109 protein-coding genes and 1 pseudogene (2 of these 110 only partly in view) are annotated in these 115,343 nt (G+C 35.3%); 29 read left to right on the top strand and 81 right to left on the bottom strand.

Translation table 11 applies throughout. The features are described 5' to 3' along the window. The 6 genes and pseudogenes from MWU65_RS03645 to MWU65_RS03620 form a co-directional block, all read right to left on the bottom strand. Positions 1-349, bottom strand: partial view of a sulfurtransferase gene (locus MWU65_RS03645; RefSeq protein WP_247075809.1) — the beginning only. The gene continues 473 nt to the left of window position 1, outside the view; only the first 349 of its 822 coding nucleotides appear in the window; the start codon lies at positions 347-349; the stop codon falls past the left edge of the window. Between the two features lie 188 nt (positions 350-537). Next, positions 538-957 carry a GNAT family N-acetyltransferase gene (locus MWU65_RS03640; protein ID WP_247075808.1) on the bottom strand — a complete coding sequence of 140 codons (420 nt, stop codon included), beginning with the start codon at positions 955-957 and terminating at the stop codon, positions 538-540. A 175-nt stretch (positions 958-1,132) separates the two neighbouring features. Then, a complete protein-coding gene (locus MWU65_RS03635; RefSeq protein WP_247075807.1) occupies positions 1,133-2,020 on the bottom strand; it encodes a bifunctional 5,10-methylenetetrahydrofolate dehydrogenase/5,10-methenyltetrahydrofolate cyclohydrolase in 888 nt (295 codons plus the stop codon). A gap of 44 nt (positions 2,021-2,064) precedes the next feature. Further along, positions 2,065-2,434, bottom strand: a pseudogene (locus MWU65_RS03630) (four helix bundle protein). A gap of 44 nt (positions 2,435-2,478) precedes the next feature. Then, positions 2,479-3,819, bottom strand: coding sequence for a signal recognition particle protein (gene ffh, locus MWU65_RS03625; protein ID WP_247075806.1), 1,341 nt, complete (start codon positions 3,817-3,819; stop codon positions 2,479-2,481). A 142-nt stretch (positions 3,820-3,961) separates the two neighbouring features. Continuing rightward, positions 3,962-5,731 (bottom strand): hypothetical protein, encoded by a 1,770-nt coding sequence (locus MWU65_RS03620; protein ID WP_247075805.1) that lies wholly within the window; start codon positions 5,729-5,731, stop codon positions 3,962-3,964. A 114-nt stretch (positions 5,732-5,845) separates the two neighbouring features. On the opposite strand from MWU65_RS03620, the gene MWU65_RS03615 reads away from it, so the two are divergent. Then, complete coding sequence (locus MWU65_RS03615; RefSeq protein ID WP_247075804.1) at positions 5,846-6,358, top strand: sigma-70 family RNA polymerase sigma factor; 513 nt, start codon at positions 5,846-5,848, stop codon at positions 6,356-6,358. 72 nt (positions 6,359-6,430) lie between these two features. Here MWU65_RS03615 and MWU65_RS03610 read toward each other — a convergent pair whose 3' ends face one another. From MWU65_RS03610 to MWU65_RS03600, 3 genes are all read right to left on the bottom strand, one after another. Further along, on the bottom strand, positions 6,431-9,835 hold the full coding sequence (locus tag MWU65_RS03610; protein WP_247075803.1) for a DUF1080 domain-containing protein: 3,405 nt from the start codon (positions 9,833-9,835) through the stop codon (positions 6,431-6,433). Positions 9,836-9,855: 20 nt separating this feature from the next. Beyond that, positions 9,856-11,124, bottom strand: a complete 1,269-nt coding sequence (locus MWU65_RS03605) for a Gfo/Idh/MocA family oxidoreductase (protein ID WP_247075802.1) — start codon at positions 11,122-11,124, stop codon at positions 9,856-9,858. A 317-nt stretch (positions 11,125-11,441) separates the two neighbouring features. Further along, entirely contained in the window at positions 11,442-13,526 is a 2,085-nt protein-coding gene (locus MWU65_RS03600) for a LamG-like jellyroll fold domain-containing protein (protein WP_247075801.1), read from the bottom strand. Between the two features lie 302 nt (positions 13,527-13,828). On the opposite strand from MWU65_RS03600, the gene MWU65_RS03595 reads away from it, so the two are divergent. Together MWU65_RS03595 and MWU65_RS03590 are read left to right on the top strand one after the other, a co-directional pair. Beyond that, a complete protein-coding gene (locus MWU65_RS03595; protein ID WP_247075800.1) occupies positions 13,829-14,734 on the top strand; it encodes a FecR family protein in 906 nt (301 codons plus the stop codon). Continuing rightward, positions 14,721-17,255 (top strand): carboxypeptidase-like regulatory domain-containing protein, encoded by a 2,535-nt coding sequence (locus MWU65_RS03590; protein ID WP_247075799.1) that lies wholly within the window; start codon positions 14,721-14,723, stop codon positions 17,253-17,255. Before MWU65_RS03595 ends, MWU65_RS03590 begins: the two co-directional genes overlap by 14 nt. Before the next feature lie 4 nt (positions 17,256-17,259). On the opposite strand, the gene MWU65_RS03585 is transcribed toward MWU65_RS03590, so the two are convergent. The 40 genes from MWU65_RS03585 to rpsL form a co-directional block, all read right to left on the bottom strand. Further along, complete coding sequence (locus MWU65_RS03585; RefSeq protein WP_247075798.1) at positions 17,260-18,069, bottom strand: zinc-dependent peptidase; 810 nt, start codon at positions 18,067-18,069, stop codon at positions 17,260-17,262. A 16-nt stretch (positions 18,070-18,085) separates the two neighbouring features. After that, on the bottom strand, positions 18,086-19,870 hold the full coding sequence (argS, locus tag MWU65_RS03580) for an arginine--tRNA ligase (protein WP_247075797.1): 1,785 nt from the start codon (positions 19,868-19,870) through the stop codon (positions 18,086-18,088). Positions 19,871-19,924: 54 nt separating this feature from the next. Beyond that, positions 19,925-20,863, bottom strand: a complete 939-nt coding sequence (locus MWU65_RS03575; RefSeq protein WP_247075796.1) for an arginine deiminase-related protein — start codon at positions 20,861-20,863, stop codon at positions 19,925-19,927. 54 nt (positions 20,864-20,917) lie between these two features. Next, positions 20,918-21,829: an arginine deiminase family protein gene (locus tag MWU65_RS03570; protein WP_247075795.1), complete on the bottom strand. Its 912-nt coding sequence runs from the start codon at positions 21,827-21,829 to the stop codon at positions 20,918-20,920. Positions 21,830-21,946: 117 nt separating this feature from the next. Next, complete coding sequence (locus MWU65_RS03565; RefSeq protein WP_247075794.1) at positions 21,947-23,230, bottom strand: citrate synthase; 1,284 nt, start codon at positions 23,228-23,230, stop codon at positions 21,947-21,949. A 239-nt stretch (positions 23,231-23,469) separates the two neighbouring features. Then, positions 23,470-24,762, bottom strand: coding sequence for a phosphopyruvate hydratase (eno, locus tag MWU65_RS03560; RefSeq protein WP_247075793.1), 1,293 nt, complete (start codon positions 24,760-24,762; stop codon positions 23,470-23,472). A gap of 130 nt (positions 24,763-24,892) precedes the next feature. Further along, a complete protein-coding gene (gene carA, locus MWU65_RS03555) occupies positions 24,893-26,005 on the bottom strand; it encodes a glutamine-hydrolyzing carbamoyl-phosphate synthase small subunit (RefSeq protein WP_247075792.1) in 1,113 nt (370 codons plus the stop codon). Positions 26,006-26,094: 89 nt separating this feature from the next. Then, a complete protein-coding gene (locus MWU65_RS03550; RefSeq protein ID WP_247075791.1) occupies positions 26,095-26,760 on the bottom strand; it encodes a hypothetical protein in 666 nt (221 codons plus the stop codon). A 138-nt stretch (positions 26,761-26,898) separates the two neighbouring features. Beyond that, on the bottom strand, positions 26,899-27,387 hold the full coding sequence (gene rplQ, locus MWU65_RS03545) for a 50S ribosomal protein L17 (RefSeq protein ID WP_247075790.1): 489 nt from the start codon (positions 27,385-27,387) through the stop codon (positions 26,899-26,901). 36 nt (positions 27,388-27,423) lie between these two features. Continuing rightward, the gene (locus tag MWU65_RS03540) at positions 27,424-28,416 is read right to left on the bottom strand and encodes a DNA-directed RNA polymerase subunit alpha (protein ID WP_247075789.1); all 993 of its coding nucleotides are present in this window, start codon (positions 28,414-28,416) and stop codon (positions 27,424-27,426) included. Between the two features lie 16 nt (positions 28,417-28,432). Further along, positions 28,433-29,038 (bottom strand): 30S ribosomal protein S4, encoded by a 606-nt coding sequence (gene rpsD, locus MWU65_RS03535; protein ID WP_247075788.1) that lies wholly within the window; start codon positions 29,036-29,038, stop codon positions 28,433-28,435. 99 nt (positions 29,039-29,137) lie between these two features. Next, a complete protein-coding gene (rpsK, locus tag MWU65_RS03530; protein WP_247075787.1) occupies positions 29,138-29,530 on the bottom strand; it encodes a 30S ribosomal protein S11 in 393 nt (130 codons plus the stop codon). A gap of 99 nt (positions 29,531-29,629) precedes the next feature. After that, the gene (rpsM, locus tag MWU65_RS03525; protein WP_247075786.1) at positions 29,630-30,004 is read right to left on the bottom strand and encodes a 30S ribosomal protein S13; all 375 of its coding nucleotides are present in this window, start codon (positions 30,002-30,004) and stop codon (positions 29,630-29,632) included. Between the two features lie 2 nt (positions 30,005-30,006). Then, positions 30,007-30,123 carry a type B 50S ribosomal protein L36 gene (gene ykgO, locus MWU65_RS03520; protein WP_013621733.1) on the bottom strand — a complete coding sequence of 39 codons (117 nt, stop codon included), beginning with the start codon at positions 30,121-30,123 and terminating at the stop codon, positions 30,007-30,009. A 1-nt stretch (position 30,124) separates the two neighbouring features. Next, on the bottom strand, positions 30,125-30,340 hold the full coding sequence (gene infA, locus MWU65_RS03515; RefSeq protein WP_015361146.1) for a translation initiation factor IF-1: 216 nt from the start codon (positions 30,338-30,340) through the stop codon (positions 30,125-30,127). A gap of 3 nt (positions 30,341-30,343) precedes the next feature. After that, a complete protein-coding gene (gene secY / locus MWU65_RS03510) occupies positions 30,344-31,687 on the bottom strand; it encodes a preprotein translocase subunit SecY (RefSeq protein WP_247075785.1) in 1,344 nt (447 codons plus the stop codon). Positions 31,688-31,704: 17 nt separating this feature from the next. Then, a complete protein-coding gene (gene rplO / locus MWU65_RS03505; RefSeq protein ID WP_247075784.1) occupies positions 31,705-32,157 on the bottom strand; it encodes a 50S ribosomal protein L15 in 453 nt (150 codons plus the stop codon). A gap of 15 nt (positions 32,158-32,172) precedes the next feature. After that, the gene (rpmD, locus tag MWU65_RS03500) at positions 32,173-32,352 is read right to left on the bottom strand and encodes a 50S ribosomal protein L30 (RefSeq protein ID WP_247075783.1); all 180 of its coding nucleotides are present in this window, start codon (positions 32,350-32,352) and stop codon (positions 32,173-32,175) included. Between the two features lie 9 nt (positions 32,353-32,361). Then, positions 32,362-32,886 (bottom strand): 30S ribosomal protein S5, encoded by a 525-nt coding sequence (rpsE, locus tag MWU65_RS03495; protein ID WP_247075782.1) that lies wholly within the window; start codon positions 32,884-32,886, stop codon positions 32,362-32,364. A 6-nt stretch (positions 32,887-32,892) separates the two neighbouring features. Continuing rightward, entirely contained in the window at positions 32,893-33,246 is a 354-nt protein-coding gene (gene rplR, locus MWU65_RS03490) for a 50S ribosomal protein L18 (protein ID WP_247075781.1), read from the bottom strand. A gap of 11 nt (positions 33,247-33,257) precedes the next feature. Further along, entirely contained in the window at positions 33,258-33,800 is a 543-nt protein-coding gene (gene rplF, locus MWU65_RS03485) for a 50S ribosomal protein L6 (protein WP_247075780.1), read from the bottom strand. An 18-nt stretch (positions 33,801-33,818) separates the two neighbouring features. Then, on the bottom strand, positions 33,819-34,217 hold the full coding sequence (gene rpsH / locus MWU65_RS03480; protein ID WP_247075779.1) for a 30S ribosomal protein S8: 399 nt from the start codon (positions 34,215-34,217) through the stop codon (positions 33,819-33,821). 74 nt (positions 34,218-34,291) lie between these two features. Beyond that, complete coding sequence (rpsN, locus tag MWU65_RS03475; RefSeq protein ID WP_247075778.1) at positions 34,292-34,561, bottom strand: 30S ribosomal protein S14; 270 nt, start codon at positions 34,559-34,561, stop codon at positions 34,292-34,294. Position 34,562: 1 nt separating this feature from the next. After that, complete coding sequence (rplE, locus tag MWU65_RS03470; protein ID WP_247075777.1) at positions 34,563-35,114, bottom strand: 50S ribosomal protein L5; 552 nt, start codon at positions 35,112-35,114, stop codon at positions 34,563-34,565. A 2-nt stretch (positions 35,115-35,116) separates the two neighbouring features. Next, a complete protein-coding gene (gene rplX / locus MWU65_RS03465) occupies positions 35,117-35,431 on the bottom strand; it encodes a 50S ribosomal protein L24 (protein ID WP_247075776.1) in 315 nt (104 codons plus the stop codon). A gap of 11 nt (positions 35,432-35,442) precedes the next feature. Beyond that, positions 35,443-35,811 (bottom strand): 50S ribosomal protein L14, encoded by a 369-nt coding sequence (gene rplN / locus MWU65_RS03460; RefSeq protein ID WP_247075775.1) that lies wholly within the window; start codon positions 35,809-35,811, stop codon positions 35,443-35,445. Position 35,812: 1 nt separating this feature from the next. Beyond that, positions 35,813-36,070, bottom strand: a complete 258-nt coding sequence (gene rpsQ / locus MWU65_RS03455; protein ID WP_013621721.1) for a 30S ribosomal protein S17 — start codon at positions 36,068-36,070, stop codon at positions 35,813-35,815. 13 nt (positions 36,071-36,083) lie between these two features. Continuing rightward, positions 36,084-36,275 (bottom strand): 50S ribosomal protein L29, encoded by a 192-nt coding sequence (rpmC, locus tag MWU65_RS03450; protein WP_247075774.1) that lies wholly within the window; start codon positions 36,273-36,275, stop codon positions 36,084-36,086. 19 nt (positions 36,276-36,294) lie between these two features. Then, positions 36,295-36,714: a 50S ribosomal protein L16 gene (gene rplP / locus MWU65_RS03445; RefSeq protein ID WP_247075773.1), complete on the bottom strand. Its 420-nt coding sequence runs from the start codon at positions 36,712-36,714 to the stop codon at positions 36,295-36,297. A gap of 20 nt (positions 36,715-36,734) precedes the next feature. Then, complete coding sequence (rpsC, locus tag MWU65_RS03440) at positions 36,735-37,451, bottom strand: 30S ribosomal protein S3 (RefSeq protein WP_247075772.1); 717 nt, start codon at positions 37,449-37,451, stop codon at positions 36,735-36,737. A 9-nt stretch (positions 37,452-37,460) separates the two neighbouring features. Continuing rightward, the gene (gene rplV, locus MWU65_RS03435; RefSeq protein WP_247075771.1) at positions 37,461-37,868 is read right to left on the bottom strand and encodes a 50S ribosomal protein L22; all 408 of its coding nucleotides are present in this window, start codon (positions 37,866-37,868) and stop codon (positions 37,461-37,463) included. Between the two features lie 3 nt (positions 37,869-37,871). Further along, a complete protein-coding gene (gene rpsS, locus MWU65_RS03430; protein WP_247075770.1) occupies positions 37,872-38,150 on the bottom strand; it encodes a 30S ribosomal protein S19 in 279 nt (92 codons plus the stop codon). A 12-nt stretch (positions 38,151-38,162) separates the two neighbouring features. Continuing rightward, entirely contained in the window at positions 38,163-38,987 is an 825-nt protein-coding gene (rplB, locus tag MWU65_RS03425) for a 50S ribosomal protein L2 (protein WP_247075769.1), read from the bottom strand. A 9-nt stretch (positions 38,988-38,996) separates the two neighbouring features. Next, complete coding sequence (gene rplW, locus MWU65_RS03420) at positions 38,997-39,287, bottom strand: 50S ribosomal protein L23 (RefSeq protein ID WP_247075768.1); 291 nt, start codon at positions 39,285-39,287, stop codon at positions 38,997-38,999. Positions 39,288-39,294: 7 nt separating this feature from the next. Next, complete coding sequence (gene rplD / locus MWU65_RS03415; RefSeq protein ID WP_247075767.1) at positions 39,295-39,924, bottom strand: 50S ribosomal protein L4; 630 nt, start codon at positions 39,922-39,924, stop codon at positions 39,295-39,297. Further along, positions 39,924-40,541 (bottom strand): 50S ribosomal protein L3, encoded by a 618-nt coding sequence (rplC, locus tag MWU65_RS03410; protein WP_247075766.1) that lies wholly within the window; start codon positions 40,539-40,541, stop codon positions 39,924-39,926. The genes rplD and rplC overlap by 1 nt, the downstream gene beginning before the upstream one ends. Before the next feature lie 161 nt (positions 40,542-40,702). Beyond that, positions 40,703-41,008 (bottom strand): 30S ribosomal protein S10, encoded by a 306-nt coding sequence (gene rpsJ, locus MWU65_RS03405; RefSeq protein ID WP_013621711.1) that lies wholly within the window; start codon positions 41,006-41,008, stop codon positions 40,703-40,705. Positions 41,009-41,018: 10 nt separating this feature from the next. Further along, on the bottom strand, positions 41,019-43,151 hold the full coding sequence (gene fusA / locus MWU65_RS03400) for an elongation factor G (RefSeq protein ID WP_247075765.1): 2,133 nt from the start codon (positions 43,149-43,151) through the stop codon (positions 41,019-41,021). Positions 43,152-43,155: 4 nt separating this feature from the next. After that, the gene (rpsG, locus tag MWU65_RS03395; RefSeq protein ID WP_247075764.1) at positions 43,156-43,632 is read right to left on the bottom strand and encodes a 30S ribosomal protein S7; all 477 of its coding nucleotides are present in this window, start codon (positions 43,630-43,632) and stop codon (positions 43,156-43,158) included. A gap of 22 nt (positions 43,633-43,654) precedes the next feature. Beyond that, complete coding sequence (gene rpsL, locus MWU65_RS03390; protein ID WP_013621708.1) at positions 43,655-44,029, bottom strand: 30S ribosomal protein S12; 375 nt, start codon at positions 44,027-44,029, stop codon at positions 43,655-43,657. Positions 44,030-44,441: 412 nt separating this feature from the next. Between rpsL and MWU65_RS03385 the strand changes: the two genes are divergently transcribed. The 4 genes from MWU65_RS03385 to rlmB all read left to right on the top strand — a co-directional run bounded on the left by MWU65_RS03385 (position 44,442) and on the right by rlmB (position 50,673). Continuing rightward, a complete protein-coding gene (locus MWU65_RS03385) occupies positions 44,442-47,528 on the top strand; it encodes a SusC/RagA family TonB-linked outer membrane protein (protein ID WP_247075763.1) in 3,087 nt (1,028 codons plus the stop codon). Positions 47,529-47,535: 7 nt separating this feature from the next. After that, positions 47,536-49,038, top strand: a complete 1,503-nt coding sequence (locus tag MWU65_RS03380; protein ID WP_247075762.1) for a SusD/RagB family nutrient-binding outer membrane lipoprotein — start codon at positions 47,536-47,538, stop codon at positions 49,036-49,038. Between the two features lie 11 nt (positions 49,039-49,049). Beyond that, on the top strand, positions 49,050-49,826 hold the full coding sequence (locus MWU65_RS03375) for a hypothetical protein (protein ID WP_247075761.1): 777 nt from the start codon (positions 49,050-49,052) through the stop codon (positions 49,824-49,826). A gap of 109 nt (positions 49,827-49,935) precedes the next feature. Next, a complete protein-coding gene (rlmB, locus tag MWU65_RS03370) occupies positions 49,936-50,673 on the top strand; it encodes a 23S rRNA (guanosine(2251)-2'-O)-methyltransferase RlmB (protein WP_247075760.1) in 738 nt (245 codons plus the stop codon). A 1-nt stretch (position 50,674) separates the two neighbouring features. Here the strand turns inward: rlmB and MWU65_RS03365 are convergent, their stop codons facing one another. Continuing rightward, the gene (locus MWU65_RS03365) at positions 50,675-51,409 is read right to left on the bottom strand and encodes a rhomboid family intramembrane serine protease (RefSeq protein ID WP_247075759.1); all 735 of its coding nucleotides are present in this window, start codon (positions 51,407-51,409) and stop codon (positions 50,675-50,677) included. A gap of 89 nt (positions 51,410-51,498) precedes the next feature. On the opposite strand from MWU65_RS03365, the gene MWU65_RS03360 reads away from it, so the two are divergent. After that, complete coding sequence (locus MWU65_RS03360) at positions 51,499-52,776, top strand: replication-associated recombination protein A (RefSeq protein WP_247075758.1); 1,278 nt, start codon at positions 51,499-51,501, stop codon at positions 52,774-52,776. Here MWU65_RS03360 and MWU65_RS03355 read toward each other — a convergent pair. The 7 genes from MWU65_RS03355 to MWU65_RS03325 form a co-directional block, all read right to left on the bottom strand. Continuing rightward, positions 52,773-53,468, bottom strand: a complete 696-nt coding sequence (locus MWU65_RS03355; RefSeq protein WP_247075757.1) for a hypothetical protein — start codon at positions 53,466-53,468, stop codon at positions 52,773-52,775. The two genes, MWU65_RS03360 and MWU65_RS03355, sit on opposite strands and share 4 nt — an antisense overlap. Positions 53,469-53,578: 110 nt before the next feature. Next, complete coding sequence (locus MWU65_RS03350; protein ID WP_247075756.1) at positions 53,579-54,964, bottom strand: DUF5723 family protein; 1,386 nt, start codon at positions 54,962-54,964, stop codon at positions 53,579-53,581. Positions 54,965-55,002: 38 nt separating this feature from the next. Continuing rightward, positions 55,003-55,509, bottom strand: a complete 507-nt coding sequence (locus tag MWU65_RS03345; protein ID WP_247075755.1) for a hypothetical protein — start codon at positions 55,507-55,509, stop codon at positions 55,003-55,005. A 77-nt stretch (positions 55,510-55,586) separates the two neighbouring features. Further along, positions 55,587-56,276, bottom strand: a complete 690-nt coding sequence (locus MWU65_RS03340) for a YjjG family noncanonical pyrimidine nucleotidase (protein WP_247075753.1) — start codon at positions 56,274-56,276, stop codon at positions 55,587-55,589. Next, positions 56,269-57,567, bottom strand: a complete 1,299-nt coding sequence (locus tag MWU65_RS03335) for a polysaccharide deacetylase family protein (RefSeq protein WP_247075751.1) — start codon at positions 57,565-57,567, stop codon at positions 56,269-56,271. The genes MWU65_RS03340 and MWU65_RS03335 overlap by 8 nt, the downstream gene beginning before the upstream one ends. 95 nt (positions 57,568-57,662) lie before the next feature. Then, positions 57,663-58,361, bottom strand: coding sequence for a DNA repair protein RadC (gene radC / locus MWU65_RS03330; RefSeq protein WP_247075749.1), 699 nt, complete (start codon positions 58,359-58,361; stop codon positions 57,663-57,665). Between the two features lie 49 nt (positions 58,362-58,410). Further along, positions 58,411-59,769 carry a Mur ligase family protein gene (locus MWU65_RS03325; RefSeq protein WP_247075747.1) on the bottom strand — a complete coding sequence of 453 codons (1,359 nt, stop codon included), beginning with the start codon at positions 59,767-59,769 and terminating at the stop codon, positions 58,411-58,413. A 259-nt stretch (positions 59,770-60,028) separates the two neighbouring features. Between MWU65_RS03325 and MWU65_RS03320 the strand changes: the two genes are divergently transcribed. From MWU65_RS03320 to MWU65_RS03310, 3 genes are all read left to right on the top strand, one after another. After that, entirely contained in the window at positions 60,029-66,103 is a 6,075-nt protein-coding gene (locus MWU65_RS03320) for an MG2 domain-containing protein (protein WP_247075745.1), read from the top strand. Between the two features lie 52 nt (positions 66,104-66,155). Further along, entirely contained in the window at positions 66,156-67,613 is a 1,458-nt protein-coding gene (gene cls / locus MWU65_RS03315; protein ID WP_247075743.1) for a cardiolipin synthase, read from the top strand. A 73-nt stretch (positions 67,614-67,686) separates the two neighbouring features. Further along, positions 67,687-68,061 carry a DoxX family protein gene (locus MWU65_RS03310; protein ID WP_348646015.1) on the top strand — a complete coding sequence of 125 codons (375 nt, stop codon included), beginning with the start codon at positions 67,687-67,689 and terminating at the stop codon, positions 68,059-68,061. A 67-nt stretch (positions 68,062-68,128) separates the two neighbouring features. Here the strand turns inward: MWU65_RS03310 and MWU65_RS03305 are convergent, their stop codons facing one another. The 6 genes from MWU65_RS03305 to MWU65_RS03280 form a co-directional block, all read right to left on the bottom strand. Beyond that, positions 68,129-68,857 (bottom strand): LytTR family transcriptional regulator DNA-binding domain-containing protein, encoded by a 729-nt coding sequence (locus MWU65_RS03305; protein WP_247075741.1) that lies wholly within the window; start codon positions 68,855-68,857, stop codon positions 68,129-68,131. After that, positions 68,854-69,945, bottom strand: coding sequence for a histidine kinase (locus MWU65_RS03300; protein WP_247075739.1), 1,092 nt, complete (start codon positions 69,943-69,945; stop codon positions 68,854-68,856). The genes MWU65_RS03305 and MWU65_RS03300 overlap by 4 nt, the downstream gene beginning before the upstream one ends. Positions 69,946-70,574: 629 nt before the next feature. Beyond that, positions 70,575-71,399: a class I SAM-dependent methyltransferase gene (locus MWU65_RS03295; protein ID WP_247075737.1), complete on the bottom strand. Its 825-nt coding sequence runs from the start codon at positions 71,397-71,399 to the stop codon at positions 70,575-70,577. 43 nt (positions 71,400-71,442) lie between these two features. Further along, complete coding sequence (locus MWU65_RS03290) at positions 71,443-71,970, bottom strand: DUF4136 domain-containing protein (RefSeq protein ID WP_247075735.1); 528 nt, start codon at positions 71,968-71,970, stop codon at positions 71,443-71,445. Between the two features lie 68 nt (positions 71,971-72,038). Then, positions 72,039-73,040: a GTPase ObgE gene (gene obgE, locus MWU65_RS03285; protein ID WP_247075733.1), complete on the bottom strand. Its 1,002-nt coding sequence runs from the start codon at positions 73,038-73,040 to the stop codon at positions 72,039-72,041. 35 nt (positions 73,041-73,075) lie between these two features. Further along, positions 73,076-74,194 (bottom strand): adenylate kinase, encoded by a 1,119-nt coding sequence (locus tag MWU65_RS03280; protein WP_247075731.1) that lies wholly within the window; start codon positions 74,192-74,194, stop codon positions 73,076-73,078. A 127-nt stretch (positions 74,195-74,321) separates the two neighbouring features. Here MWU65_RS03280 and MWU65_RS03275 point away from each other — a divergent pair, with 127 nt between their 5' ends. The 3 genes from MWU65_RS03275 (at position 74,322) to MWU65_RS03265 (ending at position 78,049) form a co-directional block, all read left to right on the top strand. Further along, entirely contained in the window at positions 74,322-75,476 is a 1,155-nt protein-coding gene (locus MWU65_RS03275) for a 5-(carboxyamino)imidazole ribonucleotide synthase (protein WP_247075729.1), read from the top strand. 2 nt (positions 75,477-75,478) lie between these two features. Then, on the top strand, positions 75,479-75,970 hold the full coding sequence (gene purE, locus MWU65_RS03270) for a 5-(carboxyamino)imidazole ribonucleotide mutase (protein WP_247075727.1): 492 nt from the start codon (positions 75,479-75,481) through the stop codon (positions 75,968-75,970). A gap of 63 nt (positions 75,971-76,033) precedes the next feature. After that, complete coding sequence (locus MWU65_RS03265) at positions 76,034-78,049, top strand: M3 family metallopeptidase (RefSeq protein WP_247075725.1); 2,016 nt, start codon at positions 76,034-76,036, stop codon at positions 78,047-78,049. 372 nt (positions 78,050-78,421) lie between these two features. Here MWU65_RS03265 and MWU65_RS03260 read toward each other — a convergent pair whose 3' ends face one another. Next, complete coding sequence (locus MWU65_RS03260; protein WP_247075723.1) at positions 78,422-78,982, bottom strand: DUF4494 domain-containing protein; 561 nt, start codon at positions 78,980-78,982, stop codon at positions 78,422-78,424. Between the two features lie 299 nt (positions 78,983-79,281). On the opposite strand from MWU65_RS03260, the gene MWU65_RS03255 reads away from it, so the two are divergent. The 3 genes from MWU65_RS03255 (at position 79,282) to MWU65_RS03245 (ending at position 83,058) form a co-directional block, all read left to right on the top strand. Further along, positions 79,282-80,400 (top strand): alkaline phosphatase, encoded by a 1,119-nt coding sequence (locus MWU65_RS03255; RefSeq protein ID WP_247075721.1) that lies wholly within the window; start codon positions 79,282-79,284, stop codon positions 80,398-80,400. Between the two features lie 407 nt (positions 80,401-80,807). Then, positions 80,808-81,824 (top strand): LLM class flavin-dependent oxidoreductase, encoded by a 1,017-nt coding sequence (locus MWU65_RS03250; protein ID WP_247075719.1) that lies wholly within the window; start codon positions 80,808-80,810, stop codon positions 81,822-81,824. Positions 81,825-82,170: 346 nt separating this feature from the next. Next, positions 82,171-83,058 carry a TIGR01777 family oxidoreductase gene (locus MWU65_RS03245; RefSeq protein ID WP_247075717.1) on the top strand — a complete coding sequence of 296 codons (888 nt, stop codon included), beginning with the start codon at positions 82,171-82,173 and terminating at the stop codon, positions 83,056-83,058. A 2-nt stretch (positions 83,059-83,060) separates the two neighbouring features. Here the strand turns inward: MWU65_RS03245 and MWU65_RS03240 are convergent, their stop codons facing one another. Then, entirely contained in the window at positions 83,061-83,408 is a 348-nt protein-coding gene (locus tag MWU65_RS03240) for a rhodanese-like domain-containing protein (protein WP_247075715.1), read from the bottom strand. A gap of 70 nt (positions 83,409-83,478) precedes the next feature. Here MWU65_RS03240 and MWU65_RS03235 point away from each other — a divergent pair, with 70 nt between their 5' ends. Beyond that, on the top strand, positions 83,479-84,033 hold the full coding sequence (locus MWU65_RS03235) for a sigma-70 family RNA polymerase sigma factor (protein ID WP_247075714.1): 555 nt from the start codon (positions 83,479-83,481) through the stop codon (positions 84,031-84,033). Between the two features lie 224 nt (positions 84,034-84,257). On the opposite strand, the gene MWU65_RS03225 is transcribed toward MWU65_RS03235, so the two are convergent. Next, complete coding sequence (locus MWU65_RS03225) at positions 84,258-85,085, bottom strand: hypothetical protein (protein WP_247075710.1); 828 nt, start codon at positions 85,083-85,085, stop codon at positions 84,258-84,260. 136 nt (positions 85,086-85,221) lie between these two features. Between MWU65_RS03225 and gcvP the strand changes: the two genes are divergently transcribed. The 4 genes from gcvP to MWU65_RS03205 all read left to right on the top strand — a co-directional run bounded on the left by gcvP (position 85,222) and on the right by MWU65_RS03205 (position 90,680). Continuing rightward, positions 85,222-88,068: an aminomethyl-transferring glycine dehydrogenase gene (gene gcvP, locus MWU65_RS03220; protein WP_247075709.1), complete on the top strand. Its 2,847-nt coding sequence runs from the start codon at positions 85,222-85,224 to the stop codon at positions 88,066-88,068. A 158-nt stretch (positions 88,069-88,226) separates the two neighbouring features. After that, on the top strand, positions 88,227-89,285 hold the full coding sequence (locus MWU65_RS03215; protein ID WP_247075707.1) for a ketoacyl-ACP synthase III: 1,059 nt from the start codon (positions 88,227-88,229) through the stop codon (positions 89,283-89,285). Position 89,286: 1 nt separating this feature from the next. Further along, positions 89,287-89,811, top strand: coding sequence for a methyltransferase (locus MWU65_RS03210; RefSeq protein ID WP_247075705.1), 525 nt, complete (start codon positions 89,287-89,289; stop codon positions 89,809-89,811). Positions 89,812-89,828: 17 nt separating this feature from the next. Beyond that, a complete protein-coding gene (locus MWU65_RS03205) occupies positions 89,829-90,680 on the top strand; it encodes a glycosyltransferase family A protein (protein ID WP_247075704.1) in 852 nt (283 codons plus the stop codon). Here MWU65_RS03205 and pafA read toward each other — a convergent pair whose 3' ends face one another. Then, positions 90,681-92,369, bottom strand: a complete 1,689-nt coding sequence (gene pafA / locus MWU65_RS03200; RefSeq protein ID WP_247075702.1) for an alkaline phosphatase PafA — start codon at positions 92,367-92,369, stop codon at positions 90,681-90,683. A 125-nt stretch (positions 92,370-92,494) separates the two neighbouring features. Between pafA and MWU65_RS03195 the strand changes: the two genes are divergently transcribed. From MWU65_RS03195 to MWU65_RS03185, 3 genes are read left to right on the top strand one after another with little or no spacing between them, the layout of a single operon-like run. Next, on the top strand, positions 92,495-93,232 hold the full coding sequence (locus tag MWU65_RS03195; RefSeq protein ID WP_247075700.1) for an ABC transporter permease: 738 nt from the start codon (positions 92,495-92,497) through the stop codon (positions 93,230-93,232). Next, the gene (locus MWU65_RS03190) at positions 93,232-93,999 is read left to right on the top strand and encodes an ATP-binding cassette domain-containing protein (RefSeq protein ID WP_247075699.1); all 768 of its coding nucleotides are present in this window, start codon (positions 93,232-93,234) and stop codon (positions 93,997-93,999) included. Before MWU65_RS03195 ends, MWU65_RS03190 begins: the two co-directional genes overlap by 1 nt. 36 nt (positions 94,000-94,035) lie before the next feature. Continuing rightward, positions 94,036-95,025, top strand: a complete 990-nt coding sequence (locus MWU65_RS03185) for an AbiH family protein (protein ID WP_247075697.1) — start codon at positions 94,036-94,038, stop codon at positions 95,023-95,025. Positions 95,026-95,096: 71 nt separating this feature from the next. Here MWU65_RS03185 and MWU65_RS03180 read toward each other — a convergent pair whose 3' ends face one another. The 9 genes from MWU65_RS03180 to porV all read right to left on the bottom strand — a co-directional run bounded on the left by MWU65_RS03180 (position 95,097) and on the right by porV (position 104,558). Beyond that, a complete protein-coding gene (locus MWU65_RS03180) occupies positions 95,097-96,575 on the bottom strand; it encodes a DUF389 domain-containing protein (protein WP_247075695.1) in 1,479 nt (492 codons plus the stop codon). A gap of 12 nt (positions 96,576-96,587) precedes the next feature. Beyond that, positions 96,588-97,661 (bottom strand): mannose-1-phosphate guanylyltransferase, encoded by a 1,074-nt coding sequence (locus MWU65_RS03175; RefSeq protein WP_247075693.1) that lies wholly within the window; start codon positions 97,659-97,661, stop codon positions 96,588-96,590. A gap of 4 nt (positions 97,662-97,665) precedes the next feature. Beyond that, entirely contained in the window at positions 97,666-98,265 is a 600-nt protein-coding gene (locus MWU65_RS03170) for a SprT-like domain-containing protein (protein ID WP_247075903.1), read from the bottom strand. Between the two features lie 114 nt (positions 98,266-98,379). Next, complete coding sequence (locus MWU65_RS03165) at positions 98,380-99,060, bottom strand: SDR family oxidoreductase (protein ID WP_247075691.1); 681 nt, start codon at positions 99,058-99,060, stop codon at positions 98,380-98,382. Further along, a complete protein-coding gene (locus MWU65_RS03160) occupies positions 99,060-100,052 on the bottom strand; it encodes a M28 family peptidase (protein WP_247075690.1) in 993 nt (330 codons plus the stop codon). Before MWU65_RS03160 ends, MWU65_RS03165 begins: the two co-directional genes overlap by 1 nt. An 81-nt stretch (positions 100,053-100,133) precedes the next feature. Further along, complete coding sequence (locus tag MWU65_RS03155; RefSeq protein WP_247075688.1) at positions 100,134-101,756, bottom strand: pyruvate dehydrogenase complex dihydrolipoamide acetyltransferase; 1,623 nt, start codon at positions 101,754-101,756, stop codon at positions 100,134-100,136. Positions 101,757-101,759: 3 nt separating this feature from the next. Continuing rightward, the gene (pdhA, locus tag MWU65_RS03150; RefSeq protein WP_247075686.1) at positions 101,760-102,758 is read right to left on the bottom strand and encodes a pyruvate dehydrogenase (acetyl-transferring) E1 component subunit alpha; all 999 of its coding nucleotides are present in this window, start codon (positions 102,756-102,758) and stop codon (positions 101,760-101,762) included. 168 nt (positions 102,759-102,926) lie between these two features. After that, a complete protein-coding gene (locus MWU65_RS03145) occupies positions 102,927-103,412 on the bottom strand; it encodes a cytidine deaminase (protein ID WP_247075685.1) in 486 nt (161 codons plus the stop codon). Beyond that, positions 103,413-104,558, bottom strand: coding sequence for a type IX secretion system outer membrane channel protein PorV (porV, locus tag MWU65_RS03140; protein ID WP_247075902.1), 1,146 nt, complete (start codon positions 104,556-104,558; stop codon positions 103,413-103,415). It abuts the gene before it with no gap. Between the two features lie 402 nt (positions 104,559-104,960). Here porV and gldJ point away from each other — a divergent pair, with 402 nt between their 5' ends. Together gldJ and murF are read left to right on the top strand one after the other, a co-directional pair. Beyond that, positions 104,961-106,625 (top strand): gliding motility lipoprotein GldJ, encoded by a 1,665-nt coding sequence (gene gldJ / locus MWU65_RS03135; RefSeq protein WP_247075683.1) that lies wholly within the window; start codon positions 104,961-104,963, stop codon positions 106,623-106,625. A gap of 64 nt (positions 106,626-106,689) precedes the next feature. Beyond that, complete coding sequence (gene murF, locus MWU65_RS03130; protein ID WP_247075682.1) at positions 106,690-107,967, top strand: UDP-N-acetylmuramoyl-tripeptide--D-alanyl-D-alanine ligase; 1,278 nt, start codon at positions 106,690-106,692, stop codon at positions 107,965-107,967. Positions 107,968-108,109: 142 nt separating this feature from the next. On the opposite strand, the gene MWU65_RS03125 is transcribed toward murF, so the two are convergent. The 5 genes from MWU65_RS03125 to MWU65_RS03105 form a co-directional block, all read right to left on the bottom strand. Continuing rightward, positions 108,110-108,415 carry a hypothetical protein gene (locus tag MWU65_RS03125; protein WP_247075681.1) on the bottom strand — a complete coding sequence of 102 codons (306 nt, stop codon included), beginning with the start codon at positions 108,413-108,415 and terminating at the stop codon, positions 108,110-108,112. 2 nt (positions 108,416-108,417) lie between these two features. After that, on the bottom strand, positions 108,418-109,392 hold the full coding sequence (locus MWU65_RS03120; protein WP_247075679.1) for a deoxyhypusine synthase family protein: 975 nt from the start codon (positions 109,390-109,392) through the stop codon (positions 108,418-108,420). Continuing rightward, entirely contained in the window at positions 109,382-110,326 is a 945-nt protein-coding gene (gene speB, locus MWU65_RS03115; protein ID WP_247075677.1) for an agmatinase, read from the bottom strand. The genes MWU65_RS03120 and speB overlap by 11 nt, the downstream gene beginning before the upstream one ends. Next, positions 110,313-111,713, bottom strand: coding sequence for an arginine decarboxylase (locus MWU65_RS03110; protein WP_247075675.1), 1,401 nt, complete (start codon positions 111,711-111,713; stop codon positions 110,313-110,315). Before MWU65_RS03110 ends, speB begins: the two co-directional genes overlap by 14 nt. Before the next feature lie 471 nt (positions 111,714-112,184). After that, positions 112,185-113,642 (bottom strand): arylsulfatase, encoded by a 1,458-nt coding sequence (locus tag MWU65_RS03105; RefSeq protein ID WP_247075674.1) that lies wholly within the window; start codon positions 113,640-113,642, stop codon positions 112,185-112,187. A 178-nt stretch (positions 113,643-113,820) separates the two neighbouring features. Here MWU65_RS03105 and MWU65_RS03100 point away from each other — a divergent pair, with 178 nt between their 5' ends. Both MWU65_RS03100 and MWU65_RS03095 read left to right on the top strand, forming a co-directional pair. Next, the gene (locus tag MWU65_RS03100) at positions 113,821-114,834 is read left to right on the top strand and encodes a zinc-binding alcohol dehydrogenase family protein (protein WP_247075672.1); all 1,014 of its coding nucleotides are present in this window, start codon (positions 113,821-113,823) and stop codon (positions 114,832-114,834) included. A gap of 9 nt (positions 114,835-114,843) precedes the next feature. Continuing rightward, positions 114,844-115,343, top strand: the beginning of a protein-coding gene (locus tag MWU65_RS03095) for a DUF294 nucleotidyltransferase-like domain-containing protein (RefSeq protein ID WP_247075671.1). It continues 1,423 nt past the right edge of the window; only the first 500 of its 1,923 coding nucleotides appear in the window; the start codon lies at positions 114,844-114,846; the stop codon falls past the right edge of the window.

The raw sequence follows: 115,343 nt of genomic DNA, 5'->3' as shown, positions 1-115,343 counted from the left end.
CTAAAACCGCAATATTCTTATGCCCAAACGTATTAAACAACCACCAAACTCTAGGAGCGGTATAGATTCCTAAGTTATCATAAACTACAATGGTACTATCTTTGCGAACCCCTAACTTACGTGCTTCTTCTTGAAACTGCTCCGCATTAGGGATGCTATTAGGATATTCACTGTTAGCATCACTAAAATTATCTTTAAGATTAAAATACCGAGCACCTTTTATTTGCAAACCTTCTAAAGCACTAACTAAACCAGATACATTTGTAGCCGGACTAGCATCTAAAACAATTAACTTAGGATCATCTAATAACTCGGCTAATTCCTGTGAAGTAACAATAGGTGTTTTCATATTAAACCATTTTTTTAAAAGTTTAAAATTACCCAAATTAAACGAAGGCCTACAACATACTTATCAACATAAAATACAGGTAAAATTACAACCTAGCCCCATGTAATAATTTCAATATCCATAACCTCTATACTGTTTACCTTTACCAGAGATAAACCTTGCACCCTTAAGCAGTACCTAATCTAGTCTTATTTGGAAATCGTTTTTTCCATAATTATAAATTTTATATTTTCTTTAAAAAAGGTGTTGGTCGTTTTTTGCATCCCAAACTTGCCATAGAATTCTGTTTTATCCATCCGCGCATTACACCACAATTTCCTTATTTCTAAATGAATAGCGTAAGCTATAAGATGCTTTACCAAAAGCGTACCATAGCCTTTTCCTTGTTCGGATAATTCTGTGGCGAGTTTTCGAAATTGTGCACTATCGTTTTTAACAAATAAAGAAACAACGCTTATCAGTGTTGTATTTTGCCAAAGTCCAAAATGAATACCCGTTGCATCTTCTTTTAACATCACAAATTCCAACGGTTTATTGGGCCACATCACTCGACTTCGGAGAGCCCATGTTTCTTGAGGGCTTATCTGTTTAATTTTGACGCTCATCATTATGGTGTTTTTACTTGCCCTTGGATTCCTCTTAATATTAAATAATAAAAGCCATTAAAAACTACAATTATCGTTTTTAATGGCTTTATTAAAATTTTAAATGTGCTCTAAAATAGCCTTTCGAAAACGCTACACTTCTGCAAAGTACGTCAAAAGTCTATTAACAAATTACATCTTATTTATTGGCACTTCTATGACGCTCTCTTGCTAAGAGTGTGTTTTTTAACAACATGGCTATGGTCATTGGACCAACACCTCCAGGAACTGGGGTTATAAATGAGGCTTTCTTACTTACATTTTCAAAATCAACATCCCCTGTAATATAATATCCCTTTGGTTTGGTTTCATCTACAACACGGGTGATACCCACATCTATAACAACGGCATCATCTTTTACCATTTCCGCTTTTAAGAAATTAGGCACCCCTAAAGCAGAGATTACAATATCTGCCTGAGAAATGATTTGGGTAATATTTTTAGTAGCACTATGGGTTAAGGTTACGGTTGAGTTTCCTGGCCAACCTTTACGTCCCATTAAAATACTCATAGGTCTCCCTACAATATGGCTTCGTCCTATAACTACCGTATGTTTTCCTTTGGTGTCTACTTTATAGCGTTCTAACAGCTCTAAAATTCCAAATGGTGTAGCTGGAATAAAGGTACTCATATCCAAAGCCATTTTTCCAAAGTTAGTTGGGTGAAACCCATCAACATCCTTATCAGGATCAACAGCCAACAGTACTTTTTGAGTATCTATTTGTGGCGGTAATGGGAGCTGTACTATAAACCCATCTATTTCTTCGTTTAGGTTTAGCTCTTCTATTTTACGCAACAACTCTATTTCACTGGTTGTACTTGGCATTTGCACCAAAGTAGACTCGAAACCGACACGTTCACAAGAACGCACCTTACTGCCCACATAGGTTAAACTTGCGCCATCACTACCAACAATAATGGCAGCTAAATGTGGTACTTTTTCCCCACGTTCTCGCATTTTAGTTACCTCAGCAGCAATCTCTTCTTTTATTTGGTTTGATACTTTTTTTCCGTCTAGTAATTCCATTATTAATTGTATTAAGTTCGCAGTCGCAGTTAGCAGTATTCAGTCTAAATTCGTACACCGAACTTCACTGGGTTATTAATCATATATTGAATCAATTTTCCAATCTCTTCGCTTTTTTCTTTTAAATTTTCAACTTCTAATTTGGAACAATAAGCACAAGCAAGTGCAAAATCTAGCCAAACTTGAGTTTCTGAGTTTTCACTATCCGCATCGGACAATTTACTAATGAAATGCTTTTGATACTCCCTTTTTCTATAGGCTTCTGCTATATTAGCACAAACGGAACGTGATGACCTTCTAATTTGATCAGTTAGAGAATATACTTCTTCCTTTGGAATTTTTTTTAGATAATTCAAAAATTTGCATAGCCAAATAAAAACCTTTCTTATATGCTAATAATTCTTGAAAACCCATCTCATAAATTTATCTACTGAAAACTGACACTGCCTACTAAAAAATTAAGGTCGCATCCCCTTCATTCCGCCCATCATCTGCATCATTTTTTTACCGCCACCACCTTGCATCATTTTCATCATCTTACCCATCTGATCAAACTGTTTTAGCAATTGATTTATTTCTTGCACAGACCTACCGCTACCTTTTGCAATTCTCTTTTTTCTACTTGCATCCAATGCTTTTGGTGTTTCCCGCTCAAAAGGTGTCATGGAATGTATAATAGCCTCAATATGTTTAAAGGCATCATCATCGATATCCATCCCCTTCAAAGCCTTTCCTGCACCAGGTATCATACCCATTAAATCTTTTAGACTCCCCATTTTCTTAATTTGCTGAATCTGCTTTAAGAAATCATCGAACCCAAATTTGTTTTTTGCAATTTTCTTTTGAATATTCCGTGCTTCTTCCTCATCATACTGTTCTTGAGCACGTTCTACTAAGGAAACAACATCCCCCATACCTAGGATCCGTTCAGCCATACGAGATGGATGAAAAACATCTATGGCATCCATTTTCTCACCTGTACCAATAAATTTAATAGGCTTAGTTACTACAGATTTAATGGATATTGCTGCACCACCACGAGTATCACCATCTAATTTGGTAAGTATAACCCCATCAAAATTTAAAACATCATTAAATGCTTTTGCCGTATTTACAGCATCTTGACCTGTCATAGAATCCACTACAAACAAAGTTTCTTGTGGAGAAATTGCCTTATGCACATTTGCAATCTCATCCATCATTTCTTTATCCACAGCCAAACGACCGGCAGTATCTATAATTACCACATTATGCCCGTTTGCTTTTGCAAAGGCTACCCCCGCTTTTGCAATCGCCACAGGATCCGTATTTCCGCGATCCGAATATACGGCAACCCCTATTTGCTCACCAACTACATGTAATTGATCTATAGCAGCAGGACGGTAGACATCACAGGCAACTAATAATGGGTTTTTAGTTTTCTTTGTTTTTAAATAATTGGCTAGTTTCCCAGAAAAGGTAGTTTTACCAGAACCTTGTAAACCGGACATCAGTATTACCGATGGCGTCCCAGAAAGGTTGATACCTTCTGCATCACCTCCCATAAGTTCTGTTAACTCATCCTTTACAAGCTTCACCATTAATTGGCCCGGCTGTAAGGTTGTTAATACGTTCTGACCTAGTGCTTTTTCCTTTACCCTATTGGTAAATTCTTTTGCAATTTTAAAGTTAACATCGGCATCTAATAAAGCCCTACGAACTTCCTTTAATGTTTCAGCAACATTAATCTCCGTTATTTGTCCGTGCCCTTTTAGGACGTGGAACGCTTTATCTAACTTTTCACTTAAATTATTAAACATAGTCTTTCTGTATTATCTGGAAAGGGCAAATTTAAGAATAACTATTCGAAGTCTGAAGTTTGAGATAAAAAATATAAATGCAAAAAAGGGCAACTTCGTGTAGAAGTTACCCTTTTTCTAAAATTGGGGGAAAAAATTGTTACTATTCTATCAATTCAAAATCTAATCTATCATAACTACCATCATCATTTTTATGCTTTAATGAGATTTCGTCTTCTTCAACTTCCAAAATAACATAATCATTGGCTAAAGGATGGTAATTACTATTATCAGAAAAGTTAAGTATCATTTCTAAGGTTCCTTCACTATTTCTATACACACGCCAGCTACCTCTATCTAATTCCTGGTCATTTGGGTTTGTAATGATTACTTCTCCATCTGCAGTAAAACTATAGGTGTCTGTTGCATAACCCTCTGTGATATCATCCTCATTTTGAGAGAACAAATCCACTTCCCATTTCGTTTCATCAAATATGCCACGAATCCATGTTACATCTTCATCATTTTCATCATCATCACAATTTCGTTCCAAGATAAGTTCATAATAAGTACCTTCTATACTAAACTTTAAACGTTCATTTCTTAAATCTGATATCAACCATTCAAAACTTACTCCTGGTTCATCGCCCATTGTAATTGCCATAACTAGCCTACCTTGTGCATTTGTAGTAATTGCCCATGTACCTTGAGAAGTTGTTGTTTTGTTACTTAAGGTTACCACACCATCAGCAAGGAAACTAAACTCGTATCCTAACAATCTATTTATTTCCTCATTGTTAAGTTTTACTTTTTTAATAATCCAATTACACTCTTTCAAAAGTCCTCTAAGCGTATCTGGAGTATCATTATCTACACAAAAACGCTTCATTAAAATTTTATCGGCCCCATCATTTGCGTAAAACTTAATGATACCATCACCCAATTCATACACAAACCATTCTAAATTGAAATCTACTAAAACTGTAAACTCTAATTTTAACAACACCCTATTGCTATTGGCGCCAACTCTAGTTGACCAGTTTCCTTCTATAGAATTCCCTACTCTATCTTTAACGATTACGGTTCCATCTTCTTTAAAGTTCATTAGATACTCAAAATACTGAGCTGATTGATCTTGACTACTTCTAATTACATCTCGAACCAACCAAGGGCATTCTACAAGATAATTATCTAATCTTTCTTTTGTGAAATCATCATCGTTATAATCATCATCATCATCCTCATCACACATATCTTCTGCGTTCTCTAATGCCAAAGCTAATTCTGCATTATTTTCTACAGTAATTTTTGTTCCATCATACTGCTCTAAGGTCAATGGAAAATCAAAACTTACTAGTTCATGATCCTCTAAATCTCCGAAGAATCGTCTTAATTGCCTATCATTTTCAACAGTTACAGTACTTGTTTTTTCCAAATTAACACTAAATGAGTACAAGGTTACAGGATAAACAAAATCAATACATTCAATATCATCATCATCACCACCCTCAATACACTCTTTGGCAATTGATCGTAATTCTTCCTTTGAATTAATTACAATTTCAGAGTAATCGGCTAGTGTTATGGTAATAGGAAAAAGAATTTCTAAAATATCATCGTCTGTTTCAACGGTATCAAAAATTTCTTCTATTAATTCTAGGTCTTCTATAGAATCAATGGTAATATCTAAACCATCTACATTAACAGTATATGGAAATTGAACAGCAAAACAACTTGCGCCATCCACAATATTATCAAAAGAACCATCTTTAGAAGATGCCCTTTCTATTAACTTTGCAGTACTAGAAGATGCTACGATAGCTTCTTCATTGGTATTATTAGGTAATTCTTCAAACTCTTCTTGACAAGAGGATAAACTAAATGCAGCCATTAGTAGGATGGCAAACATAAATTTGGTGACAAAATTTTTCATAACAATCTGGTTTTTTTCTGTTTTTATACTACTAAAACAATTAACTTTAAAAATACCCTACCTAAAAGATTCATTTTTTTAAAATACCTTTGAAAAAAACAAAATAGAGACACTTTGGATATAAATGATCATACTAACGTTTGCGAAGAGAAAATCTACAATCACCTCTTTACAACTAATTCCAAAACGGTTTTTAACTATATATATTATAAGTTTGGCAATGAAGAAAAGGCTTACGACGCAGTACAAGAGGCATTTGTAAAACTCTGGGAAAATTGCGCAAAGGTAATTCCAAGCAAGGCTAAATCTTACGTCTACACTATTGCTAATAACCTGTATTTAAATATGATTAAGGCGGAAAAAGTACGCCTTAAATACGCACATTTAAATACTGATGTAACCCATGAAACCCCTGAATTCCTACTTGAGGAAAAACAGTTTCATGAAAAATTAGAAAATGCCTTAGCACGTTTACCTGAAAATCAACGTACTACTTTTTTATTAAATCGAATTGATAAAAAAAAATATGCAGAGATTGCTGAAATGGAAGGAGTAAGTGTAAAAGCAATAGAAAAAAGAATGCATTTGGCACTAAAAACATTACGGGAGCACATTGATGGAATCTAAATGATCGTTGTTCCAAAAAACAAAAAATCCCCATTACTATGTAATGGGGATTTTTAAGTATATGCCTTGCTTTTATTTTGTTAAATCCTTAATACGAATATTGCGGAACCACAATTCTGAGCCATGGCCTAAAAAGCCAATATGTCCATTATTACGATCTAAGCCAGGATGATTTTTACCATCTAAGGTTCCATTTTTAGAAGCTTCTTTAAAATTACCTTCCAATATAACCGTACCATTTAATGTGATTTTAATAGCATCGCCTTTTACAATAACTTCTTCTGAATTCCATTCTCCAACTGGATTTAAAAATCCTCGTTTAGCAGCGATCACACCATATACAGATCCGTGATATTGATATTCCTCAAGGTTTGCATAAATGGCAGCAGTATTATCCAAGATCTGCAATTCCTTGGCTTCATAGGCTGCATCTCCTTGTAAGGGAGCATGAATCCCCAAACCGTTGTTTGCACCAGGCGTTAACTTAAATTCAAATCTAAAAACAAAATCTGAATATTCATTAGCTGTGTATAGATTGCCATATCCGCCTTGCTTTGGTTTCACCGCTATTTCTCCATTCTCTGCCAAATAATCTTTTTTGTTTCCAATCCAATGACCTAAATCTTTACCATTGAACAATGATTTAAAGCCTTCAGATTTTTCGGCATCAGTTAACAAATCATCCCCTGACGGAATCTCCCTAACATATACATTTCTAAATCCTAGGTCTTCACCATGTGCCTGCAATTCAATTGCTTCTTTGGCAAATATTGCTTGTTCTCTATCCCAGTAATTTTCTAAAATTACATTGTCTGTCACCAAAACACCATTTAAATGTATCGTTACACGATCACCTACCATTTTAATTCTAAAGGTATTCCATTCATTAATAGGGTTATCTGCAACAACTAAAGGATCTTTCTGATGTTTTTGGTTATTGTACAAACCACCACTTCCAACTTGTGCTCCAACATTTACACGGGCTATATCCCAAATTTGCACCTGAGGTGTACCTCTTAAGTAAATTCCACTATCACCGCCATTGGTAATTTTCCAATCTACAAGCATTTCAAAATCTGCATAATCTTTAATGGTACAGATATTATTATAGCCTTCACCTTTAAAACCAATAACACCATCCTTTACATACCAATCTTGCAGCATCTGGGCGTTCGCCTTTGCTTGTTCTTTCGCTAATTCCTTCTCAGACATTTTACCTCTGGCAATTGGATTTTTCACCAAACCTTCCCATCCCGATAAATCTTTGCCATTAAAAATGGAAACAAAGCCTTTATCCTTTGGCATTTTTTCTAAAAATTCTTTGACGTCTATTTTAACATATTGACTATCTGGACCCGTTAAGTTGTTTACACTTCTAGAAACTATGTCTCGAACTACATCGCCACTTAATCCATTTTCTTTACCTGGTGTTGGTAAAGCCAATTGTATTGCCGCGTTAGAAGCAGTGGTTAAAAGCTGACTATCATCTAAAAATTTAGATACAAATATTAAAGACAAGAATGTTTTTATTCTCGAAGCTGATTTTATCAATTGCTTTTTATCGTCTACAGAATTACTAAAAGGCAACAACTTGGTAACCAATAATAATTTCTGATCATCAGGATTCGCAGATTTTAAAACTTTATCCAAATACTTTCCAAAAGCTCTGTCTTTAATACTTTGATTTCCATTCTCAGAAACGGTTTTAAACAATAGGGCAATTGCATCATTGGTCTTCCAGTTAGACAATGCATCCAAGGCAATTTTTCTTCCATTTTCTGTCCCAGAATTTAATTGCTCGGCAACCAATTCTAAAGCCTTTTCCGTGCTTAAGGTTGCCAAAATTGGTGTCAATTTTGATTTGTCAGAAGCACTACCAAACGCATCGTAAATTACAGCAGCCGTATCCTCCTTAGAACTGTTAAGGATGGCACTAATTGCATTTTGGGTATTTGTAGTATTGGCAGCAGTGCTTGACTTTTCTAACAAAACTAACAATTCTGATAAATTTTCTTTTCCAGAAATAGAGGGCAATGCCTTATAAATTGTTGCCTTTAAATCTGAATCAGCGCTGTTTAATAAGCCTGTAATAGTTCCAAATTGGGTAGAAGCATCTCTGGCAGCCAATACATTAACAAGGACTTCTTTTGCTTTTCCATTAGCACCGCTTAGGCTTTTGGCTAATATTGAAGCATCTTTTGCGGCGGCAACTTTGCTTAAGGTTTCTTCAATAGCAACTAACTCTTCAGATGATTTCGCCTTATTTAATGCCGTTAATAATACCGGCAATACTTTGGTTTTATCTTGATGTGCTAATGCCTTAATTCCCGCAATACGCACCCCTTGGTCTTTATGAGATATTGCAGGAAGAATAGCCTTATTATACACAACAGCCTCTTCCCTACTTGCCAACATATTTAGTATTAATGGCTTCACTGTAGTAGATGCTTTTTTATAATTTTTCACCCATTTCGTCGCCTCTTCGCTGCTTAAATTTTGTGCTGCTGCGTCTATAACCGCAGCACTATAATTTTTGTTTTCATGCAAGGATTCTTTCAACAAGGTCTTATTTGCAAGTGTTCCATTGTTTGCTCTCAACAAATGAACGGCTGCTGATCTAAAATGCAATTGATCATCAGCTTTACAATTCTTTAGCAACAAGTCTACAACCTCATTACTCAATGTTTTATTCCCATTATCTGCCAACTTATTTCCATAAGCAATAAGAGAAATAATAGCACTGGAATTATCCAATCTATAATTTGCATTATTTGCAGCTGCGACAAGGGTCCCCATTGCATTTACAGCCCCAATTGAAGCCAATGCTCTTAACGATTCTTCTTGGGTTGCAATAGCGTTGGAAGTTGCCAATTCTAATAGCAAATCTGTAGCGGGTTCATATTCTAATTTACCTAAGGTATTTATTAACGCCAATTGCTTATCTGAACTAGCAGTAGATGCAGCATTTAAAATTGCCTTTGAAGCTGTTGTAGTTCCAATAGACTCTAAAGCGGCCAGGGCAGGCTTATACAATTTATCATCTGATAAATATCCACTTAATTGCGCTACACTTTTAGCAGTACCACAATACAACAATCGATCAATCAAGAACGTTTTCACTTCATCATTAGAAGCTTTTTTAATGGCTTGCAATAAAGCATTCTCTACAACCCCATTACTAATAATTTTCTCTTTTCCTCCGCTATAAATAGCGACACTTTGCAGGGCGTATCTCACCTTGGTATCATCACCAGTGCCTAAAGGCACGAGCATGTCTGTAAATTTTAAAATTCCATTTTCCCCCATACCTATAATCTCTTCCATAACCTTGTTAGAATGGTCTAGATTATCTGTTGGCATTTGCGCTAAAATGTCTGCAACTTTGGTTTCTATTGTTCTATTTATTTGTGCTGACAAATTGAAAGAGCAACTAACAAATAAAAGTAAAGCTGTTATTTTGAATATATTTTTTTTCATTTTTAAGTAATCTTTTTTAATTAGTGCGCCCAAGAAGTTCTCATTGGTTGGTTTATTAATCTATTTGCTTCTTCATCATTAATAAATTCTTGCTTTACCGGATCAAACTCTAATGTTCTACCCAAACGCAAGGCAATAATCCCCATATTAACTACTGTAGCAGATCGGTGTCCGTTTTCTTCATTTAAAGCAAACTTCTTACGGGTACGTACAGATTCTGAAAAAACAGTAATTTGTTCTTCTGGGTCTGGCGTTGCATTTATAATACTTTCAATATTAGGAATGGTCGATTTAAATCCGTTGTAAATTTTTCCATCAGGTCCATCTATATAGGCAGCATCTTTATCTTTATTTTCACCATCTAAAATAATCTGACATCCATCGGCATAGGTATAAACAATTTTACGCCATGTACCAATTGCATCATAATGCTGCTGGGGAGCATCTACTTCAACTTTAACCGGACTCTCATTATCTTTTCCTAGGAAATATTGTACAGGATCGATATAGTGTTGTCCCATATCTCCTAAACCACCACCATCATAATCCCAATACCCTCTAAAAGTAGAATGTACTCTGTGCGGATTGTATGGTTTTTCTGGCGCAGGACCCAACCACATATTATAATCCAATTGTGTTGGAACAGCTTGTGGCATTAGATTTTCTTTCCCTACCCAATAGAATTTCCAGTTAAAACCGGTAACCCCACTGATAGTAACTTTTAAAGGCCAACCCAAAACACCACTATCCACTACTTTCTTTAATTTTTTAACTGGAGTCCCCATTCCGTAGAAATTGTCTTTAAAACGGAACCAAGTATTTAATCGGAACATTTTACCGTGTTGTTGCATGGCCTCAACAACTCTTTTACCTTCACCAATTGTTCTTGTCATCGGTTTTTCACACCAAACATCTTTACCAGCCTCAGCAGCCATAATAGACATTAAACCGTGCCAATGTGGCGGCGTAGCGATATGTACAATATCTATATCTGGTCTAGCTAAAACTTCACGAAAATCCCTATAGCCCTTGACATCATCACCTACCCTTTGCAATGTAGAAGCCAAATGGTTTGCATCAGCATCACAGATAGCTAAAAGCTTAGTATCCTCATAAGTTAGGTGGCCTTGTCCCATACCACCTACACCAATTACTGCCTTTGTTAATTGATCACTCGGCGCCATAAAATTAGTACCCCCCATTACGTGTCGTGGAATAATACTAATGCCAGCTGCTGCCACAATAGTTTTTTTCACAAAATCTCGTCTCTTATTTAACTGTTCTTTCATATGCTAATCTTTTCAATATTTTGATTTGACTTTTAGGTATGCAATAACTACTTAACTTTTCCTTCGATACACAATCGATTATTCACCAAAAATAAAATTTGATGACTTTTATTAAAATAATGTTCAGGAAATGCAGTTTTCACTATTACGTCCTGTAAATCTAATCTATAGGATGTATCATTAGGGGTAATAAATGGGGTAATATTGAAAATATAGACAACTTTTTAACAAAAAACTCTGAGTCTAACCCAAAGTTCACCCATTTAACCCATACTATTTTTAGTTGGATACTTTTTTAAAAGTATTCCTTTTAAGCTTTAAATAAGTTTTTCACTATAGGGTTCCCTATAAAATTTCTCGTACAATTTCATAAAGTTTTCAATCTCCTTTTTTACAGACATATGCTTACCTTGAGCTGTTAACACTTCTAGCTTAACTTTTAAAGCTTGCTCATGTAAAGGGTCAACAATTAAAATGGCATTCGAAAGATCTAACAACAAATTCTTTGAAAGCGTTTCCTTTGTCTCTAAAAAAGGAATTAAACTATCTAATACTACATTTCCATATTGCCCTTTAAGTTCATCTAACCAATCTACTTCAATATTTGGAAGCAATGTCCCTTGATTAATAAGTTGAACTATGTTTGGCATTGCATTTTCCGTTACCTTGGATTTGTTTCTAAATATGTTATCCATCATTTTTTGCAATGCTACTATATCAACTTTAACATCTTCTCCTAGCATTACTTTCCATTTCTTATCAGAGTAGACGATATCCAAGTTGAGATAATTTTCAAAAATATTTCTTATTTCCCTTATCTGTGTACTTCTGTTGTTCTTAACATTTGACGGTGAAAAATTTGGCCACAAAATTGCTCCTAATTTTTTTGAAGTAATGCCACCTTCCCGTAAGGTATAAAGCAAAATAAGCAAAAACAATTCTCTCCTTTTGGGAGAAAATTTATGTGAAATATCTTCAAAATCTTTACTTAAAATTTTAAAGCCTCCCAAACACTGCACATGATACTGTAAAGGTCCTGATGTGGCATAAGAGTCAAGATGAACAGATTTCCGGTCATTTAATAATTTCTTTTTACCCCATACCGCCTTACTTAAAATAAGACCAACAATAAGGATAAGTAAAATACCTACAGTCCATAGCGTAACAGCATAACCAGAATATACCTCTCCATTAGAAACAAGACCTCCTTTATACACCTCATTAACTTCATCATCACTTAAGGCCCTGGTCCACATATTAAAATCACTCATTAGGCCGTGATAATTTTCCCCCCAAAGATTAGTTCCTATTAAAACAGAATGATTTGTTTGATCTATCTCAAAAGCTTTTTGCTCTTCTATGAGCTTGCCATTTACATAAAAAAACATTTTATCATTTGGGATATACACATACGCAATATGTATCCACTCATTAGGCTTCACTACTATTTTCTTTGTAAAATGATCCTTAATTTTTGGCGATGTAAATTGCAAATACCCATTGTTAATTTTTGCAGAAAAAACCTCTCCTTTACCTACAATACTTAGCGCACCTTCTATAGTTTTAGGTTTTATCCAGGCGGTAATGGACAATTCTTTAAAGTGAATTTCAGTTGCAGTTTTAACATCAATATAACTTGTTTTTCCATTAAAACTAGCTGTCTTTCCTCGTACTTTATCATAACCTACCACCAAATCATTACCAGTTAACACATCATCATTAGACATTGTATTATAAGCATTTTCATTGTAAGAGATACTAATCCTCAACTTCTCCTTTAAATCATATTTAAAGGCTTTGAATACCTTTGCTCCTTGTAAATTATTGGCTGAAAAATTAAAAACATCTGGAGAAAACCAAAATCCCCTTTTTTTAGGTGAAAGCTGATTGGATGTACTAATGAATTCCCCTGTTGTATATACCTTAGAAAGCTCTTTCCAATTTACATTTTCTAAAGGCAGCTCATTAATTATAGCATTAACTTTATGGTAACTCACTTTATTTAAGCTATCAACATACCTAGGAACCAGGAAACTATTTTCAGAAAGTACAATATCAGGGAAAACACGATGCTCCAATAGCAACGAATCTAAGCGTCTCGGATTCCAAAAATTAAAATCTGCCCTTTTTAAATCCAATACCGTATACCTAGATCCATTATCTACATAGGCAGTATTGGAACCGGAAATAAAAATTCCATTGTACGTTTTAGATACACTATCTACTTCTTTTACAATGACAATTCTTTCATTTATTCTGGCTTGGCCAAAGCAAACCGCAGAGGTAAAATGTACTAAGAAACAAAACAGTAATTTTCTAAATAAATGCATATAATTCCACGAATAGACAGAATTAACCAAATTAATCTCAATTCTTAAAATAATTCCATAAATATAAGTCATATAATTTAGGTAGAAGACAATACAAACACCCAATACTTTTCAACAACAAAGAAACCAATTATTTCTGCTCTTACGATTTATATGCACCTATCCAAAACTTTGAGGTACACTGATTGCGCATAGAATTCATTTTAAACAGTTTGTCTGTATAAAAACTAAATTATTTTTTTGAGACATAAACCTAAAACCAACCCTATGAATTCCAAAGTAACAGTTATGACAAAAGTAATAGCGCAAAAAACACAATTTTAAAGTAGGGTTTTTTACTTTTATATTGTTATACTTCTATAAAGCAAAATATTATGCAAGAGAATTACTTGGCAAAGTGGCTAAACAATGAGTTATCTGAAGAAGAAACCATCCAATTTAAAAAGTCGGATGAATACACTTCTTATCAGAAAATAATAGCTGCTTCTAATAATTTAAAAGCACCTGATTATAATGAAAATAAGGCTTTACAGTCCATTAACGCAAAACGATTTAGAGCAGAGCCTAAGGTGTTAAAACTAAATACGTTTACTAAATATATTGGAGTTGCCGCAGCTATAGTTCTAATTTGTGGTATTGCTTATTTTTACACAAATTCATTAGAGGAAACCATACGTACAGATTACGCCCAAAATAACGAAGTAATTCTCCCTGATGCTTCTGAAATTTTATTGAATGCGGAATCAAAAATAGCGTACAACAAAAATAAATGGGAGAAGAACAGAAACATCTCCTTACAAGGAGAAGCATTTTTTAAAGTTGCTAAGGGTAAAAAATTCACGGTTTCTACAGATCAAGGTACTGTGGCTGTCTTGGGAACTCAATTTAATGTTGAAGCGAGAAACAACTTTTTTGAAGTTACTTGTTATGAAGGTTTGGTAAGCGTAACTTACAACGGCAAAGTAACAAAAATACCTGCAGGCTCTTCTTTTATGGTTGTGAATGGAAAAATTGCGCCTACAGCTCAAACAACTACCTTAGTACCTTCTTGGACACAAAACGAAAGTTCATTTAACAGTATTCCTTTATCATTTGTTCTCAATGAACTTCAACGGCAATTTAATATTACAGTTACTTCAAATGACATTGATACCGATCAACTTTTCACAGGCTCATTTAGCAACAAAAATTTAGAATTAGCGTTGCAGAGTATAAGTATTCCTTCTCAAATAAGTTATAAATTAGAGAAGAATAAGGTGTTGTTTTATGCTAAAAAATAACGAATTTAAATTTATTTTATGTCTTTTTTTTCTTGTCTTAAGCAATTCAGCTAAAGCACAAGCAACTCATAACACCCTGCCTTTAATTGCATACCTACAGCAATTAGAACAACAGTTTACAGTTAAATTTTCCTATATAAACACAAGTATTGAGAACATTTCAATTGTCCCTTCCAAAAGCAAAAAGATTGAAGACATCCTTAATCATATAAAAAAAGAAACGGATATAACCTTTGCCAAACTCAGTGATAGATACTATGCAGTAACTACCAAAAAATACGCTAGGGTTTGCGGTACGATTCTAGATAATTTTCAACAGAACACCATTATTGGCGCCAGCGTAGAAGTATTAGGTGACAATCAAAGCACCATTACAAATACGAATGGCAGCTTTACTTTAAAAAATATTACAAAAGACGCCGTAATACGAGTGCGTTTTATCGGTTTTAAAACCTTATATATAAGAGCAAGTGAACTATCAACTAATGTTCCTTGCCCCTACTTTTTAATGGATCAGCATTATGAAGAACTGGATGAGATTACAATTTCACAATTTTTAACCACCGGTTTAACTAAAAACCTAGATGGTAGCATAGTTTTAAATACTGAAAATTTTGGAATTCTACCAGGATTAATAGAACCTGATGTTTTACAAACCGCCCAAGCCTTACCCGGCATAAAAAGCATCAATGAAACCGTATCAAACATTAATGTTCGGGGGGGAACAAACGACCAAAATTTAATTCTATGGGAGGGTATAAAAATGTATCAATCGGGGCATTTTTTTGGTTTAATATCAGCCTTTAACCCCTACCTCACCAATAAAGTAACCATTACAAAAAATGGAACTAGCTCTCAATTTGGCGACGGAATAAGCAGTGTTATTGATATGCGTACCAACAACGAGATAACAGAAGGTTTTACAGGGGGAGCCGGATTTACAATGATTAGTGCCGATGTTTTTGGCCAACTACCAATTAACAAAAAAACTGCTTTTCAATTCTCCGTAAGGCGCTCGGTAACTGATTTTTTAAACTCTCCTACCTACACTATGTTTTTTGATAAGGCATTTCAAGACAGTGAAATTGAAAATAAATCTAGCAGCACGGAAATAACACGGAATGAAGATTTCTATTTTTATGACTTTTCTGCAAAAATATTGTACGATATAAATGAAAGTCAAAAACTAAGAATTAGTTTTATACAAATGAATAATGCCTTGGACTATCAGGAAACTGTCGATGACAAAACAAGCCTTAGCACTTTAGACCAACGTAACACTTCTTTTGGAGGAAGTCTTGAAAGTAATTGGAGCTCCAATTTTTCTACTTTATTTAATGCCTACCGTACATTTTACAATTTAAATGCCAGTAGTGTTTCATCAGATCCCAATCAACAATTGGAGCAAATCAATAAGGTTTTAGAAAACGGAATTAAACTAAACACCAGATACAAACTAAGCAAAAGCCTATATTGGCTTAATGGATATCAATTGGTTGAAACCGGAATTATCAATTTCACCAATGTAACCCAACCACCCTACCGAAAAAACATTAAAGGTGTTATTAGAACTAATGCCATTTATTCGGAATTAGACTTCCAAACCAAGAGCCTTAAAGCGAAAGGCGGACTCCGAATAAATCATATAGAAAACATAAACACCTTTAAAAAATGGATTGTTGAACCTCGGGTAAACATAAACTATAAACTTGCTAAAAACATCAACACAGAATTATTGGGCGAATTTAAGAGTCAGTCTACCAATCAAATTATAGATTTAGAACAAAATTTTTTAGGGGTTGAAAAAAGAAGGTGGATATTAGCGAATGAAGATAATCTGCCTATCACCACAAGCAAACAGGCCTCGTTAGGATTTACATACAACCACAACCGATTGTATGTTGGAATCGAAGGATTCTACAAAGATGTAAAAGGTATTAGTACGTTAACCCAAGGCTTTCAAAATGAAGATCAATTTGATGGAGAAATAGGAAAATACAATGTAAAAGGGGTCGAATTTTTAATTAATAAAAAAACAAGCTCCTATAGCACTTGGTTAAGTTATACCTATAATTTAAACAATTACACTTTTAAAACCATTACTCCACCTACTTTTCCTAACAATTTAGACATCACACATCATATTACCTTTGCAGGCACCTACAACTACAAAAAAATAAAATTAGGTGTCGGTATTAATTACCATACTGGAAAGCCCTATACAGAGCCTAAGGAAGGAAACAACGCTTTAGACCTACTTGTATTCCCCAATAGCATTAATTACAAAGACCCAAACAGTAGTAGGCTTCCTTATTACTTACGAACCGATGTTTCTGCCTTGTATAATTTTAGAATAAGCAAAAATACAAAAGCCACCATAGGCGCTTCCGTTCTAAATATTTTAAACAAAAAAAATGTATTAAATAGATACTATAGAGTTTCCCCAGAAAACGAAATAGAAACTGTTGAAAGCATCTCTTTGGGTAGTACCCCTAATATAAGTTTTAGACTGCGATTTTAACCGCTTATTTAAGTTGAGAATTGAATGCAGTAAAATTCAGCATACGTGTAATCACCTCAAATAATTCAGGAAATAATCTTTTAAAATCTAAGGGAGTTTCCACATAGTTTTCCAAGGCTACTGAAAAAAATTCATGGACATTGGTTGTTCCGTACTCCCTAAAATATTTGGTATCTTGAACCCTTTCTAAAAATTTTTCATCACCCAAAAGTGCATTCATTTTTAAAAGACCTCTTCTAAACTTAATCGCTGTACATTTTAAATCGGTTTTAAAATTAAAGACCAAAGCATGGGCAAACTCATGTACACCTAAATTTAAATTATCTGTGCCGTTTTCAAAACCATACAACAAATGTTCCGAAGAAAAAACCAATGTTTTTAACTTGGGGTTGTACTCCCCTAAATGAGATTGTTTGGTTATGGTAGAAAAATATGCCGATGGATAGATCATTATTTTACGAATAGAGGCTATTCTATAATCTTTAAAACCTAGCATTAAAAAGGCCGCTGTTGCAGACAACAATACCTTAATTTTTTCATCATCCTTACTTTTCTCTGCAAAAACAAATTTTTTGTTAGCTCTAAACCTGGAGACTCGCTGCTTAAACTTTTGTTTTTGCTCATAAGTTAACAAGGAATAGGCCGGTAAATTAGCAATTATGAGCTGTTCTTCTTCAAAGGACAATCTAATAGTACTTTTAGATGGCGTTAAAAAATACAAATCTATGGCATAATACAAGACGTACAGCAAATAGGCAAGCATACAAAGTAATGCCACAAATCCAAAAACATCCACGCCAAATTCACTCTCCATTGCTATGCTTTAGGGTTTACATACGCTCTGGAACTTCTATCCCTAATAGCGCAAAAGAAGATTTAATGATTTCACCTACCTTTTTAGATAATTGTACTCTAAATATCTTCTTCTGTAAATTTTCTTCGGGTAGAATAGGTACATTTTGATAAAAGGAATTGAATTCTTTTACCAAATCATAGGTGTAATTTGCGAGTAGGGCCGGACTAAAATTTTGTGCCGCCGATGTTACCACCCCTGGAAAAAGTTGTATTTGTTTTAACAATTCTTTTTCTTTTTCGTGCAATTCCTCGTTACCATTAGGCTCAACAGTGGTGTTATACTCAAAATCTGCCTTCCTTAATATGGACTGAATCCTTGCGTAAGTATACTGGATAAATGGTCCCGTATTCCCTTGAAACTCCACTGATTCTTCAGGATTAAATAGGATGCGTTTTTTAGGGTCCACTTTTAAAATATAATACTTTAAAGCCCCCAATCCAATAATCCGATATAACTCTTGTTTTTCAGTGTCTGAATACCCTTCTAGTTTCCCTAATTCTTCCGAAATACGCGCTGCTGTTGCAGTCATATCATTCATTAAATCATCTGCATCTACAACGGTACCTTCTCTACTTTTCATTTTACCGCTAGGTAAATCTACCATCCCATAACTTAAGTGGAACAATTGTTCTGCCCAAGTATATCCTAATTTTTTTAAAATTAAAAACAGTACATTAAAATGGTAATCTTGTTCGTTTCCTACCGTATACACCATCCCGTTTACATCTGGGTAATCTTTAGTACGTTGAATGGCCGTTCCAATATCTTGTGTCATATACACTGCAGTACCATCTGCACGCAGCACTATTTTTTCATCCAAACCTTCATCGGATAAATCAATCCAAACACTCCCATCTTCTTTTCTGTAGAAAACACCTTTTTCTAACCCCTCATCTACAATGTCTTTCCCTAAAAGATAGGTATCACTTTCATAATAATAGGTATCAAAATCTACTCCTAAGTTTTTATAGGTTACCTCAAATCCATCATAAACCCATTGGTTCATCTTCTTCCATAACGCTACTACTTCTTCATCACCAGCTTCCCATTTACGTAACATTCCTTGTGCTTCCTGCATAAGCGGAGCATCCTTTTCTGCCGCTTTAGGATCAGTACCGGCTGCTACTAAATCTGCTATTTGAGCCTTGTATTCTTTATCAAATTTTACATAGTAATTCCCTACTAACTTATCTCCCTTAAGACCTGTATTCTCAGGTGTTTTTCCTTCTCCATATTTCTGCCACGCCAACATACTTTTACAAATATGTATTCCACGATCGTTAACAATCTGAGTTTTGTATACTTTTTTACCGGAAGCCTTTAAAATTTCAGCAACAGAATAGCCTAATAAATTGTTCCTAATATGTCCTAAATGCAAAGGTTTATTGGTGTTAGGCGAAGAGTATTCTACCATCACAGCATCCGTATTGGTTACCGTAGAATAACCATAATTAGTCGTATCTTTTATATCGTTAAAAAAGTGGAAGTAAAACGCATCACTAATAACTATATTTAAAAAGCCTTTTACAACATTAAAATTTTCTACTTCTTTAACATTCTCTTTTAAATAGCTCCCTATTTGTTCTCCAATAAGTGCAGGATTCCCTTTCACAAAACGTAAAATAGGAAAAACCACAACGGTGATGTCTCCTTCAAAATCTTTCCTCGTAGGCTGAAACTCTACAGTTGGTAGGTCTATATTAAAAATTGATTCAACTGCCTCTTTTACCTTCTCGGTTAACACTTCTTGGATATTCATTATTTTTTGGATATTTAAGCCTGCAAAATTACGACTTTTTTTCTACTACTTTTTTTATGATTCTTTAGCGCTTGGCAAAAATATTTCTGCCATCATGCATCTTGCGCTTCCTCCGCCACAAGTCTCTATCGTTTCCAAAGAACTATGGATAATTTCCGACGATTTTTCAATGATTTGGATTTGACTAGTTGTAAGACTGTGATAGGCAGCAGAACTCATCACCAAATATCTTTTACCACTTTCACCTATAACCTGAAGCATATTGCCCGCAAAAGCGTGCATTTGTTTTTCAGTAATCACAATAACCTCCTTACCATCTTGTTTTAAATGTTTTAAAACATTTTTCATTTCCTTTTTATCATCAATACTGTCCAAACAGATCACCGCAAATTTCTCTCCCATACACATCATAACATTGGTATGATAAATTGGTAAACGCTGCTCTTTTACTGTTTGGTAGGCTGTGAAAATTACGGGAGTATACTCAAAATCTTCACAGAATTCTATAAAAAGTTCTTCATTAGCACGTTCAGATAAAGCACAGTAGGCTTTCTCATTCACCCTATCTATTAAAACACTACCTGTTCCTTCTAAATAAACCCCTTCTTGTTCTGCATTGGTATAATCAATTACGGTATGGATTACAAATCCACTTTCTTCAAGAGTATCCAAAATATCTTCCCTACGCTCACTTCTTCTATTCTCAGCATACATTGGGTATAAGCCTACCGCACCATTGGCATGAAAAGATATCCAATTATTAGGAAAAATAGAATCGGGCGTATCTGGATTTACAGTATCATCAACAACGATTACAGTTACCCCTTTGGCTTTTAAAACGGTAACAAAGTCATCAAATTCGATTTGAGCCTTAGCGTTTATTTCTGCATTTTTAACATTAATACTTTCTTGAAAATAATTGTTAACAGCTGTTTGTTCGTTCATACGAAAACTGACAGGCCTAACCATTAAAATTGTATTTGTAACTTGCATAGTGTATTGGTAAAAAGTGTATTAATTTATAGCTGAGAAGCTAAAATAAATATTTTATTCTCGAATTAAGGGCATTGTACTACAACGCAACAAACCTTCTTGTTTAGAGATTTCTGCATAAGGAATTTCTTCAACCGTAAAACCCGCAGCCCTTAACCAATTATTAAGTCTTGTGAATTTTTGTTCAGAAACAATAACGTTGGTAGATATTGAAAAAACATTACTGTACATAGCATACATTTCATCCGCTGTAATCTCAAAGATGTTTTCCTTTCCAAAATAAGACACCAACCATTGGTATTCTTCTTCATTTACAAAACCATTTTTATGAAGAATAGCTTTATCTATTCCTATGGGCTGAAAACAGCAATCTAAATGTAGTGCATTCTCCTTGGCATTTGTAGATTTACGAAGCTCAAAAGATTTAACTACCTTATTGGGAAACAGTTTTGTAAAATAGGTAACCGCCTCTTTATTTGTTCTTGCAGTTATTTGATCTGCATAATCATCTGCCGTATAGGTACCAATAAAAAGATATTCTTTCCACGGCATCACATCCCCTCCTTCTATATGTACTTCCTCTGGCAGCTGAACAACCTTATCTTTGTTGATCTGCTGCACAACATGTTTTATGGCTAAAAACTCTTCCTCACGATCTGGCAAGATATTCGCTTTAAAGAAAGTATCTCCGATAACAAAAGCAATGTCTCTAGAAAAAATCTGATTGCAATCTTCCAATACCTTAGGTCTAAAAACTTCTACATTGTATTTTTTTAAAACTTTATCAAAGGCATCTATTTCTTTAATCATATCCTTCTCCCTAGGGTAAGTTCCGGCCAAAATATGTTCCAAGGATTTTGGATCATAGGCATCTTCTGCCTTTGGAATAGGCCCACAACTTTCTGCGGTACCAAGAATAACCGCTTTTAGTTTAGAAGTTTCATCGTTAATGTTTAACTGAAGCATACATTTAATTTATTTCAATAATGAAAAGTAATTTTAAGCTTATTAAATAATACTATGAATAAAAAAACTGCCTTATAGCAAAAACGATAAGGCAGTCTTTAAAAAAAAATTACTTTTTTATCTTTTTTCTAAAGGAACAAAAGACCTTTTAGTCTCCCCAACATATATTTGTCTAGGACGACCAATTGGCTCATTTCTCAACCTCATTTCTCTCCATTGTGCGATCCAACCTGGCAATCTACCTAAAGCGAACATCACGGTGAACATTTCGGTTGGTATTCCAAAGGCTCTGTACATAATTCCTGAATAGAAATCTACATTAGGATATAATTTACGCTTTACGAAATAAGGATCCTCTAAGGCTTCTTTTTCTAATTTTTTCGCAATCTCCAAAATAGGATCATCAATGCCTAGATCATTCAGTACTTCATCTGCGGCCTTTTTTATAATTTTAGCTCTAGGATCAAAGTTTTTATATACTCTATGACCAAATCCCATCAATCGAAATGGATCATTTTTATCTTTGGCCTTAGCCATGTATTTTTCTGTATCCCCACCATCAGCTTCAATAGCCTCTAACATTTCTAATACGGCTTGGTTTGCCCCTCCATGTAAAGGTCCCCATAGCGCTGAAATTCCAGCAGACAAGGAAGCAAACAAACCTGCATGAGAAGAACCTACAATCCTCACTGTAGATGTAGAGCAATTTTGCTCATGATCCGCATGCAATATCAATAGTTTGTCTAAGGCATTAATTACAATATCGTTTTTTTCGTATTGATGGTTTGGCCTTTTAAACATCATTTTATGAATGTTCTCCACATACCCTAAAGTATCATCTCCATAATCTAATGGCAATCCTTTTTTCTTACGAAGTGTCCATGCTACCAAGACGGGAAACTTTGCTAAAATCCTCACCATTGCATAGTACATCTCTTTTTCTGAAGATACATTTACAGAAGATGGATTAAAGGCAATTAATGCATTTGTCAAGGAAGACAACACACCCATTGGATGCGCAGATTTTGGAAAACCATCCAAAATTTTCTTCATCTCTTCATCAACATGTGATTCATTTTTTATATCGGTATGAAATTTTTCTAATTGCTCTTTATTTGGTAATTCACCAAAAATCAACAAATAAGCAACTTCTAGAAAATCTGCTTTTTCAGCTAGTTCTTCAATAGAATATCCACGGTATTGCAAAATTCCCTTTTCACCATCTAAAAACGTAATTGCACTTTCACAAGAACCTGTATTTTTATAGCCCGGGTCTAGTGTGGTTAATCCCGTAACAGAACGCAGTGTTTTAATATCAATGGCCAGTTCCTTTTCTGTGCCTTCAACAACTGGGAATTCGTATTTCTTTCCTTGAAATTCTAAAGTAACTTTATCTGCCATTTGTATAATTTACTAATATTATTAATCGAACTGTAAATTTAAGAAAAAGACACAAGTTTATCAATTAGTTACAGCTATTTATACTATTAATAACATATATTTTTTACAAAAAGACACACGGTAGATTATGTTTCCATCAAAAAGGAATTAAAAATCATCAACCTCGCTACAGTATTGACAATATTACATAAAAAAAGCCACTTTAAAAAAGTGGCTTTTACAATAAGAAATAAGTACTCTTATTTTATTTTAAAGGCATCCATTTGTGGGTAATATGCCACTGTGCCTAGTTCTTCTTCAATCCGCAACAATTGGTTGTATTTAGCCATACGGTCAGATCTAGATGCAGAACCTGTTTTAATCTGCCCTGTATTTAAAGCAACTGCTAAATCCGCAATTGTATTATCTTCAGTTTCTCCAGAACGATGCGACATAACAGAAGTGTAGCCTGCATTTTTAGCCATTGTTACAGCTGCAATAGTTTCTGTTAATGTACCAATTTGGTTTACCTTGATTAAGATAGAGTTTGCTATATTATTTTTAATACCCTTAGACAGGCGCTCTACATTAGTAACAAATAAATCATCACCAACCAATTGCACTTTATCACCAATTTTATCGGTTAAAGACTTCCAACCATCCCAGTCGTTTTCATCCATCCCATCTTCAATAGAAATAATAGGATATTTAGCTGATAAATCTGCCAAATACTGTGCTTGTTCTTCTGAGCTTCTGATTACTCCCTTATCACCTTCAAACTTGGTGTAGTCATATTTTCCATCAACAAAAAATTCTGCCGCAGCACAATCTAATGCAATCATAATTTCATCACCCAACTTATAACCGGCATTAGAAACAGCCTTTGCAATAGTATCTAACGCATCTTCTGTACCCCCTGCTAAATTTGGTGCAAAACCACCTTCATCACCAACAGCTGTACTTAAACCTCTGTCATGTAATACCTTTTTTAAATGATGAAAAATCTCGGTCCCCATTTGCATAGCATGTGAAAAGGTTTTGGCCTTTACTGGCATAACCATAAACTCTTGAAAAGCAATAGGGGCATCAGAATGCGATCCTCCATTTATAATATTCATCATAGGAACTGGCAAAGTATTTGCGCTTACACCACCAACATATCTGTACAATGGCATTCCCATTTCATTTGCAGCTGCTTTAGCAACCGCCAAAGAAACACCTAAAATTGCATTAGCACCTAACTTCGATTTGTTTGGAGTACCATCTAAATCGATCATTGTTTGGTCTATTAAGTTTTGCTCAAAAACAGACATTCCAACAATTTCTTCCGCAATGGTAGTATTTACATTGGCAACGGCATTTAAAACACCTTTCCCCATAAAGATATCTCCACCATCTCTTAATTCCACAGCTTCATGTTCTCCAGTAGATGCACCAGAAGGAACTGCCGCTCTACCTAAAACACCATTTTCTGTATAAACATCTACTTCTACCGTAGGGTTACCTCTTGAATCTAATATTTGCCTTGCATGTACATTTATGATAATACTCATTGAATTTTTATTTTTTTAGGTTGATCTAATCTTGATGTAAAGATACGAAAGTGTTACGCCAACAGCCCTCTTTACACTACAACTATCCCAATTATTAACTATAATTTAACCGAAAACGATATCGTATTATTTAGTTCTGATTGTTTTTTATTAATTCAAAAAAATCATCAAATAAATAATTAGAATCATGTGGTCCTGGGCTTGCCTCTGGGTGGTATTGTACAGAAAAAACATTTTTGTTTTTCATTCTTATACCAGCTACAGTGTGATCGTTAAGATGTGTATGGGTAATCTCCAATTCACTATTAGCCTCGGTTTCTTCTCTGTTGATTGCAAAACCGTGGTTTTGAGAAGTTATTTCACCTTTACCAGTAAGTAAATTCATTACAGGATGATTAATACCACGATGGCCATTGTGCATTTTATAAGTAGACACACCATTGGCGATTGCTATTACTTGATGCCCCAAACAAATGCCAAATAAGGTATTATTATTGGCAATTATGTCTTTGGCTGTTTGGATGGCAACCGTAAGTGGTTCTGGATCACCAGGGCCATTAGAAATAAAATAACCATCAGGATTAAATGCTTTTAAATCTTCATAGGTTGCATTGTACGGAAAAACTTTTATATAAGCATCTCGCTTTGCTAAATTACGCAATATGTTCTTTTTAATACCGATATCTAATGCCGCAATTTTATAGGTAGCATTTTCATCTCCATAAAAATAGGGCTCCTTAGCAGACACCTTTGAGGAAAGCTCTAAACCTTCCATACTTGGCACTTTTGCCAATTGCTCCTTTAATCCTTCTATATTATCTACATCGGTAGACATAACGGCATTCATAGATCCGTTGTCTCTAATATACCCTACAAGGGCCCTAGTATCTACATCAGATATCGCAAACAATTTATTTTCATTTAAAAAATCTAGCAAGCTACCATCTGCATCTACTCTTGAATAATCATAACTAAAGTTTTTACATACAAGGCCGGCTATTTTAACAGAATCAGATTCAACCTCTTCATTATTTGTTCCGTAGTTACCAATATGTGCATTGGTGGTTACCATAATTTGTCCAAAATAGGATGGATCTGTAAAAATTTCCTGATACCCCGTCATGCCCGTATTAAAACACACTTCACCAAAGGCAGTGCCCGTAGCATCACCGACCGCTTTACCGTGAAAGATGGTCCCATCTGCTAATAGAATTAGCGCTTTTTTTCTCGTTTGATATTTCACTTTATAAAAATTTAATCCTTATTGATTTTTCAACTGCAAATTAACATAAAAAAAAGGATAAGCTGAAAAACTTATCCTAGTATCTATGATTACTGATGGTAATAATATTTTAGTATTTGTATGACGTCTTCCTCATTTCCAAATTTAAGTTTGTGCGATTTTGCATAGGATTCAACAAGTTTACTATCATCTCCAAAAAACTTTAAAAACTCTTTTTTATTTAATTTTATTTCATTCAGGCTGCCATCTGCAGATCGCATATAATAGTTTTCAAAGTTTTTATACTCCGCTGGCCCTGTTACCACATTTGTTATTACATGCACCGTTGGCTTGGTATACTTAACCACATATTCTTTTAGCAACCTTTCTCCCTTACTATTTTCTGCTAAACTTTCAAAAAATTTATCGTTTACATTAACAAACAATTTATTATTAACTTTTACTTTTTCAATTCCTGAAAAAGTAAATATAGTATCCTTTGACAATTGCGAAACAAATGTTGACTCTAAGGCATTAAAGTTTAAATTGTTAATTTGAAACTCTTTATCACCCACTGCAGAAACCGTAGCCATATTATTCCAAGTAGGAAACAAATACACACTTCCAACAACACCGTCTGTTGTATTGGCAAGTTTTGAAACTATACTACCCCCTCCACCTCCCGACGAAGATGCGGTACCATAACTTAAATAAGTCTGAGCGCTTAAGGCACTGCAGGCAAAAAATGCTAGCACTATTACTTTAATTTTTTTCATAATCCATATTTCTTTATTATTACACACTCCAATTTAATCACAAAAATAGTACCAAACAAGCTATTAGTATCCATAAAAAAAGGGATAGACTATAAGCCTATCCCTTTTTAATACTATATAAAAATAAAAATCATTTTTTTATTCTTCTGAATCATCTGATTTCGTTTCAGTAACTGGCGCTACGGCTTTTTTACTTCTACCTCTTCTAGACTTCTTCTTTTCTTGAGGTTTTCCAACGTTATAAACCTCATTAAAGTCTACCAACTCTATCATGGCCATATCCGCATTATCCCCTAAACGATTACCTAGTTTAATAACTCTTGTATAACCACCTGGTCTATCCCCTATTTTAGAAGAAACTTCACCAAATAAGGTTGTTACAGCATACTTATCTCTTAAGTTTTTGAAAACAATACGTCTGTTGTGAGTTCCTTTCTCAACTGATTGATTATTCTCTGCTTTAGATTTAGTAATTAAAGGCTCAACAAATTGTTTTAAAGCTTTTGCTTTTGCAACTGTTGTGTTTATTCTCTTGTGCTCAATTAAAGAACAAGCCATATTCGCTAACATAGCTTTTCTATGGGCCTTCTTTCTTCCTAAATGATTAACTTTTTTACCGTGTCTCATTATATTATCTTATATATTTCCTTAATGGAAATAAAATTAATCTTTATCTAATTTATATTTTGACAAGTCCATTCCAAAACTAAGACCTTTATTAATCACCAACTCTTCTAATTCAGTTAATGATTTTTTACCGAAGTTTCTAAACTTCATAAGATCGTTTTTATTGAAAGAAACTAGATCACCTAATGTATCAACTTCTGCTGCTTTTAAACAGTTTAGCGCACGAACCGAAAGATCCATATCAACTAATTTTGTTTTTAACAACTGACGCATGTGCAATGATTCCTCATCGTAAGTTTCAGTCTGAGCTATCTCATCTGCTTCTAATGTAATACGCTCATCAGAAAACAACATAAAGTGGTGAATTAAAACCTTAGCAGCTTCTGTTAAAGCATCTTTAGGATTAATTGATCCATCGCTACTGATTTCAAATACTAATTTTTCATAATCAGTTTTTTGCTCAACACGAAAGTTTTCAATACTATACTTTACATTCTTAATAGGTGTAAAGATAGAATCTATAGCAATAGTACCTAAGGCAGCACTTGGCTTCTTGTTTTCTTCTGCTGGTACGTATCCTCTTCCTTTTTCAATAACAATTTCCATATTAATGCTCACTTTAGCATCCATATTACAAATTACTAAATCCGGATTTAATACTTGATAGCCAGAAATAAACTTTTGAAAATCACCAGCAGTAAGCTGATTTTTCCCACTTACTGAGATGGATACAGTTTCTGTCTCAACATCTTCAATTTGTCTCTTAAAACGAACTTGCTTTAAGTTAAGTATCATTTCTGTAACGTCTTCAACAACACCTGGAATAACAGAGAACTCATGTTCTACTTTGTCTATTCTAACAGAAGTAATTGCAAACCCTTCTAAAGCAGAAAGCAATACTCTTCTTAATGCGTTTCCAACAGTCAATCCATAACCAGGCTCTAAAGGGCGGAATTCAAACTTCCCTTCAAAATCGGTAGAATCGATCATTATAACTTTATCGGGCTTCTGAAAATTTAATAATGCCATAGTTGAATCAGGTTGTTTATTTAGAGTATAACTCGACGATTAGTTGTTCTTTGATATTTTCTGGTATCTGAACTCTTTCTGGAATAGATACATAAGCACCTTCCTTCTTTTCAGAATTCCAAGTAATCCACTCGTACACACGGCTATTTGCCGCCAATGCATCTTGAATAGAAGATAATGATTTTGATTTCTCTCTAACACCTACAACATCACCGGGCTTTAAAGAATACGATGGTATGTTTACCAAGTTTCCGTTAACGGTAATATGACGGTGAGAAACTAATTGTCTTGCTCCTCTTCTAGAATTAGAAATCCCCATTCTGTATACCACGTTATCTAAACGAGATTCACACAATTGAAGTAAAACTTCACCAGTAACACCTTTACTACTATTTGCTTTAGCAAATAAGTTTCTAAATTGTTTTTCTAAAATTCCGTAAGAATATTTAGCTTTTTGCTTCTCCATTAACTGGATTGCATATTCTGATTTCTTACCACGGCGTCTTGTGTTACCGTGTTGTCCTGGAGGGTAATTCTTTTTCTCAAAAGACTTATCTTCTCCAAATATCGCTTCTCCGAATTTACGTGCGATTTTTGTTTTAGGTCCTGTATATCTTGCCATTTTCTAAAATTTTGAAAGTGAGATTATGAATTAAGGCTTATCCTTCGATAATCGTAACTACACTTTCTGTGAAATGCCCATTGGGCTATTAATAATTAATTAAACTCTTCTTCTTTTTGGAGGTCTACAACCATTGTGTGGTAATGGAGTAACATCAATAATTTCAGTTACCTCAATTCCAGAATTATGGATTGCACGGATAGCAGATTCTCTACCATTTCCTGGGCCTTTAACATAAACCTTCACTTTTCTAAGTCCAGCTTCATGTGCAACTTTAGCACAATCTTCTGATGCTACCTGCGCAGCATAAGGAGTATTCTTCTTAGATCCTCTAAAGCCCATTTTTCCGGCTGATGACCATGAGATTACATCTCCTTTTTTATTTGTCAAAGAAATAATGATGTTGTTGAAAGATGCAGTCACGTGAGCTTCCCCAACTGACTCAACTATCACTTTACGTTTTTTAGCTGCTTTTGTATTCGACTTTGCCATATTATTTTAGTTTCTAGTTGTTAGTTGTTAGTATTAGAATCCTAAACTTTTACATTTCAGACAGATTCAATCCAACTTCTAAATACTAATGACTTTTAATTATTTAGTTGCTTTTTTCTTGTTGGCAACTGTTTTTCTTTTTCCTTTTCTGGTTCTTGAGTTGTTTTTGGTTCTTTGACCTCTTAGCGGTAAACCAGACCTGTGTCTGATACCTCTATAACAACCAATATCCATTAAACGTTTAATGTTTAATTGAATTTCTGAACGCAATTCACCTTCAATTGTAAACGAAGCTACAGCATCACGAATACGACCTATTTCGTCATCATTCCAATCTGATACTTTAGTATCTTCACTAACTTGGGCTTTCACTAAAATCTCTTTAGCTCTACTTCTACCTACACCAAATATATAGGTTAAAGCGATAACTCCTCTTTTCTGTTTTGGTATATCTACACCTGCAATTCTTGCCATAATTACCCTTGTCTTTGTTTAAATCTAGGATTCTTTTTATTAATTACGTACAACCGTCCTTTTCTGCGCACTATTTTGCACTCGGCACTTCTCTTTTTTATTGATGCTCTTACTTTCATCTTAATATCTATATGTAATTCTTGCTTTAGTAAGGTCATAAGGGCTCATTTCTAATTTCACCTTATCACCTGGTAATAATTTAATATAATGCATTCTCATCTTTCCAGATATATGTGCAGTCACTACGTGTCCGTTTTCTAACTCCACTCGAAACATTGCATTAGACAATGCTTCTATTATAGATCCGTCTTGTTCTATCGCTGATTGTTTAGCCATAACTTATGCTACCTTTCTATTTTTACCACTCTTCATTAATCCATCATAATGTCTATTTAACAAATATGAATTAACTTGTTGTACTGTATCTATTGCAACACCTACCATAATTAGCAGTGATGTTCCACCGTAAAACATTGCCCAACTTCCTTGTATTCCTAAGAATTGAACTACGATAGCCGGTAAAACGGCCAGCAAAGCTAAGAAAATTGATCCTGGTAATGTAATTAATGACATAATTTTATCTAAAAAATCTCCAGTTTCTTTCCCAGGCCTTGTTCCCGGTACAAATCCACCACTTCTTTTTAAGTCATCTGCCATCTTATTTGTTGGCACAGTGATGGCTGTATAGAAATATGTGAAAATTATAATAAGAAATGCAAACAATACATTATAGGCTAATCCAAAAGGATCTTGAAAATTAACTTCAAACCATGAACCTACAGCAGAGGTATTAAAATACTTCCCAATCATTCCAGGTAAGAACATTAACGCCTGTGCAAATATAATTGGCATTACACCAGAGGCATTTAATTTTAATGGAATATACTGTCTAGATCCTGTGATATTCTTTTCATATCCACCAGATGCTGTTCTTCTTGCGTATTGTACCGGAATTTGACGTGTAGCCATTACCAATAAAACAGAGGCTAAAATAACCAAGAACCATAAGATCACTTCCACTAATACCAACATTGGACCTCCACTATTCTCTCCAGTTCTAGATACAACTTCTTGTATAAAAGCCTGTGGCATAGTAGCGATAATTCCAATCATTATCAATAATGAAATTCCATTCCCAATACCCTTATCAGTTATTTTCTCTCCCAACCACATTGCAAATACAGTTCCTGTAACCAAAATAATTACAGCTGGAACCATAAAATCTAATCCTTTACCTAATACAAAAGCGCTATCTGGTACTCCAAATGCTCCTAATCCTAATAAGTAAGCTGGCGCCTGAACCACACAAATACCAATAGTAAGCCATCTTGTAATCTGATTGATAGTTTTTCTACCGCTTTCTCCTTCTTTTTGTAATTTTTGAAGATATGGTATTGCAATCCCCATTAATTGTACCACAATAGATGCAGAAATATACGGCATAATTCCCAACGCAAAAACAGATGCCTTGGCAAAAGCCCCACCTGTAAATGCATTTAACAAACTAAAAATACCTTGATCAGTTCCAGCTGCTAGATTACCCAACTGCTGAGAATCTATCCCAGGAAGCGCAATCTGAGCACCAAAACGGTACACCAATAATAAACCAAGCGTAATAATAATTCTATTTCTTAGCTCTTCTATTTTCCAAATATTGGATAGGGTATCAAAAAATTTCTTCATCTTCCTTTTTAGTGTGATTAAAGACTTATTGCTTCTCCACCAGCAGCTTCGATAGCTGATTTAGCAGTAGCAGTAAATTTATGAGCAGATATTTTAAGAGGAGCTTTTAACTCACCGCCACCTAAAATTTTAACCAACTCATTTTTTCTAACTAATCTATTTTCTACAAGAGTTTCAAAAGTAACTACATCTTTAATAGTTCCTTTCTCTACCAATACTTGCAACTTATCTAGATTGATACCTTGATAGTCTTTTCTGTTTATGTTTGTAAAACCGAACTTAGGCACACGTCTTTGCAACGGCATCTGTCCACCTTCAAAACCAATTTTCTTAGAGTAACCAGACCTAGATTTAGCCCCTTTGTGACCTCTAGTAGCAGTACCACCTTTACCAGAACCTTGTCCTCTACCAACAGTTTTACCTGCTTTATTAACTGCACCTTCTGCAGGTGTTAAATTACTTAAATTCATTACGCTAAAATTATATTAAGCTTCTTCAGTAGAAACTAAATGTTCAACTTTACTTACCATTCCAAGGATATTTGGAGTAGCTTCATGCTCAACAACTTGACCAATTTTTCTAAGCCCAAGAGCCTCTAAGGTTCTTTTTTGTCTTTGAGTTTTTTTAATTCCACTCTTAACTTGCTTTACTTTAATCTTTCCCATTGTTCCTGTTTATCCTTTAAATACTTTTTCTAAAGATATTCCTCTTTGATCCGCAATTGTTCTTGCATCTCTAATTTGCAAAAGGGCATCAAAAGTTGCCTTTACAACATTATGTGGATTAGAAGATCCTTGTGATTTTGATAATACATCATGCACTCCTACAGCTTCCAATACCGCTCTAACAGCTCCACCTGCAATAACACCAGTACCATGAGATGCTGGTTGAATATAGACACGTGCACCACCAAACTTACCTTTTTGCTCGTGAGGTATAGTACCTTTTATTAAAGGAATTCTAATTAAATTCTTTTTTGCATCTTCAATAGCTTTGGCAATAGAAGTAGCTACATCTTTAGATTTACCTAAACCATGACCTACAACACCACTTTCATCTCCTACAACAACTATTGCAGAAAAACCAAAAGCTCTACCACCTTTTGTTACCTTAGTAACTCTTTGAACACCAACCAAACGATCTTTTAAATCTAATCCCGCTGGTTTAACTGTTTCTACGTTTTTATATTTTTGATACATAATATCTTAGAATTTTAGTCCGCCTTCTCTAGCACCTTCTGCTAATGATTTAATTCTTCCGTGGTATAAGTTTCCACCTCTATCAAAAGCAATAGCTTCTATTCCAGCTTTTAAAGCTTTTTCAGCAATAGCTTTACCTACTTGGCTTGCTACTTCTATTTTGGTTCCTTTCCCGTCTATACCCTTATCTCTTGATGATGCCGATACTAAAGTAGTTCCTGCATTATCGTCTATAATTTGAGCATAAATCTCTTTATTACTTCTAAACACCGCTAATCTCGGTTTAGTTGCCGTTCCAAATGAAACTTTTCTAATCCTTCTCTTGATTCTGTGTCTTCTTTCAGTCTTTGATAATCCCATAGTGCTAATTATTAAGCTGATTTACCTGCTTTTCTTCTTAATATTTCTCCAACAAACTTAACCCCTTTTCCTTTGTAAGGTTCTGGTCTACGGAACGCTCTAATCTTAGCCGCTACCTGACCAACCAACTGCTTGTCAAATGATGTTAATTTTATAATTGGATTCTTTCCTTTGTCAGAAACTGTTTCCACTTTTACTTCTGGAGCGATGTCCAAAACTATATTGTGTGAAAAACCTAAAGCCAAATCTAATTTTTGTCCTTGGTTGCTAGCTCTATAACCAACACCAACTAATTCTAATTCCTTGCTCCAACCTTTAGAAACACCTTCTATCATATTAAAGAACAAAGACCTGTACAAACCGTGTCTTGCTTTGTGTTCTTTTGACTCTGAATTTCTTGTTACAACAATTGATCCTTCTTCAATCTTTACCGAAACACCCGAAAACTCTTGAGTTAACTCACCTAATTTACCTTTCATGGTAACTATGTTATCGTTAACTTCTACTGTTACTCCTTCAGGTATCGTTACTGGATTATTACCTATTCTAGACATATTCTTCTTCTTTATAGATTAATAAACGTAGCATAAAACCTCACCACCTACTTTTTCTAATTTAGCTTGCTTGCTTGTCATTACCCCATGAGAGGTTGAAACAACTGCAATACCTAAACCATTAAGCACCCTTGGTAAATCTGTAGAACCAGCATACTTACGCAAACCTGGCTTACTTACTCGTTGTATTTTTTTAATCACAGGCTCTTTGGTTGCTTTATTGTATTTTAAAGCAATCTTAATTGTTCCCTGTACTGCATCTTCAATTACTTTATAACTTAAAATATACCCTTGATCAAATAATATTTTAGTTATTTCTGTTTTTAGATTAGAAGCAGGAATTTCAACTACCCTGTGACCTGCACTACTGGCGTTTCGTATTCTTGTTAAATAATCTGATATAGGATCTGTTACCATTTATAATAATTTTCGGTGACGGTTTTTAACTTCATTGCTAAACCTGAAACCAGTTTATATTTATTTTTGCTAGTTTACCAGCTTGCTTTTTTAACTCCAGGAATCAAACCATTGTTAGCCATCTCTCTGAAAGTTACCCTTGAAATACCAAAAGTTCTCATATACCCTTTAGGCCTTCCCGTTATCTTACATCTATTGTGCATACGAACAGGAGATGCATTTTTTGGTAGTTTTTGCAAGGCTTCATAATCTCCAGCTTCTTTTAAAGCTTTTCTTTTTTCAGCATATTTTGCAACTGTCTTGGCTCTTTTTCTTTCACGGGCCTTCATTGATTCTTTAGCCATACTAATTCTTTTTAAAAGGTAATCCTAGTTCCGTTAATAATGATTTTGCTTCTTTGTCAGTTTCAGCTGTTGTCACAAATGTAATATCCATTCCATTGATTCTATTAATCTTATCAATGTTAATTTCTGGAAAGATAATTTGCTCAGTAACACCTAAGTTATAATTTCCACGACCATCAAAACCTGTAGCTTTAATTCCTTGAAAATCTCTAACACGTGGTAAAGCACTTGTAATTAATCTATCTAAAAACTCGTACATTCTTTCACCTCTTAACGTAACCTTTGCCCCAATTGGCATTCCTTTACGTAATTTAAATGAAGCAACATCTTTTTTAGACATTGTAGAAACTGCTTTCTGACCCGTAATAAGTGTTAACTCATCTAGAGCATGATCAATCAGCTTCTTATCTGCAACTGCCGCACCTACACCTCTACTTAATACTATTTTAGTAAGCTTAGGCACTTGCATAACGTTTTTATATTCGAACTCTTCTGTAAGGGTTCCAACAATACGTTCTTTATATTCTTGTTTTAATCTTGGAGTGTAAGTCATAACTAAATTACTTCATTAGATTTTTTTGAAAATCTCACTTTCTTACCATCTCTAACTTCAAAACCTACTTTAGTTGCTTCACCAGATTTTGGATCAATCAACGATAGGTTAGAAATATGTAATGGTGCTTCTTTTTTAACGATTCCTCCTTGAGGATTGTTTGCACTAGGCTTTTCGTGTTTAGATACTAAATTTGCACCTTCTACAATGGCCTTGTTTTTTACACGATCTACACTAACAACCTTACCTTCTGTACCTTTATGGTCTCCGGTAACAATTCTTACTGTATCTCCTGTTTTAATTTTTAGTTTCATCATTTTTCTGAATATTAAAGTACCTCAGGGGCTAATGATACAATCTTCATGAATTGCTTATCACGAAGCTCTCTTGCAACAGGTCCAAAAACACGTGTTCCTCTCATCTCGCCCGTTGGGTTTAATAATACACATGCATTATCGTCAAAACGAATGTAAGATCCATCTTGTCTTCTTACTTCTTTTTTTGTTCTTACAACTACTGCAGTAGAAACAGCACCTTTTTTAATACCACCGTTAGGTGCAGCATCTTTAACAGATACTACTATTTTATCCCCTACAGATGCATACCTTCTTTTGGTACCGCCCAATACACGTATGGTCAAAACTTCTTTTGCCCCAGTATTGTCTGCCACTTTTAGTCTCGATTCTTGCTGTAACATATTATTTAGCTCTTTCTAAAATTTCAACCAATCTCCAACACTTAGTTCTACTCAATGGACGAGTCTCCATTATTTTTACTGTATCGCCAATATTGCAATCGTTTGTTTCGTCGTGCGCAACATATTTCTTTGTTTTTAACACGAACTTACCGTACATAGGGTGCTTAACACGTTTAACTTCTGAAACCACTATCGATTTCTCCATTTTGTTGCTAGTAACAACCCCTACTCTTTCTTTTCTTAAGTTTCTCTTTTCCATAAAGCAGAACCAATTATTGGTTATCCCTTTTAGTTAATTCTGTTGCTAATCTAGCCACCGTTCTTCTAGTCTTTCTGATTTGAAGTGGATTCTCCAATGGTGTAACAGAATGGGCTAATTTTAAATCCCCAAATTGTTTTTTTTGTTCAGCCAATTTATCTTTCAAATCCTCAACTGATAATTCTTTTACTTCTGATTGTTTCATAATACCGTTAAATTATAAATTAAGCCGAATAATCTCTAGCAACAATAAATTTAGTTTTTACCGGTAATTTCTGAGCAGCAAGACGTAAAGCCTCTTTTGCAACGTCCATAGGAACACCAGCAATCTCAAACATAATTCTACCAGGCTTCACAACTGCAACAAAATATTCTGGTGCACCTTTACCTTTACCCATACGTACTTCTAATGGCTTTTTAGTAATAGGCTTATCTGGGAATATTTTTATCCACATTTGCCCTTCTCTCTTCATAAATCTAGTTGCAGCAATACGAGCAGCTTCTATCTGACGCGAAGTAACAAACTTAGTATCTAAAGATTTTATACCGAACATACCGTTAGAAAGCTCATGCCCTCTTTGCGAAAGTCCTTTCATACGACCCTTCTGCGCTTTACGAAATTTGGTTCTCTTTGGTTGTAACATTTCTATATCTCTTTAAATAATTACTTTCTTCGACGTTGTTTCTTACCACCTTCATTTCTTCCACCTTTGCTCTGTCCTTTAGACATCCCTACTAATGGAGAAAGCTCTCTCTTACCATAAACTTCGCCCTTCATTATCCACACTTTAATACCTAATCTTCCATAAGTAGTATGCGCTTCTTCTAATGCGTAGTCAATATCAGCTCTAAAAGTAGATAATGGAATTCTTCCTTCCTTATAAGATTCTGAACGAGCCATCTCTGCTCCGTTTAATCTTCCAGAAATTTGAATTTTTATCCCTTCTGCATTCATTCTTATCGCTGCTGCTATAGCCATTTTAATAGCTCTTCTATACGAAATTCTATTTTCAATTTGACGCGCAACACTAGCGGCAACAAGATTAGCATCTACTTCAGGTCTCTTAATTTCAAAAATATTGATCTGAACTTCTTTGCTGGTAATCTTCTTTAACTCTTCTTTTAATTTATCTACTTCCTGACCACCTTTACCGATAATAATACCAGGTCTTGCAGTTGTAATAGTAACCGTAACAAGCTTTAAAGTACGCTCTATAATAACTCTAGAAACACTAGCCTTTGCTAAACGAGCATGTATATACTTACGTATTTTATCATCCTCTGCTAATTTATCTCCATAATCATTTCCACCGTACCAGTTAGATTCCCATCCTCTGATGATACCTAGACGATTCCCGATTGGATTTGTTTTCTGTCCCATAGTAATGTCTTAGCTTTGAGTGTTATTGTTAGATTCTAATACCAACGTTACGTGGTTAGAACGTTTTCTAATTCTATGTGCTCTTCCTTGTGGTGCTGGTCTTAACCTTTTCAACATAGCTCCGCTATCTACTCTTATTTCTTTTACAATAAGATCTGCTTCTTCTATATCTGCATCTTCATTTTTAGATTGCCAGTTAGCAATAGCAGAAAGCAATAACTTCTCTACTCTTCTTGAAGCTTCTTTTGAACTAAATTTCAATATAGCCAAAGCTTTTTCTACCTGAACTCCTCTAATTAAATCTGCAACAAGACGCATTTTTCTAGGCGAAGTTGGACAATTGTTCAACTTTGCAAAAGCAATCTTCTTTTTTTCAGCCTTAATTCTTTCGGCCATCTGTTTTTTACGAACTCCCATAGCTTACTTTTTTCCTTTGTTCTTCGCACCTGCATGACCCCTAAAAGATCGTGTTGGTGAAAATTCTCCTAATTTATGTCCTACCATATTCTCTGTTACATAAACAGGAACAAATTGTCTACCGTTGTGTACTGCTATAGTTTGCCCAACAAAATCTGGTGTAATCATCGATGCTCTAGACCAAGTCTTAATCACCGCTTTTTTACCCGATTCAACACTTTGTTGAACTTTCTTTTCTAAACTATAATGAACGTAAGGTCCTTTCTTTAGTGAACGTGCCATTTTTTTCTAATTTTATTTCTTTCTACGTTCTAATATATATCTATTTGTACTCTTAGTTTTAGAACGAGTTCTAAATCCTTTAGCAGGAATACCATTTCTTGATCTTGGATGACCTCCAGAAGCTCTTCCTTCACCACCTCCCATTGGGTGATCTACAGGGTTCATCGCTACCGGTCTTGTTCTTGGTCTTCTACCCAACCATCTACTTCTACCTGCTTTACCAGATACCAATAATTGGTGATCAGAATTTGATATTGCTCCTATAGTAGCCATACAATCCGCTAGAATTAATCTAGTTTCTCCTGATGGCAACTTTACAGTTACAAACTTTCCATCTTTTGCCATTAATTGAGCAAAAGTACCTGCACTTCTCGCCATTACAGCTCCTTGTCCAGGACGTAGTTCTATACAAGAAATAATTGTTCCTAAAGGAATACTATTCAACGGAAGCGCATTTCCAATCTCTGGTGAAGCTGATGCTCCTGAAGAAATTTTCTGATCTACTTCTAATCCGTTTTGAGCTACAATATATCTCTTTTCAGCATCAGCATATTCAACTAATGCAATAAACGCTGTTCTGTTAGGATCGTATTGAATAGATTTAACCGTACCAGCAATTCCTTGCTTATCCCGTTTAAAATCAATTACACGATACCTTCTTTTATGACCTCCACCTTTTTGGCGTATTGTCATTTTCCCCTGACTGTTTCTACCTCCGGACTTTTTTAACGGAGCAAGTAAACTTTTCTCCGGCTTATCAGTAGTAATCGCGTCAAATCCGTTTACTACTCTAAATCGCTGTCCTGGAGTGATTGGTTTTAATTTTCTAACTGACATTTTTTGTCTTTACAGATTGTTATAAAAATCAATTACATCTCCTTCTACCACATCAATAATAGCTTTTTTATAGCTATTTGTTTTTCCGTGCTGCACACCTGTCTTAGTGTGACGTGTTTTACGCTTTGGTCCGTAAATCATTGTTCGAACATTTTTTACCGATACTCCATAAGCTTGCTCAACAGCAGTCTTAATTTGTATTTTATTGGCATCTTGATCCACAATGAAACCATAACGATTATACAACTCGCTATCTGCGGTCATTTTTTCGGTAATTATTGGCTTTATTAACACACTCATTGCTTTTCTATTTGTTTAAGTTCGATACAATTCCCTCTACCGCACCTTCAAATAATACTACACTAGAAGCATTAAGTATTTTGTAAGTGCTTAATTCTGAGTTAATTACAACTTCGGAACGCTTTAAATTGCGAGAGGACAAATATACATTATTATTTGAATCACCCAACACAAATAAAGATTTTTTATTTTCGATACCCAAAGACTTTAAAACTTCCTTAAAATCTTTTGTTTTTGGAGCATCAAAATTAAAGTCCTCAACGACTAAAATTGCTTTCTCATTTTGCTTGATACTGAACGCTGATTTTCTAGCCAAACGCTTCACGTTTTTGTTCAATTTCTGCTTGTAATCTTTAGGACGAGGGCCAAAAATACGACCACCACCTCTAAAAATTGGAGATTTAATACTACCCGCACGAGCAGTACCTGTTCCCTTTTGCTTCTTAATCTTTCTTGTACTACCAGCAATCTCCGCTCTTTCCTTCGATTTGTGGTTTCCTTGCCTCTGATGTGCCAAATACTGCTTTACATCTAAGTAAACAGCGTGGTTATTAGGCTCTATTGCGAAAACTGAGTCAGAAAGGTCTACCTTTCTTCCTGTTTCTTTTCCTTTACTATCTATAACTGCTACCTTCATTACTTCTGAATAGTTACGTAAGCGTTTTTATGACCAGGAACACAACCTTTTACTACTAAAAGATTCTTCTCTGGAACTACTTTATATACTCTTAGGTTTTGAACAGTAACTCTGTCACCACCCATTCTACCTGCCATCTTCATTCCCTTAAATACTCTTGCAGGATAAGAAGCAGCACCAATAGAACCTGGAGCTCTTAATCTGTTGTGCTGACCGTGTGTTGCTTGTCCAACACCTCTAAAACCATGTCTTTTAACAACACCTTGAAAACCTTTACCTTTAGATGTACCAACGACATCTACAAATTCACCTTCTACAAATTGATCTACACCTAATGTATCTCCTAATTTGTATTCACCTTCAAAATCTTGGAACTCAACGACTTTCTTTTTAGGAGAAGTACCTGCTTTTTTAAAATGACCCGTTTGAGCCTTATTAGCACGTTTTTCTGCCTTGTCATCGAAACCAAGCTGAAGGGCACTGTACCCGTCAACCTCTTCGGTTCTGACTTGGGTAACTACGCATGGTCCAGCTTCGATTACAGTACATGGAATATTCTTTCCATTCTCATCAAAGATGCTGGTCATGCCAATCTTTCTTCCAATTAACCCAGACATATTATATTTATTAATTATTGATTACTATTTATTCTTTCACTTTTTGACAAAAAAACAGGGTCAAAAATAATTCAACCCTGAATATATTTTTTTCCGTTTTTCCTTCGCGAAACGCTCAGGACATGTCACCTACCCATATTACAAAGTAGACTTACTAAGAATTAGACTTTAATCTCTACTTCTACACCACTTGGCAACTCTAACTTCATAAGAGCGTCAATTGTTTTTGAAGAAGAACTATAAATATCTAATAAACGCTTATAAGAACTTAACTGAAACTGCTCTCTAGATTTTTTATTTACGTGCGGTGAACGCAATACTGTAAATATTTTCTTGTGCGTTGGTAACGGAATTGGACCCGTAATAACCGCTCCAGTTGTCTTAACTGTCTTTACGATTTTTTCAGCAGATTTATCTACCAAGTTATGATCGTAAGATTTTAATTTTATTCTAATTTTTTGACTCATTTTAGTAAATTTAAGCGGTTAAACCTTTTGCTGCCTTAATAACGTCTTCTGAAATATTTGATGGCGTTTCTGCATAGTGAGAAAATTCCATGGTAGAAGTTGCTCTACCAGAAGATAATGTTCTCAATGAAGTTACATAACCAAACATTTCTGATAATGGCACTTCACCTTTTACAACCTTAGCACCAGCTCTATCATCCATATTACTGATAGTACCTCTTCTACGGTTAAGATCCCCTACAATATCACCCATATTTTCCTCTGGAGTTAACACTTCCAGCTTCATAATAGGTTCCATTACAACAGCTCCAGCAGCTTTTCCAGCAGCCTTATACCCCATTTTAGCAGCTAATTCAAAAGATAGTGCATCAGAATCCACTGCGTGGAAAGATCCATCCTTAAGAACTATTTTCATAGAATCCATTTCATAACCTGCTAAAGGTCCTGCTTTCATTGCAGACTCAAATCCTTTTTGAATTGATGGTATAAATTCTTTTGGAATACGACCACCTTTAATTTGATCAACAAATTGAAGTCCATCACCTTCGAAATCTGAATCCACAGGACCCATTTCAAATACGATATCACCAAATTTACCACGACCACCAGATTGCTTTTTATAAGTTTCTCTATGTGAAGCAGTTTTTGTCAATGCTTCTTTATATTCAACTTGAGGCTCACCTTGATTCACCTCTACTTTAAATTCTCTTCTTAATCGGTCTACAATAATATCCAAGTGAAGCTCACCCATACCAGATATAATTGTTTGCCCTGAAGCCTCATCAGTTCTAACAGTAAATGTAGGATCTTCTTCAGCCAATTTAGCCAAAGCCATACCTAACTTATCTACATCAACCTTAGTTTTAGGCTCAACAGCGATACCAATTACTGGATCTGGAAAATCCATACTCTCTAATACGATAGGATGTTTCTCATCAGACATTGTATCTCCAGTCTTAATATCTTTAAATCCTACTGCAGCACCTATATCTCCTGCTTCGATATAATCGATCGCATTTTGCTTATTGGAATGCATTTGGTAAATACGAGAAATACGCTCTTTTTTACCCGATCTATTGTTTAATATATAAGAACCAGCATCTAAACGACCTGAATATGTTCTAAAGAATGCCAAACGACCAACAAATGGATCCGTTGCAATTTTAAATGCCAACGCCGCAAACGGCTCTTTAACACTTGGCTTACGCGTAATTGCTTCACCAGTATCTGGATGAGTACCTACAATATCTTCCTTATCCATAGGAGAAGGTAAGTATCTACAAACAGCATCTAATAAAAATTGAACCCCCTTATTCTTAAATGAAGAACCACAAATCATTGGTATAATAGCACGATCCATAACAGCAGCTCTTAAAGCAGCATGTACTTCTTCTTCTGAAATTGAATCTTCATCCTCAAAGAATTTCTCCATAAGGTTTTCATCATATTCAGCAACAGCTTCAATTAAAGCAGCTCTATACTCCTTTACTTCAGCTTTCATTTCTTCAGGAATTGGCACTTCATCAAAAGTAGCTCCAAATCCTTCATCATGCCATACAATAGCTCTATTCTTTGCTAAATCAACAATACCTCTAAAATCAGACTCTTCACCTATTGGCAAAACAATTGGCACTGCATTAGAACCTAACATTGTTTTAACCTGCTTACAAACCATTAAAAAGTTTGATCCCTGACGGTCCATTTTATTTACAAATCCTATACGAGGCACTTTGTAGTTATCCGCTAATCTCCAGTTAGTTTCCGATTGAGGCTCAACACCATCTACAGCACTAAATAAGAAAACCAAACCATCTAATACACGTAAAGAACGATTTACCTCTACAGTAAAATCTACGTGACCTGGAGTATCAATTATATTAAAATGATAATCCATTGTTTCTGGCAATGGTTCTGCATTTTCCATTGGAAACTTCCAAGTACATGTAGTAGCAGCAGAAGTAATTGTAATACCTCTTTCCTGCTCTTGCTCCATCCAATCCATTGTTGCAGCACCATCATGTACTTCACCAATTTTATGACTTACACCCGTATAAAATAATATACGCTCTGTAGTTGTAGTTTTCCCAGCATCAATATGCGCAGCAATACCTATATTTCTTGTATATTTTAAATCTCTACTCATTTATCTAGAATCTAAAATGTGAGAATGCCTTGTTCGCTTCAGCCATCTTGTGCGTATCCACTCTTTTCTTAACCGCAGCACCTTCTTCTTTAGCCGCAGCTAAAACTTCAGCAGCCAATCTCTGAGCCATTGATTTTTCATTTCTCTTACGAGAATAACTAATCAACCACTTCATTGCTGTTGAGATCTTACGATCTGGTCTAATTTGCATTGGAATCTGAAAAGTAGCTCCACCAACTCTTCTACTACGTACTTCTACGTGTGGCATTACATTAGACAATGCTTCTTTCCACAATTCTAAAGCCGATTTTTCTTCATCGGTATTTTTTTCTTCTACGATCGCTATTGCATCATAGAACACCTTAAAGGCAACTGATTTTTTACCATCCCACATCATCATATTAACGAAACGCGTCACTAATTGATCATTAAACTTTGGATCTGGTAAAAGAGGCCTCTTTTTTGCCTGTTTTTTTCTCATTTCTTCTCTTTAAAAGTTTTTATTACTTCTTAGGGCGTTTTGCACCATATTTAGACCTACGTTGTGTTCTTCCTGCAACACCTGCGGTGTCTAAGGCTCCCCTAACGATATGATATCTAACTCCTGGCAAATCTTTTACCCTTCCGCCCCTTACTAATACTATCGAGTGCTCTTGTAAATTGTGACCCTCTCCTGGGATGTAAGCATTCACTTCTTTTCCATTTGTCAACCTTACCCTTGCAACTTTACGCATTGCAGAGTTTGGTTTCTTTGGAGTAGTTGTGTAAACACGTGTACAAACCCCTCTTCTTTGAGGACACGAATCCAAAGCAGCCGATTTACTCTTCTTAGTAATTGAGACCCTTCCTTTTCGTACTAATTGTGAAATTGTTGGCATACTATATTTATATGTATCTAAATTTTTTCCCTTCTTTTAAGGGGCGCAAATGTAGTAATATTTCAGTATAATTCAAACTTCAAAGGAAAAAATATTCTTTTTTTTTCCAAGACAGCCCAAATCCCCCTATATTAAGGTAGCCTCTAGAATGTTAAAAACTGTAAGAAATTAAGTCTAAACAACCTATAAAATTGGGCCTAATTTTAAAACATTAACCTAACTTATAGCGATTAATACAACAAAACAATGATTTGCATGCAAAATTTAACGGTGATTTAACATTAATTTAAAAAGAGAGACACCAGTGTTTTAAGGGGATTGAAAGAATTAAACCAAAATAAAGCAAATATTAATTTGATTATTAACTTTAATTTAGGAATTTTGGCGTTGACTAATTCAAATAATTTTAACAATGAGAACAAAACAAAGAGGAATCTTAACGCTTGTTTTAGCGTTTATTGTGCACTTAACTTTTGCACAGCAAAAAACGGTTTCAGGTAAAGTCACCGATCAAGATGGCTTACCGCTACCTGGAGTAAACATTTTAGTAAAAGGAACACAAAATGGAACACAAACCGGATTTGAAGGTGAGTATTCTATTTCCGGAAGTGTTGGACAAGTTTTAGTATTCACGTATGTGGGACAAAAACAAACAACACGTACTATCGGAGCTTCTAACGTAATTGACTTACAGATGCAAGAAGATGCTCAAGCGTTAGAAGAAGTTGTTGTTACCGCTTTGGGTATCGAAAGAAAGCCTAAAGAATTATCGTATTCCGTACAATCAGTTAAAGGAGATGACGTAACCAAAACAGAATCACCAAATGTTGCTACTGCAATGGTTGGTAAAGTTTCTGGTTTACAGATTAACACAACCAATAACAGTGTTAATCCTTCTACTAGAGTTGTATTACGTGGTAACAGATCACTATTAGGAAACAACGAAGCACTTATAGTGGTAGATGGTTTCCCTTCAAGTAGAGGTGTGTTAGACAGAATTAACCCTAACGATATTGAAGACATCAGTGTATTAAAAGGAGCAAACGCTTCTGCATTATACGGATCTGATGCAACGAATGGTGTAATTGTAATTACAACCAAAAGTGGTGATGGTAAATTAAAAGTTACTTATGATTCATCATACCAATTAGAAAGAGTTGCTTATTTACCTGAACTTCAAGATCAATTTGGTGCTGGTGGTTTTCCTGATGGGACTTTGTACCCACTAGAAAATGTTAACTGGGGTCCAAGATATGATGGAAGACTAGTAGAAGCTAGTGAAACTTTAGATGATGGTAGTGTTTGGTTAGTACCTTTTACTCCTATAAAGAACAATCACAAAAATTTCTTTAACACGGGTAGCACAATGCGTCACGGTGTGACCTTAAGTGGTGGTGATAAAGATGGTGATTTCCTTTTATCTTTAGACCAAACCAATGTTGAGGGAACTGTACCAAAAGATCGTTACAACAGAACCAACATGCGTTTAAAAGCTGGTAAGAAATTTAATAAATTAGAAGTTGGCGGAAACGTTTCTTTCTTTAGATCTTTTTCTGACAATGTTGGAAGCGGTGGCCGTCAAGGCAGACCAGTATACTGGAACGTTTTAAATACGCCATTACACATTCCTTTAGCAGAAATGAAAAACTGGAGAACTGGAGAGTTTACAAGAAATGAAGTTTCGTATTACCGTTTTTACGAGAATCCTTACTTTATCATTGATACTCAGAGAGAAAATAGTGAATACACAGAATTCAATGTTTTAACCGATGTTACTTATCATATAAATGATTGGATTAAGGCAACGGTACGATCTGGTTATACTGCTGGTTTCAGCAATTTCAAAAGAGAATTCGGTGCATTTACTTATGCATTTCATTTAGCAAATACCTATTCAGAAATGGATCCTTATGGTGCTAGCACTTTAGATCAAATTTCAAATTCAACGAGATTCAACAATGATATCTTAGTGAATTTCGACAAAGACATTAATGAAAATTTTGCGTTGAACCTTACTTTAGGTCATAACGTAAGAATTGAAAGTTCTAAATCTGTCAATGTAAGTGGTAGCAATTTAATTATTCCAGATTTCTATAATGTTTCTACAAGAACAGGAGAATTAGGTGGTGGTGAAGGATCTAGTAATTATAGAAAAATAGGTGTTTATGCTGATTTAACAGTAGGATTTAAAGATTATATCTTTTTAAATGCAACAGCTAGAAACGACTGGTCTTCTACATTGCCTTCAGACAATAGATCTTTCTTTTATCCAGGTGCTGGTGTTTCATTTGTAGCTTCTGATGCCTTCCCTGCAATAACAAGCAGCAAAGGATTAAGCTATTTAAAAGCTAGTTTTAATGCTACACAAACAGGTAGTGATCCAGGAGTTTATGCAATTAACCAATCCTTTTCAGCTCCAGGAAACTTTCCATATGGCCCAATAGCTGGTTTAAGTCAATCTGGTAGAGATGCCGATCCTGAACTAAACCCAGAATTTACAACTTCTTACGAAGGTAGTTTAGAATTTGGTTTATTTAGAAGTCGTTTAAACGGTAGTGTTACTCTTTACCAAACAAATTCTACAGACCAAATAATCCCTGTAAACGTTTCTCTAGCTTCAGGTGCTTCTAGTAGTTTAATAAACATTGGTGAAGTAGAAAACACAGGTTTAGAAATTGATTTAAAAGGTACCATAATTAGAGCTGAAAACTTTAAGTGGGACTTAGGTGTAAACTACACTGGTTACGAGTCTAAAGTTATATCTTTAGCTGATGGTGTTGAGGAATTAAACATTGGTGGTTTTAGTGACGCACAAGTTGTTGCTAAACTAGGAGAACCTTTTCCATTAATAAGAACATCTGCTTATGAAAGAGATGATTTAGGTAGAGTAATTGTAGATGGCGATGGAGACCCAATACAATCTAGTGAGTTAACCATACAAGGTAAAACAGCTCCAGATTATGTTGTAGGTTTAAACACTACGTTTACATTATTCAAAAATTTTAGTATCTATGCAGTTGCTGATTACAGAACAGGTCATGTATTCTTTAACGATATTGTAAATGCATTAGAATTCACAGGTTTAACTCAACACAGTGTTACAGCTGGAAGACAACCATTTGTTTTTCCAAATTCATCCTATTCTAATGGATCAGGTGGCTATACAGCAAACACAAACAGATTAACTTCTGGTGGTGGTAATGCTTTTTGGGATTCTTATGGTGATGTTAGAGAAAACTATATAACAGATGCAACTACTTTAAAAATTAGAGAACTTGCATTGGCTTATAATTTTGATAGCGATGTATTAGATCAAATGGGCATACACCAAATGAGTTTAGGTGTTTTTGGTAGAAATTTATTCACCTTTAGACCAAAAGATAATGTATATACAGATCCTGAATTCAACTTTACAACTGGTAATGCAGTTGGTGTAGGAACTCAATCACAAACACCTCCTACTAGATTATATGGTGTAAACTTAAGTGTAACATTCTAAAAAAAAAATGATGAAAACAAAAAATATAATAAAATCATGCGTTTTGTTATTATCTTTCGGGATGATGACGGTAAGTTGTAATGATTTTTTAGATGTAAATGATAACCCAAACAGCCCGTCAATTTCCTCTCCGAGTTTGGCGTTGCCTGTAGCGCAGCAATCCTTTGCTTCGTTAAATGCGATAAGCAGTATCAATATTGGACAATATTTTGTTTACAATTGGACAACACCATCAAACTGGTCTGCCAATCAAGACTTAATTAGATACAATTTAACGACGAATTTTGGGACTACTCTTTTTGAAACTCCATATGCTTCAATCTTTAAAGATTTAACATATATTCAAAACTATGAAGATCCAACAGGAGCTGTTGACTATAGCGCTTATAACGTTATGGCTATGACCATAAAAGGTTTTCAATATCAGTATTTAGTAGATTTATACGGTGATGTACCTTATACAGAAGCAAACTTAAGAGGAGCGAATACCACTCCAGTTTATGACGATGCTGAATTTGTTTACAAGGCTAATATCGATGTATTAACAGAAGCTGCAACCTTAGCATTAAACCTGCCTGGGAATGCAGAAAATCCTGGAGACCAAGACATCATCTTTGGCGGTGATATGGATGGCTGGGCTGCTTTTGCCAATACTGTAAAACTACGTATGTTAGTTCGTTTAAGTAATACGGGTCAAGATTCGTACATTAACGAACAAATTGCATTGATAAATGCGAATGGCGCGGGATACATTACTTCTGACGTAGTTGCTAATCCTGGTTATATCGATGATAGTGGCAAGCAAAGTCCATTTTATGGTTCATTTAGAAATGCTTCCACAGGAAACGAGACTGATCGTGGTGATTATACAGTTGGAACTGATTATACCATTGATTATCTAATTAATACAAGTGATCCTAGATTGGAAAGAATTTATGCTGAAGCTGAAAATGGCGGTTACATAGGTGCAGAACAATCTACTATACTTCCTGGAACAGGATTTACTGCAGATGATTTATCTAAGGTAGGCCCAGGTCTATTAACAGATTCTTCTCAAGATCAAGTAATCATGCTTTTATCTGAAGCTCTATTTTTACAAGCAGAAGCAACGGTTAGAACATATCTTCCAGGTGCAGATGCTGCCGCCCAGGCGCTTTACGAAGAAGCAATTGAACAATCTTTTGTTTATTTAGGAGTTACAGATCCTATTGTGGAAGCGCAAACATATTACGCTCAACCTTTAACAAATATTAGCTGGGGTTCATCTGCTGACAAAGTTCGTGCTATTATTACACAGAAGTGGATTGCCTTAAACGGTACTTCTTCATTGGAGTCTTGGATAGAACTTACTAGAACTGGATTTCCTTCTGGACTCCCAATTCCTGCTGAGTCTGATGGTGTTAGACCTGTAAGGTTATTATACCCTGCTTCAGAATTGGCAAGGAATGCAAATAATGTTCCTACACAAACGGCTACAGATGCCTTTACTAAAAATCCATTTTGGAAATAAAATATAAAAAAATGAAAAAAAACATATTTAAATTAAGCTATATCACAGCCATCTTAAGTGTATTCTTAATGGTTTCTTGTGATGCAATCCTAGAAGAGGATATAACCGATTTTGGAAAAGGACCAATAATTGTACAATTTTCAACAAAAAGTATTTCAAGTAACTTTTTACAAGATGAAAACAATGTAGTATACGATTATATAATTCCGATAGAGTACCAAGGAAAAGATGGTTTACCATTATCTGAAGATGTAACAATCACTATTGGTGTTGCTGCTTCTAGCGAAGCAACTGAAGGAGTTGAATTTAGTTTATCAGAAACTTCATTTACCATCCCTGCTGGAGAAAAAACAGCTACTGCCTCTATAAAAGTTAATTCGGAGAATTTGGATTCCAATGACCCTAAAAAATTAGTTTTAGAGATTCTAACGTCTTCTCAAACAGTTTCTGACAAGAATGAGACGGAAATTGTTCTACAGGCTATTTGCCCTTCTGCATTGCAAGGGAATTACACCTATAGTAATGGTACGCAAAAAGATGCATCTATTACCGTAACAGGTTCTGGTACTTATGCAATAGAAAGAGATAATGCTTTCGGAGGTACCTACCCCTTCTACATTTCTGATGTATGTGGTGCTATTACTGTTACTGGTGGGTATTTAAACGATAACTTCGGAATACCTGTTAGTGGATCCGCTGTTGTTGATGAAGCAACTGGAGTAATGACCATTACCTACACTGCAGACGGATACTTTGAAAACAGAGTAATGATTCTTGTACCTAATTAATAATTAGATACATATTAAAAATAGAGGCCACCAAAAGGTGGCCTTTTTTTATGCAAATTAATTAAGTTTTGTAAACCAAATATTTAAAGCTTTCCGCTACCTTTGTCTCATGGAAAAAACGACTCAAGTTTACGGTATAAGAGCAATTATAGAAGCCATTAACACCAATGAGCCCCTAGATAAGGTTTTTGTTCAAAAAGGCTTAAAGGGAGACCTTTTTAAGGAATTGGAAAATTTAGCCAGAAAAAAAGGGATTAGTATTTCTTATGTACCGGTAGAAAAATTAAATCGGTTAACCAGAAACAACCACCAAGGGGTTGTTGCCAGTATTTCACCCATTAATTTTCATAACTTTGAGGAATTGGTAGAAAAGGTAATCGCCAACAAAGAAGCTCCCTTATTTCTATTACTAGATCAATTGTCTGATGTGCGCAACTTTGGCGCCATAATTAGAACAGCGGAGTGTACTGGTGTAGACGGTATTATTATCCAGAAAAAAGGAGCTGCACCTGTTACAGCGGACACTATTAAAACTTCTGCCGGAGCCGCATTTAAAGTGCCTATAGCCAAAGTAAATCACATAAAAGATGCCGTACATTATCTACAGGCATCAGGAATAAAAATAATAGCTGCTACAGAGAAAACCAACAAAACAGTCTACGATGTTACCTTTACAGAAGGTTGTGCCATTGTAATGGGCTCTGAAGATGTTGGTATTTCACCCTCCATAGTAAAGGCTGCAGATTACACAGCCAAATTACCCCTACTAGGCGAAATAGAATCGCTAAACGTTTCTGTTGCTTGTGGTGTATTTTTATATGAAGTAGTAAGACAAAGGCAATTGTAGCTTATTGTTCCTTTTCCTCCTTTTTATAGTGATAGGTAATTTTAATATCCTCATCAAGTTCAATATTCGCTGGGTCTGAATCAATAAAATTACCATCTTCATCAAAATGGCGTAAAAATTCATCTGCTTTTTCATCATAATCATCTAACTCCCATGCGTATTTTTTAGGTCCAGGAATTTCGGCCTTTATAAAAATAGCAAATAGAAGTCCCGTTAGAAATCCGCCCAAATGTCCTTCCCATGAGATCCCCTCCTTAATGGGGAAAATATACCACAACATACTTCCATAGACAAAAACTACAAATAAGGACAATGCTATTAATCGATAATATTTGGTGAAAACTCCTTTAAAAAATATAAAACTAGCCAACAAATATATAATTCCACTAGCGCCTATATGATACGATGGTCTACCAATTACCCAGGTCATGAGTCCCGCAAGTATCCCTCCCCAAAACAACACCTTAAACCATACAGACTTATAAAAATACACCAAGGCCGCACTTAAAACTACCAAGGGTAGTGTATTACTATACAAATGCTCTGCAGACCCATGAATAAAGGGACTAAAAAGTATGCCCTTTAAGCCGCTAACACTTCTGGGGTACAATCCAAAACTATTGAGATTCACCTTAAATTGTATCTCAATCCAGAATACAATCCAAATTGTCAATACAGCTACCATAGGCACTAGAATTACGGCGTTTGAAAACTTAAAATGGTTGTTGTCTATCATACCCTCTAATTTACTACAATCTTGCAATGATTTAACCAAAAATTACAAATCTGCTAAATTGTCATTTAGATTATATTTACTTTTACACTATGAACGAACCTTTAGCAGAAAGAGTACGCCCAAAATCTTTAGAAGACTATATTAGCCAGAGCCACTTGGTGGGCGAAAATGGTTCCTTAACCTTCTTAATTAAAAAAGGCATCTTACCCTCCTTAATACTTTGGGGACCTCCTGGTACAGGAAAAACAACACTTGCTACTATTATTGCCAATGAAGTAGATAGACCTTTTTATACATTAAGTGCTATTAACAGTGGTGTAAAAGACATTCGGGAAATTATTGAAAAAGCAAAGCAAAGTGGCGGACTATTCACAACCAAAAATCCAATTCTTTTTATTGATGAAATTCATAGATTTAGCAAGTCACAACAAGATTCCCTTTTAGGGGCTGTTGAAAAAGGATGGGTAACCCTTATTGGTGCAACCACAGAAAACCCCAGTTTTGAAGTTATTCCTGCTCTTTTAAGTAGATGTCAGGTTTATATTTTAAATCCCTTTGATAAAAACAATTTAATTGCGCTATTAGAAAGAGCAATCAAAAAAGACAAGCATTTACAGACTAAAAACATTGAACTAAAAGAAACGGAGGCCTTATTAAAATTATCTGGTGGAGATGGCAGAAAACTTCTTAATATTTTTGAACTACTCGTAAATTCTGAAGGTTCGGACACCATCATCATAACAAATGAACTTGTTTTAAGTAAAGTACAGAAAAATACCGTTTTGTATGACAAAACTGGTGAACAACACTATGATATTGTTTCTGCATTTATAAAGTCTATTCGTGGTAGTGACCCCAATGGAGCCGTTTATTGGTTAGCTAGAATGATAGAAGGTGGTGAGGACGTTAAATTCATTGCGCGGAGAATGTTAATTGCCGCCTCTGAAGATATCGGAAATGCAAATCCGACCGCCTTAGTAATGGCTAATACCACATTTCAGGCAGTAACCACAATTGGCTATCCTGAAGCCCGTATCCTATTGAGCCAATGTGCCATTTACTTGGCCACCTCAGCAAAAAGCAATGCGAGCTATGAAGCTATAGGCAAAGCCCAACAAATGGTTAAACAAACAGGAGATTTATCCGTGCCTCTACCCCTTAGAAATGCACCTACAAAACTTATGAAAGATTTAGGCTATGGTGACAATTACAAATATGCCCATAATTATGAAAACAATTTTGTAGCTGCTGAATTTTTACCTGATGAAATTTCTGGCACCTCTTTTTATATCCCGGGCAATAACAATAGAGAAAAAACGATCAAAGAATTTTTAAAGAATAGATGGAAAGACAAATACGAGCTTTAGAATTTTATAGTTAGTTCTTTAGAGATTAATTGGGCGTTGCTATCGTAATACTCAAAAAACCATTTTCCTGCCTTATTTATCACAACACCCTCATTTTCATTATTTGATGCCATAAAGTACCCCTGTACTGTAGTTTTATATATTTTATATTCAATCTTTGGGGTGCTATCTACCAATTGAAATCCGTTAGCAATCTCTTGAGCGTATAAAACACCATCTGACACCGTGTTTATAGCTACAGCATTTGGTATCACTGTATTTGATTCCTCGATAGAAGTAGCACTACCGTTCTTTACTTCTACCTGCTTTACATCGTCCTTAAAACGTACAACTATAGGCTCTTCTAATACCTCTTCTACTTGCTTGGCTGCATAACTATAGCTTATACCATTAAATGACGTAAAAGCATCTCTTATAGCTTCATTATACGATTTTTGAAACATTTTTTCTTTGCTTCTCCCTTCTTTGGTGATAAACACCTCATCAGAATTACAATCCTTCAAAACTATCTTTGTTTTGGTGGTGAACATATTAGATTCGTTTTCTAAATCGGCTACCAACCCCAAACATCGATTGGATTTTAAATCTTGAGGTAAGGCATCATCATAGACTACAGTATACCCCTTTTTCGAAAACAAATATTTTAATAATGCACTCGTCCTATACTCATCTATCACTTTAAAACTACTCAATTTTTTTGGGACTATAATATATTTATAATCGTTAAAGTTTTGTGCAGAAGCTAAAACGGTGCATAGAAAACCGAAACACAACAACATTTTTTTCATAGGGCTTAACTAAATTAATTCTTGCCCCAAGATATGACATTAATTCCTAACTGAAAAGAAGCATACTTAGAAGCTGCTATATTTTGGTATGACAAAAGGTTATCTGCCATTGCATAAATATTTACAGGGCCTATATTAAAATTAGCACCAAAACCTATATTGGTTGCAGAGAACTTGTCTATGGTATAGGTAGTTTTAAGTCCTATGTTTTTACCAAAGTTTTTTTGATAGAATGCAGTCAATGCCGATTGCGGACCTTTTGGTCTATTTATCACATAAATCTGAGCACCAACGCCATTGGCATACCCTAGATTATTTTTAGTTTTTACAACCGAACAATTACAATCATCTCGATAAGGTATTTGTTCTCCAAAATTATATCGAATTGAACCATTAAGTTTTGTTGGTCTAAATGATATATAAGAATCATTGTTTTCTTCATACGGCAATAACTCTTTCACCTCATCCACTAAATCTTGCCAAAAATCTGCACTTGCATTAACGAGGTCTTCCGGTAATTTTACTTCTACGCCTTCTATGGTTGTTTGCCCCTTAAAAACATAATTTTTTACATCTCCAGAATGAGAAATAAACCCTAGGTCTAAAATACTGGCGGTTACTACGGTTTGTTTATTTAGGTTATAGGTAAGTCCAAAATCTACACCTACTCCTAAATCGCCCCCAAATAATCCTCTTTTGGAAAAAACATTCCCAATTCCGGTGTTATCATCTGCTGCCTTTCTGAAACTTTCTATTCCTGCTGTTTGCACCATCATATCGGCTACCAAGGTAGAAGCCAATAAATTATTTTGACCTTCTGTAGTTACAAAATACCCGCTATTTTTAGTTGATTTGAATGAAAAAATACTTGAATACAATTTGCCTCTTATTCCTAAAACAAGATCACTATTTACTCTTTTATTTAAGCCAAAGTGAAATACATTGACCATATCACCCCTAGTCTTCAAGTGCGACAAATCAAACCTTTGATTTAAACGACCTGCATTTCCTTCAAAACCTAAAATGGCATAATCTTTAAACCAATAACCTATAGCATCCCCTTCGTTATATAGCCCAAAGGAATAAAAATTATCAGGATTCTTTTTTCCTCTAAAACCAACACTTATCAGCTCTAATTGATACGTACCACTTAACTCATCTCTAACACCCATTCCATACAGTGCACGCTCTCTAATTTTATCATTAATATCTATACCGTCATTTGCAAAAAAATCGTTCACACTTGCTCCACTAGACCCTGCCTGAAAAGAAATCCCCGACAATAAGGGAATTCCAACATAACTCTTGTACCCAATTTCTACCCCTGGATTTAGTAGCAAGGCTTGGGGAATTTCATTAAAATCATACAACAACTGCTTGTTTTGGGCACAAACAAACATAGTACAACATACAAACAGAAAACAAAAACAGCTATTTCTCATCGTACCCTGACTTTAAATCTGGCACTAGACCTAAAAATAAGCTTAGGGTTGGCTATACTAGATACACTAGAATTGTCTCCTAAGTTATTTGCACTAAGCCGTAAACCAGAAGTATTTCTTATAATATCTAAGGATCGCATACTTGCCCCTCCATAGAATATTTCTACATCGGTTGTTTCAGTCGCTTCTGCCTCAATATCTAACTCAATTGTATCCAAAACCACCCCATCATCATCTACCAATTCTATGGTTACTCTTGCAGGTTTGCTGGTGGTATTTTCTAACTGGAAGCTTATAGAACCTTCTATAACCTTATCTGAAAAATAATCAGTTTTAAAGGCATCAAAATTAAAGTCGTTTGAGTAAAATATTCCCGGGGAATCATTAATGAGCTGTTCTGTGGTCTCAAAATAAAAAATACTGGCCTCTATAGTAGGTGTAATGACAATAGCTTCAGTTTGATTAAAATTTTGTTCTTCAATACAAGAATAAAAAGTAAGCAACAAAAAAAGTATACTGCAAAAAAAACGGAGGGTTTTCATTTCAAATAGAGTTATAACGTATCCTATAAATAATAACTCTACAAATACTTTTTTATTTCATCTAACGAATGTATTATACTACAATGCGTATGCAACGGTTCCCCATGGGCATTAAAGTGCAAGGCGTACAAACCAACCTCCTTTGCTCCTAAGATATCTGCTTCCAAGCTATCGCCTATCATAATAGACCTACTTGCTACAGTTTCTGCCTTATTTAAGGCCATTTCAAAAATATACGGATTTGGTTTTTTTACACCTGCCAGTTCCGAATTTATCACTACATCAAAAAAACCATCAATATTAGAGTTTTTTAGTTTCCTTTCTTGCACATCGTTAAAACCATTGGTAATAATATGTAATTTATAATCCGTTTTTAGATATTTCAACACCTCTATAGCACCCGGAAACAAATGGTTGAACGATGATAAATGAGCAATATATTCGTCTGCCAACAAATGGATAAGTTCATCCGTAGCCTTATAACCCAAGGCATCAAAAACTGACTTTAATCGTTGGTAACGCAAATTTTCTTTAGATATTTTTTCTTCCCTAAACATTTTCCAATATTGAAAATTGATTGGAATATATACCTTTAAGAAGTCATCTACATCTACAAATACATCATTCTCTGATAGTATCTTTTGAAAGGTTAATGCCGAGTTTTTTTCAAAATCCCAAAGTGTATGATCCAAATCAAAGAAAACATCTGTAACTACTTCTTTATACATTGTATTTTTTTATAACAGTTTCATATACACTCATCCAGTCTATTTTACTTTTCTCCCCTAATAATTCATTGGAAAAGACAATTACAAATTTTCCATTAACACGCTTTAAGGTGGCATACAATACTGTCAATTTCTTTATAATTTCATCCTTATTTTTTAAATGACCCATTGCATAATTATGCACTGAAAAAGGATGAACGCGAATGGGTTGTTGCGACTCTAGGTAAATGTCATAAAAGAAAAAAGGTGTACACGTACCAGCTCTAAACCCAATTTGATGGGTATATCCCATTGTAAAATCTTCTCTAAAATCAGCATCAACCAAATCTCTATAGGTAGTAGGAATATCTATTCTGTTATACCGAAACCGTACATACTTGATTGGTCTATTGATAACAGCAGCTAATTTTCTTTTCTCTTCTTTTAAAATTTCCAGATTTGAAAAAGAATTATAGGAAGCGGACAAAGATACTACACTGTAATCTGCAACAGATTTAATTAAATATTTAAATTTATTATTGCTCGTAGAAATGTTTTTGTCGAAAGTAGAATAATCTGCAAATTGAAAAAAGAACATACTCTTTGTAGCGTTCTTTTTATGCAAATCTATTAAATAATCAAAATTATCATAGGGATCAGTCTTTGGGTTAATCCATACTGATATCCGTTGAAAAACGCGCTTCACATTAAATTTTACAATATCTAACAGCAAGGCACCCAATCCGCGCAACAACCCTCTATAAGCATAACAATGAGAGATGGTAACATCTATAATAGAGGTAAACTCATACTTTCTATTTTTATGTTGTAAATCCGGAAACTGTTCTACCAAAGCCTTTAGAACTTTGTACATCCATATATCAATTACAGGCTGCTCTAAAAAATTATTGCGATAGGCCAAACTCTCTGTAAATGGGTAGCGTCCGTGATCATCTTTCACATGTGGCAAGTATTCTTCATACCTTGAAATAAGGTAAAAACTAGCTGCAAAAACATCAAACGGAATATTACTGCGCTCACCGGTTGCAAAAAAACAAGGCGTGCCTTCCCAGTCTCCCATATTAATTTCTAAATCGCTTCCGATACCCTGTTCAAACAACAGATCATTACTTCTAATAAAAAACTCATTTTGCAATGGCTGTTTGCTATAGGTTATTTTGGCACCAGAATGTTTAATAAAATCCTCTATTTTAGAAGTAAAAGCCACCTCTATACCTAAAATTTTATCAAATACATGCCGCATGATGTAGGTAAAACGAGGAGTTATCTTATGAGTATAGATTAGTAACATTAATAGTTTATGCGTTTATGCGTTTATACAAAAAAAAGGTGGTTCTAAAAACACAAGTACTTTCCAAACTTTACTGGTATTTTTCAACTTTAGATCTACAGTAGATTCTCATCGGCAAAACTATAGTATTCTCGCTGAGTTATAATAATATGATCCAATACTTTTATATCCAATGCTTGCGCTGCCATTTTTAATTTTTCGGTTATTTGTTTGTCTGCTGTACTAGGCACCAATGCCCCCGATGGATGGTTATGTGCTAAAATTAAGCCAATGGCTCCTATTTCTAAAGCTTGCTTTAATACCAAGCGCACATCTACCAAAGTGCCTGTAATACCTCCCTTACTTAACTGAGCTGTTTGTATAACCTTATTGGAATTATTTAAATACACAATCCAGAATTCCTCATGCGGTAATTCTCCCAAAATTGGTTGCAACAGCTCAAAAACATCTTTACTACTTGTTATTTTAGAAATATTCTGAGCTTCCTCTCCCCTTCTTCGCCTTCCCACTTCTAATGCTGCGGCAATAGATACAGCCTTTGCTTCTCCTATACCTTTAAACTGCATTAACTGCTTAATGGATAGCTTCCCTAATTCGTTTAAATTGTTATTGACCGATGCCAAAATACGTTTAGAAAGTTCTACCGCACTCTCATTTCTACTTCCAGAACCAATAAGGATTGCAATTAATTCTGCATCAGTCAACACAGATTTTCCTTTCTGCACTAACTTTTCTCTTGGTTTATCATCATCTGACCAATTTTTAATAGAAAAGGAAGTTGGCTTGTCTTGCATCTAGCTAAAAGTACTAAATTTTAAAGTAGCTCGTTAAAATAGTGCCCTATTAACTTTCTATTAGGCCTTTTACTTCGGTAAAATCTAATCCGCCATAATTACCAGAACTCATTAACAACAAGGCCGTATTGGAAAAATTCTGACGAAATAGAAACTCTTTAAAAGCAGTGGCATTGGTATAAATTTTTAGGTCTTTACGCTCAAAAGCACTGGCTATTTGCGCTTCAGAAACTGCGTCTAATTGTTTTATTTTAACCGCATCAGGGGAATAAAAAACAATGGCTTCATCGGCAGCATCTAAACTGCCTTTGTATTCTTTTAAAAATTCTGCGTTTAAACTACTAAAGGTGTGTAACTCTAAACAAGCAACTACCTTTCTTGTGTTATACTGCTCCTTTACGGCCTTTGTCGTGGCTGCTACCTTACTGGGCGAATGTGCAAAATCTTTAAAAGCAATACTGTTCTTCGTTTCTGCTATTTTTTCCAATCTTTTAGAGGCGCCTTTAAAAGTACCAATCGCCTCATAAAAATCGTCTTCATCTACTCCAATATTTTGGCAAATCCATTTGGCACCTGCTAAATTACTGAGGTTGTGTTTTCCAAAAATTTCTACTGGCATAGGACCTTCTGGGGTTTCCAAAAGGGTAGTCCCGTCTTCAATAGTATACTCTGGGGTGCCATAAGGAAGTTTACGAATCGCGTTTTCAGATGCTTCTACAACTTTTACAACCTCAGCATCTTCTTCATTATAGGTAATGCTTCCGCCCTTTACAATACTGTCTACAAAGATTTGAAACTGTTCTACATAATTTTCAAATGTTGGAAAAACATTTATATGATCCCAGGCAATACCACTTAACAATGCAATATTAGGTTTGTACAGGTGAAATTTTGGTCTTCTATCTAAGGGAGACGACAGATACTCATCGCCTTCTAAAATTATAAAATCATTTTCTTCAGTTAGGTGTACCATCCTATCAAAACCATCCAACTGCGCACCAACCATATAATCTACTTCCTTGCCATGGTAATTTAACACATGCAGAATCATAGAGGTTATCGTAGTTTTTCCATGACTACCTCCAATAACCACTCTCGTTTTATTCTTACTTTGCTCGTATAAAAATTCTGGATACGAATAGATGGCCAACCCTAATTCTTGTGCTTTTAACATTTCTGGATTATCAGCCTTTGCATGCATCCCTAAGATAACCGCATCTATTTCTGAGTTTATTTTTTCGGGATACCACCCAAAAGTTTCGGGCAATAACCCTTTCGCCTTCAACCTTCCTTTAGAAGGTTCAAATATAACATCGTCACTTCCTGTAACTACATAGCCTTTATGTTCTAAAGCTAGTGCTAAATTGTGCATTGCACTTCCGCCAATGGCAATAAAATGAATTTTCATATGTAAAATTATTGCCGTAAAGATAGCAATACAAATATGTTTTAAAAAATTAAACAGCCCAGACAAAACCACTAAAACTGTTATTAATAATAGTAAAAATGGCATTACTTTTGCCTGTACTGATAGACATTACTCACTCAAAAGGTATGTTTACGCATTCTTTATTGCAAACTAATCTATTTCGCACCAATTTTGTTAGTAATTTTAATACGGATTACAAAAAGCAATGTATCCTTTTTGAATTCATAACACAGATCGAATGAAAAATTTAGTAGTTATACTCGCATTAATTTTATTTGCACCCATGGCAATGGCACAAGAAACAAATGATTACGATACTTTATGGGCAGCTGTTCAAAAGCAAGAAAGAGAAGGGCTTACAAAATCTGCACTAAAAACAGTACAAACCATTGCTCATAAAGCAAAGGCAGAAAATAAGTCGCCAGAAATTATTAAAGCATTATTGCATATCTCAAAATATACTATGATTTTGGAAGAGGATGCAGTGCTTACCATAGTTAACGATTTTAAAGCGGAGATATCACAGAGTAGCTTCCCTACTAAAAATGTTTTAGAAAGCTATTTGGGGAATTTATATTGGCAATTCTTTCAAGAAAATAGATATCAATTTTACAACAGAACCCAAACGGAAACCAAGATTGATTCCGTAGATTTTAGAACTTGGGATTTAACGACACTATTTCATGAGATCAACACCCACTTTACTGCCTCGCTACAACAAAGTCAGGAATTACAACAAGTGAAAGTATCAGATTTCAATAGCATATTACATCAACAAAAAGGTTCTGAAACCTATAGACCTACTTTGTTTGATGTTTTAGCACATACCGCTTTATTATTTTATAAAACAGATGAAAACAGCATTACTAGGCCAGCCGATAAATTTGAAATTAGCGACCCAAATACATTGTGTACGGCTTCGGATTTTATTGATTTCCCCATTGACACTTCTGACAAAACCTCTCTACAATCAAAGGCTTTAGAAATCTACCAAGAGCTATTAAAGTTTCATAAGAAAGATAGCTCCTCTAGTGCTTTTGTAGAAGTAGATCTCGAAAGACTGCAATTTGTATATCAAAATGCCACTTTCACAACTAAAGACACACATTACCTAGCAACGCTAACGAAGATGTTGGCTATCTATAAAAATGATGCCGTTTCTGGGTTGTACAATTACCAAATTGCTAGTTTGTACAATACTATGGGAGATAAATATACCGCTAACAGTACCGATGAAATATATCAATGGAAAAAACAAGAGGCACTAAAAATATGTGATGCTGTAATTTCACAATTTCCCAATAGTTCCGCTACCAAAAAATGCAAAGACCTTAAAGCCAATATTCTACAAACAGAATTACACATTACTACTGAAAAATATATTCCAATAAACCAGCCTTCTAAGGTTTTGGTATCCTACAAAAATTTAAATGATCTTAATTTTACGGCTTATAAAATTTCATCTAAAGAGGTGAAAAACCTAAGCAAAATCTACGAGGAGGCTAAAAAATTGGATTTTATACAATCCTTACAACCCATTAAAACCTGGCAATCCGTTTTAAAAAACGAAGAAGATTACCAAAACCATACAACAGAAACTATTATTCCTCAATTAGGGCTTGGTGAACTTCTAATTCTAGCACAACCTAATACTAACACTAAAACCTTCGCTTATGCTACAATTCAAGTTACCAATATTGGATTTATTGCAACCAACACAGATAGGGATCAAATTTATCAAGTTGTAGACAGGAATACTGGAATTCCTCTGCAGGGCGCAAAGGTAAAACTGTCCTATAAAACCGATTACAATCTACCAGAAAAAGAGCAAGTTTCGGTAACTAACGCCTTAGGAATGGTTCATATTCCCAAAACAAACCAAAGGTGGTATGATATTGAAGCAGCGGTTTCACACGCGGATGACTATGCCGTTTTTGGCAAATATTACATCTATGATAGGTATGACAACAACCCCATTTCAAAAGAAACCTATGCCTCATTCTTATTTACGGACCGAAGTATATACAGACCAGGGCAACCCTTGTATTTTAAAGGAATTTTAATAAAAAGCTTTGGTGACAAACAAGTGCTACCCAATACGATAGTTACCATAAGTTTGTTTGATGTAAACCGTCAAAAAGTAATAGAAAAAGAGTTTACTACCAACGCATATGGATCGGTAAGCGGCGAATTTATACTGCCCAACAATGGGCTAACTGGCAATTATTATTTAGAAATAAATGCAAAGACGGTGACTACCAAAAACACAATTTATTTTTCAGTTGAAGAATACAAGCGCCCAAAATTTGAGACTTCATTTGAGCCTGTCACAGAAACATACAAGGTAAATGACACCATCACCCTAAAGGGGACAGCTACTGCTTTTGCTGGTAGCACTATTAGCGATGCAAAGGTTGTTTATACGGTAAAACGATTGGTACAATACCCAAATTGGTACTATTGGAGATGGCCTTATAATTCTAGTGAACCACAAGAGATAAAACATGGAGAAACTGAAACAAATGCAGAAGGAGCCTATGAAATAACATTTAAGGCACAACCTGATACTAGCGTAAGCCAAGAAAATTTGCCCGTTTTTAATTATGAAATTACGGCCGATGTCACAGACATTAATGGAGAAACAAAAAGCACTACAACCATAGTACGTATTGGTTACCATAGCCTAACGGCTACTATTGCTGTTGCAGAAAACACAGACAAAGACAAAAAAAATGCAAGTTTCACCATTCAAACAAACAATTTAAACGGACAGTTTGTACCTACTAAAGGTGTCTTGAAAATTTACAAGCTTGTTGCCCCTGATCATGTAAAACGCATCAGACCATGGACGGCTCCCGATTATAAAATTGAAGCAGATCAATTTCGAAATTTATTTCCCTATGAAACCTATGACAACAATAATGATTCTTCTAAGTGGGATCATGGAAAGCTTGTATGGGACGCTAAATTTGATACGGGACAATCAACAGAAATACTACTACCTAATTTAAAAAAATGGGATTCTGGAAAATACATCATCCTGGCCACGGCAAAGGATAAATTTGGACAAACGGTAACGGACAAAGTCATTACTTCTCTATTCAGTGATTCTGATAAAAAATTAGCAGACCACCAGCTATTTCAAAGTAAGACCGATAAAGAAAGTTATAAGGTTGGTGACGACCTTAAACTAACGCTACTTTCTGCTGCTAAGGATCTGCATATAACCCTCTTTATTGAAAAAGGTAAAAAACTGGTAGATACCCAAATTATACGATTAAGCAATGGGAGTAAAACAATATCGATACCAGTGACCAAAGAAGATTTAGGTGGTTTTTCTATCTCCTATAGTTTCTCTGCTTACAATTCTTTTGTGTCTGGCAGTACCCCTATTAGTGTACCCTACCCAAAGACAGATATAAACATAGAAACCGTGACATTTAGAAATAAATTACAACCCGGAACAGATGAAACCTGGTCGTTTAAAGTTAAAGGTCCAAAAGGAGATAAGGTAAGTGCTGAAATCTTAGCAAGCATGTATGATGCGTCCCTGGATGAATTTAGAAATCATTCCTGGAATTTTAATCCCGTATACAAACCACATTACTATACTACCGTGTCTAGTAATGCCTATAACAATTACGCCACACAAAATTTTAGCGTATACAATTCCTACTCAAGAACATCAGAGTATTCATACCCAGGATTTGACACGTTTAATTGGTTTGGATTTCGCATAGGTTACAACCCTAGAATGGTGGCATTCAACCGATCTGCACCTATAGGAGATGATGATGCGGTTTTTATTAGGGGAATAGGAACACAAAATGAAAGCGACTCCTTAGAAGAGGTAGTTACTGCTTTTGGAAGTCAAAAGAAAAGTGCTGTTGTTGGTGCCGCTTTAGATTTAGAACGAACTCCTAAGGAGCTCAACTATACTTCTTCTGAAACCAAAAAACAACAAGAAAACGAAGTGCTAATTCGTAAAAACTTACAAGAAACCGCTTTCTTCTTTCCACAGCTACTTACAGATGAAGATGGGAATGTTTCGTTTCGTTTTACTACACCAGAGGCATTAACCAAATGGAAATTGCAATTATTAGCACACACCAAAAGTTTAGAAAGTGCAACAACCACATTAACAACCGTAACCCAAAAAGAACTGATGGTGATCCCCAATGCACCTCGATTCTTACGCGAAGGTGATAAAATTATTTTCAGTAGTAAAATAGCGAATATTACAGATAAAAGCTTGACTGGAATAGCCTCTTTACAGTTAAAAGATGCAATAACAGGGAAAGATATTAGGGCTACTCTAATGCCAAATTCTTCCCTAGGTGAACACCCTTTTACAATTGATGCTAAAGGAAATACACAAGTTTCTTGGGAATTAGAAATTCCAGAAAATCTTCAGGCAGTACAATACACTGTAATTGCAAAAACAGCTGATTATAGCGACGGGGAACAAAACGTATTACCTGTACTTACCAACAGAATATTGGTTACGGAAACGCTACCAATGTGGGTTAGAAGTAATCAGTCTAAAAAATTCACTTTAGACAAACTAAAAAATAATAAGTCTACTACCTTAAAAAACCACAAGCTTACTTTAGAAATTACTTCTAATCCTGCTTGGTATGCAGTACAAGCGTTACCATATCTAATGGAATACCCATACGACTGTAGTGAACAGCTTTTTTCTAAGTACTATGCCAACACCCTTGCTACGCATATTGCCAATGACAACCCACGAATTCAGGAAGTCTTTCAGCAATGGGCAAATTCTGATGTCTTGCTGAGCAACTTAGAAAAAAATGCCGAATTACAGTCAATCCTAATTCAAGAAACACCTTGGCTTCGTGATGCGCAAACAGAAACCGAACAAAAAAAGCGGATTGCTCTATTATTTAATTTAAATAAGATGAAAAGTGAGCAGGCCAATGCCTTAACCAAATTACAGGCCAATCAAATGCATAGCGGTGCATGGCCATGGTTTAAAGGCGGAAAAGAGAACCGTTATATAACGCAACATATTATTAGTGGTCTTGGACATTTAGAACACTTAAACGCAAGCACTAAAGCTGAGGGGGTAACCAAAATGGTAGAAAAAGCAATTGCCTATTTAGACAAGGAATTTGTTGCTGAATATGAGCAAATGAAAAAACACGCTTCCAATATAAATGACGATCATTTAAGTTACACTCAAATGCATTATTTGTATATGCGTAGTTTTTTTCCGAACCTAAAGTCATCTAAAAAGACACAAGAAATAACCACCTATTACAGAGAGCAAGCTCAGAAGTATTGGCTAAAACGCAGTTTGTATGCCAAAGGTTTATTAGCCCTAAGTCTTCACCGAATGGAAGACAATAAAACAGCGGCTAAAATTCTAAAATCATTGAAAGAAAACAGTATTACTTCGGATGAATTGGGTATGTATTGGAAAGAAAATACAGCCTCATGGTATTGGCACCAGGCCCCAATTGAAACTCAGGCTTTACTAATTGAAGCCTTTGCTGAAATAGAAAACAATACGGAAACCATTGATAACTTAAAAATATGGTTGTTAAAAAACAAGCAAACCAACCAATGGAAAACAACCAAAGCAACCACCGAAGCTGTATATGCCTTACTCTTACAAGGAAGTGATTGGATATCTGTTACTGACGCCGTTGATGTATTGGTTGGCGGTAAAAAAATAGATCCTAATAACTTAGAAAACGTAAAAGTGGAAGCGGCAACTGGGTATTACAAAACTTCTTGGAATGCAAACGAGATTGCACCAGAAATGGCCGAGGTACAACTGAGTAAAAAAGGAAACGGTATTGCTTGGGGATCATTATATTGGCAATATTTTGAAGATTTAGACAAAATAACATCCGCTAAAACACCCTTACAACTCAAGAAAAAGTTATTCTTAAAAAACAATACGGATACAGGAGAGCAGTTGGTAGAAATTGTAAATAACACACAGTTAAATGTTGGAGATTTAGTTAGGGTACGAATTGAATTAAGAGCAGACCGACCTATGGAATTTATACACATGAAAGATATGCGCGCCTCAGGTTTAGAGCCTTTACAAGTGTTGTCTCAATACAAATGGCAAGACGGTTTGGGCTATTATGAAAGTACCAAGGATGCTAGCACCAATTTCTTTTTTGACTATATACCCAAGGGAGTTTATGTATTTGAGTACGACTTACGAGTGAACAATGCAGGAGATTTTAGCGCGGGTATTACCACCATACAAAGTATGTATGCACCAGAGTTTAGCAGCCATAGCGAAGGAACACGAATCACTACTAAAAAATAAATAACATTTTAAAAGCAGTGAAATGCGTACCTTACCATTATAATTTTAATGTATGAACTGGATCCTACTATTGGAAGTATTATATGTATGTCTTGTAATTTTTACTTGCCTTCGGGTAATCTATGACACTAGAGATACTTCTAAAACACTGGCCTATTTATTGGGTGTTGTTTTACTACCATTTATTGGTATTATCGTTTACTTTTCTTTTGGAATTAACTATAGAAAACATAAGATATATGCGAACAAATCGCTGCTAAACACCAAGCAAAAAGAAAAATTACAAAAAGAAATAATTGCACATTCTAAAGATGTATTAAAGAATGGCAACGAATCTGCCCAGAGTCATAGTGAATTGGTAGAATTACTATTAAAAGACACTAATAGTCCTCTTACCAAAAGCAACAAAGTAAAATTATTAATCAATGGTGAAAATAAATTCCCAGAAGTTCTAAAAGCGATTGAAGAAGCAAAGGACCATATTCATCTAGAATACTATATTTTCAAGGATGATGAAATTGGATGTGCCTTAGAAAAAGCACTCCTTAAAAAAGCAAAAGAAGGTGTTAAAATTCGATTTATTTATGATGATTATGGAAGTTCATCCATTAGAAAAACCTTAAGCAATAGATTAAGAGATGCAGGCGTTGAAGCCTATCCGTTTTACAAAATAAAATTGATTGCATTTGCAAACCGGTTAAATTACCGAAACCACCGAAAAATTATTGTAATTGATGGTAAAATTGGCTTTGTTGGTGGCATCAATGTGAGCGATAATTACGTCAATAAAACAGAGAACCCCGACAAGGTATTTTGGCGCGATACCCATTTTAGAATTGAAGGGCCAGCCGTTAATTATTTGCAATATATATTTCTCACGGATTGGCATTCCTGTTCTGAACAAAATATAATCCTAGAAAAAGAGTTTTATAATTCTTTTGATGATTTTACACATACAGACAATAAATTAGTGCAAATAGCAGCCAGTGGTCCCGATTCTGATTCCCCAACAATTCTATACTCCTTATTACAAGCCGTTTACCTAGCCCAAGAAGAAATTTTAATAACAACTCCCTATTTTATACCCGGTGAAAGTCTATTAGACGCCTTAAACATAGCTGCTATGAGTGGATTATCGGTTAAAATATTAGTCCCCTACAAGTCAGACTCATTAATAGTTAATGCCGCATCAAGAGCTTATTATCGCGAAATATTAAACGCTGGCGTAGAAGTATACCGGTACAAGAAAGGATTTGTACATGCCAAAACCATTGTAACCGATAAAAAAATTGCAATCGTTGGAACTGCCAATATGGATAAAAGGAGTTTTGAACTTAACTTTGAAGTAAATGCAATTGTTTATGACACGGAAATAGCGCAAGAACTAAGTAATGCTTTTTACGAAGACATAAAAGATGCAGAGAAAATTAATGATACCGCATGGAAAAATAGATTCTGGCATGAAAAAATGAGGGACAAAATAGCAAAGTTACTCTCACCTATGCTCTAGTAAGTATTCATCTGTATTGTTTAGACTTTTTTTCTTTGTACTTTAGAGCATATAAACCAATAAATTTACTACTATGAATCCAAAACTTTTAATGGTATTAAGAATTGTCCTCGGCTTATTTGTTCTTGTCTTTGGCCTTAACAAATTTTTCCACTTTTTACCAATGGAACCCCCTACCGGTGATGCAGGAGCCTTTTTTGGGGCTTTAATGTCCTCCAAAACACTTGTGCTCGTAGCCATTGTAGAAATCGTGGCTGGTGTATCTCTTATCTTTAATAAATACGCAGCCTTGCTGCTTTTAATTCTAATGAGTGTCTCTATAAATGCAGTGCTATTTCATGCCACTTTGGCTCCAGAAAGTATAGCAGGAGCTGCAGTACTGCTCGTGTTAAACGTTGTTGTAATGTATGGATACAAAGACAAATACAAAGGCCTACTTAATGGCTAATTCATAGGGGAGTATAAACTATTGGTTATAACTATTTATCCCAACCATTAGTTTATAATCCTCTTTGTTATATACTCATCTTATCTTTAAAAATATAGGATTGTCTTCGAGACACTTCAACTTCTTCCCCTGAGTTCATGGTAAGTTTTAACTTGCCATTGAACCATGGTACAACACTTTTAATATAATTTACATTAATTATTTGTTGTCTGTTTGCCCTAAAAAAGTTTTGTACAGGTAATTTTTCTTCAACCTGGTTTAAAGATTTATAGAGCATTGGTTTTTCTCCTTTAAAATATATCCTTGTATAATTTCCGACTATTTCAAAAAGTGAAATATCTCCAATTTTTACCAACCAACATTTATCGCCATCTTTTATAAAAATCTGACTACTTTCTGTCAACTTTTCTTGACTATCAGACAAAGACACCGTGCCTTCCAATTGCTTTTTTACTTTTTCCATAGCCAGGGCAAAGCGCTTGGAATTAATTGGTTTTAAAATATAATCGAGGGCGTTATACTCAAAAGATTTTATAGCAAACTCATCAAAAGCGGTTGTAAATACGGTTATAGGCACCCTATCTAGCATTTCCAACAGCTCAAACCCATCTTTTTCTGGCATGTTAATATCCAAAAACAATAGATCCGGTTGAGTTTCATTTATGAGTTTAAACCCTTCATCTACGTTTTCTGCCTCCCCCACAATTTCAATGCCTCCATGATTTTTTATCAATTCTTTTAACTCGTTTCTAGCCAAACGAGAATCTTCAACTATGACTGCTTTAATTGTACTCATTCCATTGGTATTTTAATATTTGCTACGACCTCATCATCTACTTCCTCTAAAGAAAATTCTGCTAAGTTCCCATATAACAATCGTAGTCGCTGTTGTATGTTTTTAAGCCCTAAGCGTGTAGAACCTTTCGCTATTTTTAATTTGCCTGTATTTTTTACAATGATATCCAAATACCCAGCTGTTCTATTTGTAATTAAGGTAATTGTGCCCCCTTTTATCAAATTGGCTATTCCGTGTTTAGCGGCATTTTCTACCAACAACTGAATGATCATTGGAGGTATGGAAACTGTTAGTGAATTAGGATCAACTTGTTTTACAAATTTTAAACGATCCTCAAATTGTATCTTAGACAGGGCTATATAATTATCTACCATTTCTAATTCTTCTTCCATAGCAATGGAATTTACATCGTTCTTAATTAAAGAGTATCGCAACATTTCGGATAACTTGGTAAGCATCTCCCTAGACTTACTTACATCCTCTAACATGAGCCCTCTGATATTGTTTAAGCTATTAAACATAAAATGAGGATTAATCTGTCCTTTTAAAGAATTTAGCTGCGATTCTTTTAAACTACCTTCCAATTTAAACTGTTTTAATGTAATATTTTTGTTGTAATCATAGGCCTTAATAACCAATATTAAAAAAAGCCAGATAACAAACATTGCAGAGAAATACGGGATATTGGTGAGCTTCATTAAAAAGCTAAGGTTACCTCCAGACACTCTAGTTGCCGGCATAACCTGGAAGGCTTCAATTAATAGGTCTAACATGGGCCACAAGAGAATAGCATAGAGTATTTGTACTCCAAAAAACAGTAGGATTAAAATTAGTACATTTTGTTTTTTAAGATTCCCAAAAACAATATGCTCTTCAATATAGTAGAGTAAAATAAAGGATAATGCAAATGCTAAAACAGCACAAGCTACACCTTCAACAACAAGGTAGGCAATATAATCATACTGTATACTTTTCTCTACCAAGTCAATGCCGTAAGACACCTTATCTGCTGTAAGCGTAAGTAATATTAAAACTACCCAACCAATCAAAGCAAAAACCCAGTATTTCCAATTTTTTTTAAGTTTCATACTTTTTTTTAATCTAAAACATAAGGTGCAATTTAAAGCAATTTATTTGCTTAAGCGATAATGTTTACAATTATGATAATCAATAGTTCTGCTAATAGTATCATTTTTTTAGTTTTTAGATTGATGGTTGTTTCTTATGTAATATCTGTGGTGTTTTTGTAATTCCCCCCGATTAAATGGTAATTATACCTCATTTAACATCCCTTAAAAAGACCTGCTGTAAATCTTATTTCGAGGCGTTGTTTAGTTTGTAGTTTATTCATGACTGTACCTTTTTTAAATTGATGCAAATTGATTTGATTGATGATGGTTCAAATCTAAAATAGTTTACTCTTATATTTGCGTAATTTATGACGAGTGGTAGTATTTAAAACCTGAACGGTAAAAAATAAAGGAGACAATTTTCTGGAAAGGCTGCTAAGTTAAACCCAAAATAAAATATGGACTTGTTTGGAAAATTCCAAAATTAGCTTGGTCTTAATTTTTTCTGATTGTTTGATGTTTACACGGTAATTCTAAAGACGAAAAAACGGAATCCTATACTAGTGTCTATAGCTAAGTTTTCTACGACCAACTTAAAGTAGCGTTTAGGTTCTACACCGACTACTATAACAAACAGGAAGCTATTATCAAATAACGCTATTAAGCTTGTTTGTTTTCTTTGAAGCGACAATGGAATATACCATTGGAATTTTAGTATCCAAATGTTTAATTCTATATTTTTTAGGTTCTATTTCAACAGTTTTATCAAAACAATCATAAGGGGAGTAATCAAATTCTTCAAGCGCCTTTAGCACTATACCGTTTATAATTAAACTATTAATCACTTCGCCTAAACCGTGATTCCAAGTCACATAATCTTGGGTTATTTTGGCAGTTTTATCAGCATAAGTTCCACTCTCTGTTTCAATAATTGCTCCCGTATTAAAATAATTGTATTTTACTTTTTCAAAGCTGTCGTCAAACATCCAAACTACGGGGTGAAACTCAACGAATATAAATTTACCCTTGGGTTTTAAAAAATTAGAAATTATTTTTGCCCATTTGTCCAAATCGGGCAACCAACCAATTGTTCCATAACTGGTATAGACAATATCAAATTGTTGCTCTAAATGATTTGGTAAATCGTAAATATCACAACAAATAAATTGTGCTTTTGATTTGGTATCCAACGCAATCTGTTTAGCACTTGCAATAGCCTTGTCTGATAAGTCTACCCCCGTAACCTCTGCTCCAAGTCTACTCAGTGAAATTGTATCTTGCCCAAAATGACATTGTAAATGCAAAATCGTTTTCCCGCTTACATCGCCAAGTAAGTTTAATTCAATATCGTTTAATGATGTTTTTCCACTTAAAAAACCTGGAAGATCATAAAATTTTGATTTCAAGTGGGTATCGGTTCTATTGTTCCACGACTTTCTATTTATGGCTATATAATTTTGTTCTAATGGCATTATGCTGTGTTTTGTTTTAACCTACCCGAAGATTGCAAACCTTTTATTTCTTAATTTTTGGAGGGTACTTGCTTAATGCCTTAGCGACCACTTGTTGTAATTTCAGCGTTCTAGCTTCTGGGGATAGGTTTTCTTTGAACGAACTTACACTAGCCGCTTGCCAAATTAATACATCGCGCTGGCTATCTATAAAGTCGAAAATAATTTCACGCTGTAGATTGGGTGCCCCAAGTGGCAGCCCAATAGAAACACCACCACCAACATTTCTTCCGCCACCGCCTAAGCCAACTCCAACAGTGTTGTTTGTTTGTCCTTGAAACGTCTGACTTGTGATATTGATAAAAACATCGGGTTCTTCTGAGTTTCTAAAGCCTTTGGTGCGCATTTCTGAATCTATGGCATCTAAAAGGCGTTTGGTATCTAGATCACTAAGTCCAGTTTCCAAATCGTTGTAATAACTATATGTGGTGTAGGCTGTAAAGTCTATATCCTTATCGTAGTCATAATTTACTTTTACCGCATTACATGACACTAAAAGGAAAATACAACATAGGTATAGGTAACTTTTCATCTGCTTTTTTTAAGAATGACGGTTTTAAAAATATGAAAAAGGAACAATGAAAACTACGATTATAGTGTTTAATCGTTTAACTGCTCCCAAAGTTTATCCTTTAATTCTTGAAGTCCTTGTTGTGCTACGGAAGAAATAAACATATACTGAGCGCCGTCCAAATCCTTATCTAACTCAACCCTCATTTCTGCTTTTAGTTCATCGTCTAACATATCACTCTTAGAGATAACAACAAAACGTTCTTTGTCTATCAGCTCTGAATTATACCTTTTAAGTTCATCTAGTAAAATTCTATACTCCTTACCAATATCCTTACTATCTGCAGGTATCATAAACAACAAAGTAGCGTTACGCTCTATATGCCGTAAAAAGTAGTGCCCCAAACCTTTGCCTTCTGCAGCTCCTTCAATAATACCAGGAATATCTGCCATTACAAAACTCTTAAACTCGCGATACTTTACTATTCCTAAGTTTGGTTTTAAAGTGGTGAACTCATAATCAGCTATTTTAGGTTTCGCTGATGTTAAAACCGACAATAGTGTTGATTTTCCAGCATTTGGAAATCCAACTAAGCCCACATCTGCCAATATTTTCAGCTCTAAGGTTATGCTCATATCCTGCCCAATAATTCCAGGTTGTGCATACCTAGGTGTTTGATTGGTACTCGTTTTAAAATGCCAATTACCACGTCCACCTAAACCACCTTCTAACAATATTACTTCTTCTCCGTCTTCGGTAATCTCTAAAACAATTTCATTGGTTTCAGTATCTCTAATTACGGTTCCTAACGGTACATCCATATAGACATTTTCACCATCTGCACCACTACTTCTTCCTTTACTTCCGTGTTCGCCGTGGCCAGCTTTAAAGTGCCGTTGTACTTTGTAATGTAATAATGTCCATAAGTTCTTATTTCCTCGGATAATAATATGACCTCCTCGACCCCCATCACCACCGTCTGGACCTCCTTTTGTGATATATTTTTCCCTATGTAGGTGCACAGAGCCCTTACCTCCGTTACCGGAAGACACAGTCATTTTCACATAATCAACAAAATTTCCTTCAGTCATTGTTTTGAATTGGGAGGTCTAAAAAACCCTCTGTATTATTTTTTAACGGTAAGCGAATCTATTACGTGGCCTAATCTTGTTGTAATATCTTCAATTTTACCAATGCCATTTACAGCATGAAACTTTCCTTGCTTTCTATAAAACTCTTGTAATGGCGCTGTTTTCTGGTTGTATTCTTCAAACCTATTCCGAATTTTATTTTCGTCTTGGTCATCGGTTCTCCCACTTACTTTCCCTCTTTCTAACAAACGTTGAATTAGGGTTTCGTCATTTGCATCGAGTGCTATGGTAGCATCAATCCGCATATCCTTAGTTGATAAAAAATTATCTAAGGCTTCTGCTTGTGCTGTGGTTCTTGGAAAACCATCAAAAATAAATCCGCTTGCAGCAGGATTTTTTTCAACTTCATCCTTTAACATATTAATAGTTACTTCATCGGGAACTAAATCACCTTTGTCCATATAGGATTTGGCTAAAATACCCAATTCAGTATTGTTTTTTATATTGTAACGAAATACATCTCCTGTAGAGATATGTATTAAATTGTACTCTTCCTTTAAAAAATTTGCCTGCGTACCTTTGCCTGCACCCGGCTTTCCGAATAGCACAAGATTTATCATATTATTTTGGTTTAGTTGGTATACTTCCTTTAGGTTCCTTCCAAGCTCATTATAGTCCAATCCGTAACCTACAATAAATTTATCTGGGATTTCTATGCCTACATAATCAATGTCATACTCTCCTGTGTATACAGAAGGTTTATAAAATAAAGTAGCAATCTTAAATTCTTTTACATTGCTATTTGTAAACATATGTACCAATTCTTTTACGGTACGTCCCGTATCTATAACATCTTCTAGGATTATAATGCTCCTACCTTCAATGACATCAGAGACTCCAATTAAGGTTTCTACAATCCCGGTTGAAGACAGTCCGCTATACGAGCTTAGTCTAACAAAAGAAACTTCACAGTTGTGTTCATAAGCTTTTAAAAAATCGGAAACAAACATAAAAGAACCATTTAGAATGCCCACAAAAATAGGTGTCTCATCCTTATAGTCCGCAGCCACAGCTGCAGCCACTTTTTTAACAGCGGCAAGAATCTCTTGCTCACTTAAAAAAGGTTTAAAATGTTTGTCGTGTAGCTTAATCAATTGTTTGTTCTTTTGCTAAAACGGCAAATATACTATTTTGATTTCGCTTTTTAGGATATACCTGAGCAGTTTTAAGATTTAAGTGTATTTTTGTTACCAACTTAACAATACAGAAAAACGCAAAGAAATGAACTTTTTTTCTTCAGATTTTAAACTTGGTATCTTAGGTGGTGGCCAATTAGGGAAAATGATGCTCTATGAAACTCGAAAATTAGACATTTTCACTAGGGTTCTAGAGGCTTCTGATGATGCACCTTCTAAAATTGCCTGCAATGAATTTGTCAAAGGAGAATTGTTAGATTTTGATGCGGTTTACAATTTTGGTAAGTCGGTAGATGTCCTGACCATAGAAATTGAAAATGTAAACTTAAATGCCCTTGAAAAATTAGAAGATGAAGGGGTTAAGGTATTTCCTCCAACCAAAGCCTTGCGCATTATTCAGAATAAGGCAACACAGAAATTATTTTATGTAGACAATGGCATTCCTACGGCGGACTTTCACAGGTTTGCGTATACAAGTGAAATAGAAGACAGTATTGATAATGGGGGGTTGTCTTTTCCATTTGTATGGAAGTGTGCACAATTTGGATACGACGGGCAAGGGGTTAAAGTTGTTCGTACTATGGCCGACCTAAAAGACCTTCCAAATGTGGAGTGTATTGCAGAGGATTTGGTTCCGTTTAAAAATGAATTGGCAGTTATTGTGGCACGTAACAGCAGAGGAGAAGTAAAAACATACCCGGTTGTAGAAATGGAATTTCATGCAGAAGCCAACCAAGTAGAATACGTGATTTGTCCAGCTAGGATTTCTGATGAAGTAGCCCAAAAAGCACAAGAAATTGCCTTACAAGTAGCCGATAAAATAAAACATGTTGGTCTGTTGGCTGTAGAAATGTTCCAGACTTCCTCAGATAAAATTTTAGTAAACGAAGTAGCTCCTAGACCCCATAATAGCGGTCATTATAGCATAGAGGCCAGCTACACCAACCAGTTTGAACAACACATCCGTGCTATTTTAGGTATGCCTTTGGGAGATACCAAAAGTAAAGTGGCTGGTATTATGGTAAATTTAGTTGGAGCCGAAGGCTTTACAGGGGATGTAGTCTATAAAAATATGGAAGACATTCTAAAACTTGAAGGTGTAACTCCACATATTTATGGCAAAAAACAAACCAGACCTTTTCGCAAAATGGGCCATGTTACCATTGTCAATAAAGATATAGATGAGGCTCGTAGAATAGCCGAAGTAGTTAAAAACACAATTAAAGTTATAAGCAAATAATTATGAGTAAAGTAGCAGTAGTAATGGGCAGTACAAGTGATCTTCCTGTTATGCAAGACGCAATTGACATCTTAAAAGGATTTGATATTGAGGTAGATGTAGACATTGTTTCTGCACACCGTACCCCGGAAAAATTATTCGATTTTAGCAAAAACGCACACACCAAAGGATATAGTGTTATCATAGCTGGTGCCGGTGGCGCTGCACATTTACCAGGCATGGTGGCATCTATGTCTCCCTTACCCGTAATTGGAGTTCCTGTTAAGAGCAGCAACTCTATTGATGGCTGGGATTCTGTTTTATCTATTCTTCAAATGCCAGGTGGAGTTCCTGTAGCAACTGTAGCTTTAAATGGCGCTAAAAATGCCGGTATTCTAGCCGCTCAAATTATTGGTGCTTCAGACAAATGTGTGTTGGACAAAATAATACTATACAAAGAAGGATTAAAACAAAAAGTGATTGAAGGAGCTGAAAAAGTACGAAATATGAAATAAAAAGTACGAAGTCCAACATTAAATCTTCTCAACACCTTACTCAAAAATTTCAATACCAAATAAATGAACCCATTACTTACCCCTTTTGATACCGCACCTTTTTCCAAACTAAAGAACGAGCATTTTATGCCTGCTTTTACACAAGCAATAGCAGCGGCAAGAGCAGAAATAGATGCCATTACGGAGAATATCGAGGCACCTACATTTGCTAACACCATTGAAGCTTTAGATTTTTCAGGACAGCAATTAGATCGTATTTCCAGTGTATTTTTTAATTTAAACTCTGCCGAAACAAACGAAGAAATTCAAAACATAGCCCAAGAAGTATCGCCTTTATTATCTGAATTTGGCAACGACATTACACTCAATGAAGCTTTATTTAAACGCGTACAAACTGTCTACAATCAAAAAGAAGATGCAGACTTAACGGTAGAGCAGCAAACCCTTTTAGACAAAAGATATAAAGGATTTAGCAGAAACGGTGCAAACCTAGATGAGGCAAAAAAAACACGGCTTAGAGCAATAGATGCGGAAGCTGCCAAACTAAAACTAAAGTTTGGTGAAAATGTATTGGCAGAAACCAATGCGTTTCAAATGCACTTGACCAATGAAGAAGATCTAGCTGGTTTGCCTGAAGGAGAAAAAGAGGCTGCGGCACAACTCGCAAAATCAAAAGACCTAGGGGGTTGGTTAATTACACTAGACTATCCAAGCTATATTCCTTTTATGAAGTATGCTAAAAACAGAACCCTTCGTAAAAAATTATCACTTGCCTTTGGCAGTAAGTCTTTTAAAGGAGATGCCTTAGATAACCAGGAAAACGTATTAAAAATAACAAAACTTCGGCATGAGCGTGCCAATCTACTTGGCTATGCTACCCATGCGCATTTTGTATTGGAAGAGCGTATGGCAGAAACACCAGAAAAAGTACATGCTTTTTTGAATGAACTTTTAGAAAAAGCGAAACCAGCTGCAAAACGAGAATTTAAACAGTTGGAAGAATTTGCCAAGGAACTAGATGGTATAGACCGATTACAAAAATGGGATGGCGCCTATTATTCGGAAAAATTAAAACAGAAATTATTTAATTTAGACGATGAAATTTTAAAGCCATACTTTAAACTAGAAAATGTAATTGCTGGTGTTTTTACGGTAGCCGAAAAATTGTTCGACTTACAATTTAGAGAAGTTTTTGATATAGATACCTACCACCCAGACGTGAAAACTTATCGGGTTTTTGATGCCGACCAAAAATTTATTGCCCTTTTCTATGCTGATTTCCATCCAAGAGCCGGTAAGCGAGGTGGTGCCTGGATGACCTCCTTTAAATCGCAATACATCAAAGATGGAGAAAATGTTCGTCCGCATATTTCTAACGTCTGTAATTTCACCAAACCAACAGCTACCAAACCCTCTTTATTAACCTTTAATGAGGTAACCACCTTGTTTCACGAATTTGGTCATGGCTTACACGGTATGCTAGCAGATACTACCTACCCTAGCCTATCTGGAACATCGGTGTATTGGGACTTTGTAGAGCTACCCAGTCAGGTTATGGAGAATTGGTGCTTCGAGAAAGAAGCATTAGAGCTTTTTGCTACACATTACCAAACAGGCAAACTTATCCCTATGGAGTTGGTACAAAAAATTAAAGAATCTGCTACTTTTCAAGAGGGCATGCAAACGCTGCGCCAGTTAAGCTTTGGCTTGTTGGATATGTCTTGGCACGCGGCAGATCCTACAGCAATTACAAATGTAAAAACACAAGAAAACAAAGCCTTTAGTGGGACAGACTTATACCCAGAAACGACTGAGACCTGCATGAGTACTGCATTTTCGCATATTTTTCAAGGAGGCTATTCCTCCGGATATTACAGTTACAAATGGGCCGAAGTTTTGGATGCCGATGCCTTTGCTTATTTTAAGGAAGAAGGTATATTTAACAAGGCAGTAGCCACCAAGTTTAAAGACACTATTTTGTCTAAAGGCGGCACAGAAAACCCTATGGTGTTATACAAACGTTTTAGAGGCGCTGAACCTAAGGTAGAAGCATTATTAGAACGTGCTGGTTTACTATAGCCCAACATAGACAAAAAAGTAAAATCCGGATCAAAATTATGTTATGATCCGGATTTATTTTTATTGGGTTAGGCTATACGTATAACTTCTCGATACTAATTTACCTCATTTCTTTCGGTAAATTCACTCGAAGTGACGGCCGAACTATAAATGAAAATGTATACTACATTATCCTCCTAGGCTTCGTATCAAGAATGTTTAAAAAATAAACTTGATTTTAAAATGTCAGTTCGAGTGCTATCGAAGGATCAGATAGTATATCGAGAACCCTTTTTTCTATAAAACTTGATTACAGATCTACCAAGGCTTCCAACTAGGCCAAAGCTACACTTCTGTAGTACTGATAACAATCCACTGCCAGAGACAAACAATTTATTCTTCTTCTTCAGCCCCTGCTGCAACAAGCTCTGGCTCTATCGTTTCGTTTATTACTTCTTCAACTTCTGTGCCTGAATCTTTCACTTCATTGAATTTATGAATACGATCTAATTCTCCTTCTTCACCAGAAAAATAAGGAAATACATCCATAATAGGTGATTCTGTAATTGCAGGTATGGTATAATCACCCATAGTATCCTTCATTACAGCAATTGTATTGTCATACGCTTCTTTAACATCATTTCCTTGTACCAACAAATACATATTTGTTTTACGTTCCTTTCCGCTTTCTTCATCGTAGGCAATTAAAGCCACTTTACTTTTAAACCAACGATCGGTATTTTCAAACGGATGAATTTCTGCAAAATTAGCCACCTTAATGTTGGTTATTCTAAACTCATCACTGATGTAAGCTTTCATTTCTTCATTGATTCTAGTTTCTGCTTCCGTATAAGAAATAGCATCTACCAAATAAGGTTCTGTTGTGACTTTTTGCACACCAGTGTCGCTCATTTTTCTATATTTTATCTTGCATTCGTACCAAGTTGCGCTCATAATTTTTTTCTGTTTTGGGTTGCCAAATATAGCCGTTACAATAAAAATAGAATGCAATTATAGAAATAGATATTCACAATTTATTGTAGGTTTTTGTATTGCACTTACAACAAGAAAGTTAGCCCTTAAAAAAATAAGTGCACCTACAGTATAAGGAAACACACTTGGAATAGCAGATGATGAATTTCAGTTTCACAAAGAAGAATAAATAAATTTATTACTTTTAAAAATCAATTCTGTTATTATGGAAGGATATATTACCTTCACATTGAAATTCAATCAAATAAATTATAAATGATATGAACATAGAAAAAGCTATCGTAGTCTGTCTTGCCTTTACCCTTTTTGCATGTAAAGCCATCCCAGTAGAAAACAAAGACACCAAAACTCCTAAAAATGTGATCTTATTAATTAGTGATGGAACTGGATTATCACAAATATCTTCTGCCTATTACTTTAAGGATTCTTCCCCTAATTATTCACGATTTAAGAATATCGGTTTAATTAAAACCTCGTCGTCAAAACAAGATGTAACTGACTCCGCTGCTGGAGCAACAGCTTTTGCCTCTGGAATTAAAACATATAATGGCGCCATTGGTGTAGCAGACGACAAAACAGATGCTGAAAACATCGTAGAAATAGTTTCGAGAAAAAACATTAAGACCGGCTTGGTAGCCACGTCTTCAATTACCCACGCTACTCCAGCAAGTTTTTACGCACATGCCGTTAGCAGGGGCCTAACAGAAGATATAGCAGCAGACTTGGTAACCTCTGAAGTAGATTTTTTTGCTGGCGGAGGATTAAAATTTTTTAAGGATCGTAAGGATGGAAAAAAATTGCTGGACGCCTTAAACCAAAAGCAATTCTCTATCTACACCAATGGCTTAAATGAATTTTCACAAATACAATCGGATAAAAAAGTTGGATACCTACTTAGCGATGATGCTATGCCAACTATTGAAAAAGGCAGAGGAGATTTTCTTTCCAAAGCCACAGCGCAAGCCATTCAATTTTTAGACAAAGACAAGGCTGGTTTTTTCCTGATGTCTGAAGGCTCACAGATAGATTGGGGAGGGCATTCAAACAATGCTTCCTACTTAATCAGCGAGCTAATAGATTTTGATGACGCTATAGGGCAAGCATTGGATTATGCTGAAAAAGATGGCAACACCTTGGTTATTGTAACTTCAGATCATGAAACAGGTGGTTTTACCTTATCAGCAAAAAAGAAAATAAATTCAGAAGGGAAGGAATATAGTGACTATACCGAAATTGGCCCTACTTTTTCTACCGGTGGTCATTCGGCTACCCTGATTCCTGTATTTGCCTATGGTCCGGGTTCCGAAGAATTTAATGGAGTCTATGAAAATAATTTAATATTTGAAAAAATATTACAGGTCACAAAATGGAATAAATAACAAAATCACTATTTCCTTACATTTTGACATATTTTACAAAGGTGATGTTAGCTCTTTTGCGTGCATCACCTATTAGGCGCGCATTGATATAGGTAGAAGTAGTTCCGAACACAATATGAGCAGGTTCAATTAGGATATTGAAGTCTCATTTTAAGAGGCTACACCTAGGTGACCGGCTATATCAATAGACGCTCTTCTAAAAGTGCTTTTATTTTTTAATTGGACTGATTTACACACGGAACATCTCTATATCATTTAAGCACATTACAAAGCCTTATTCTGTATTTATGTTGTGCCCAACAAATCTCTAAATTTACAAAGCAAGCACTTTGTAATTACACCAAATATAACGCGACCAAACACCTATAAAAAGGTATTGATTTCTGGTACGAACAAAAAACAAAACAATGTCATTAAAAATTACATCCTATTCGGTTTTAGAATTAGCCATAGTCTCTAAGGGCAACTCCTTGCAAACTACATTTAAAAACAGCCTAAATCTTGCCCAAAGAGCCGAAGAATTTGGATACAAACGTTTTTGGTTAGCAGAACATCACAACTCCATAACCATTGGCAGTTCTGCCACTGCTGTACTTATTGGCTATATTGCTGAAGGCACAAAAACCATTCGGGTAGGCTCTGGAGGCATTATGCTTCCCAACCACTCTCCTTTAATCATAGCCGAGCAATTTGGAACGCTTGGTACCATTTACAAAAACCGAATTGATCTGGGCTTGGGAAGGGCTCCGGGCACCGACCAAGAAACCGCACACGCCATACGAGCAACGCATACTCAAGCGGCGCATTCCTTTCCGGAAGATGTAGGTCAAATTCAGCGCTATTTTTCTACAGATAACAAAAATGCCAAGGTAAGAGCCACTGTGGCAGAAGGCGTAGAAGTCCCTTTATATATTTTAGGTTCTAGCACAGATAGTGCACACCTATCTTCCAAAAAAGGCCTACCCTATGCTTTTGCTAGTCATTTTGCAACAGCAAAATTACACGAAGCACTAAAAATTTACAAGGAAGAGTTTACACCATCTTCCTATTTAAACAAACCTTATACTATAGCAGGAATTAATGTCATTGTAGCAGATACTGATGAAGAAGCCGAGAATATTGCGACTTCTTTGATAAAAATTATTGTTGGCTTACTTACAAACCAAAGAGAATTTATGCAGCCTCCAGTAAAAATGACTGATGATTTACGTCAAATGTTGAAACACCCGGCCGTAGACCAAATGTTAAAGTACTCCTTTATTGGAAGTAAAGCTACCGTTAAAAAACAAGTGGAAGCATTTTTAGAAGAAACTCAAGTAGACGAACTCATTGCAGTAACCAACATCTATGAGCACGCAGATCGTGTAAAATCGTATCAATTATTTGCTGAAATTATGACAGACATCAATAAAGCTGGTTATTAAAAACAATTGCATTACTAGACTGTTTTTTGAAAACCATTTTTATATTATCAGCCCTAAAGGAAGACTACTCTTTTACTCGGTTTTAACACCCCCTATTTTCAATAATACAAATTAAGGTCTTTGGCGTACATACACCATTAAAATGTTTGTGATTCATATCATTTTTTTAACTACATCCTATTAAAATTGAGATTACTTTGTGTAACTTTAACCTATAAATAGAAACAAAAACACATTGAAATTAAAATAACTTCAGGGTACTTTATTTACAGGATTATCACATTCTATTCTCAGTAATTAGATCTATTTAAGTTCTATTTTATCATTTATTTTAACCGTTAAGACTATGAGTAAATTAGTAATTGCAGGTGGCACCGGGTTTCTAGGAAATAAGGTATTGGATTTCTACAAAGACAAATACCAAGAAATCATTGTGTTAACAAGAGGTGCTACAAGACAAAATGGCCCTATAACTTATGTTCATTGGGATGCTAAAAATAGTGGCGATTGGGTTACACAACTCAACAATGCAAACGCACTGATAAATTTAACAGGAAAGTCTGTCGATTGCCGTTTTACAGAAAAAAACAAGGCGCTTATTTTAAACTCACGAATAGATTCTACCTTAGCATTGGCGAATGCCATAAATAGCGTAGAAAACAAACCTAAGGTATGGCTAAACGCATCTACCGCTGCCCTATCTCACACTAATAAAGAAGGAAATGGAGATGATTTCATGCTCTATGTTGGGCAAGAATGGGAAAAGGCATTTTTTTCTATTGAAAACCCAAATGTTCGTAAAGTTGCGTTACGCATCTCCTTGGTTTTTGGCAAGGAAGGTGGAGCCTTACTTCCCCTTAAAAAAATAACAAAATTTGGCCTTGGAGGCAAACAGGGAAGCGGCCAACAGATGGTAAGTTGGGTACACGCTGATGACTTTGTTGCAATCACAAACTTTGTCCTACATCAAAAGGCAATTAAAGACACCGTTATTGTGGCAAGTCCAGACGCTGTTTCCAATTCCACGTTAATGGCCAGCATACGTAAAACTCTAAAGATCCCTTTTGGATTACCTTCTTATTCTTGGATGTTAGCAATAGGTGCTTATATTATTGATACCGAACCAGATCTCATATTGAACAGTATGGATGTTTACCCTAGTAAGTTGATAGAAAATGGTTTTGGTTTTACCTACAACACCCTAGAGTCTGCTTTAGAAAATTTATTAAAATAATCCTATTCATCTGGGTGCAATGCATCATAGCCTCCCAATAAATCAACAACAGTAAAACCCATTTCCTCTAAACTTTTGGCTGCTTTTGCGCTACGCCCTCCTTTTTTACAATACACGTAAAGGGTTTTACTTTTAGAGATATCATCAAAATAGCTCGCAAAACTATCATCGAGAACATTTACATTTACAGCACTTTCTAAATGCCCCATACCATATTCCTCAGGTGTTCGCACGTCAATTAAAATTCCATTTTTTATATCGCTTTGCGAAAAATCAGTGATAGGCATTTTTTTGCTTTGTTCACAGCCCACTAGAAGTAATAGAAATACGAGAAAAGAAAAAGATTTCATACAGATTGTTTTTATCAAAGCTAAACATTTTAATTAAAATCTACTACATTTGACACATCAACTAAAAATAATGCAAACGCACAGTCTTAATCCTGATTTATGGGTAGATGCTTACGCTGATTATTTATTTAATTATGCTGTAGTACGAGTTAGTGATTCTGAAATTGCTAAAGACCTAGTACAAGAAACTTTTTTTGCAGGATTAAAATCTGCAAAAAATTTTAAGGGAGACGCTGCTGAACGCACTTGGCTTATTGCGATTCTAAAAAGAAAGGTAATTGATCATTACCGTAAAATAAATTCCAATAAGGGCAAAGCTGAAGTTAGGATGTCCTACAATACTACTACTGACACAGAAGGAGATTGGTTAGAGGAACAAGTTGCAGACCCCTTTAGCTTATTAGACACTAGTGATTTAGAAAATGAAGAATTGGGGTTAGCTATCCAAGACTGTATCTCCAAATTACCAAAAAAACAAGCGTTAGTTTTTACAAAAAAAACAATACAAGGAATAAGTACAGAAGATATCTGTAATGAACTTGATATTAATCCGTCTAACTTATGGGTTATCATCCATAGAGCCAGAACGGGTCTTATGGAATGCCTAAACTCTAATTGGTTCTAATATGATTTCTTGCGAAAAAGCAGCTAAAATCTGCAACAAAGTACAGTACAAAGAAGCCTCACTATTTGAGAAAATAAATCTTCACATTCATTTATTAATTTGTAAAACTTGTCCTAGTTTTTCTAAAAAAAACACAAAATTTACATCACTTTGTGAAAAGGCAAAACTACAATCGTTATCTGAATCAGAAAAATCAGAAATGAAACAAAAGCTAGAAGACGTTTCTAAGTAAGGGCTACTAATACATAAACAATTCCCAACCAAAATATTGGAATGGCTTCAATCCAAAACGAAGCGAAGTATTTGGATTGCACTCTCCTTGTGAAATACATAAGCACTCCAAGCGCCAAAAACAAAATTCCTTTTGCAATACTATCCAATTTTGTAACCTCTTCTTTTAAAAAGGTAGAAAAGAACAAAACCAAAACACACAAACTCGCTACAGTTTTCGTATTACTAACGCCAAATTTCTGTGGCAGCGTATGTAATTCAGGTGCATCAAATGCCAAATCCCTAATTTCAAAGGGCACCAACAACACCAACACTATAATAAACCTTTGAAAAGATTCAATCCAAACATCCCATGTAATCACATGCATATCAGAAGATAGTACAGGTAAAATTACTGTAGTACCTGCCCAAACTATGGCGACCATAAAAATTTTAAGTCCACCAAAACTTCTTAAATTTCTGGCATTGGGCAATACAGGTAATGCATAAAATGCAATAAAAACAAGTAGCACTGCAATACCATACCACACTTCAATATTCAAAAAAGAAGCAAAGTATCCGGCGATTATCAGGGCTACAACACTTACCAGCTGTATGCTTTTGTGGTATTTATTTGCCACCAATACATACTTCTTTGCTTCTACCCCATATTTTATAAAATTATAACATGCAATAGTCCCAAAAAAGATAAAGAAAGCTAAGTTTTGGTTAATAGATACATTTAAAAGTAAAGCCGTTATCTCTAACAAACAAAACACGGATAAAGCAACGTGTATGCTGGCATCTATATAAAAGTTAAATAATCGCTTTATCAATTTCATTGTTCAAATATAACCAAAGTGTTTATAACATTTAAAATCGGTTCAAAACTTTAGACGAAGTACTTAGTTATTTGTCAATTTTAAAAAAAATAATCATTAATTTTGCACATCTTTTTTATAAAATATACACTAAAATATGAGAACAGATTTGTTTGCCCTAAGACATATTGGTATCAATGAAGGAAATTATCAGCAGATGTTTAAAACTGTTGGAATTGACAATTTGGACCAACTTATATATGAAACCATCCCAGATGACATTAGACTAAAAAAAGACTTAGAGCTTCCTGAAGCCTTAAGTGAAAATGAATTCCTAGAGCATATTCAAGCCTTAGGGAACAAAAACAAAGTTTATAAATCCTATATTGGTTTAGGGTACCATGAAGGACTTTTACCTTCTCCTATCAAAAGGAATATTTTAGAAAATCCAGGTTGGTATACCGCTTACACACCTTACCAAGCAGAAATTGCACAAGGTCGGTTAGAGGCATTGTTGAATTTTCAAACCATGATTTGTGACCTCACTGGTATGGAACTTGCAAATGCTTCGCTTTTGGATGAAAGTACAGCAGCCGCGGAAGCTATGGCTATGCTCTTTGAGGTACGCAGTAGAGCGCAAAAAAAAGTGAATGTGCTCAAATTTTTTGTCTCTGATGAAATATTACCACAAACACTATCCTTACTTCAAACACGAGCAACTCCTATTGGCATAGAGCTTGTCATTGGAAATCACGAAGAATTTGCTTTTACAACCGATTTTTTCGGTGCTTTATTGCAGTACCCAGGCAAACACGGTCAGGTATACGATTATGCTAGCTTTGTAGAAAATTGCAATGCAAACGAAATCAAAGTTGCTGTAGCGGCAGACATATTAAGTTTAGTAAAACTTAAAGCTCCTGCAGAATTTGGGGTAGATGTAGTTGTTGGTACTACCCAACGTTTTGGAATTCCATTAGGATACGGAGGCCCACATGCCGCCTTTTTTGCCACAAAGGATGCTTATAAAAGAAATATTCCAGGTAGAATTATTGGAGTAACTAAAGATACCGATGGCAGAACTGCCTTGCGTATGGCGCTTCAAACCAGAGAACAACATATTAAAAGAGACAAAGCAACTTCCAACATCTGTACTGCTCAAGTTTTATTAGCTGTTATGGCGGGTATGTATGCTGTATATCACGGGCCAAAAGGTTTGCAATATATCGCTAATAAGGTGCATAATTCAGCTAAAAAAGTAGCTACAGCTGTTAAGGAATTAGGATACAAACAATTAAACAGTGCCTTCTTTGACACTATTAAAGTGGAAGTTTCAGAGGCCAGTACTCTCAAAGCGATTGCCGAAGCCAAAGAAATTAACTTCAATTATATAGATAACCAAACAATTTCTATCTCCATAAACGAAGCGACTTCTGATAACGACTTAAAAACGATACTGTCTTGTTTTCAAGAGCTAAGTAATAAAGAAGTAGTTTTAAAAGAGGCTACAGAAGATGTAATCCCTACGTCACTTCTAAGAAATACGCCATTTTTAGAAAACGAAGTCTTTAATTCGTATCATTCTGAGACTGAATTAATGCGTTATATCAAAAAACTAGAGCGTAAGGATTTGGCCTTAAATCACTCTATGATTTCATTAGGCTCTTGCACAATGAAATTGAATGCAGCATCAGAAATGCTACCGTTAAGCGCAGCGCAATGGGGAAACATTCACCCATTTGTTCCTGTAGATCAAGCCGAAGGATATCAGATTTTATTAAAAAAATTAGAAGATTACCTCAGTGTTATAACAGGGTTTTCAGCAACATCCTTGCAACCAAATTCTGGTGCTCAAGGTGAATACGCTGGACTTATGGTAATTAGAGCATACCACGAATCTAGAAATGATGCACACCGAAACATCTGCTTAATTCCGGCTTCTGCACACGGAACCAATCCGGCTTCAGCTGTAATGGCTGGAATGAAAGTTGTAGTTACAAAGACGGATGAATACGGGAATATAGATGTAACGGATTTAAAGGAAAAAGCAGAATTACACAAGGCTAATTTAGCAGCCTTAATGGTAACCTACCCTTCTACTCATGGAGTTTTTGAATCTTCCATAAAAGAAGTCACCAAACTAATCCATGACAATGGAGGACAAGTATATATGGATGGGGCTAATATGAATGCACAAGTTGGCCTAACCAATCCAGGTAATATTGGTGCCGATGTTTGTCACCTCAACCTACACAAAACGTTTGCTATACCACATGGTGGTGGTGGACCAGGAGTTGGCCCTATTTGTGTTGCTCCTCAATTGGTACCTTTCTTACCAGGCAACCCCGTGATAAAAACGGGTGGTGAAAAAGCAATTTCTGCTATTTCTTCTGCGCCTTGGGGGAGCTCTTTAGTATGCATTATATCTTACGGATATATTGTAATGCTCGGCGAGGCTGGTTTAAAACAGTCTACTTCCATTGCAATTCTCAATGCCAACTATATTAAAAATAGACTAAGTGGTAAGTTTGATGTATTGTATACCGGCGAAAAAGGTAGAGCAGCACATGAAATGATTATTGATTGCAGACCTTTTAAACAAAACGGTATTGAAGTAACTGACATTGCCAAGCGTTTAATGGATTACGGTTTTCATGCTCCAACTGTTTCATTCCCTGTAGCTGGAACCTTAATGATAGAACCTACAGAAAGTGAAAGCCTAGCGGAATTAGATCGTTTTTGTAATGCTATGCTTTCTATTAGAAAAGAAATTGATGAGGCTACTTTAGACAACCCAAACAATGTTTTAAAGAATTCGCCACACACATTAAATATGGTGACTAACGACACATGGGATTTTCCATACAGCAGGCAAAAAGCTGCGTTTCCGTTAGATTATATCGCTGACAATAAGTTTTGGCCCGTTGTTAGACGTGTCGATGAAGCCTATGGCGACCGTAATTTAATTTGCACATGTGCGCCTATTGAAGCCTATATGGAAGCCTAAAAGGCTAACAATCACTAGACCTAAGAGCCATTTACGAAAAATTAAATGGCTTTTTTAATTGAATACTTTTTTATTGAACATCATACCGTTTGTTATGCACGCATAACGTAAAAAAAATAGTTTTGTAATTTCATATTAATTAAGTCAAAACCAACACTATGAAAATTGGAATAACAGGGACAGGTAGCTACATACCAACCATTACAACACCTAATACTGAATTTGAAAATCATACTTTTTTAAATACAGATGGTTCGCCTATTGCCTATTCTAATGAGATTATAATAGAAAAATTTAAAAAAATTACTGGAATTGCAGAACGACGCTATGCCAATAAGGAAATTAATACATCCGATATGGCTTTTTTAGCTGCTGAGCGAGCAATTGCTGACGCCAACATTGATAAAGAATCTATAGACTATATTATTGTAGCACATAATTTTGGAGATATTTCCCATGGCAAAACCCAAGGAGACACCCTCCCTAGTTTAGCCACACGGGTGAAGCATTTATTGCAAATACAGAACCCCAAATGTGTTGCCTATGATATTTTATTTGGGTGTCCAGGCTGGATTGAAGGTATGATCCAAGGCTACGCATTTATTAAGGCGGGACTTGCTAAAAAATGTCTGATTATAGGTGCCGAAACCTTATCGAGAGTTGTAGATCCTTACGACCGTGATTCTATGATATATTCAGATGGAGCCGGCGCTAGTATCATAGAAGAAACCAATAGAACTGGCCAGATACTTGCTCACAATTCTGCCACCTACGCACACACAGAAGCCAATTACCTGTTCTTTGGAGAGTCGTACAATAAAAATGAACAAAACGATACTAGATATATAAAAATGCTTGGCCGTAAAATTTATGAGTTTGCCGTTTCCAATGTGCCACAAGCTATGCAAGAATGTTTAGATACTAGTGGAGTTGACATTGAGGATGTTAAAAAAATATTCATCCATCAAGCCAATGAAAAAATGGACGAAGCCATTGTGAGCAGATTCTACAAACTTTACAACAAAACAATGCCTCAAGACATTATGCCAATGACAATTTACAAGCTTGGAAATAGTTCTGTTGCTACCGTTCCAACACTTTTTGATTTGGTAACCAAAGGAAAATTAGAAAATCAGGCTGTAGAAAAAGGAGATGTTGTTATCTTTGCTAGTGTTGGCGCTGGTATGAACATCAATGCCGTGGTTTACAAATATTAATATGTACGAAAAAACATATCCTAGCAAACGATTTAAGCATACGCTAGAATTTCTTCAAAAACACATTAACACCAAAGAAACCGTTCTAGATTTGGGCGTAGAAAACCCCTTCTCTAAAATTATGACGGCCCAAGGTTATGATGTTACCAATACCAAGGGAGAAGATTTAGATATCGATTTTTCATCGGTAGCGTCTATCAAAACAGAAGTGGTTACCGCCTTTGAAATTTTTGAACATCTACTTGCCCCTTTCAATGTATTACGAGAAATTAAAGCAGATAAATTAGTGGCTAGTATTCCCCTTAAATTATGGTTCTCTCCTGCTTACCAAAGCAAGACCGACCCATGGGATAGACATTATCATGAATTTGAAGATTGGCAGTTTAACTGGCTTTTAGAAAAAGCGGGCTGGGAAATAAAAGACAGCGCAAAATGGACCAATCCCATATCTAAAATTGGCATTAGACCCTTATTGCGGAGCTTTACTCCTCGGTATTATATTGTTTACGCAGAACGAAAAAAATAGTCGTTTAAACCAACACTATGAAATACTACATAATTCTTCCCGCTCATAATGAAGAAGCATTTCTAGCAGCTACACTTTCTGCCGTTTTACAACAAACTTTACTACCACAAAAGGTTATTATCGTAAACGACAATTCTACTGATGCTACCGAGAATATCATTGATGATTTTGTACTTCAAAATTCAATTTTTCAAAAACTTAACACCACTTCATCAACCCAACATTTACCCGGTAGTAAAGTAATAAACGCATTCAATAAAGGGCTAGCTGTTTTAGATGCAAACTATGATTTTATAGTAAAACTAGATGCTGACATTATTTTACCATCAACTTATTTTGACCGTATAGCATCCATTTTCAGGAGCAACCCTACTGTTGGTATTGCAGGTGGCTTTGCCTATGAGCAAGATGCAACTGGCGAATGGAAGTTAAATCACCCTATGAACAAAGATCACGTTCGTGGCGCATTTAAAGCCTATACTAAATCTTGCTTCACACAAATTAAGGGCTTGCGAAACGCCATGGGCTGGGATACTGTAGATGAGCTTTTAGCCCAATATAACGGCTTTACCATTTTCACCGATGATTCTCTTCAAGTAAAACACTTAAGACCTACTGGCGGCGCTTATAACAAACAAGCCAAATTACTTCAAGGCAAAGCCATGTTCTCCATGCGCTATGGTTTTACCATAAGTTGTATTGCCTCTTTAAAAATGGCTTTAAAACAAAAAAGAATGGCGGTATTCTTTAATAACCTAAAGGGGTATCAAATCGCGAAAAAAGAAAAATTGCCTTTTTTGGTAACACCAAAAGAAGGCAATTTTATTCGTCATCTACGATGGACCACGATAAAAAGTAAATTATTCTAACTACTTTTTAATCACAGCTTCTATTGGTTCACCTGTTGCTCCATTAGGGAAAGCCATCCCCAATAATGCGGAAACAGTTGGTGCTATATCTGGAATCTCGGTACGATTTACAGTACTTCCTTTTTCAATACCTTTTCCAAAAAACAACAAGGGCACATGGGTATCATACTTCCATGGAGAACCATGGGTAGAACCTGTTCTAGAGTAACTGATATGCCCAGGCTTTAACACCATTAATACATCACCTGAACTTTTTTGGTTATAACCATTTTGTAACAAATACGGAATACCTCTAGAATATTCATTTTGCCACATTTGGTAGCCAGTATATGCTTCATGCACATCATTAAAACGCAATAACTCGTTTGCAAAAGCCTCTTGAACGCTTTTTAGATCTAAATCTAAATTAACAACAACTTTATGATCCAAGAATATCTGATTGTTAGAGAAGTTTTCAATTAAATCTTCCGTTCCATATTTAAACTTTGCCCATTCGTTAAGTCCGGCTCTAATTTCTTTAAGATCAATATATTCACCAGGAATATTATTATCTTTTAAATAAGCTGGTACTTGTACCGCGGCATGGTCTGAACTTAAAAAGACAGTGTATTCTCCTACTCCTACTTGTTTATCCAAGGTTTGCAATAATCGTTCTAAATCTTGATCTAATCGGATATAGGTGTCTTCAATTTCTTTGGAGTTTACGCCAAATTTATGACCTACATAATCCGTGCTAGAAAAACTAATGGTTAAGAAATCTGTAATTAAATCCTGTCCTAAATTCTCACCATCCAAGGCTGCAATAGCAAAATCCATTGTTAGGCTATTTCCAAAAGGGGTAGATTTAATGGCGTCATAGCCACCATTGGCATCCCATAAGGAAGGTAAATCATGAGGAAAAGTAGCAGTTTCTTGTTTGGAGTACGTGCCTTCGTAATTATTATCATCTGTACCACTAGCCAGATAGGTTGTGATATCCTTTGCCGTATTCCAAGGCTTTTTATACATTTCAGCAGCACCTGAAGAATTAAAACGAGTGACCCATGCTGGTAAGGCATCCATATAATACGTACTCGTTATCCAGTTAGCTTCATCCTTACCTACAAACCAGTAAGCGGCATTAGCAGCATGACCTGCTGGTAAAACAGCTCCTCTATCTTTAATAGCAATACCTATCACCTTTCCTTTCATTTGGGTATGCAATCGCAATTGATCGGTAACTGTTGTAGTTAACATTCTATGCGGACTCATTTTTCCTTCACTACCACTAGTTCCAACTGAATTAAAATTACTATCCCCAGCACAATACACATTTTGTTTTATACTTTTATCATACCAAGTATTCCCTACTATCCCATGAGTAGCAGGCGTAGTCCCTGTATACACAGATGCATGTCCTGGACCCGTATAGGTTGGCGCATAATTGTAATGATGATTTTTACAATTAAAGCCATCATTTACCATACGTTTAAAACCACCTTCTCCATATTGATCCCAGAAGCGTGTTAGGTAATCATATCGCATTTGGTCTACAACGATCCCAACTACCAACTTCGGTGAAGTTTTTAAAACAGGCGCAATTTCTATTACTGTTTCCTTATTCTTTTTAGATTTTCTTTGCGCATTAACATCATTGGTCTTAAAAACAAACAACATTGTAATTAAGGCCAAAAACAAACTTTTTTTCATTTTACTTAATTTTTTTAAGGAATCCCCGTTAATGGGTAAATGTAAATAAATAAACTTTAATTTATTTTAATTGAATGTCAAATGATGGTTAATATTATTATTTTTACAAACAGAAGTCTATTTTTATGAACTACATAGCATCCATTGGCAGTTATTTTATTATGATTAGAGAGCTTTTTAAAAAGCCCACCAAATGGTCCATAATGAAATCGCTAATTTTAAAGGAAATAGACGAATTGGTTTTTGGCTCTTTAGGCATCATCATTTTTATTTCATTTTTCATCGGTGGTGTTGTTACCATACAAACGGCTTTAAATCTCACCAATCCGTTGATTCCTGAAAGTCTTATTGGCTTTGCAGCCAGACAGTCTGTTATCCTAGAATTTGCACCTACCTTTACCTCCATTATTATGGCTGGAAAAGTAGGTTCTTATATCACATCGAGTATAGGAACCATGCGTGTAACAGAGCAGATTGATGCACTAGAAGTTATGGGCGTTAATTCGCTAAACTATCTGGTATTTCCGAAAATCATAGCTTTAATGCTGTATCCTTTTGCCATTGCGATTGCCATGTATGTTGGTATTTTTGGCGGCTGGGTAGCTGGTGTTTTTGGTGGTTTTACTACAAGTGCTAGTTATATTGAAGGGATTCAACTGGATTTTATCCCTTACCATATAACCTACGCATTTATTAAATCTATAATCTTTGCTTTTGTAATCGCAACCATACCATCCTTTCATGGGTACTACATGAAAGGTGGTGCACTAGAAGTAGGGAAGGCTAGCACAACTGCTTTTGTATGGACTAGTGTAGCTATTATTATTTTAAACTATGTATTAACACAATTATTATTAGGATAATGATAGAGGTAAACAACATACACAAGTCCTTTGGCGATTCCCATATTTTAAAAGGGATATCTACGAGTTTTGAAAAAGGAAAAACCAATTTAATCATTGGTCAAAGCGGGTCCGGTAAAACAGTGTTTTTAAAATGTTTATTGGGTCTATTTACTCCAGATGAAGGCACTATAAGTTACAATGGAAACATTTATGACGATTTATCAGCTAGCCAACAAAGAAACTTACGTCAAGAAATGGGCATGGTTTTTCAAGGCAGTGCCTTGTTTGATTCGCTTACCGTAGAAGGCAATGTCATGTTTCCTTTAGAAATGTTCACCAAACAGTCTAAATCCGAAATGCAAGACAGGGTAGACACTGTACTAAAGCGCGTAAACCTAATTGACGCCCATCATAAATTTCCTTCTGAGATATCTGGAGGAATGCAAAAAAGGGTTGCCATAGCTAGGGCAATCGTGATGAATCCTAAATACCTATTTTGCGATGAACCCAACTCGGGCTTAGATCCTAAAACAGCCATATTAATAGACAACCTCATTTTAGAAATCACCAAAGAATACGATATCACTACGGTTATTAATACGCATGATATGAACTCCGTAATGGAGATAGGCGAGAAAATTATCTTCTTAAAAAACGGGCATAAAGAATGGGAAGGCACCAATAAAGAAATCTTTAAGACGGATAATGCAGCGGTAACCGACTTTGTTTACTCTTCGGAGCTATTTAAAAAAGTACGGCAAATGTATATTGAGGAACGGAATTAACTTTGTATTATTTTAAGCTAAACCACATCTAAATATATGAAAATTGTTTACCTACTAGGAAATGGCTTTGATGTAAATCTAAACTTAAAAACAAGATATCCTGATTTCTATCAATACTACAATAACATTGATTCTAAAAGTGAATCTATTTCCAATTTAAAGAAGAGTATTCAAAATGAAGAAAGTTGGGCTGATTTAGAATCCATGTTAGGTGAATACACGCAAGACATAAAATCAACAAATGAATTTATAGAAATTTTTGAGGATATTGGAGACAATTTAGCTGACTACTTAAAAGAAGAGGAAAAAAAAATCGATCTATTAAAAATTGAAAAAGATATTTTTTTTGAATATCTAACTTTTCCTGAGAGGTCACTTTCTGAAGCTCAAAAAAATAAGGTATCTAAACTAAGAACCAAATGGAAAAATCATCATTGGTCTACTTATGTTATCACATTCAATTACACTAACACTTTCGAAAAACTAATTAGAGCAGAAGAAAAATCAATACAAATAGGCACTCATAACGGTCTACCAATAAATTATAATGGAATCCAACATATACATGGATATATAGATAATTCAATGGTGATGGGTGTAAATGACATTTCCCAAATAAAAAATCAAGAATTTCATAATGAGCCTGAAATTTTAAATGCTTTTGTAAAAAGTCAATGCAATCAGGCAATGCAACACACCATTGATGATCAATGCAAACAACACATACTTTCGGCAAACTTGATTTGTATTTATGGTTCTTCCTTAGGAAAAACAGATAAAATCTGGTGGGAAATAATTGGTGAGAGACTAAAAGATGATTGTAATCTTATAATTTTTGAATATACAAATCAAAAATTATCACAAAGAAGAGATTACAAAAGAGAAACCATTCGAGATGGAATTAAAAAATCTTTTCTTGAAAAAACGAATCTAACCAAAAAAGAAAAAGAAGTTGCACATTCCAAGATTTTTGTTGGAATAAATAGAGATCTATTCAACATTATTAAAAATGAAACCAACAAATAAATACAGAATCTAAAGAATTGCAAAGTCCATTCCTAATCATGATTCTCACTAAAAATACTCAAACTTATATTCTACTTATAATTACTCCGTACCTCAATTTTATCATCCTTTAAACGCAACTTTAGCCAAGCAGCTAGCTTTTGTGTATCTGCCGCTAACTTTTCCTTGTTCACTTTTTTTACATCCTTCCAAATAATGTCAAACACAGGAACCGTATCTATCTTTTTAAAATTATTTTTTAGGGTGTATGAAAAATCAATTTCTTGCAAATCTTCATAATTCACCTTTGCTTCATCACTAATTTCAATAAATGGAATTTGTTTTAACGATCTTTTACTCATATCAGAAAGCGCTGTTTCCAAAAAACTAATACGTTCATCTTTAGAAAGTAATTCCGCTTTTTTGCTTTCATACAACTCATTTACATAATTAAACTTCTGTTCAGAATCATCCTTTCCATTTTGAATTATCCGCAACTCTGCTGTTTTTAAATGGTTATTTTCACTTTCATTTTTCTGAGCACGCCATGTATTAATAATGTTTTCCGGGATCAGTTCATCTCCCATACAAACAATTTCAATTTTAGAAGTCCCATCTTTAACATAATCAATGGTTGTTAATTCTTCCAAATACCTTCCTTGATCATTAAACTGATACTTTCCTATAGTATTTTCAATTAAATTATGGGCTTCTTTCATAAAAAGAGACTCTTCAAATACATTCCAAAATGTTATCCCTGCGGGTATCATAACTCCTATAGCGACAACAGAAACTATTCGAGAAATTAAGGTTCTCCGTTGCGAATTCGCATAGCGCACCATAGGGAAACGCAAAAATTTTAAAACTAAAAAGGTTGGTAAGGCTATAAAAATGGTGTTTATGATAAATAAGTACATAGCACCAAGGGCATAGTCTGTATTCCAAATAGCTAATCCGTATCCCACGGTACACAAGGGCGGCATTAAGGCAGTTGCTATGGCTACACCAAAAATTACACTTGCAATGGTTCCTTTTTTTGCCCGAGCTATAACTAAGGCCAGACCCCCAAAAAATGCGATCAACACATCTCGTATGTCTGGAGCTGTCCGAGCTAGCAATTCTGAGGAATCTGTTTTTAACGGAAAGAAGGAGAAAAACAACCAAGCCGTTAAAACACTTAAGACAACCATTACCGCAAAATTCTTTAACGAACGACGCAATGTATCTATATCATTTATTGCCAAGGAAAGTCCAATTCCTAAGATAGGACCCATTAAGGGCGAAATTAACATGGCGCCAATTACAACCGCTGTTGAGTTTGCATTTAAACCCACGGATGCAATAAATATAGAGCAAATTAAAATCCAAGAGGTATGCCCTTTAAAAGGAATATCTGCAATAATGGACGCCTTTGTTGCCTCCTGATCTGTATTATTTCGAATATCTAAAAGCTCTGTCAAAAACTTTTTAACACTGCCCATAAGTCCCTGAAAATCTCTTTTAACATTTTCAGTGGACTCAATTGTATCGTTCTCTGCCAAGTTGTTTTTTTGTTCCGGGTTGTTACTCATAGACCGCTGCTTTTACTTACCAAATTTATCTTTCACTTCATTCAAAATTACCTTTATATCTTGTTCCTTTGCCTTTGGACAAATTAACAACACATCCTCTTTATCTATAACAATATAATCTTTTAATCCATCTATAACTACAATTTTACCTTTTGCCGTCCGGACCATATTACCAGAAGCTTCCCTGCTGAGCAATCTAGCTCCTACAACGGCATTTTCATCTTCAGTTTTTTTAACCTTATCGTACAAGGATCCCCAAGTACCCAGGTCATTCCAATCAAAAGTTGCCGGCAAAACAAATAGGTCCTTAGACTGTTCTAAAATAGCATAATCAATGGATATATTTTCAGCTAAACCATAATTTTTAGCTATAAATCTCGCTTCTTGAGTCGTATTATAGAATCCCATTCCGGCTTCAAACAATCTATACTGTTCCGGTTGATATACTTTAAAAGCCTGTACTATTGCTTTTACACTCCACATAAAAATACCGGCATTCCATAAAAAATTCCCTTGTTCTATAAACCCCTTTGCCGTTTCATAACTTGGTTTTTCTCTAAACTGAGTCACTTTCTTAAGCCTGTTCTCATTTCCATTTTCATACTCTATATACCCAAATCCAGTATTTGGAAAAGTAGGTTTTATACCTAAGGTACAAAGCACCTCTTCCTTTTCACATTTATCAAAACAAAGTTTTACATCTTCAGCAAAGGCTTTTTCATCTTCTATCCAATGATCACTGGGTGCCACAATCATCACCGCATTTGGATTCTGTTTTTGAATTTTTAAGGCTGCATACAAAATACCAGGTGCAGTATTTCGCATAGCTGGCTCAAGAACAACTTGCTCTTGTGTTACCATAGGCAACTGTTCTAGGACCAATTCGTTATAACGCTCATTGGTTAAGATTAAAATATTTTCTGTTGGCACAAACGTATTTAAACGCTGAAATGTTTTCTGAATTAAGGTAGCTCCCGCGCCCAACATATCATGAAATTGTTTGGGGTATTCAGCTGTACTTACCGGCCAAAATCTTGAGCCAATACCACCTGCCATTAAAAAAGCGTAATAATTCTTGTTCTTCATTACATTAATCTGAAATTAATTCTACTTCTGCATTGGGCTGAAAAATATAAATTTTCCCGGTTGAGAGCTCTATACACTCATACCTTTTTACCCTTCTATTCCCTTTTTTAAATAATTTACCATTGTATATTCTAAAAATGCTTCCCAATGGTAATTCAAAAACATAACTTTTATTAGTACCCGCATCAAACTGTTTCAAAGCTAAGGATAATTTAGCATCTGTATCACTACTTGCTTTTGGGTTTTTAAAGTGATTTGCAATTACAGGAAGCACCTTGGATGGAAATATTTCTGGACGAATAAAAGGTAACATTAGCAATTGAAAAGTTTTTTTCCATTCCAATCCATGTGGTTTTATTCCCCTCCCATATTTTTCAAAAGCAACCAAATGAGCAACCTCATGTACCAAAGTAATTAAAAACCTGTATTTATTGAGGGAAGCGTTTACGGTTATTTGATGTAGTCCGTCAGGCAATCTTCTATAATCTCCGTGTCTTGTTACCCGCTGCCCTACAATTTTAAGATGAACGGCATGCTCCTTTATTAAAGAAAAACATGGCTGAACAGCTCTTTCTGGAAGGTATTTTTGAAGGGTTTGCTCCATATCGCAAAAATAGTAGATTCTATAGTCTACAGCTAATAGAAGAACCATAAATTGTTTGTGCTAAAAAAATTACAACAATAGCACTACTACAACAGCTATCCTATAAAAAATTAATTAAGGTGTGCTATTACTTACTTGCAGTAACTTTCCATTGTACATTTTATGCCCAGTCAATGCAAAATTCTGAATATAGGTTGCCATTTCCAAGGCTGTTGTTGGAGCTATATAACCTGGAAAAGCTTCTTCTAACATTTCGGTTTGTACGGCACCCAAGGCGAGCGCGTTAAAAGACGGCCCTGTCTCTTTAAATTCTTCTGCCCATAATTCGGTTAACGTTATTACGGCACCCTTACTAGAGCTGTAAGCCGACAAACCTGGAAACTTAACACTGCCTTGAACACCACCCATAGAACTAATAGTTACAACATGACCGTTTTTAAGCATTTTAGGTACTACAAGTTTGGTAATACTAGCCACACCAAAAACATTAACCTTATAAACTTCTTCAAAATCTTCTGTAGACGTTTCCAAAAAAGGCTTATTGGCTAATTTTCCGGCATTGTTAATTAACACATCTACCTGCTGCCAATTTTCAATTATAAATTCACCCACCTTTTTTAAATCGGATGCTTTTGAAATATCGCAAGACAAGGTGAAAATATTCGGATTTTGCAATTCGGATATTGGCGCTGTTTTTCTAGATAAAGCCAACACCTGATGCCCTTGATTGGCAAATAGTTGTATCAACTCATACCCTATACCCCTACTACAACCGGTTACAATTATATTTGCCATTAGTTATATTTTATTTCCTTGGTTGCTGCATTAGCTATCCCTTCTATAACTGGTACAAACTTATTGATTAGGCTAGCCATATGCTCATAATTCATAAGTTGTGCTTCATCTCCTACTTTGTGGTAATGTTCAAAATTTGTAAAATCAAAGGTAGAATAGGTCTGAGAAGGCACATTAAACACCTGGTGAAAAGGATGGTTGTCTGACCTCATAAAAAGTCTAAACTCACCAGCTTTCGGTAAAAATCCCGCAATTTTTTCACCGGCATAAGTATTACTTATAGCTGCCAGGTTAGAAAGATCATACCCGGTTACATAAGTCAGGTACTCTTTATCTAGCATGGGCAGCCCTACCATTTCAAAATTAAGCATTGCATATAGGTTTAAGTTGCTGGATTTCAACTTTTCTGCCAAATGTTTAGATCCTAATAGTCCCATTTCTTCTGCTGAAAACAAAGCAAAAATAATACTTCTTTTGTTTGTTTTTGCTGTACCAAAATAACGCGCCAATTCCATAACAGTTGCCGTACCAGAAGCATTATCATTAGCCCCATTAGCAATGTTATCATCCCCATTAGCTTTGGCTTTTCCGATATGGTCATAATGCGCTCCTATAATTAGGAATTCTTTTTTTAGTTCCGGATCATTTCCCTCAACAAAACCAACAACATTATAAGCAACTCCTAAGTCTTTTTTAAAATTAGTTAAGGTATCTCTATAGGCGCCAAAGTATGGGCTTACACCATTTGCTTTAAACGCATTGGCTATATAGGTCGCCGCCTCATTAATACCCTCACTGCCAGAAGCACGTCCTTGCAATTCATCTGAAGCTAAGTAACTAACGATTTCATTCACTCCGGCTGGCGTGGCAATATCTTTACTAATTTCCTTGGCTTTTATATTAGAATTTCTAGCTATACCATCTGGTCCTTTTACTTTAACGCCACAACTCTGAACCACGGCAATTAATACGAATAAGAGAATTTTTTTCATTGTTTAATCTTTTGGTAAATATAAAAAAAGCATCTCATTTATTTGAGATGCTTTCTAATTTATAACTATACTTTGCTGCTATTATGCAAGCATGGTAACAGGATTTTCTATAAAGTTTCTCAAGGTCTGTAAAAACTGAGCTCCAACAGCACCATCTACAGTTCTATGGTCACAAGCCAAGGTAAGTTTCATAGTATTACCTACCACAATTTCTCCATTTTTAACAACCGGCTTTTCTACAATCGCACCTACAGATAGTATGGCCGAATTTGGTTGATTTATGATAGAGGTAAATTCTTGAATACCGAACATCCCTAAATTTGACACCGTAAAGGTACTACCTTCCATTTCTGCTGGTGCAATTTTTTTAGATCTAGCCTTACCTGCTAAGTCTTTTACCGTTGCCCCTATGGAAGTTAAACTCATTTGGTCTGCAAATTTAACGACAGGAACTACTAGCCCTTCGTCTACAGATACCGCAACACCAATATGAATGTGTTGGTTGTATCGCGTAACATCATCTTGCCAAGTTGTATTTACTTGTGGGTGCTTTCTAAGGGCCATTGCACAAGCTTTTAATACCATATCATTAAAGGACACCTTAGTGTCTGGCAAGTTATTTATTTGTACTCTGGACGCTTTTGCGTTGTCCATATCCACTTCTATTGTTAGGTAAAAATGGGGAGCAGTAAATTTAGATTTCCCTAAAACCTTAGCAATTACTTTACGCATTGAAGAGTTTTTAACGTCTTCATAACCTTCTTCACCAACAGGAGCAGTTATAACTGGTTTAGTGGTAGCTGCTTCCTCATTAGCCTTTTCTGGCGCCGCGGTAGTTGCAGAGGGCGTATAACCTTCAACATCTTTCTTTACAATTCTTCCGTTATCTCCAGAACCAGTAACATTAGATAAATTGATTCCTTTATCTGATGCAATTTTCTTAGCCAAAGGCGAAGCCAATATACGTTTACCATCAGTAGCTATTGACGCTGTTTCAGCAGTCACTTTTTCCTCTTTCTTTGCTTCTTGTTTTGGAGCTTCTGTTGTAGCTTGAGCTGCTGGAGTAGAACTCCCTGCATTTAGCACAGCATTTACATCTGTTCCTGCTGGGCCTATAATTGCCAAAACTTCATCCACCGGAGAAGATTCTCCTTCTTTTAAACCTACATACAACAAAGTACCAGAATAAAAAGACTCAAATTCCATGGTTGCTTTATCGGTTTCTATTTCAGCAAGAATATCTCCTTCTTCAACAGTATCACCAACATTTTTTAACCAAGTAGCAACAGTACCTTCTTCCATAGTGTCACTAAGGCGTGGCATTTTAATTACCTCTACACCTTCTGGTATCGATCCTCCAGTAGCAACTTCGGCCTCTGGCGCTGTCTTTTTTTCAACATCCTCGTTTTTCTCTTCTACTGCAGCCGCTTTATTACCACCAGATAAATGGGCAGAAATATCTTCCCCTTCTTCTCCAATAATGGCTAATAAAGTATCAACAGGTGCAGTACCTCCTTCTTCAATCCCGATATGCAACAATACACCTTCATTAAAGGACTCAAACTCCATAGTAGCCTTGTCCGTTTCTATTTCTGCAAGAATATCACCTTCTTCAATTTTATCCCCAACATTTTTAAGCCATTTGGCAACGGTACCTTCTTCCATGGTATCGCTTAACCTCGGCATGTTTATTATCTCTGCCATATTCTATAATTTATGTTGTACAAATGGAAAATCTTTTTGCTCATATACCATATCGTATAATTGGCTTGCTGGTGGGTAATCTGATTCGTCAGCAAACTTCTCACATTCATTAACCTTGCGTTTTACTTCTTTTCCTACTTCTGCGATTTGATCATCTGTAGCATATTTATTTTCCTTGATAATAGCTAACACTTGAGAAATAGGATCAATTTTCTTATATTCTTCAACCTCATCCTTAGTTCTATAATGCTGAGCATCAGACATAGAATGTCCTCTATAACGATATGTTTTCATTTCTAAAAATGTTGGTCCGTCTCCAGCTCTTGCTCTTTCCACAGCCTTACTCACTTCTTTAGCAACGGTAACCGGATCCATTCCATCAACAGGACCACAAGGCATTTCATATCCTAAACCTAATTTCCATATTTCTGTAGAATGTGATGTTCTAGCTACTGATGTTCCCATTGCATATCCATTGTTTTCACAAATAAATACCACAGGTAATTTCCAAAGCATAGCCAAGTTAAACGTTTCGTGTAAAGAACCTTGCCTTACAGCTCCATCACCCATATAACATAAAGTTACTGCATTACTACCAGCGTATTTATCTCCAAATGCCAAACCAGCCCCTAAAGGTATTTGCCCTCCTACAATGCCGTGACCACCATAAAAACGATGCTCCTTAGAAAAAATATGCATAGAACCTCCCATTCCCTTAGAAGTACCTGTTACCTTACCATAAAGTTCGGCCATTACCCTTTTTGGATCTACACCCATTCCAATGGGTTGTACGTGATTTCGATATGCAGTTATCATTTTATCCTTGGTAAGATCCATTGCATGTAATGAACCTGCTAAAACAGCTTCTTGACCATTATACAAGTGTAGGAATCCCCTAACTTTTTGTTGAATGTAAACAGCAGCAAGCTTATCCTCAAACTTTCTCCAGAATAACATATCCTTATACCAATTAAGGTAAACTTCTTTGGTTATTTTTTTCATTTAAAACTATTTTAAAAAAAGGCTGATTTTACAGCGAAACAAAAATACACATTAAATTCACTACCAAAAAAAAAATGACAAAAAAGCACAGCCCATATCCATTTTGTTTTTTCAAATTGAATTTAAGGCAAAAAAAAGGAATAAAAAAAATATAATTCGCAACAAAAGTTACTCTAAGAAAGAATTGCTAAATGCTAACGGTAAAATATCGGCAATAGAATCGCATTTATAAACGGCCCCCAGCTCCCCCATCAACAATAAGGTTACAGATTGCTTTTGTTTTTGCTCGTATTCTATCATTGCCTGCCTACAACTACCACAGGGTGCTGCCGGATTTGATACTTGATAGTTTTTGGAAGTTGCCGAAATGGCCACGGATACAATTTTTACATTTGGGTAAATGGCACCCGCTTGAAAAATAGCAACTCTTTCTGCACATAAGCCTGCAGGAAAAGATGCGTTTTCTTGATTGTTCCCTAAAACAGTTTTACCATTGGCTAAAAGGACTGCTGCCCCGACTGAAAAATTAGAATAAGGTGCATATGCATTTTTACGAGCCTCAACAGCTTTTAACATAAGTGTTTTATCTGTTTGAGATAGCTCCGTTATTGAGTCATAAACAGATACTTCAATAGCTAGTTTTTTTTTCTTCATCTAATCGTTAAAGAATTCTTCACCTAAATTAAATGTAAGTGAAAAACGCAATGTATTTTCTAATGGATTTTTAATTTTAGAGGTTGAGAATAAATAAGACAAGTCTACTTGCGTAGCTTTAAATTTAAAACCTGCTCCTAACGAAAAGAATTTACGGGCTCCCTTTAATTCATTTTCATTAAAATATCCTGCACGCATCATAAACGCATTTTGATACGAATATTCCGCTCCCAATGCCCAAGTTACTTCTTTTAACTCTTCCCCAAATCCGTCTGGAGCATCATTAAAAGAATCAAATACCCCTTCCAAAAAGCTTATTTGCTGGTAACGTTCGTTATCTTGGCTATCGATCTGACCGTCCTCATTAAAGTCTTGTGGTGTTGGCACTAACAGTTTATTAAATTCTGTTGTCAATGAAAGCACATTATCCTGATCTAAAATAAAATCAAAACCAACTCCCAATTTTAAGTTTGCCGGTAAAAAATTTTCTTGCCCCCCTTGATCATATGCAATTTTACTTCCTAAATTAGAAATATTAAAACCTGCACGCCACCTACCATCATAATTGTTATATGCTATTTCGGGCGAATAATAAAAACCAGAAACATCAACAGCAAATGCCGTAGCAGCCTTAGAGTCTACACTAGGGTCTAAAGGGAATTTAAGATTAGAACTTATGAATCTACCACTTACTGCCATAGAAAACTGTCTGGACAGTTTTAATGAATAAGCACCTTCTAATACAAATTCATTTGGTTTTACCGTAGTACCTTCTTCATCTATTGTTTGTCGTAACTCTACTTCTCCTAGGCCAAAATATCGCAGCCCAAAAGCAAAGGCGCTTCTATCATTTAGCTTATTAAAGTAATTCGCATTCAGCAAAGCTACATCTGTTACAATATTTTCAAGATAAGGAGTGTAACTAATTCCAAATCCCATTTTCCGTTCAGCAAATGCGTACTTCGCCGCATTCCATTGTAAGGAATAGGCATCTGCAGAGGTGGCAACCCCCATATCCCCCATACCCGCCGATCTTGCGTCTGCTGCTATATTTAAAAAAGGAACGGCTGTTGTAATGGATCTATTCTCCTGAGCTGTAGCGCTGTAAACTGATACAAGAAGTAGTAATACTAGTGTTTTTTTCATCATCATTTTATAAGGTTCAGTTCTTTATAAGCTTTCGCGTACAAATATCATAACATTTAAATTAACGTACTTTTTTATAATATCTTATATATAAGGAAGTTTATTTTTAAATTAAATGTGCAAGTATACTTATTTCACCTAATCAATTAAACTCCTGCACAGCTATTTTGGAAGTACCAATAAAATTTAATTAAAAGAATTTAACCCATTGATACTATTCTATTATTTGTGGCGTTATAGATTTGTTAAGCTCTGCATTATGGGTATTTCGGTTTTTTTTAACAGAAACAAAATAATCTTTAAAAAATATCGTTTTAATAGCCGATAGTAAGTAAAGTTTAAAATGAAAAAAAATATTATTGCTGTAGAATAGCAGTAAAATATAGAACTCAAGTCTTAATTATGAAAAAACAATTCATTAAAGTTGTACTCTCGTGTGCTGTTGTTGTAAGTAGCATTACCAGTTGTAAAAAATCATCTTCATCTAAAGATGTATCTCGTGCTACGGGTTGGAAAATTAATGCCAAGGAAGGTGGTTTTCAACACAACTCAGATTTTAAGGAACAAGTAACTGCTCCTGGTCTTGTGTTTATAGAAGGAGGTACATTTACAAAAGGTAAGGTACAGGATGATGTAATGCATGATTGGAACAATACACCTACCCAACAACATGTTCAGTCGTTCTATATGGATGAAACCGAGGTTACAAACAAAATGTATTTACAATTTTTAGATTACTTAAAATCTGTTTACCCTCCAGAAAATCCAAAATATGCCAACATTTATGTAGGTGCTTTACCGGATACGCTAGTATGGAGAAATAGACTTGGTTTTAACGAAACTATGACCAATAACTATTTAAGACATCCTGGATACGCTGAATACCCAGTAGTTGGTGTAAATTGGGTGCAAGCCACGCAATTTGCTGAATGGCGTACAGATCGTGTAAATGAATTAATGTTAGAAAAAGAAGGCTATTTAGATTCGGAAGCAAAATACAAAGCCTTAAGTGGAGAAACAGAAGGTACCTTTAGTACGGAAGCCTACTTAAACAGACCAGAATCTGTTTATGGTGGACAAATTGATTCTTTACAAGGAAAAATGCAAAAAGATTCTATTTCTGTTTTCGCAAAGCGAAGTAGTGGGGTTATTTTACCGGAATACAGGTTACCTACGGAGACAGAATGGGAGTATGCAGCACAAGCAAATGCTGGTACTAGAGAATACAATAACTATAGAGGAAGAAAAAAATATCCTTGGGAAGGCGATTACACTCGAAACGGACAACGTGTTGGTAGAGGTGATCAATTAGCAAACTTTAAACAAGGCAAGGGTGATTATGGCGGAATAGCTGGCTGGTCTGATGATGGAGCAGATATCACCAATGCAGTGATGTCATACAAACCAAATGACCTAGGTCTTTATGATATGGCTGGTAACGTATCAGAATGGGTTGCTGATGTTTACAGACCCATTGTAGATGATGAAATAAGTGATTTCAACTATTACAGAGGTAACATTTATATGAAACCTGCCATTGGCGAAGATGGAAAAGTTAATATCCTTAGAGATTCTGTTGTTTACGACACGCTACCTAACGGTAAAATAGTTGCTGTTAACTTACCAGGGGAAATTAAAATGGTTGCTGTAGATGAAAAAGAAACATACCTAAGAACCAATTTCTCTTCAAGTGACAATAGAGGCTACAGAGATGGTGAACCAGGATCTACACGATTTTATGATAAATTTAATGAGGCCGATGGGGACGAACAAAACAAAAAATCAATGTACAACTCTCCGAACAACAAAATAGAAAGAGATAGTGTTGGAAAATTTGTTAGAAATTATGATAAATCTAACTTTAGAACTTCGTTAATTAACAATGAGGTAAGAGTATACAAAGGTGGTTCTTGGAGAGATCGCGCATACTGGCTAGACCCTGCACAACGTAGATACCAACCACAATATATGGCTACAGATGACATCGGATTTAGATGTGCTATGTCTAGAGTTGGTTCTAAATCTAAAAGTAAAAACAAAACGGCTAGAGGTAAAAAAGTAAAATAAACAAATCGAATTATATTTTTAAAAGACTGCTCAAAAGAGCAGTCTTTTTTTTTATATTCGCTTTATGACAATAGCTCAAATTCATCAATTATTTTTAAAATATCCTACTGTATGTACGGATACGCGAAAAATTACAAAGAACTGTATATTTTTTGCCCTTAAAGGCGATAATTTTAATGGCAATAGTTATGCAGAAGACGCCATAAAAAAAGGAGCTGCTTATGCCATTATAGATGACGAAAAATTTGCTACTTCAAATAAGTTTATTGTAGTTAAGGATGTATTACATACCCTACAACAAGTAGGTAAGCTTCACAGACATCATTGTTCTGCAAGGGTCATTGGATTAACCGGTAGTAACGGCAAGACAACTACTAAAGAACTGCTTAAGGCTGTTATTCAAAAGAAATACAATACCATTGCCACTATTGGCAACCTCAACAACCATATTGGTGTTCCATTAACCTTATTATCTATACAAGAAGATACAGAAATTGCCATTGTAGAAATGGGTGCCAACCACCTAGAAGAAATTGAATTTTTATGCAATTTAGCCCAACCTGATTATGGCTACATTACCAATTTTGGAAAAGCACATTTAGAAGGTTTTGGCAGCACCGAAGGTGTTATTCAAGGCAAAAGTGAATTATACAATTACCTTATAGCAAACAACAAGCATATTTTCTTAAATGCAGACGACCCAATTCAAGAAAACAAGCTTGGTAATTATATAAAAAAAACAGGGTTTAGCACAAGCAATGAACACGATTTCAAAATAGAGTTCGTAGGTGCGGACCCTTTCGTTACCTTGAATCTAAGAGGTACTCGAATAACTTCTAATTTAATTGGTTCCTATAACTTTACCAATTGTTGCGCAGCCATTGTAATGGGTATCTATTTTAATATTGAATTGCCAAAAATTAAAGAAGCCATAGAAGGTTACACGCCACAAAACAACAGATCCCAATTACTAGAACACAAAGGCTATAAAATTATCCTAGACGCCTATAATGCTAACCCCACTAGTATGGCTGCTGCCCTAGATAATTTTAAGGCGATGAAAGACAAGCATAAAATTGTGTTTTTAGGAGATATGTTTGAATTGGGGAATTCTGCAGTTGAAGAACACCAAAATATTGCAGAGCTCGCTGCCAAAATGAATTTTTCAGCCACCTTTTTAATAGGTGAAAACTTTTCCAAAACAAAAACAACAGCCCTAAAACTAACTACCTTGAATGACCTTAAGTTTTATCTAAAAGAACACCCTATACAACCTTTAAGTACACTACTAATAAAAGGCTCCAGAGGAATGTCTTTGGAACGTATATTAGAATTGGTATAAAAAAACCTCTCTTTTGATAAGAGAGGTTTGTTACTTATTATTTAGAATACGTTTACCCAAATTGTCCATGACAATTAGAAAAATCTACTTGTGATAAACACCTAAAACACCCAATATTCCATTTGCTATAGGTATGTGATCACTAATCTTCATCTTCTTCTGCCTCTACATCTACATCGGGGATAGCATCCGGATCGTCATCATCAAAATCTTCATAATCATCCTCGTCATAATTAGCCATAGTTACTTCTAACTTTGCACTAATCTTCACCAAATACTTGGTATCGTCAGTCAAGACCTCAACGGCTTCTATACGTTCACCTTTGGCGTTATAAAAACTGATAATGTTTAAATCGTCATAACCATCAGGATATCGCTCTACCAACAGCCGTAAAACTTCAGGTGTTAGTTTTTTAAAATCTACTATTACTCTCTTTAAATTATCCATGGTTACATATCTAAAAGGTAGGCAAAAATAAGCGGGGCAACAATGGTTGCATCACTCTCTATTATAAATTTAGGCGTATCGATATCCAATTTACCCCAGGTAATTTTTTCATTAGGTACGGCACCAGAATAAGACCCATAACTCGTTGTTGAATCACTAATTTGACAAAAATAACTCCAGAATGGAGTTTCTGGCCGTTCCATATCTTGATATAGCATAGGCACCACGCAAATTGGAAAATCTCCGGCAATACCACCACCTATTTGAAAAAATCCAATTCCATTTTTTGAATTGTCGGTATACCAATCGGCCAAGAATGTCATGTATTCTATTCCCGATTTCATGGTCGTAGCTTTTAACTGTCCTTTTAGCACATAGGATGCAAAAATATTCCCCATTGTACTATCTTCCCAACCCGGGCAAATAATTGGTAAATTTTTCTCTGCCGCAGCATACATCCAAGAGTCTTTTAAGTCTATTTCATAATATTCTTCTAACACTCCTGACAATAACATTTTGTACATATATTCATGCGGTAGATAACGTTCCCCTGCATCATCTGCATCTTTCCAAATTTTGTAAATATGCTTTTGTAATCTTCTAAATGCCTCTTCTTCAGGAATGCAAGTATCAGTAACCCTGTTTAGTCCTTTTTCTAACAAATCCCATTCGTCTTGTGCAGTAAGATCTCTATAATTAGGCACACGCTTGTAGTGCGAATGCGCAACAAGATTCATAATATCCTCTTCTAAGTTTGCCCCAGTACACGATATTATTTGAACTTTATCTTGGCGAATCATTTCAGCAAAAATCTTACCAATCTCAGCGGTACTCATTGCACCTGCCAAAGAAACTAACATTTTAGAACCTTTATTTAGCTGCTCTTCGTATCCTTTTGCGGCATCTACTAAGGCTGCCGAATTAAAATGCAAATAATATTTTTCTATAAAATTAGATATAGCTCCTTTAGTCTTCATCTTCTTCAAATTTTGAAATGTTAGAATTTCCTGATTTAAGATCTACATCATAGGTATTGTCGTATGTTTCATCTATACTTTGCCCCATAAACTTGTAGCTCAACATTTTATAATACAACTTGGCTGCTAAAAAATCTGATGATTTATCCACGGCATTAGGACACAACTCAACAATATCAAAACCTACCACATTTTTTTCTTCAAACACTTGTTTTAAAAATTCTAGTGTCTCGTACCAAAACAAGCCTCCTGGCTCTGGCGTTCCTGTAGAAGGCATAATAGACGGATCTAAAGCATCCAAATCGAAGGTAATAAATACATTTTCGGTCATTAGATCAACCACTTTATCCACCCAATATTCATCCGTAGACATATCATGCGCAAAGAAAGTTTTTTCTTCATCCATATAGGTTTTCTCAATCACATCCATACTGCGGATACCCACTTGTATTAAATTGGTATGCTGACTAGCCTCATGCACGGCACAAGCGTGATTGAATTTTGTGCCATCGTAGGATTCTCTTAAATCTGCATGTGCATCGATATGCAATACCGTTAGATTAGAAAAACACTCATTAAAGGCTCTTATAGTCCCTATGGAAACAGAATGTTCACCTCCAAACAACGTCACAAACTTATTTCGCTTGATATACTGTTTTGTAGTTTTATGAACTTCATTCACCATAGCTTCGGGTGAACTGTCTTCTGTTATTGCGTCTGCAAGATATATCCCTTGTTGATATGGTTCTGTTGCTGTTTCAATATCGTACAACTCCATATTTTCCGAAGCCTTTAAAAAAGCTTCTGGACCTTTATCTGCTCCTTTTCCCCATGTGCTTGTTCCGTCATAAGGAACAGGGATTAAAATTACTTTTGCTGTTTCCAATTGCGCAAACTGGTCTGGAATGCCTGCGTAATTATTAGTTGTGCTCATATCCTAAAATTTTAAGCAGATCTTCTGCCTTTTGTTGTTCACTAAATAATTTGGTTGTTATATTTCCTTCTGAATCTTTGTCTATTAACACATGCTTTGGATGGGGAATTAAACAGTGCTGCAGTCCTCCAAAACCACCTATACTTTCTTGATATGCCCCTGTATTAAAAAATCCAATATACAAGGGTTTATCTTTTTTATACTTTGGCAGGTAAATAGCATTCGTATTTTGTTCGCTATTGTAATAATCATCACTATCACAAGTTAATCCGCCTAATAAAACCCTTTCATATTCATCTTCCCATCTATTTATAGGCAACATAATAAATCTTTTATTGATGGCCCAAGTATCTGGTAAAGTTGTTATAAAAGAGGAATCTATCATATTCCACTTTTCCCTATCGTTTTGCTGTTTCTGATATAATATCTCATAAATAGCACCGCCACTTTCACCTACTGTAAAACTACCAAATTCTGTAAATATATGTGGCACATCAACATCTGCCTCTTGACAGGTTAAATTAATTTGATTAATTATCTCATCTATAATATACTGATAATCATAATCAAATGCCAAGGAGTTTTTTATAGGAAAGCCACCTCCAATATTTAAACTATCTAAAGAAGGACATATTTTCTTTAGTTTCACATAAACCCTTAAGCATTTCAAAAGTTCATTCCAGTAATACGCATTGTCTTTTATTCCGGTATTAATGAAAAAATGCAACATTTTTAACTGCACCTTGTCATTATCTTTTATCTGATTTTCGTAAAAAGGGACAATATTTTTGTAACCAATACCCAATCGAGACGTATAAAACTCAAATTTAGGTTCTTCCTCCGAAGCAATACGGATGCCTACTTTATAATCATCTGTTATTTTTTCCGACAACAAATCTATTTCTTCATAATTATCTATAATTGGAATACAATTACGATGGCCTTCATTAATTAACCTAGCAATATTTGTTATGTATTGCTCCCTTTTAAATCCATTACAAATTATATAGGTATCGTCTTTAATTTTGCCATCTATTTTTAGTTTTTCAATGATGTTTATATCAAAGGCAGATGACGTTTCAATATGAATATTATTTTTTAAAGCTTCATGCAACACATGCTCAAAATGAGAGCTTTTTGTACAATAGCAATAATGATACTTTCCCTTATAGTTATGATTCTTTATTGCCTCTTCAAACCAATCCTTGGCCCTTTTAATATTTTCAGATATCTTAGGTAAATAGGTAAATTTCAATGGACTACCATAATCATCAATAAGCTTTTTAAGCGGTATATCATGAAACAATAGGTTTTCTCCATCTAACTTAAATTCTTCTTGCGGAAAATCGTAAGTCTGATCAATTAGATTAATATATTTATTATTCATTAAATTTTAGTTCTGTTTTAATTAAATTTTAAACACCACCATAATATAGTGTTTTTTACAACGTATCCTTTACGAAATTAAATTTAACTATTACACAATTATTTGACGCTCCGTGGTTGGCACGAAGAAATAGTCATGCTGACTGCTGACTATAGGAGAGTTACCGGAAGTTAACTTTAAAATTCGGTTGCTTATCTTATAAGTTGTTTCAGGGTACGACTTCCCAATTCCCAAAAACCCGAATATAAAAACAGTATACATTTATGCTCAGCGATACGCTAATTTACCAAACTTATCTTTTGAAGTTTGACAAGACAAATGAAAACAAAAAAAACGAAAAAACTAATAATCAAAGAAAAAAAATAAAACCCTTTGATAAAATATTTTTTTATCCTGTCTTTAACCCCTTTAATTATTAGCTTTTGTGACTAGTTCTCATTCCTATCAATGTGGATTATATATCTTAAATGACTACCAATTTATTTCGGAAGGCACACTAGCTTCCTGAAAAATAGTCTCCATTTCTGCAATAATATCCGGATGTTGCCCGGCAACATCAGTTGTCTCTCCTAGGTCTTCATTTAAATTGTACAACTGTATTGGAGCATTTGGGTTTTTCTTTAGATTGTACTTTACTGCTTTCCAATCTCCTTTTCGAACAGCTCTTCGGCCTCCCCCTTCATAAAATTCCCAATACAAATAATCATGATTAATTTGAACAGCATCTGTTTTAATTAAAGTTGGTAAAAATGAAATTCCGTCTAAATCCTTTGGTATTTCTATCCCAGCAATATCTGAAAAAGTTGGAAAAACATCCCAAAAAGCAGAGATGTGGTCTGTTCTTGTATTAGCCGCAATTTGGCCAGGCCACTTCACAATCATAGGTACCCGAATTCCACCCTCATACAAATCGCGTTTATACCCTCTTAAAGGCCCATTACTCTCAAAATAATCAGGGTCTGCACCACCTTCTTTATGCGGTCCATTGTCTGATGTAAAGACAATGATAGTATTGTCCGTTAAGCCCAATTCTTCAAGTTTAGCTACAATTTCCCCAACCTGATCATCTAACAAATTAATCATTCCTGCAAAGGCTGCATGGGATTCTGACTGAGACTCATAAGGGCCATTTCTATAATTTGGACCATCATCTACACCCTTGTAATTTTTTTCGGGGAGTAACTTGCCCTTGTATTTGTTGTGATATGCTTCGGGAACAACCAATTCTGCATGTGGAATTATGGAAGGCACATACGCAAAAAAGGGTTTATCCTTATTGTCTTCAATAAATTTTAAGGTCTGTTGATGAATCAAAATTGGAGCATAAGCTCCTTTTTTCTGACCGGCATTTTCAGGAATCACAATAGAATCGTTATTAGACCATAAATGTCTAGGATAATAATTATGCCCCAACCTTTGACAGTTGTATCCATAAAAAACATCGAAGCCTTGATTTATTGGATCGCCTTCTGAACCCGGAAAACCAAGACCCCATTTCCCAAAAGCCCCCGTGGTATACCCTGCATTTTTTAACGATTCTGCCAATGTAAATGTTTCATCAGGAATTGGTTGTTGCCCTTCTGGTTTTATTTCTTTATTTCCTCTTATATAGGTGTGTCCTGTATGTAAACCAGTCATTAAGACCGACCGAGAGGGAGCACAAACCGTACTTCCAGAATAGTGTTGTGTAAACAACATTCCTTTAGTAGCCAGAGCGTCTATATTTGGTGTAGTAAATTTCTGTTGCCCATAGCTACTTAAGTCTCCATACCCTAAATCATCAGCAAGGATATAAATAATATTAGGTTGAGTAGTACCCCTATTTTCTGATGACGTTGCATTTTCAGCATCCTCATTCTTTTTATCGAACTTACAAGAACTAAGGCTAACTGTGGCTAATAATATTCCTAAAAAAAACTTCAATTTCATATCTATTCTATTAAGCCATGAAAATAGAACTATAAAAGTATGAAGTCAATATTTTTATAAACTTTATATAAATAAATAACAAACCTTAGCAAGAAAATTAATTCTCTCACATACATTAGCAATATTAAATTGAAAAGATTATTTTCCATTTCAATATTTCCTAATTCAAGAATAACACATGAAAACTATCTCCATAAAAAGCCCAAGAATTGTAGCCGTCACCACAAGAGAAATAACAGCTCCCAAGGGTTCTGAAGTAACTTTAAAGTTAAACTACATCGGCATTTGCGGCTCAGACCTAAGTACTTATATGGGTAAAAATCCATTAATTGCTTACCCTAGAGTACCCGGACATGAAATAAGTGCTGAAATCTCAGCTGTAGGGGATAATGTTCCCGAAGCCTATGAATTGGGTAAAAAAGTTACTGTAATTCCGTATACAAGCTGTGGCAGCTGTGCTTCCTGCAAAAGAGGAAGAACAAACGCTTGTAAATACAATGAGACGCTTGGCATTCAAAGGGATGGGGCTATGTGTGAATTTTTCAATGTTCCGTATCAAAAAATTCTATTTGCAGATGGGTTAACCGACATGGAACTCGCGTTAGTAGAACCATTAACTGTTGGTTTTCACGCCATTGAAAGAGGAAATGTTACCGACTCTGACAGCGTTATGGTATTAGGTTGTGGAATGATAGGCGCTGGTGCCATCATACGAAGTGCCCTCCGTGGTGCTAAGGTTATTGCAGTTGATATAGACGACCGAAAATTAAAAACTGCCAAATCTTTAGGAGCCACACACACTCTTAACGCATTAGATCCAAAATTTAGTGAAAAACTAGAAGAATTAACTCATAATTTAGGCCCAGATGTTGTTATTGAAGCTGCCGGAAATACAAATACTTATCAAACAGCAATCAAAGAAGTCGCCTTTACAGGAAGGGTTGTTTGCATAGGCTACGCTGGTGAGGACATCTCCTTGCCAACAAAACTATTTGTTCAAAAAGAAATAGATATACGCGGTTCTAGAAATGCAACAATGGCCGACTTTGAAGCGGTAATAGGGTATATGCAAAACAATAAAGGAACAGAAAAACTAATTACTAAAATAATTACCCCTGAAGAGGCTCATGAAGCGCTGGAGTATTGGTCTAAAAACCCGGGTGAGATTATGAAATTAATGATACAATTTTAGGTTAACCATATGAAAAACACTATTTCTTTTAGAGTAGCAGACTTTCTCAAAAACTACCCTCCTTTTAATGAATTGACTATAGATGAGTTACAAGACTTATCAACCCAAATATCTATTATCTATAAAGAAAAAGATGCAAAAATATTCAGTGAGAACGATCCACAACATCCTCATTTTTACATTATACATAAGGGCGCAATTTCACTTCGAAAAAAACCTAAAAACAATATTGTAGACATCTGTGATGAAGGTGATATTTTTGGTTTGCGCCCCTTAATTGCTAATGAAAACTACAAAATGGATGCTGTAGCACATGAAGAAAGCATACTATACGCTATACCCATTGATATCTTTAAACCTTACGCAAAAAACAACAGGGAAGTAGGGAATTTTTTAATTGAAAGTTTTGCATCCAATACCAGAAACCCCTATTCTAAAAGTCATAGAGGAACTCTTTATGGCGAATCAGGAGGCACAGAACCTTTTAATCCAAGTGCAGAATTATTGGA

It is taken from the genome of Cellulophaga sp. F20128 (genome assembly GCF_023015805.1).
In the GTDB taxonomy this organism is placed as follows: Bacteria; Bacteroidota; Bacteroidia; order Flavobacteriales; family Flavobacteriaceae; genus Cellulophaga.
Note: the sequence above shows the minus strand (reverse complement) of the source record. Positions and strands in the feature narration are given on the sequence as shown.

Coding starts and splice junctions, on each gene's coding strand:
- MWU65_RS03125 (WP_247075681.1), bottom strand. CDS start 108,415: ATGGATAATTTAAAGAGAGTAATAGTAGATTTTAAAAAACTAACACCT.
- gcvP (WP_247075709.1), top strand. CDS start 85,222: ATGAGAACAGATTTGTTTGCCCTAAGACATATTGGTATCAATGAAGGA.
- rpsJ (WP_013621711.1), bottom strand. CDS start 41,008: ATGAGTCAAAAAATTAGAATAAAATTAAAATCTTACGATCATAACTTG.
- rpsC (WP_247075772.1), bottom strand. CDS start 37,451: ATGGGACAGAAAACAAATCCAATCGGGAATCGTCTAGGTATCATCAGA.
- ykgO (WP_013621733.1), bottom strand. CDS start 30,123: ATGAAAGTAAGAGCATCAATAAAAAAGAGAAGTGCCGAGTGCAAAATA.
- rplW (WP_247075768.1), bottom strand. CDS start 39,287: ATGAGTGTGTTAATAAAGCCAATAATTACCGAAAAAATGACCGCAGAT.
- MWU65_RS03585 (WP_247075798.1), bottom strand. CDS start 18,069: ATGGAGAGTGAATTTGGCGTGGATGTTTTTGGATTTGTGGCATTACTT.
- rplV (WP_247075771.1), bottom strand. CDS start 37,868: ATGGGAGTTCGTAAAAAACAGATGGCCGAAAGAATTAAGGCTGAAAAA.
- MWU65_RS03550 (WP_247075791.1), bottom strand. CDS start 26,760: ATGAAAAAAATTAAAGTAATAGTGCTAGCATTTTTTGCCTGCAGTGCC.
- rplN (WP_247075775.1), bottom strand. CDS start 35,811: ATGTTACAGCAAGAATCGAGACTAAAAGTGGCAGACAATACTGGGGCA.
- rplQ (WP_247075790.1), bottom strand. CDS start 27,387: ATGAGACACGGTAAAAAAGTTAATCATTTAGGAAGAAAGAAGGCCCAT.
- murF (WP_247075682.1), top strand. CDS start 106,690: ATGACAATAGCTCAAATTCATCAATTATTTTTAAAATATCCTACTGTA.
- rpsE (WP_247075782.1), bottom strand. CDS start 32,886: ATGTATCAAAAATATAAAAACGTAGAAACAGTTAAACCAGCGGGATTA.
- MWU65_RS03175 (WP_247075693.1), bottom strand. CDS start 97,661: ATGAAGAACAAGAATTATTACGCTTTTTTAATGGCAGGTGGTATTGGC.
- argS (WP_247075797.1), bottom strand. CDS start 19,870: ATGAATATCCAAGAAGTGTTAACCGAGAAGGTAAAAGAGGCAGTTGAA.
- MWU65_RS03120 (WP_247075679.1), bottom strand. CDS start 109,392: ATGAAGACTAAAGGAGCTATATCTAATTTTATAGAAAAATATTATTTG.
- rplR (WP_247075781.1), bottom strand. CDS start 33,246: ATGGGATTATCAAAGACTGAAAGAAGACACAGAATCAAGAGAAGGATT.
- MWU65_RS03210 (WP_247075705.1), top strand. CDS start 89,287: ATGTACGAAAAAACATATCCTAGCAAACGATTTAAGCATACGCTAGAA.
- MWU65_RS03165 (WP_247075691.1), bottom strand. CDS start 99,060: ATGGCAAATATAATTGTAACCGGTTGTAGTAGGGGTATAGGGTATGAG.
- MWU65_RS03305 (WP_247075741.1), bottom strand. CDS start 68,857: ATGAGTACAATTAAAGCAGTCATAGTTGAAGATTCTCGTTTGGCTAGA.
- MWU65_RS03310 (WP_348646015.1), top strand. CDS start 67,687: ATGAATCCAAAACTTTTAATGGTATTAAGAATTGTCCTCGGCTTATTT.
- rpsD (WP_247075788.1), bottom strand. CDS start 29,038: ATGGCAAGATATACAGGACCTAAAACAAAAATCGCACGTAAATTCGGA.
- MWU65_RS03260 (WP_247075723.1), bottom strand. CDS start 78,982: ATGAGCGCAACTTGGTACGAATGCAAGATAAAATATAGAAAAATGAGC.
- MWU65_RS03205 (WP_247075704.1), top strand. CDS start 89,829: ATGAAATACTACATAATTCTTCCCGCTCATAATGAAGAAGCATTTCTA.
- MWU65_RS03245 (WP_247075717.1), top strand. CDS start 82,171: ATGAGTAAATTAGTAATTGCAGGTGGCACCGGGTTTCTAGGAAATAAG.
- MWU65_RS03170 (WP_247075903.1), bottom strand. CDS start 98,265: ATGGAGCAAACCCTTCAAAAATACCTTCCAGAAAGAGCTGTTCAGCCA.
- MWU65_RS03250 (WP_247075719.1), top strand. CDS start 80,808: ATGTCATTAAAAATTACATCCTATTCGGTTTTAGAATTAGCCATAGTC.
- pafA (WP_247075702.1), bottom strand. CDS start 92,369: ATGAAAAAAAGTTTGTTTTTGGCCTTAATTACAATGTTGTTTGTTTTT.
- rplB (WP_247075769.1), bottom strand. CDS start 38,987: ATGTCAGTTAGAAAATTAAAACCAATCACTCCAGGACAGCGATTTAGA.
- pdhA (WP_247075686.1), bottom strand. CDS start 102,758: ATGAAAAAAATAACCAAAGAAGTTTACCTTAATTGGTATAAGGATATG.
- MWU65_RS03145 (WP_247075685.1), bottom strand. CDS start 103,412: ATGAAGAAAAAAAAACTAGCTATTGAAGTATCTGTTTATGACTCAATA.
- MWU65_RS03155 (WP_247075688.1), bottom strand. CDS start 101,756: ATGGCAGAGATAATAAACATGCCGAGGTTAAGCGATACCATGGAAGAA.
- MWU65_RS03300 (WP_247075739.1), bottom strand. CDS start 69,945: ATGAAACTTAAAAAAAATTGGAAATACTGGGTTTTTGCTTTGATTGGT.
- MWU65_RS03570 (WP_247075795.1), bottom strand. CDS start 21,829: ATGCTTCAGTTAAACATTAACGATGAAACTTCTAAACTAAAAGCGGTT.
- MWU65_RS03565 (WP_247075794.1), bottom strand. CDS start 23,230: ATGGCAGATAAAGTTACTTTAGAATTTCAAGGAAAGAAATACGAATTC.
- MWU65_RS03575 (WP_247075796.1), bottom strand. CDS start 20,863: ATGCAAGTTACAAATACAATTTTAATGGTTAGGCCTGTCAGTTTTCGT.
- MWU65_RS03340 (WP_247075753.1), bottom strand. CDS start 56,276: ATGTATAAAGAAGTAGTTACAGATGTTTTCTTTGATTTGGATCATACA.
- obgE (WP_247075733.1), bottom strand. CDS start 73,040: ATGACTGAAGGAAATTTTGTTGATTATGTGAAAATGACTGTGTCTTCC.
- rplE (WP_247075777.1), bottom strand. CDS start 35,114: ATGACTTACACTCCAAGATTAAAACAAGAATATAAAGAACGTATTGTT.
- MWU65_RS03360 (WP_247075758.1), top strand. CDS start 51,499: ATGAACGAACCTTTAGCAGAAAGAGTACGCCCAAAATCTTTAGAAGAC.
- MWU65_RS03100 (WP_247075672.1), top strand. CDS start 113,821: ATGAAAACTATCTCCATAAAAAGCCCAAGAATTGTAGCCGTCACCACA.
- rplO (WP_247075784.1), bottom strand. CDS start 32,157: ATGAATTTAAGTAATTTAACACCTGCAGAAGGTGCAGTTAATAAAGCA.
- infA (WP_015361146.1), bottom strand. CDS start 30,340: ATGGCTAAACAATCAGCGATAGAACAAGACGGATCTATAATAGAAGCA.
- MWU65_RS03385 (WP_247075763.1), top strand. CDS start 44,442: ATGAGAACAAAACAAAGAGGAATCTTAACGCTTGTTTTAGCGTTTATT.
- secY (WP_247075785.1), bottom strand. CDS start 31,687: ATGAAGAAATTTTTTGATACCCTATCCAATATTTGGAAAATAGAAGAG.
- rplP (WP_247075773.1), bottom strand. CDS start 36,714: ATGTTACAACCAAAGAGAACCAAATTTCGTAAAGCGCAGAAGGGTCGT.
- rpmD (WP_247075783.1), bottom strand. CDS start 32,352: ATGGGAAAGATTAAAGTAAAGCAAGTTAAGAGTGGAATTAAAAAAACT.
- speB (WP_247075677.1), bottom strand. CDS start 110,326: ATGAGCACAACTAATAATTACGCAGGCATTCCAGACCAGTTTGCGCAA.
- MWU65_RS03335 (WP_247075751.1), bottom strand. CDS start 57,567: ATGTTACTAATCTATACTCATAAGATAACTCCTCGTTTTACCTACATC.
- rpsK (WP_247075787.1), bottom strand. CDS start 29,530: ATGGCAAAGTCGAATACAAAAGCAGCTAAAAAACGTAAAGTGATAGTT.
- MWU65_RS03110 (WP_247075675.1), bottom strand. CDS start 111,713: ATGAATAATAAATATATTAATCTAATTGATCAGACTTACGATTTTCCG.
- MWU65_RS03365 (WP_247075759.1), bottom strand. CDS start 51,409: ATGATAGACAACAACCATTTTAAGTTTTCAAACGCCGTAATTCTAGTG.
- MWU65_RS03160 (WP_247075690.1), bottom strand. CDS start 100,052: ATGAAAAAAATTCTCTTATTCGTATTAATTGCCGTGGTTCAGAGTTGT.
- rpsL (WP_013621708.1), bottom strand. CDS start 44,029: ATGCCAACAATTTCACAATTAGTACGAAAAGGAAGGGTCTCAATTACT.
- MWU65_RS03215 (WP_247075707.1), top strand. CDS start 88,227: ATGAAAATTGGAATAACAGGGACAGGTAGCTACATACCAACCATTACA.
- MWU65_RS03380 (WP_247075762.1), top strand. CDS start 47,536: ATGATGAAAACAAAAAATATAATAAAATCATGCGTTTTGTTATTATCT.
- MWU65_RS03640 (WP_247075808.1), bottom strand. CDS start 957: ATGATGAGCGTCAAAATTAAACAGATAAGCCCTCAAGAAACATGGGCT.
- ffh (WP_247075806.1), bottom strand. CDS start 3,819: ATGTTTAATAATTTAAGTGAAAAGTTAGATAAAGCGTTCCACGTCCTA.
- MWU65_RS03180 (WP_247075695.1), bottom strand. CDS start 96,575: ATGAGTAACAACCCGGAACAAAAAAACAACTTGGCAGAGAACGATACA.
- MWU65_RS03350 (WP_247075756.1), bottom strand. CDS start 54,964: ATGTTTGTTTGTGCCCAAAACAAGCAGTTGTTGTATGATTTTAATGAA.
- gldJ (WP_247075683.1), top strand. CDS start 104,961: ATGAAAAAACAATTCATTAAAGTTGTACTCTCGTGTGCTGTTGTTGTA.
- rpsG (WP_247075764.1), bottom strand. CDS start 43,632: ATGAGAAAAAAACAGGCAAAAAAGAGGCCTCTTTTACCAGATCCAAAG.
- radC (WP_247075749.1), bottom strand. CDS start 58,361: ATGCAAGACAAGCCAACTTCCTTTTCTATTAAAAATTGGTCAGATGAT.
- rplF (WP_247075780.1), bottom strand. CDS start 33,800: ATGTCTAGAATAGGTAATAATCCAGTAACGATACCTGAAGGAGTAACA.
- MWU65_RS03540 (WP_247075789.1), bottom strand. CDS start 28,416: ATGGCATTATTAAATTTTCAGAAGCCCGATAAAGTTATAATGATCGAT.
- MWU65_RS03235 (WP_247075714.1), top strand. CDS start 83,479: ATGCAAACGCACAGTCTTAATCCTGATTTATGGGTAGATGCTTACGCT.
- porV (WP_247075902.1), bottom strand. CDS start 104,558: ATGAAAAAAACACTAGTATTACTACTTCTTGTATCAGTTTACAGCGCT.
- rpsN (WP_247075778.1), bottom strand. CDS start 34,561: ATGGCTAAAGAATCAATGAAGGCCCGTGAAAGAAAAAGAGCCAAGACA.
- MWU65_RS03195 (WP_247075700.1), top strand. CDS start 92,495: ATGAACTACATAGCATCCATTGGCAGTTATTTTATTATGATTAGAGAG.
- cls (WP_247075743.1), top strand. CDS start 66,156: ATGAACTGGATCCTACTATTGGAAGTATTATATGTATGTCTTGTAATT.
- MWU65_RS03275 (WP_247075729.1), top strand. CDS start 74,322: ATGAACTTTTTTTCTTCAGATTTTAAACTTGGTATCTTAGGTGGTGGC.
- MWU65_RS03375 (WP_247075761.1), top strand. CDS start 49,050: ATGAAAAAAAACATATTTAAATTAAGCTATATCACAGCCATCTTAAGT.
- rplD (WP_247075767.1), bottom strand. CDS start 39,924: ATGAAGGTAGCAGTTATAGATAGTAAAGGAAAAGAAACAGGAAGAAAG.
- MWU65_RS03635 (WP_247075807.1), bottom strand. CDS start 2,020: ATGGAATTACTAGACGGAAAAAAAGTATCAAACCAAATAAAAGAAGAG.
- MWU65_RS03185 (WP_247075697.1), top strand. CDS start 94,036: ATGAAAATTGTTTACCTACTAGGAAATGGCTTTGATGTAAATCTAAAC.
- MWU65_RS03620 (WP_247075805.1), bottom strand. CDS start 5,731: ATGAAAAATTTTGTCACCAAATTTATGTTTGCCATCCTACTAATGGCT.
- MWU65_RS03265 (WP_247075725.1), top strand. CDS start 76,034: ATGAACCCATTACTTACCCCTTTTGATACCGCACCTTTTTCCAAACTA.
- rpsM (WP_247075786.1), bottom strand. CDS start 30,004: ATGGCAAGAATTGCAGGTGTAGATATACCAAAACAGAAAAGAGGAGTT.
- MWU65_RS03190 (WP_247075699.1), top strand. CDS start 93,232: ATGATAGAGGTAAACAACATACACAAGTCCTTTGGCGATTCCCATATT.
- rplC (WP_247075766.1), bottom strand. CDS start 40,541: ATGTCTGGGTTAATTGGAAGAAAGATTGGCATGACCAGCATCTTTGAT.
- MWU65_RS03605 (WP_247075802.1), bottom strand. CDS start 11,124: ATGAAAGAACAGTTAAATAAGAGACGAGATTTTGTGAAAAAAACTATT.
- MWU65_RS03225 (WP_247075710.1), bottom strand. CDS start 85,085: ATGAAATTGATAAAGCGATTATTTAACTTTTATATAGATGCCAGCATA.
- MWU65_RS03600 (WP_247075801.1), bottom strand. CDS start 13,526: ATGACTTATATTTATGGAATTATTTTAAGAATTGAGATTAATTTGGTT.
- purE (WP_247075727.1), top strand. CDS start 75,479: ATGAGTAAAGTAGCAGTAGTAATGGGCAGTACAAGTGATCTTCCTGTT.
- rpmC (WP_247075774.1), bottom strand. CDS start 36,275: ATGAAACAATCAGAAGTAAAAGAATTATCAGTTGAGGATTTGAAAGAT.
- MWU65_RS03240 (WP_247075715.1), bottom strand. CDS start 83,408: ATGAAATCTTTTTCTTTTCTCGTATTTCTATTACTTCTAGTGGGCTGT.
- rpsQ (WP_013621721.1), bottom strand. CDS start 36,070: ATGGAAAAGAGAAACTTAAGAAAAGAAAGAGTAGGGGTTGTTACTAGC.
- rplX (WP_247075776.1), bottom strand. CDS start 35,431: ATGATGAAACTAAAAATTAAAACAGGAGATACAGTAAGAATTGTTACC.
- MWU65_RS03295 (WP_247075737.1), bottom strand. CDS start 71,399: ATGCCATTAGAACAAAATTATATAGCCATAAATAGAAAGTCGTGGAAC.
- rpsS (WP_247075770.1), bottom strand. CDS start 38,150: ATGGCACGTTCACTAAAGAAAGGACCTTACGTTCATTATAGTTTAGAA.
- eno (WP_247075793.1), bottom strand. CDS start 24,762: ATGAGTATTATCATAAATGTACATGCAAGGCAAATATTAGATTCAAGA.
- MWU65_RS03590 (WP_247075799.1), top strand. CDS start 14,721: ATGCTAAAAAATAACGAATTTAAATTTATTTTATGTCTTTTTTTTCTT.
- MWU65_RS03290 (WP_247075735.1), bottom strand. CDS start 71,970: ATGAAAAGTTACCTATACCTATGTTGTATTTTCCTTTTAGTGTCATGT.
- rlmB (WP_247075760.1), top strand. CDS start 49,936: ATGGAAAAAACGACTCAAGTTTACGGTATAAGAGCAATTATAGAAGCC.
- MWU65_RS03595 (WP_247075800.1), top strand. CDS start 13,829: ATGCAAGAGAATTACTTGGCAAAGTGGCTAAACAATGAGTTATCTGAA.
- MWU65_RS03105 (WP_247075674.1), bottom strand. CDS start 113,642: ATGAAATTGAAGTTTTTTTTAGGAATATTATTAGCCACAGTTAGCCTT.
- MWU65_RS03320 (WP_247075745.1), top strand. CDS start 60,029: ATGAAAAATTTAGTAGTTATACTCGCATTAATTTTATTTGCACCCATG.
- MWU65_RS03255 (WP_247075721.1), top strand. CDS start 79,282: ATGAACATAGAAAAAGCTATCGTAGTCTGTCTTGCCTTTACCCTTTTT.
- MWU65_RS03325 (WP_247075747.1), bottom strand. CDS start 59,769: ATGAAAATTCATTTTATTGCCATTGGCGGAAGTGCAATGCACAATTTA.
- fusA (WP_247075765.1), bottom strand. CDS start 43,151: ATGAGTAGAGATTTAAAATATACAAGAAATATAGGTATTGCTGCGCAT.
- MWU65_RS03610 (WP_247075803.1), bottom strand. CDS start 9,835: ATGAAAAAAAATATATTCAAAATAACAGCTTTACTTTTATTTGTTAGT.
- rpsH (WP_247075779.1), bottom strand. CDS start 34,217: ATGGTAACAGATCCTATATCAGATTATTTAACAAGAATACGAAACGCC.